At 36.0% G+C, this 115,343-nt stretch carries 110 protein-coding genes, 1 tRNA gene, 1 other RNA gene and 2 pseudogenes (2 of these 114 only partly in view); 20 read left to right on the top strand and 94 right to left on the bottom strand.

All coding sequences use genetic code 11. From position 1 onward, the window contains the following. The 4 genes in view from EHV10_RS00790 to nusB are tightly spaced (at most 18 nt apart) and all read right to left on the bottom strand, a layout consistent with a single transcriptional unit that may run on beyond the window. Window positions 1-879, bottom strand: the 5' portion of a protein-coding gene (locus EHV10_RS00790) for a polyprenyl synthetase family protein (protein WP_128672980.1). Its footprint begins 12 nt before the window's first position; 879 of the gene's 891 nt are visible here — the first part of the coding sequence; the start codon lies at window positions 877-879; the stop codon falls past the left edge of the window. Then, complete coding sequence (gene xseB / locus EHV10_RS00795; protein ID WP_128672981.1) at window positions 872-1,084, bottom strand: exodeoxyribonuclease VII small subunit; 213 nt, start codon at window positions 1,082-1,084, stop codon at window positions 872-874. The genes EHV10_RS00790 and xseB overlap by 8 nt, the downstream gene beginning before the upstream one ends. 13 nt (window positions 1,085-1,097) lie before the next feature. Then, the gene (gene xseA / locus EHV10_RS00800) at window positions 1,098-2,276 is read right to left on the bottom strand and encodes an exodeoxyribonuclease VII large subunit (RefSeq protein WP_128672982.1); all 1,179 of its coding nucleotides are present in this window, start codon (window positions 2,274-2,276) and stop codon (window positions 1,098-1,100) included. An 18-nt stretch (window positions 2,277-2,294) separates the two neighbouring features. Then, window positions 2,295-2,732: a transcription antitermination factor NusB gene (gene nusB / locus EHV10_RS00805; RefSeq protein WP_128672983.1), complete on the bottom strand. Its 438-nt coding sequence runs from the start codon at window positions 2,730-2,732 to the stop codon at window positions 2,295-2,297. Window positions 2,733-2,865: 133 nt separating this feature from the next. Here nusB and EHV10_RS00810 point away from each other — a divergent pair, with 133 nt between their 5' ends. From EHV10_RS00810 to EHV10_RS15590, 3 genes and pseudogenes are all read left to right on the top strand, one after another. After that, complete coding sequence (locus EHV10_RS00810; RefSeq protein WP_128672984.1) at window positions 2,866-3,540, top strand: MgtC/SapB family protein; 675 nt, start codon at window positions 2,866-2,868, stop codon at window positions 3,538-3,540. Between the two features lie 70 nt (window positions 3,541-3,610). Further along, entirely contained in the window at window positions 3,611-4,603 is a 993-nt protein-coding gene (locus EHV10_RS00815; RefSeq protein ID WP_128672985.1) for an N-acetylmuramoyl-L-alanine amidase family protein, read from the top strand. A 38-nt stretch (window positions 4,604-4,641) separates the two neighbouring features. Continuing rightward, window positions 4,642-4,956 (top strand): annotated as a pseudogene (locus EHV10_RS15590) (IS1634 family transposase); the annotation flags it as partial. Between the two features lie 318 nt (window positions 4,957-5,274). Here the strand turns inward: EHV10_RS15590 and EHV10_RS15290 are convergent. The 4 genes from EHV10_RS15290 to EHV10_RS00840 all read right to left on the bottom strand — a co-directional run bounded on the left by EHV10_RS15290 (window position 5,275) and on the right by EHV10_RS00840 (window position 9,757). Continuing rightward, window positions 5,275-5,559 (bottom strand): DUF4491 family protein, encoded by a 285-nt coding sequence (locus EHV10_RS15290; protein ID WP_128672986.1) that lies wholly within the window; start codon window positions 5,557-5,559, stop codon window positions 5,275-5,277. Next, the gene (locus tag EHV10_RS00830; RefSeq protein ID WP_128672987.1) at window positions 5,556-7,196 is read right to left on the bottom strand and encodes a DUF438 domain-containing protein; all 1,641 of its coding nucleotides are present in this window, start codon (window positions 7,194-7,196) and stop codon (window positions 5,556-5,558) included. Before EHV10_RS00830 ends, EHV10_RS15290 begins: the two co-directional genes overlap by 4 nt. A gap of 143 nt (window positions 7,197-7,339) precedes the next feature. Then, on the bottom strand, window positions 7,340-7,927 hold the full coding sequence (locus EHV10_RS00835) for a Maf family protein (protein ID WP_128672988.1): 588 nt from the start codon (window positions 7,925-7,927) through the stop codon (window positions 7,340-7,342). Window positions 7,928-8,464: 537 nt separating this feature from the next. Next, complete coding sequence (locus EHV10_RS00840) at window positions 8,465-9,757, bottom strand: IS110 family RNA-guided transposase (RefSeq protein ID WP_128672989.1); 1,293 nt, start codon at window positions 9,755-9,757, stop codon at window positions 8,465-8,467. Between the two features lie 333 nt (window positions 9,758-10,090). Between EHV10_RS00840 and EHV10_RS00845 the strand changes: the two genes are divergently transcribed. The 5 genes from EHV10_RS00845 to EHV10_RS00860 all read left to right on the top strand — a co-directional run bounded on the left by EHV10_RS00845 (window position 10,091) and on the right by EHV10_RS00860 (window position 12,461). Further along, window positions 10,091-10,735 carry a superoxide dismutase gene (locus EHV10_RS00845; RefSeq protein WP_128672990.1) on the top strand — a complete coding sequence of 215 codons (645 nt, stop codon included), beginning with the start codon at window positions 10,091-10,093 and terminating at the stop codon, window positions 10,733-10,735. Window positions 10,736-10,979: 244 nt separating this feature from the next. Then, a complete protein-coding gene (locus EHV10_RS00850; protein ID WP_128672991.1) occupies window positions 10,980-11,219 on the top strand; it encodes a GlsB/YeaQ/YmgE family stress response membrane protein in 240 nt (79 codons plus the stop codon). A 59-nt stretch (window positions 11,220-11,278) separates the two neighbouring features. Continuing rightward, window positions 11,279-11,443, top strand: a complete 165-nt coding sequence (locus tag EHV10_RS14600; RefSeq protein WP_167456715.1) for a hypothetical protein — start codon at window positions 11,279-11,281, stop codon at window positions 11,441-11,443. Window positions 11,444-11,515: 72 nt separating this feature from the next. After that, on the top strand, window positions 11,516-12,214 hold the full coding sequence (locus EHV10_RS14800; RefSeq protein WP_128672992.1) for a hypothetical protein: 699 nt from the start codon (window positions 11,516-11,518) through the stop codon (window positions 12,212-12,214). 43 nt (window positions 12,215-12,257) lie between these two features. Continuing rightward, complete coding sequence (locus EHV10_RS00860) at window positions 12,258-12,461, top strand: CsbD family protein (protein ID WP_009662325.1); 204 nt, start codon at window positions 12,258-12,260, stop codon at window positions 12,459-12,461. A gap of 102 nt (window positions 12,462-12,563) precedes the next feature. Here the strand turns inward: EHV10_RS00860 and addA are convergent, their stop codons facing one another. The 6 genes from addA to EHV10_RS00890 all read right to left on the bottom strand — a co-directional run bounded on the left by addA (window position 12,564) and on the right by EHV10_RS00890 (window position 22,692). After that, on the bottom strand, window positions 12,564-16,007 hold the full coding sequence (addA, locus tag EHV10_RS00865; RefSeq protein WP_128672993.1) for a helicase-exonuclease AddAB subunit AddA: 3,444 nt from the start codon (window positions 16,005-16,007) through the stop codon (window positions 12,564-12,566). After that, entirely contained in the window at window positions 15,997-19,362 is a 3,366-nt protein-coding gene (locus EHV10_RS00870) for a PD-(D/E)XK nuclease family protein (protein ID WP_128672994.1), read from the bottom strand. Before EHV10_RS00870 ends, addA begins: the two co-directional genes overlap by 11 nt. A gap of 80 nt (window positions 19,363-19,442) precedes the next feature. Further along, complete coding sequence (locus EHV10_RS00875; RefSeq protein ID WP_034212947.1) at window positions 19,443-20,642, bottom strand: NADP-dependent isocitrate dehydrogenase; 1,200 nt, start codon at window positions 20,640-20,642, stop codon at window positions 19,443-19,445. Between the two features lie 24 nt (window positions 20,643-20,666). After that, on the bottom strand, window positions 20,667-21,035 hold the full coding sequence (locus tag EHV10_RS00880) for a VOC family protein (protein WP_128672995.1): 369 nt from the start codon (window positions 21,033-21,035) through the stop codon (window positions 20,667-20,669). A 56-nt stretch (window positions 21,036-21,091) separates the two neighbouring features. Beyond that, window positions 21,092-22,375, bottom strand: a complete 1,284-nt coding sequence (gene serS / locus EHV10_RS00885) for a serine--tRNA ligase (protein WP_128672996.1) — start codon at window positions 22,373-22,375, stop codon at window positions 21,092-21,094. Window positions 22,376-22,476: 101 nt separating this feature from the next. Then, a complete protein-coding gene (locus EHV10_RS00890) occupies window positions 22,477-22,692 on the bottom strand; it encodes a hypothetical protein (RefSeq protein WP_243116029.1) in 216 nt (71 codons plus the stop codon). Window positions 22,693-22,842: 150 nt separating this feature from the next. Here EHV10_RS00890 and EHV10_RS00895 point away from each other — a divergent pair, with 150 nt between their 5' ends. Next, window positions 22,843-24,168, top strand: a complete 1,326-nt coding sequence (locus EHV10_RS00895) for an IS1380 family transposase (RefSeq protein ID WP_128672997.1) — start codon at window positions 22,843-22,845, stop codon at window positions 24,166-24,168. A gap of 116 nt (window positions 24,169-24,284) precedes the next feature. Here EHV10_RS00895 and EHV10_RS00900 read toward each other — a convergent pair whose 3' ends face one another. Beyond that, window positions 24,285-25,898, bottom strand: coding sequence for a zinc ribbon domain-containing protein (locus EHV10_RS00900; RefSeq protein ID WP_243116030.1), 1,614 nt, complete (start codon window positions 25,896-25,898; stop codon window positions 24,285-24,287). A gap of 197 nt (window positions 25,899-26,095) precedes the next feature. On the opposite strand from EHV10_RS00900, the gene EHV10_RS00905 reads away from it, so the two are divergent. Beyond that, window positions 26,096-26,185 (top strand) — tRNA-Ser (locus EHV10_RS00905). Between the two features lie 200 nt (window positions 26,186-26,385). Here EHV10_RS00905 and EHV10_RS00910 read toward each other — a convergent pair. The 4 genes from EHV10_RS00910 to EHV10_RS15295 all read right to left on the bottom strand — a co-directional run bounded on the left by EHV10_RS00910 (window position 26,386) and on the right by EHV10_RS15295 (window position 28,638). Beyond that, on the bottom strand, window positions 26,386-27,171 hold the full coding sequence (locus EHV10_RS00910; RefSeq protein ID WP_128672998.1) for a DUF6973 domain-containing protein: 786 nt from the start codon (window positions 27,169-27,171) through the stop codon (window positions 26,386-26,388). An 18-nt stretch (window positions 27,172-27,189) separates the two neighbouring features. After that, a complete protein-coding gene (locus EHV10_RS00915; protein ID WP_128672999.1) occupies window positions 27,190-27,642 on the bottom strand; it encodes a hypothetical protein in 453 nt (150 codons plus the stop codon). A 691-nt stretch (window positions 27,643-28,333) separates the two neighbouring features. Then, a complete protein-coding gene (locus tag EHV10_RS15480; protein WP_128673570.1) occupies window positions 28,334-28,501 on the bottom strand; it encodes an accessory gene regulator B family protein in 168 nt (55 codons plus the stop codon). After that, window positions 28,495-28,638 carry a cyclic lactone autoinducer peptide gene (locus tag EHV10_RS15295; protein WP_128673000.1) on the bottom strand — a complete coding sequence of 48 codons (144 nt, stop codon included), beginning with the start codon at window positions 28,636-28,638 and terminating at the stop codon, window positions 28,495-28,497. The genes EHV10_RS15480 and EHV10_RS15295 overlap by 7 nt, the downstream gene beginning before the upstream one ends. A gap of 434 nt (window positions 28,639-29,072) precedes the next feature. Here EHV10_RS15295 and EHV10_RS15595 point away from each other — a divergent pair. Continuing rightward, window positions 29,073-30,566 (top strand): annotated as a pseudogene (locus tag EHV10_RS15595) (transposase). A gap of 178 nt (window positions 30,567-30,744) precedes the next feature. Here EHV10_RS15595 and EHV10_RS00935 read toward each other — a convergent pair. The 11 genes from EHV10_RS00935 to EHV10_RS00985 form a co-directional block, all read right to left on the bottom strand. Continuing rightward, on the bottom strand, window positions 30,745-31,527 hold the full coding sequence (locus tag EHV10_RS00935; protein WP_128673001.1) for a hypothetical protein: 783 nt from the start codon (window positions 31,525-31,527) through the stop codon (window positions 30,745-30,747). After that, window positions 31,517-32,074: a hypothetical protein gene (locus EHV10_RS00940; RefSeq protein WP_128673002.1), complete on the bottom strand. Its 558-nt coding sequence runs from the start codon at window positions 32,072-32,074 to the stop codon at window positions 31,517-31,519. Before EHV10_RS00940 ends, EHV10_RS00935 begins: the two co-directional genes overlap by 11 nt. Window positions 32,075-32,225: 151 nt before the next feature. Then, a complete protein-coding gene (locus EHV10_RS00945) occupies window positions 32,226-32,939 on the bottom strand; it encodes a hypothetical protein (protein ID WP_128673003.1) in 714 nt (237 codons plus the stop codon). A 196-nt stretch (window positions 32,940-33,135) separates the two neighbouring features. Beyond that, window positions 33,136-33,702: an accessory gene regulator ArgB-like protein gene (locus EHV10_RS00950; RefSeq protein WP_128673004.1), complete on the bottom strand. Its 567-nt coding sequence runs from the start codon at window positions 33,700-33,702 to the stop codon at window positions 33,136-33,138. A 3-nt stretch (window positions 33,703-33,705) separates the two neighbouring features. Next, window positions 33,706-33,852 carry a cyclic lactone autoinducer peptide gene (locus EHV10_RS15305; protein ID WP_128673005.1) on the bottom strand — a complete coding sequence of 49 codons (147 nt, stop codon included), beginning with the start codon at window positions 33,850-33,852 and terminating at the stop codon, window positions 33,706-33,708. A 218-nt stretch (window positions 33,853-34,070) separates the two neighbouring features. After that, complete coding sequence (locus tag EHV10_RS00960) at window positions 34,071-35,018, bottom strand: sensor histidine kinase (RefSeq protein ID WP_243116032.1); 948 nt, start codon at window positions 35,016-35,018, stop codon at window positions 34,071-34,073. Window positions 35,019-35,347: 329 nt separating this feature from the next. After that, the gene (locus EHV10_RS00965) at window positions 35,348-36,070 is read right to left on the bottom strand and encodes a LytR/AlgR family response regulator transcription factor (protein WP_128673007.1); all 723 of its coding nucleotides are present in this window, start codon (window positions 36,068-36,070) and stop codon (window positions 35,348-35,350) included. 261 nt (window positions 36,071-36,331) lie between these two features. Beyond that, window positions 36,332-37,636, bottom strand: a complete 1,305-nt coding sequence (locus tag EHV10_RS00970) for a DUF6688 domain-containing protein (protein WP_128673008.1) — start codon at window positions 37,634-37,636, stop codon at window positions 36,332-36,334. A 46-nt stretch (window positions 37,637-37,682) separates the two neighbouring features. Next, window positions 37,683-38,774 (bottom strand): tRNA 2-thiouridine(34) synthase MnmA, encoded by a 1,092-nt coding sequence (mnmA, locus tag EHV10_RS00975; RefSeq protein WP_128673009.1) that lies wholly within the window; start codon window positions 38,772-38,774, stop codon window positions 37,683-37,685. 69 nt (window positions 38,775-38,843) lie between these two features. Next, a complete protein-coding gene (locus tag EHV10_RS00980) occupies window positions 38,844-39,326 on the bottom strand; it encodes a hypothetical protein (RefSeq protein ID WP_128673010.1) in 483 nt (160 codons plus the stop codon). Further along, window positions 39,302-40,342, bottom strand: a complete 1,041-nt coding sequence (locus EHV10_RS00985; RefSeq protein WP_128673011.1) for a hypothetical protein — start codon at window positions 40,340-40,342, stop codon at window positions 39,302-39,304. The genes EHV10_RS00980 and EHV10_RS00985 overlap by 25 nt, the downstream gene beginning before the upstream one ends. A gap of 184 nt (window positions 40,343-40,526) precedes the next feature. Between EHV10_RS00985 and EHV10_RS00990 the strand changes: the two genes are divergently transcribed. Continuing rightward, window positions 40,527-41,660 (top strand): cysteine desulfurase family protein, encoded by a 1,134-nt coding sequence (locus EHV10_RS00990; RefSeq protein WP_128673012.1) that lies wholly within the window; start codon window positions 40,527-40,529, stop codon window positions 41,658-41,660. 58 nt (window positions 41,661-41,718) lie between these two features. On the opposite strand, the gene EHV10_RS00995 is transcribed toward EHV10_RS00990, so the two are convergent. Genes EHV10_RS00995 through EHV10_RS01005 form a run of 3 tightly spaced genes read right to left on the bottom strand, consistent with a single transcriptional unit; the run spans window position 41,719 to window position 46,540 of the window. Further along, entirely contained in the window at window positions 41,719-43,491 is a 1,773-nt protein-coding gene (locus EHV10_RS00995) for a bifunctional homocysteine S-methyltransferase/methylenetetrahydrofolate reductase (protein ID WP_128673013.1), read from the bottom strand. Window positions 43,492-43,497: 6 nt separating this feature from the next. After that, window positions 43,498-45,864 carry a homocysteine S-methyltransferase family protein gene (locus EHV10_RS01000; RefSeq protein WP_128673014.1) on the bottom strand — a complete coding sequence of 789 codons (2,367 nt, stop codon included), beginning with the start codon at window positions 45,862-45,864 and terminating at the stop codon, window positions 43,498-43,500. Then, entirely contained in the window at window positions 45,857-46,540 is a 684-nt protein-coding gene (locus tag EHV10_RS01005) for a vitamin B12 dependent-methionine synthase activation domain-containing protein (RefSeq protein ID WP_128673015.1), read from the bottom strand. Before EHV10_RS01005 ends, EHV10_RS01000 begins: the two co-directional genes overlap by 8 nt. A 223-nt stretch (window positions 46,541-46,763) precedes the next feature. Between EHV10_RS01005 and ssrA the strand changes: the two genes are divergently transcribed. Together ssrA and lexA are read left to right on the top strand one after the other, a co-directional pair. After that, window positions 46,764-47,101, top strand: a transfer-messenger RNA (tmRNA) gene (ssrA, locus tag EHV10_RS01010). Between the two features lie 125 nt (window positions 47,102-47,226). Then, window positions 47,227-47,835 (top strand): transcriptional repressor LexA, encoded by a 609-nt coding sequence (lexA, locus tag EHV10_RS01015; protein ID WP_128673016.1) that lies wholly within the window; start codon window positions 47,227-47,229, stop codon window positions 47,833-47,835. Window positions 47,836-47,881: 46 nt separating this feature from the next. Here lexA and rplS read toward each other — a convergent pair whose 3' ends face one another. Next, window positions 47,882-48,232, bottom strand: a complete 351-nt coding sequence (gene rplS, locus EHV10_RS01020) for a 50S ribosomal protein L19 (protein ID WP_128673017.1) — start codon at window positions 48,230-48,232, stop codon at window positions 47,882-47,884. 310 nt (window positions 48,233-48,542) lie between these two features. On the opposite strand from rplS, the gene EHV10_RS01025 reads away from it, so the two are divergent. Continuing rightward, a complete protein-coding gene (locus EHV10_RS01025; RefSeq protein ID WP_128673018.1) occupies window positions 48,543-48,917 on the top strand; it encodes a DUF4234 domain-containing protein in 375 nt (124 codons plus the stop codon). A gap of 1 nt (window position 48,918) precedes the next feature. Beyond that, window positions 48,919-49,308, top strand: a complete 390-nt coding sequence (locus tag EHV10_RS15310; protein ID WP_128673019.1) for a DUF2752 domain-containing protein — start codon at window positions 48,919-48,921, stop codon at window positions 49,306-49,308. 24 nt (window positions 49,309-49,332) lie between these two features. On the opposite strand, the gene nudC is transcribed toward EHV10_RS15310, so the two are convergent. From nudC to EHV10_RS01115, 17 genes are all read right to left on the bottom strand, one after another. After that, window positions 49,333-50,187, bottom strand: a complete 855-nt coding sequence (gene nudC, locus EHV10_RS01035) for an NAD(+) diphosphatase (RefSeq protein WP_128673020.1) — start codon at window positions 50,185-50,187, stop codon at window positions 49,333-49,335. Between the two features lie 26 nt (window positions 50,188-50,213). After that, on the bottom strand, window positions 50,214-51,677 hold the full coding sequence (locus EHV10_RS01040) for a nicotinate phosphoribosyltransferase (protein ID WP_128673021.1): 1,464 nt from the start codon (window positions 51,675-51,677) through the stop codon (window positions 50,214-50,216). Between the two features lie 107 nt (window positions 51,678-51,784). Continuing rightward, on the bottom strand, window positions 51,785-52,390 hold the full coding sequence (locus EHV10_RS01045; protein ID WP_128673022.1) for a hypothetical protein: 606 nt from the start codon (window positions 52,388-52,390) through the stop codon (window positions 51,785-51,787). 61 nt (window positions 52,391-52,451) lie between these two features. Next, window positions 52,452-52,775, bottom strand: coding sequence for a DUF1292 domain-containing protein (locus tag EHV10_RS01050; RefSeq protein ID WP_128673023.1), 324 nt, complete (start codon window positions 52,773-52,775; stop codon window positions 52,452-52,454). Between the two features lie 9 nt (window positions 52,776-52,784). Continuing rightward, entirely contained in the window at window positions 52,785-53,735 is a 951-nt protein-coding gene (locus tag EHV10_RS01055) for a bifunctional riboflavin kinase/FAD synthetase (protein ID WP_128673024.1), read from the bottom strand. 12 nt (window positions 53,736-53,747) lie between these two features. Continuing rightward, window positions 53,748-54,632: a tRNA pseudouridine(55) synthase TruB gene (gene truB / locus EHV10_RS01060; protein WP_128673025.1), complete on the bottom strand. Its 885-nt coding sequence runs from the start codon at window positions 54,630-54,632 to the stop codon at window positions 53,748-53,750. Continuing rightward, a complete protein-coding gene (locus EHV10_RS01065) occupies window positions 54,625-55,572 on the bottom strand; it encodes a DHH family phosphoesterase (protein ID WP_128673026.1) in 948 nt (315 codons plus the stop codon). Before EHV10_RS01065 ends, truB begins: the two co-directional genes overlap by 8 nt. After that, on the bottom strand, window positions 55,565-55,936 hold the full coding sequence (gene rbfA / locus EHV10_RS01070; RefSeq protein ID WP_007593104.1) for a 30S ribosome-binding factor RbfA: 372 nt from the start codon (window positions 55,934-55,936) through the stop codon (window positions 55,565-55,567). Before rbfA ends, EHV10_RS01065 begins: the two co-directional genes overlap by 8 nt. A 15-nt stretch (window positions 55,937-55,951) precedes the next feature. Then, window positions 55,952-58,858 carry a translation initiation factor IF-2 gene (gene infB / locus EHV10_RS01075; RefSeq protein ID WP_128673027.1) on the bottom strand — a complete coding sequence of 969 codons (2,907 nt, stop codon included), beginning with the start codon at window positions 58,856-58,858 and terminating at the stop codon, window positions 55,952-55,954. Between the two features lie 3 nt (window positions 58,859-58,861). Then, window positions 58,862-59,167: a L7Ae/L30e/S12e/Gadd45 family ribosomal protein gene (locus EHV10_RS01080; protein WP_128673028.1), complete on the bottom strand. Its 306-nt coding sequence runs from the start codon at window positions 59,165-59,167 to the stop codon at window positions 58,862-58,864. Beyond that, window positions 59,154-59,438, bottom strand: coding sequence for an RNase P modulator RnpM (rnpM, locus tag EHV10_RS01085; RefSeq protein ID WP_128673029.1), 285 nt, complete (start codon window positions 59,436-59,438; stop codon window positions 59,154-59,156). Before rnpM ends, EHV10_RS01080 begins: the two co-directional genes overlap by 14 nt. Then, on the bottom strand, window positions 59,416-60,603 hold the full coding sequence (gene nusA, locus EHV10_RS01090; protein ID WP_128673030.1) for a transcription termination factor NusA: 1,188 nt from the start codon (window positions 60,601-60,603) through the stop codon (window positions 59,416-59,418). Before nusA ends, rnpM begins: the two co-directional genes overlap by 23 nt. A gap of 18 nt (window positions 60,604-60,621) precedes the next feature. Continuing rightward, complete coding sequence (locus EHV10_RS01095) at window positions 60,622-61,128, bottom strand: ribosome maturation factor RimP (protein WP_128673031.1); 507 nt, start codon at window positions 61,126-61,128, stop codon at window positions 60,622-60,624. A gap of 76 nt (window positions 61,129-61,204) precedes the next feature. Then, window positions 61,205-61,612: a type II toxin-antitoxin system tRNA(fMet)-specific endonuclease VapC gene (gene vapC, locus EHV10_RS01100; protein ID WP_128673032.1), complete on the bottom strand. Its 408-nt coding sequence runs from the start codon at window positions 61,610-61,612 to the stop codon at window positions 61,205-61,207. Next, window positions 61,609-61,836: a type II toxin-antitoxin system antitoxin VapB gene (gene vapB, locus EHV10_RS01105; protein ID WP_128673033.1), complete on the bottom strand. Its 228-nt coding sequence runs from the start codon at window positions 61,834-61,836 to the stop codon at window positions 61,609-61,611. The genes vapC and vapB overlap by 4 nt, the downstream gene beginning before the upstream one ends. Window positions 61,837-61,943: 107 nt before the next feature. Then, window positions 61,944-62,630: an SH3 domain-containing protein gene (locus tag EHV10_RS01110; protein WP_128673034.1), complete on the bottom strand. Its 687-nt coding sequence runs from the start codon at window positions 62,628-62,630 to the stop codon at window positions 61,944-61,946. A 10-nt stretch (window positions 62,631-62,640) separates the two neighbouring features. Then, the gene (locus tag EHV10_RS01115) at window positions 62,641-63,669 is read right to left on the bottom strand and encodes an N-acetylmuramoyl-L-alanine amidase family protein (RefSeq protein WP_128673035.1); all 1,029 of its coding nucleotides are present in this window, start codon (window positions 63,667-63,669) and stop codon (window positions 62,641-62,643) included. Window positions 63,670-63,934: 265 nt separating this feature from the next. Here EHV10_RS01115 and EHV10_RS01125 point away from each other — a divergent pair, with 265 nt between their 5' ends. Beyond that, window positions 63,935-65,779 carry a VWA domain-containing protein gene (locus EHV10_RS01125; protein WP_128673036.1) on the top strand — a complete coding sequence of 615 codons (1,845 nt, stop codon included), beginning with the start codon at window positions 63,935-63,937 and terminating at the stop codon, window positions 65,777-65,779. 73 nt (window positions 65,780-65,852) lie between these two features. Here the strand turns inward: EHV10_RS01125 and EHV10_RS01130 are convergent, their stop codons facing one another. The 7 genes from EHV10_RS01130 to coaBC all read right to left on the bottom strand — a co-directional run bounded on the left by EHV10_RS01130 (window position 65,853) and on the right by coaBC (window position 73,851). Further along, the gene (locus EHV10_RS01130) at window positions 65,853-66,983 is read right to left on the bottom strand and encodes an N-acetylmuramoyl-L-alanine amidase family protein (RefSeq protein WP_128673037.1); all 1,131 of its coding nucleotides are present in this window, start codon (window positions 66,981-66,983) and stop codon (window positions 65,853-65,855) included. Window positions 66,984-66,986: 3 nt separating this feature from the next. Further along, window positions 66,987-67,862 (bottom strand): MetQ/NlpA family ABC transporter substrate-binding protein, encoded by an 876-nt coding sequence (locus EHV10_RS01135; protein ID WP_128673038.1) that lies wholly within the window; start codon window positions 67,860-67,862, stop codon window positions 66,987-66,989. Window positions 67,863-67,968: 106 nt separating this feature from the next. Then, the gene (locus EHV10_RS01140; RefSeq protein ID WP_128673039.1) at window positions 67,969-68,616 is read right to left on the bottom strand and encodes a methionine ABC transporter permease; all 648 of its coding nucleotides are present in this window, start codon (window positions 68,614-68,616) and stop codon (window positions 67,969-67,971) included. Between the two features lies 1 nt (window position 68,617). Continuing rightward, on the bottom strand, window positions 68,618-69,640 hold the full coding sequence (locus EHV10_RS01145; protein WP_128673040.1) for a methionine ABC transporter ATP-binding protein: 1,023 nt from the start codon (window positions 69,638-69,640) through the stop codon (window positions 68,618-68,620). 8 nt (window positions 69,641-69,648) lie between these two features. After that, window positions 69,649-71,052, bottom strand: coding sequence for a dipeptidase PepV (pepV, locus tag EHV10_RS01150; RefSeq protein ID WP_128673041.1), 1,404 nt, complete (start codon window positions 71,050-71,052; stop codon window positions 69,649-69,651). A 12-nt stretch (window positions 71,053-71,064) separates the two neighbouring features. Further along, entirely contained in the window at window positions 71,065-72,651 is a 1,587-nt protein-coding gene (locus tag EHV10_RS01155; protein ID WP_128673042.1) for a peptide chain release factor 3, read from the bottom strand. Continuing rightward, a complete protein-coding gene (gene coaBC / locus EHV10_RS01160) occupies window positions 72,652-73,851 on the bottom strand; it encodes a bifunctional phosphopantothenoylcysteine decarboxylase/phosphopantothenate--cysteine ligase CoaBC (RefSeq protein ID WP_128673043.1) in 1,200 nt (399 codons plus the stop codon). A 197-nt stretch (window positions 73,852-74,048) separates the two neighbouring features. On the opposite strand from coaBC, the gene EHV10_RS01165 reads away from it, so the two are divergent. Continuing rightward, window positions 74,049-74,816, top strand: coding sequence for a type III pantothenate kinase (locus EHV10_RS01165; RefSeq protein WP_128673044.1), 768 nt, complete (start codon window positions 74,049-74,051; stop codon window positions 74,814-74,816). A gap of 45 nt (window positions 74,817-74,861) precedes the next feature. On the opposite strand, the gene ftsZ is transcribed toward EHV10_RS01165, so the two are convergent. The 8 genes from ftsZ to rsmH all read right to left on the bottom strand — a co-directional run bounded on the left by ftsZ (window position 74,862) and on the right by rsmH (window position 84,178). Next, window positions 74,862-76,223 carry a cell division protein FtsZ gene (gene ftsZ, locus EHV10_RS01170; RefSeq protein ID WP_128673045.1) on the bottom strand — a complete coding sequence of 454 codons (1,362 nt, stop codon included), beginning with the start codon at window positions 76,221-76,223 and terminating at the stop codon, window positions 74,862-74,864. A 123-nt stretch (window positions 76,224-76,346) separates the two neighbouring features. Then, a complete protein-coding gene (locus EHV10_RS01175; protein ID WP_128673046.1) occupies window positions 76,347-77,045 on the bottom strand; it encodes a cell division protein FtsQ/DivIB in 699 nt (232 codons plus the stop codon). A 1-nt stretch (window position 77,046) separates the two neighbouring features. Then, a complete protein-coding gene (locus EHV10_RS01180; protein ID WP_128673047.1) occupies window positions 77,047-78,393 on the bottom strand; it encodes an FtsW/RodA/SpoVE family cell cycle protein in 1,347 nt (448 codons plus the stop codon). Between the two features lies 1 nt (window position 78,394). Next, complete coding sequence (gene murD, locus EHV10_RS01185; RefSeq protein WP_128673048.1) at window positions 78,395-79,741, bottom strand: UDP-N-acetylmuramoyl-L-alanine--D-glutamate ligase; 1,347 nt, start codon at window positions 79,739-79,741, stop codon at window positions 78,395-78,397. An 8-nt stretch (window positions 79,742-79,749) separates the two neighbouring features. After that, window positions 79,750-80,718: a phospho-N-acetylmuramoyl-pentapeptide-transferase gene (gene mraY, locus EHV10_RS01190; protein WP_128673049.1), complete on the bottom strand. Its 969-nt coding sequence runs from the start codon at window positions 80,716-80,718 to the stop codon at window positions 79,750-79,752. Between the two features lie 15 nt (window positions 80,719-80,733). After that, window positions 80,734-82,767: a peptidoglycan D,D-transpeptidase FtsI family protein gene (locus EHV10_RS01195; protein WP_128673050.1), complete on the bottom strand. Its 2,034-nt coding sequence runs from the start codon at window positions 82,765-82,767 to the stop codon at window positions 80,734-80,736. Then, window positions 82,736-83,242, bottom strand: a complete 507-nt coding sequence (locus EHV10_RS01200) for an FtsB/FtsL family cell division protein (protein WP_128673051.1) — start codon at window positions 83,240-83,242, stop codon at window positions 82,736-82,738. The genes EHV10_RS01195 and EHV10_RS01200 overlap by 32 nt, the downstream gene beginning before the upstream one ends. Next, window positions 83,243-84,178, bottom strand: coding sequence for a 16S rRNA (cytosine(1402)-N(4))-methyltransferase RsmH (rsmH, locus tag EHV10_RS01205; RefSeq protein ID WP_128673052.1), 936 nt, complete (start codon window positions 84,176-84,178; stop codon window positions 83,243-83,245). Between the two features lie 533 nt (window positions 84,179-84,711). Between rsmH and EHV10_RS01215 the strand changes: the two genes are divergently transcribed. Next, entirely contained in the window at window positions 84,712-86,487 is a 1,776-nt protein-coding gene (locus tag EHV10_RS01215; protein ID WP_128673054.1) for an IS1634 family transposase, read from the top strand. 177 nt (window positions 86,488-86,664) lie between these two features. Here EHV10_RS01215 and EHV10_RS01220 read toward each other — a convergent pair whose 3' ends face one another. The 5 genes from EHV10_RS01220 to EHV10_RS01240 form a co-directional block, all read right to left on the bottom strand. Further along, on the bottom strand, window positions 86,665-86,952 hold the full coding sequence (locus tag EHV10_RS01220) for a hypothetical protein (protein WP_128673055.1): 288 nt from the start codon (window positions 86,950-86,952) through the stop codon (window positions 86,665-86,667). Next, window positions 86,942-87,889, bottom strand: a complete 948-nt coding sequence (gene argF / locus EHV10_RS01225) for an ornithine carbamoyltransferase (RefSeq protein WP_128673056.1) — start codon at window positions 87,887-87,889, stop codon at window positions 86,942-86,944. Before argF ends, EHV10_RS01220 begins: the two co-directional genes overlap by 11 nt. Before the next feature lie 70 nt (window positions 87,890-87,959). Further along, window positions 87,960-88,742, bottom strand: coding sequence for a TrmH family RNA methyltransferase (locus EHV10_RS01230; RefSeq protein ID WP_128673057.1), 783 nt, complete (start codon window positions 88,740-88,742; stop codon window positions 87,960-87,962). A 14-nt stretch (window positions 88,743-88,756) separates the two neighbouring features. Beyond that, window positions 88,757-90,694, bottom strand: coding sequence for an NAD(+) synthase (locus EHV10_RS01235; RefSeq protein WP_128673058.1), 1,938 nt, complete (start codon window positions 90,692-90,694; stop codon window positions 88,757-88,759). Further along, window positions 90,691-91,239 (bottom strand): HD domain-containing protein, encoded by a 549-nt coding sequence (locus tag EHV10_RS01240; protein WP_128673059.1) that lies wholly within the window; start codon window positions 91,237-91,239, stop codon window positions 90,691-90,693. The genes EHV10_RS01235 and EHV10_RS01240 overlap by 4 nt, the downstream gene beginning before the upstream one ends. Before the next feature lie 114 nt (window positions 91,240-91,353). Here EHV10_RS01240 and EHV10_RS01245 point away from each other — a divergent pair, with 114 nt between their 5' ends. Then, window positions 91,354-92,133, top strand: coding sequence for a hypothetical protein (locus EHV10_RS01245; RefSeq protein WP_128673060.1), 780 nt, complete (start codon window positions 91,354-91,356; stop codon window positions 92,131-92,133). A gap of 53 nt (window positions 92,134-92,186) precedes the next feature. Here the strand turns inward: EHV10_RS01245 and EHV10_RS01250 are convergent, their stop codons facing one another. The 23 genes from EHV10_RS01250 to dinB form a co-directional block, all read right to left on the bottom strand. Next, entirely contained in the window at window positions 92,187-92,684 is a 498-nt protein-coding gene (locus EHV10_RS01250) for a tRNA (cytidine(34)-2'-O)-methyltransferase (protein WP_128673061.1), read from the bottom strand. Then, window positions 92,681-93,841 carry an aminotransferase class I/II-fold pyridoxal phosphate-dependent enzyme gene (locus EHV10_RS01255; protein WP_128673062.1) on the bottom strand — a complete coding sequence of 387 codons (1,161 nt, stop codon included), beginning with the start codon at window positions 93,839-93,841 and terminating at the stop codon, window positions 92,681-92,683. The genes EHV10_RS01250 and EHV10_RS01255 overlap by 4 nt, the downstream gene beginning before the upstream one ends. Continuing rightward, entirely contained in the window at window positions 93,838-94,320 is a 483-nt protein-coding gene (locus tag EHV10_RS01260; RefSeq protein WP_128673063.1) for an Lrp/AsnC family transcriptional regulator, read from the bottom strand. The genes EHV10_RS01255 and EHV10_RS01260 overlap by 4 nt, the downstream gene beginning before the upstream one ends. Continuing rightward, window positions 94,292-94,894, bottom strand: a complete 603-nt coding sequence (locus tag EHV10_RS01265) for an AIR synthase-related protein (protein ID WP_128673064.1) — start codon at window positions 94,892-94,894, stop codon at window positions 94,292-94,294. Before EHV10_RS01265 ends, EHV10_RS01260 begins: the two co-directional genes overlap by 29 nt. Beyond that, the gene (locus EHV10_RS01270) at window positions 94,894-96,516 is read right to left on the bottom strand and encodes a VanW family protein (RefSeq protein WP_128673065.1); all 1,623 of its coding nucleotides are present in this window, start codon (window positions 96,514-96,516) and stop codon (window positions 94,894-94,896) included. Before EHV10_RS01270 ends, EHV10_RS01265 begins: the two co-directional genes overlap by 1 nt. A gap of 224 nt (window positions 96,517-96,740) precedes the next feature. Further along, window positions 96,741-97,481: a 3'-5' exonuclease gene (locus EHV10_RS01275; RefSeq protein ID WP_243116034.1), complete on the bottom strand. Its 741-nt coding sequence runs from the start codon at window positions 97,479-97,481 to the stop codon at window positions 96,741-96,743. After that, a complete protein-coding gene (nth, locus tag EHV10_RS01280; RefSeq protein ID WP_128673067.1) occupies window positions 97,442-98,071 on the bottom strand; it encodes an endonuclease III in 630 nt (209 codons plus the stop codon). The genes EHV10_RS01275 and nth overlap by 40 nt, the downstream gene beginning before the upstream one ends. Then, window positions 98,068-98,562 carry a deoxycytidylate deaminase gene (locus EHV10_RS01285; protein WP_007593190.1) on the bottom strand — a complete coding sequence of 165 codons (495 nt, stop codon included), beginning with the start codon at window positions 98,560-98,562 and terminating at the stop codon, window positions 98,068-98,070. Before EHV10_RS01285 ends, nth begins: the two co-directional genes overlap by 4 nt. A gap of 7 nt (window positions 98,563-98,569) precedes the next feature. Next, window positions 98,570-99,667 (bottom strand): L-threonylcarbamoyladenylate synthase, encoded by a 1,098-nt coding sequence (locus tag EHV10_RS01290; protein ID WP_128673068.1) that lies wholly within the window; start codon window positions 99,665-99,667, stop codon window positions 98,570-98,572. Continuing rightward, window positions 99,668-100,663, bottom strand: coding sequence for a 3'-5' exonuclease (locus EHV10_RS01295; RefSeq protein WP_243116035.1), 996 nt, complete (start codon window positions 100,661-100,663; stop codon window positions 99,668-99,670). It lies immediately after the preceding gene. A 53-nt stretch (window positions 100,664-100,716) separates the two neighbouring features. Beyond that, entirely contained in the window at window positions 100,717-101,025 is a 309-nt protein-coding gene (gene yajC, locus EHV10_RS01300) for a preprotein translocase subunit YajC (RefSeq protein ID WP_007593197.1), read from the bottom strand. A 7-nt stretch (window positions 101,026-101,032) separates the two neighbouring features. After that, a complete protein-coding gene (gene tgt, locus EHV10_RS01305) occupies window positions 101,033-102,169 on the bottom strand; it encodes a tRNA guanosine(34) transglycosylase Tgt (RefSeq protein WP_128673070.1) in 1,137 nt (378 codons plus the stop codon). Window positions 102,170-102,176: 7 nt separating this feature from the next. Beyond that, window positions 102,177-104,531 carry a protein translocase subunit SecD gene (secD, locus tag EHV10_RS01310; protein WP_128673071.1) on the bottom strand — a complete coding sequence of 785 codons (2,355 nt, stop codon included), beginning with the start codon at window positions 104,529-104,531 and terminating at the stop codon, window positions 102,177-102,179. A 14-nt stretch (window positions 104,532-104,545) separates the two neighbouring features. Then, a complete protein-coding gene (gene scfB / locus EHV10_RS01315; RefSeq protein WP_128673072.1) occupies window positions 104,546-105,937 on the bottom strand; it encodes a thioether cross-link-forming SCIFF peptide maturase in 1,392 nt (463 codons plus the stop codon). Between the two features lie 94 nt (window positions 105,938-106,031). Then, window positions 106,032-106,178 (bottom strand): six-cysteine ranthipeptide SCIFF, encoded by a 147-nt coding sequence (scfA, locus tag EHV10_RS01320; protein ID WP_007593215.1) that lies wholly within the window; start codon window positions 106,176-106,178, stop codon window positions 106,032-106,034. A 232-nt stretch (window positions 106,179-106,410) separates the two neighbouring features. Continuing rightward, window positions 106,411-106,881, bottom strand: coding sequence for a GNAT family N-acetyltransferase (locus EHV10_RS01325; RefSeq protein WP_207667109.1), 471 nt, complete (start codon window positions 106,879-106,881; stop codon window positions 106,411-106,413). 74 nt (window positions 106,882-106,955) lie between these two features. Beyond that, window positions 106,956-107,630 (bottom strand): hypothetical protein, encoded by a 675-nt coding sequence (locus EHV10_RS01330; RefSeq protein WP_207667110.1) that lies wholly within the window; start codon window positions 107,628-107,630, stop codon window positions 106,956-106,958. Window positions 107,631-107,696: 66 nt separating this feature from the next. Then, complete coding sequence (locus EHV10_RS01335) at window positions 107,697-108,875, bottom strand: VWA domain-containing protein (protein ID WP_128673074.1); 1,179 nt, start codon at window positions 108,873-108,875, stop codon at window positions 107,697-107,699. Between the two features lie 9 nt (window positions 108,876-108,884). Further along, window positions 108,885-111,113, bottom strand: a complete 2,229-nt coding sequence (locus tag EHV10_RS01340; RefSeq protein ID WP_128673075.1) for a DUF5682 family protein — start codon at window positions 111,111-111,113, stop codon at window positions 108,885-108,887. Window positions 111,114-111,122: 9 nt separating this feature from the next. Next, window positions 111,123-112,208, bottom strand: a complete 1,086-nt coding sequence (locus tag EHV10_RS01345; protein WP_128673076.1) for an ATP-binding protein — start codon at window positions 112,206-112,208, stop codon at window positions 111,123-111,125. Window positions 112,209-112,220: 12 nt separating this feature from the next. Continuing rightward, window positions 112,221-113,054, bottom strand: coding sequence for a HEAT repeat domain-containing protein (locus EHV10_RS01350; RefSeq protein ID WP_128673077.1), 834 nt, complete (start codon window positions 113,052-113,054; stop codon window positions 112,221-112,223). Between the two features lie 11 nt (window positions 113,055-113,065). Then, window positions 113,066-114,607 (bottom strand): SWIM zinc finger family protein, encoded by a 1,542-nt coding sequence (locus EHV10_RS01355; RefSeq protein WP_128673078.1) that lies wholly within the window; start codon window positions 114,605-114,607, stop codon window positions 113,066-113,068. 59 nt (window positions 114,608-114,666) lie between these two features. Beyond that, window positions 114,667-115,343, bottom strand: the 3' portion of a protein-coding gene (gene dinB / locus EHV10_RS01360) for a DNA polymerase IV (protein WP_128673079.1). 568 nt of this gene lie beyond the right edge of the window; the window shows 677 of its 1,245 coding nt (coding positions 569-1,245); its start codon lies off the right edge, out of view; it ends in the stop codon at window positions 114,667-114,669.

The raw sequence follows: 115,343 nt of genomic DNA on the forward strand, positions 1-115,343 counted from the left end.
ATTTACCATCATATCAATGATTTCAAAAATAGAGTTCATATTTCCCCTTACTTCTTTCAAGCATTTCTTAGCGTCAGCACTAAGTGATTCAACTCTTCTTAAGCTTTCATCAATACCTACAATATTTACATATGTTGTCTTCTCATTTTTTTCATCCGAATGTGTAGGTTTTCCAAGTTCCTTTTCATCCGCCACTATATCAAGATAATCATCTCTTATCTGAAACGCTTCTCCAATATAGCTTCCCGCTTTTTTAAGCATTTCGGTTTCTTCATCATTTGCACCTGCAAGTATACCTCCGATAACAAAGGATGCCTGTAATAACGCTCCTGTCTTTAATGCATATGTATATCTCATAACATCTTCACTCATTTGTTTACCGCAGTATTCCACGTCCACACATTGTCCGCCTATCATGCCGAAGCCTCCTGTGGCTCTTGCCAATGTGTATAATGCTTTTGACATTCTTTTTAAAATAACGACATCTTCAATATCCTGCATTTTTTCGGATATGATTTCAAACGCCTGTACAGAAAGCATATCTCCTGCAAGTATTGCCATATCCTCACCATGACTTACCCAAGTGGTAGGTTTACCTCTTCTTAGCCTGTCATTATCCATTGCAGGAAGGTCGTCATGAATCAATGAAAATGTATGAATCATCTCTATTGCCGCCAAGAAAGGTGCAATTATGCCCTCATTATATTCCGCCCCCGCAACAGCCTTATAAGTTTCAAACATTATAAGAGGTCTAAGTCTCTTACCGCCGTTTTTTATTGCTTCATTTGCGGCTGTAATAACCTTTTTATTTAAATCATCCTCACTGAAAAAGAAGGACTCTATTATCTCTTCTATTTTCTTTAAATTGTCCTTATTCATCTTTTGTATCTCCCGACAGTATCTCCATCTGTCTCTCTACATGAGCTATTCTCTCACTTGCCTGTTTTACCAACTTTATACCCTCTTCATAGAGTACAAATGCCTCTTCAAGTGTAGTCTGAGGCTCTTCAAGTTTTGCTATTACATTTTCTATATTTGCAAGACTTTCTTCTATTCCCGGTTTTTTCTCTGCTTTTTTCGGCATATTTCTCCCTCTATTATAAGACCTTTGCTCTTACCTTGCCATCGGAAAAATATATATTTAATTCATCCTCAGGTTTTAGACTTTCGGCACTTAAAACTTTATTATTTTTATTATCACTTATATATGCATAGCCGCCTGACAATCTTTTAATAGGTGATACGGTATCAAGCCTCTTACCTAAGTTTGCCAGTTCTATCTTTTTATTTTCCAAATTGCTCTTAAAACTATTTTCTAATATCTTTGCAAAGTTTTCCAGTTTCTGCTTTTGTTCTCTTATACGTATCTGCGGACTGAGAGTATTCAGCTTTATAAGAAGCATATCTAAATCTCTTTTTACATAATCTATCTTTCTTTCAACTTGCTCTGTAAGCTTTCTATTATAGACGTCCAATGTATACATATAGTCATTATAGATAAAGTTTGCAATCTCCGCCGCCGCACTTGGGGTAGGAGCTCTCAAATCCGCCACAAAGTCGGCTATTGTAAAATCGGTTTCATGTCCCACAGCACTTATTATAGGAGTTTTTGCATTAAAAATAGTTTTTGCAAGTTCTTCATCATTAAAACAATAAAGATCTTCTATGGAGCCTCCGCCTCTTCCCACTATCAAAACGTCCAGATTCATCTTATCCAGTTTTTTTATAGCGGAAATAATACTTTTCGCTGCGGCATCACCCTGTACAAGGCATGGAGCCAAAACAATTCTGACATAGGGATTTCTTCTGTAACTTACATTTTGTATATCATTTATTACGGCTCCGGTCTGAGCTGTTGCCACGCCTATACTCTGTACAAACTTTGGTATTTCTTTCTTATAGATTTGATCGAACATCCCCATATCTTCAAGCTTTTCTTTAAGTTCCAGATATTTTTCATATAAATCACCTTTTCCGGCTTCCTCTATCTTATTTGCATAAAGCTGATACCTGCCCTCTTTTTCATAGCAGGATATAGTTCCCGTAACGACTACCTTTTGCCCTCTTTTCATATCAAAAGAGAGACCTCCTCTCTGACCGGCAAACATAACCGCAGATAAGGTCCCTCCTTCATCCTTTATGGTAAAATATATATGATTAGAGTTTGCATATGTACAATTACTTACTTCTCCCTCTACCGATATCTTATTTAGTACAAAGTCCTGCATAAACATATTTTTTATATATGCATTAACTTTTGATACAGAATAAACCATATATCCTCCAGGCATTTATTACTCTACTTTAACCTTTGACAATATAGCATTTACAAATGAATAGGACTCATCTCTACCGAATGTCTTTGCAAGCTCTACCGCCTCATTTATCGCCACACTTACAGGTATATCGCTGTCGTATTTCATTTCAGCTATTGCAAGTCTCAGAATATTTCTTTCCACTCTTCCTATTCTCTCAAGCTTCCAGCCTTGTGACAAATCGCTTATTATTTTGTCAATCTCAGAACGTCTCTCAATCACAAGCATTGCCTTTGACTTTATATATTCTATATCCTCATCACTGTAATTTGCATCATGAATAAGTGTATCTTCTTCATCCTCTAAAGACGGTGATTCAAAATAATTATCTATTTGGATCTCCACCTCTTCTTCCGGATAAAAATCTAAAACAAATAATATTTTAAAACAATGTTCTCTTAGCAAATGCCTTGTCATATGATCCTCCATATTGTCTACATTAATCATATAATTATAGCTTATAGAAAGGTTAAAAGCAAATTAATTTATATATTTACCTTATACGATATTACATATATAATATGCACATTAAGTATTTTAAGGAGTGTGTATGCCAAGGGAATTAAATTTTTACTCGATGATACTTCGCATTATACTGTCCGTATTGATAGGCGGAGTATTGGGCTTTGATCGTGAAAGAAAAAACAGACCTGCAGGCTTTAGAACCTATATTTTGGTTTGTCTCGGTTCAACCCTCGTCATGATGACAAATCAATATGTATATCAGGTGTTTAAAAGCGGTGATCCTGTAAGACTGGGGGCTCAAGTTGTAAGTGGAGTAGGCTTTTTAGGTGCCGGAACAATAATACTTACCGGTCGTAATCAGGTAAAAGGTATTACCACCGCAGCAGGTATATGGGCTGCCGCCTGCTGCGGTCTGACTATCGGAATAGGGTTTTATGAAGGCGCTATAGCAGGCGGATTTGCTATTTTTATTGTAATGGCATTGCTTCAAAATTTGGACGGATTTTTAAGAAAAGACTCAAACTCCGTCGAATTATATATAGAATACGACAGAAAAATACCTCTAAGTATTTTCTTAAGCAATGTCAGGCAAAATGACTTGGATATAGTCGAACTTGAATTAACCAAAAATAATTTAATACCCGACACCTGTGGTGCAGCCACAATTACGATAAAGGGTAAACAAAAGAACAGCCACGACATTATATTGGATCTTGTAAAAAATACTCAGGGAATAATTTTTTTCATGGAATTATATTAAAATATATGTTGAAATGCTATTTTTAAATAGCTATAATACCCTAAGTAAATGTTTTAGAGTTTGGAGGAATATGAAGAGGATTATACCGTTCTTGTTACTATCATTAGGTATAGGTAGTAGTTTTTTAATAACAGGTTGCAAAAATAAGTCTTCAGTTGAAGAAGGAAGTCTTACAGCTGTAGACAATTCGGTTAAGACAGGTGTTGTAAGAGAATTAAACAGTTCTACAGATATAGGAGATGTTTATAACAGTATCGGAGTCGACTATGAAAATGAATATGATGTGGATTCCATTGAAAAGAAAATGACAGGCCTTGCAATGGCAAATGCCGGTACTGATTCTGCCGACGGATTGACTAAGCATCTTATTGTGGCTCCCACAGAGATGGATATGGAATTATTGTTTGATGTTGATACAAGTGCAATATTTTTAGAAGGCGGTATTTATACCAATGTAAGCCAATTTGCCGTATGGAGTTCGGAGAATCCCGATATTGCAGATGTTTATCAAGGTGAGGTACATGCTAAAAAGGTCGGTGAGACCAATATCAATGTTACATACAGAGATATCACAAAATCTATTCATGTAAATGTCGTTGAGAAAACAAATTGGGAAGAAAAAGACGGATATTGGTATTATTATGATGCCAACGGTAAAAAAACCACAGGTTGGAAGGTAATAGACGGCAATTGGTATTATTTAAGCAATAACGGTTCAATGCTTACCGGTTGGCAGAAGATAAAAGACGGTTACTACTATTTCCACTCAAACGGTACTATGGCACAAGGTGAGTGGGTTCAAAATCCTGACAACAGTCAGTGGTATTATTTCAATTACAATGGTAAGATGGCTATGCGTAAGTGGATAAAAGACGGCAATAATACTTACTATGTGCATTCAAACGGTACTATGGCTACCAATGAATGGGTACCTAAAGATGACGGCAGCTGGTACTATATGCTTCTTGACGGCAAGATGGCCAGAGACCGCTCCATTGATATAAAAGGTGTCAGCTATCAATTTGATAAAGAAGGCAAATGCTTAAATCCTGACGGAAACTAAAGTATACTTAATTTATTAAAGCTTTTCCTTCTCCTAAAAAGAGCGAATTTCAAGCCGGACCGGTATATCTCAGTAGAAAAAATCGAATCAAGGCACATTTCATTACCTGTTTCACCGCCCTGATTCTTTATAGTATTCTGGAAAAGAAGTTAGGTGAGAGTTATACCACTGAAAGCATTATAAGAACATTGAAAGAAATGAACATGCTGATAGCCCCCGGTGAAGGATATATCCCTGAGTACACACGAACCGACCTTACAGACAAACTCAACGACACATTTGGTTTTAGAACGTATTACGAGATTGTATCTCAAAGAGAAATAAAAAAGATTTTAAACGCAACGAGAAAGTAGAAATATTGCTAGAATTCAAAAAGAAAACAAGAGCCTATAAATGGCGTAATTACGCCGTTTACGGGCTCTTGACTCTTTCCCAACTGTCAAAGACGTGAGTATATATCGATTGAATATTGTATACAATAAGAATTATTATTGTTTTTAAATTAGTGCAGACTAACTTTTATACAAAAATATCACAGGCGTATAAAAAATATTAAATAATAAATAAAAGTAAAACAATATAAACAAAATATAAAAACAATACATGAGTTGTTGCCTAAAGAGAGCTTTCTATTTTTACAGCGTCTATAGCTTTATTTTCGTTGTATTGAGCTATTTTCTCTTTGGATTTTTCGGGAACCATCCTTTTTCCACTCTTTTTTCCTGCTCATATAATTCATGGATACTCCAAAAGCAGGAAATGCCAAAGATGGCCAAACTTCCGGAGAGGAAAAGAGAATGGAGAAAAATGCTGGCTACACAAGCGAATAGACCTATTATGAAAAAAAGCCAGGCTATTTTTTTACTAAAGTAATACTCCGCATAGACCACTATGGGGTGAAATATCCCTATGCAGAGAAAGCAAACCAAGCCTAATAGTAAACCTTGAAAGCTCATAGTTTAAAATACCCCCGAAGCTCTCGAAGCAGAGTGTTAAGATCCACCTCTGCCCGTTCACTCATCATCTTTACCGTGGCTTTCGGCATCATAATACGAGCAAGAGGAGTGTTTAAGGCCTTAAAGCGATCGCTTAATCGGAAAAGGAGAGTCTTTACATTGGGATCTGCTTCCAAAATATCTTTTAACAGAGTGTCTTCGGTGATTTCTGTCAGCTTGCCGGCTGTCAAAGACTCTGTACTTTCTCTATTTTCTTCGTCTCCCAAAGTCTCTGCGTTTTCTTTATTGCCTACATCTTCAGAAGTCTCTGAATCTTCTCTCTTGTCTTCGTCTTCAGCAGTCTCTTTGCCTTCTCCCTTTTCCTGCTGCTCCCAGGTCAGAAGAGTTTGAGAGCCCTGTAGGGAACGGATATGGGTGCAGTCCTGCATCATTTCCAGCACACCGCGGAACTTTCCCTTTTCATCTCGAACCGCATAGTAAACGATATAAATAAAGAGGTCCGGCTTGTTGATCCAAAACTCCGCCTTGTCCTGCTCTCCGGAACGAAACTTTTTGATGATTTCCTCAACGATATGTACAGAAGCCTTTGGATGACAGTTTTTCACATCTCTTCCGATGACATTTTTACTTCTGGGAAAAACTCTGTGCTTGGTGTCGGTGTAGAAGCACACCAGTTCATTTTCGTCCACATAGGAAAGATCCACCGGCATGTGCCGGTAAATCAGGTTAATCTGATCCAGGGTAAGCTGACCGGTAGTAACATTCAACTTTTCTTCTTTATTGTTAAAGCCGTATTTTCCTAGAAGACCGGCAAGCTCTTCCGCAAAACCGGGAGCGGAAGAAAGTCCGGATAGAGGATCACCTGATGTAGAAGCTGAGACAGAAGAGGAAGCCGAAGCTGAATTGTCGGACTTATCTGCTTGCACGCTAATATAGGCAAAACCGATTTCCCGGTCTCCCTCGGCCATATAACGGAACTCTTCTTCATTAATCATTTCCAAGGATGTGGGGTAGAGGATGTTTTCTTCCTTGTCCATCAAATCCCGAACATCAGCCACAAGTTCTGCCTGCTTTCCGATAAATTCCTCTTCCTTATCCTCTAAAAGAAGATTGTAGCACTCTGAAATCTCATCCCGGATAAAGTCATCCAAAGTCCACATGGTGGTGGTAGGGCGGGTAAACCCTTTCTTTTCCAAAACCGGGTATAATTGGTTTTGCTTTCTGGACAAATGAATCTTGAATTTCAACAAGTCTTCATAAAGCTCCAGCCATTGGTTTTTAATGAGAGGGTACTGCACCAAATCCTCAACGGAAAGCAGTAGTTCCTTCATTTTGGCATTTTCCCTACGGTAACAGGAGATGGGATGATTTTCCGGAAGCTCTTGATCCTTTGTGACTAAAACATCCTGGAAGACCTCCAGCATAGCTTGAATATCTTCCTTAATGCACTCATCTTCGGTTTCTTCCACCATTTCCTGCTCGATAATGGCGATTTCATAGGGGGCAAGGTGCTGTACTCTATCTTTAAGGGCTTTTCTTGCTTCTTCCAAAGAAATCTTTCCCTCATCATAGGCGGATTTTATTTTATGGACAATTTCTAACTTCTTGCCATCAATATTTTTAAAATTCTCTCTCATAGTTTTCTCCTTCAGGGGATATTCCTATCTGCTATCCAATTAGATTAGAAAGGAAAATATAGTATTGCATAGTTAGTTAGAACAAACTAACTTATAATATTATAGCAAAAAAGAAGAAAGAAAAACAGTGAAATTTCCATATCCTAAATGTAATCTCTTAAATATTCCCTATAAAGTCTTCCTATAGGTAGTCCCATTACATTGTAATAATCACCCTCTATTCCTACTATATACCTTGAAAAATATCCCTGTATGGCATAGGCACCGGCCTTATCATAGGGTTCTTTTTTATCCAAATAATCTTCTATTTCCTCATCTGAAAGCTTGGCTACTTCCACCAATGTATCATCTACAAAACTCTCATAGCTTTTCTTTATAGAATTATAAACACATACCGCCGTATATACTCTATGCTTTCTACCTGAAATGTCTTCAATCATCTGCTTTGCATCTTCTCTTGATTTCGGTTTCCCAAGTATTTTCCCTTCTAGTGCCACTATGGTGTCTGCGGCTATTACAATAAAATCATTATCCTTGTATTTTAATGCCGCCTGTTTTACAATATCCGCCGCCTTTTGGCAGGCCTGCTTTTCACAGGCCTCTCTCGGGTCTTTACTGTCTATCTCAGTTTCCTTATCCGAAACCATTATCTCAAAATCAAGTCCGATCTGACTTAATAATTCCTTTCTTCTGGGTGATGCCGAAGCAAGAATTATTTTTATATCTTTCATTCTGTTTTATCTCCTTAACAATTTGTTTTTAAAGGTATTATTGTTTTATATTTTTAATTATAAAAATTAAATAACTCTCCTCATATAATCAAGTATTTTTTGTTGAAAATTCAAGGTTTTTTGACCTTGTCTGTCTCAGTAAATAAGCCAGAGTTATGAACATTTCGGTGTATCTGGTACTGAAATAGCGGTAAAAGGGTACACGAAATAAAACGTCATTGTTTTTCGCTTTACTGGCCTTGTGTATACCCATCCCTCTATGGCAGCTAACCTCCTATATCCACCAGGATCATCTCTGTCTCCAGAGGTCCTAACTTCCTTCGTCCTGCCTGCCCATAACCAGGGTGTCAGCTATGCTCCTTTACGGGGTCATGCCCCATGGTTACAATTCCTGCCGACTACCGGCTCATTCTTTGTATTGTTGATTACTGACTCGCTTCCTGTACCAGCACTTTGATCAGTGGACGTTATCTGCTACATTCTGCTTTGTTTAGTGACCTCCCATAGGACGGCCGCTGTATTGATTACATTGTACGCTTATGCTACCTGCAGATATACTGCCGGTCTCTTTATATCACCAACCAGCTTTTTGGGATCATAGTCCACACCCTTGGTCAGCATTGCAAAGAAGACACGGAGCAGCTTTGCCGCCACAGCCATCAGCGACTGCATCTTCTTTAATGGATTCAGCTTTCTGGTTGTATAGTATGAGTGGAGTTCCCTGAATTCCGGATTCTTTGACACAAGAGACATTGCAACCTCGAAGAGCAGATATCTTAGTCTCTTTCGACCTCGTCTGCTTATTGTTGTCTCACCCTTATGTTTACCCGAACTATTCTCAACCAATGCTAAACCTGCAAGTTTCTGCAGTTCTTTGGGGTTATTGAAGCGGCTTATATCGCCCACTTCAGCCAGGAATCCCGACACCGTCTTGATTCCTACTCCCTTAATTTCCAACAGCTTTTCAGCCATTGGAATCTTTTTTACCAGCTCTTCAATCAGAGCTACTACTTCCTGAAGACGAGTATTTCCGGACTCATAATCCTCCAGCAGCATACGGATTTCCATCCTTGCAGATATTTCACCTTCTTTGCTTCCAACACTGTGCTCAGCAGCTTCTATCAGGGTCTTTGCCCTCGCTTTCCCAACTGCTCTCACCTTCGCATCTCGCCAGATTTGGTTCACACCATCGATACCCAACGTCAGGATATCTTCCGGAAGTGGCGCCACCTTGAGAATCAGCATTCCGCTTTTAGCATCCGGCTGCCCGTACACTGTTTTGTATTCAGGAAAATATATATTGAACCAACGACTGATCCTATTCTGAATTCTTGTAAGCTCCGCTTGTAGCTGAAATCTCATGTTAGATGCAGTTCTAAGATCTGCATAAACACCCTCAGGCAGGTATGGGATCATGTAACGTCCCCCTCTAACTAGTCCTGCTATGACTTTCGGATCTTTACGATCGTTCTTTGTCGGATTGTTATCGTCGAGTTCTTTTGATTTCTTTACATGATGAGGATTCACAAGAACCGGCTTCATCTCGTTGTCCTGAAGGAACTTACCAAGATTGAACCAGTAGTGGCCGGTAGGCTCCATTCCCGGAACCACCTTGTCCTTACCATGCTTTTCTTTGATGTCCAGAATCCATGCCTTAAACATCACGAATCCGGCCTCATCATTACTAAACTTAAACGGTTTCTTAGAATACTCGATTCCTCGGTAATCAAAAGCTCTTGCATAATGCGTTTCACTTCCGACATCGATTCCGAGCACCAAAGTAGTTTCTGTAATTGCTTCAATTTTTGTATTTTGTGTGTTAGACTTCATTGTAGATACCTCTCTGTTTGATAAGATTTACCAACCTGCCAGTCAGTAGTCTTATTTTACTCTGAGGTATTTTCAATTTTCAACGTCCACCATTTAAATTATACAGGAAGCTCCTTATAAAGCTATTATATAATAACATTGACTGAACAATACAGGTAATTTTTCACATGTGTTTTTGTATGTTGTTACGCATTGAAAAAGGTTATTTTTTATGATAATATAGAAGAAATTCAATATTATTTTATATAATATTGTTGTTTTGCTTAATATTTGCAAAATTTAATTTAAATAATATTGATATTTTAATATTTTATAAAGGAGGATTAGTTAATTATGTTCGAACAAATCAAATTATCTTATGCATTTGATGCATTAGAACCACATTTCGATACCCTTACTATGGAAACTCACTATTTAAAGCACCATGCTGCTTACACCAAAAACTTTAATACTTTGACTAAGGAAGCCGGTATTGATAATAAACCGGTGGAAGTTATTCTTGCTCACTGGAAGAATAAATCAGAAGGTAAGTCTGATGCACAAGGTATACGCAATAATGGTGGGGGCTATTTTAATCACAACTTATTTTTCGGACAATTTTCCGATACTCCGGCTCATGAACCGACAGGAGAATTTGCAAATAAAATTAATGCAGCTTTTGGCAGTTTAGACTCTCTTAAAGAGAGTTTAACTAAACTTGCAACAGGTCAGTTTGGTTCCGGCTGGGCATGGCTAAGTACTGATATATCCGGTAATTTAAGTATTTCTTCAAGTCCTAATCAAGACAATCCTCTTCTTGAAAGTGAAGGCAAGATTTACCCTATTCTTGCCATAGATGTATGGGAACATGCTTATTATTTAAAGTATAAAAATTTAAGGGCTGATTATATAAAGGCTTTCTTTGAAGTACTTGATTGGAACAAAGTTGCCGAAAATTATGATGTAGCTAAGGATACTCTGGCAAATTTACAAAAATAAAATTTAATTTTATATATTGTATCGGGTACTATAAATTGTAATAGTACCCTTTTATTATAATATGTTCTCTTAATTACCTTATATAATCTTGTTATCAATTTAATCATAAAAATATTATTAAATTATATATTTTTATATTTTTTGACAAAATTAGTTTTTTAGTTTATACTATTTTACAGATATATATTTTAGTTTTTTATTTTTTAAAATATATATTATATATTTTTAGAAAGGTGGTTAATTTATGATTTGGTCTATTATTGTGGGCGGATTTATAGGTTTCATTGCAGGTGCACTTACTAAAAAAGGTGGTGCAATGGGGATCATTGCTAATATAATTGCAGGTTTATTAGGATCATCTGTAGGTCAATCACTATTTGGTTACTGGGGACCTACTATGGCAGGAATGGCATTGATTCCATCCATACTTGGTGCCGTAATTGTTATTGCTGTGGTTTCACTTTTATTTGGTAAGAGGGAATAAAGTTTTTGCATTTAAGAGTACAATTTAATAAATATATTTTATTCTAAGGGGGTTAGATTATGACATTTAAAAAAACAATTGAACAAGCTAAAGATACTACAAAAGAGAGCTTAGATAAATTAAAAAACAATAAAAATATAACTGTAATATCATTAGTTTCCTCTATAATAGTTGCAATCGTTGTTATAGGTGTTTTTTCCTTTTTCTTTTTTGAGAATGAATAAACATATTTAGGATTGAATACACATTTTTAATAAACTATATAAAACATAATTTATACAGAAGGGGTTATTTCTATGGCAAAAGAAGAAAAAGTTGAAGAGAAAGTAAAAGATACTGCAAAAGAAGTTAAAGAGAAGGTTGAAGAGAAAGTTGACAAGGCAAAAGATGCCGCTAAAGATGTTAAAGAGAAAGCTGAAGATAAAGTTGACAAGGCAAAAGATGCTGTAAAAGATGTTAAAGAGAAAGCTGAAGATAAAGTTGACAAGGCAAAAGATGCTATAAAAGATGTTAAAGAGAAAGCTGAAGATAAAGTTGACAAGGCAAAAGATGCCGCTAAAGATGTTAAAGAGAAAGCTGAAGATAAAGTTGACAAGGCAAAAGATGCTATAAAAGATGTTAAAGAGAAAGCTGAAGATAAAGTTGACAAGGCAAAAGATGCCGTAAAAGATGTTAAGGAAGATATAGAAGATAAATTAGAGGAAGTGGCTGATGAGGCTGAAAAAGAAAAAGATGAAATTTCAGAAAAAGTAAAAGAAGTCGCTACAGATGTAAAAAATAAGGTGGAAGAAAAAGTTGAAGAAGCTAAAGAAGCCGTAAAACAAGGTGTGGATAAAATATCAACAGATAGAGATGTAGCTATAATAGCTTTAGTCTCTTCTGTAATATCTTCATTAGTTGTTGGAGTAGTACTATCATTTTTCTTTACCAGAAAAAATAAACAATCTTTTTTCAGCAAAAAATACGTTATGAAAATGATTGACAAAATGCTTTAATATTTAAGAACATCAAATAATATAATTATATGAGGAGGTTATTATGTCTTTAGAAGAAAAAATTGACCAGGCTAAAGGTGCGATAAAAGAGAGTGTAGGTAAGGTAACCGGCGATAAGAAAATAGAAAAAGAAGGTGCTGCGGAAAAGGCTGCTTCAAAAGTTAAAGAGGTTGCTGAGGATGTTAAAGACGCCATAGAAGGAACTGTTGAAGGTGTAAAAAATATCGTTAATAAAGATAAGAAATAATTTTTATATTATTTAAAAGAGTATGGCGCGTAGATTTTAAAATTTACGCGCCATTTTTATAATATTTTAATTATTATTAGTAAATTGTTTTTTGCAGCTCATTTATATTTTTATCTCCTTACCAAGTGCAAATGAATATATGAAAATATCACTTACCGTTTTACCTGTACTCATTTCAAGTGATTTTTTATAAAGCATGAGCTGGGTTTTATATCTCTTTATAAGTGTTTCTGCATCTCTTACATTATCAGTCTTATAATCCACCAAAATTATATTATCATCTTTTTCAATATATGCGTCTATAATACCCTGTATAAGTATAGTCTCATCGCTTTCTCCCATACCTGCTTCCTTAGCTGAGATTCCCATAATAAATTGATTTTCTCTTTTTAAGCACTCATTATACTTTATAAAATCAGCTCCAAGTTTACTGTCTAAAAACTTTACTATATCAAGGGGAACTATAAGTTCTCTGTATACAGGATTATTTAAAAGCGAAATTTCTTCTTTTACAAATTCCTCTCTGCTGCCGAATTTATCAATATTTTCATAGTGAATCTTTTGCATCAACTTATGGTATGCATTTCCTCTCTCACTTGCATTTCCGGCATTTATACTCGGCTTTTTATTTTCTTTCACCTCAAACTCTTCACTCTGTGACATTCTCTTTATCTCGGATACAGAGAACTTCGTCTTTAAATCAATGTTTTCAGCATATGGATAGGTGTATTCGAGCCTTTTTTTTAAATCATCATACTCATTTGTACGTGGCTCTTCAAACACCTTATGAAGATCTCTTACCTCTTTTTGAGTTGTGACCTCTTCTTTTAAGAGCATGTTATAATCATATGTTTTAATATCAAAATGTACATTGTCACGTCCTAAAAGTATCATATCCAGGTATGAATTACAGGATCTTATATCAAGAAAACTTGGGGATTCTTTCATTTTATCAAGTTCCTTTTTGGCATCACCACAACTACCTGAAATGATCATCTTTTCCATAGCTCTGGTAAGCGCCACGTACAATACTCTCAGCTCCTCGCCCATAAGATCCACATTAAGCTTATGTTTTATTACATTCTGCTTTATAGAACTGTCTTTTATATTGTTTTCACTGTCAACATATTGCACCCCCAGTCCAAAATCGGTGTCTATTACCATACCCTGCCTTAAGTCTGTTTTATTGAATTTTTTATGCGCACATGCAAGGAAACATACCGGAAATTCCAGTCCTTTTGACTTATGTATGGTCATGATTCTTACTATATCATCATTTTCAGAAAGAATACTTGCCTCACCGAAGTCATTGTCAAAGTCCTTTAACTTGGCAATATATCTGATAAAATTGTAAAGTCCGCTATATCCCGAGTTACTGAATGTCTTTGCCTTATTTATAAGCAACATCAGATTTGCTCTTCTGACCTGTCCTCCGGGCATTGCCGCTATCAGATTTAAAAAGTCTGTCTCATTATAAATATCCTGTAAGAGTGCCGCAATATTCATATATGCTGACTTTTTCCTGTATTTATTTAAAAAATCCAGCGCAGTCTTTATTTTTTCTCTTGTTTCAAGCTCAATATTGCTTTCGCTTCCCTCATACAAAATGGCATCCATCATTCTTATCTTTGCCGACTTTTCAATATTCTTTGATTTTCTGTAAGCTGAAACAATATTTGCAAGCTCCAAATCTGTTATTCCAACCAAATTTGAGTTGAGAAATGCTGTAAGGTCCACATCTGAATAAGGATTGTCAATTGCCGCAAGTATAGCAAGTATCTTTCTTACCTCAAAGGTCTTAAAATAACCCTTATTATTTTCAGCATATGCAGGAATATTTTCATCATTTAACACCTTTGCAATGCTCTCACCAATATTGTTGCGAACAAGGATCACAATATCGCTGTACTTTAAATCTCTGCCGTCACCCACTTTAAGTTCCGTCTTAAGCTCCTTAATTCGCTTTGCAATAGCCCTTGCCTCAAGTTCTATAGCATTGGTATCATCCTCAATATCGGAGGTCTGTGTCAGCATTATCTCACTGATATATTCTTTTCCCTCTTTAAAATCCGCACCGAGATAGAGTGCCGCATCATTATCGTACTCAATTCCGCCTGTATTTTCTTTCATAATTTTTTTGAAAATAACATTTGCGGAACTAAGCACATTACTGCGGCTTCTGAAATTTTTACTTAAAATTACCTTCTTTTGTATTTCATCATCAAAATCAGACTTCTCAAAATGTAAAAACCTCTTATACTTGTCCATAAAAAGCCCGGGTGAAGCCTGACGAAAACCGTATATAGACTGCTTTACATCACCTACCATAAATACATTGTTCTTTTCGATAGCCTCCACAATGGCTTCCTGCAAGTAGTTTGAATCCTGATACTCGTCAATATATATTTCACTGAATTCTTTTCTATAACGAAGTGCAATCTCTGTAGGATTTTTATTTTCATCCAAGAGTATTCCAAGTGCCATATGCTCTATATCCGAAAAGTCTACAATATTTTTATCCCTCTTCTTTTCATTGAAAAGTGCAATATATTTCTTTGTTAAATCTACAATTGCTCTGATTTTTGCTTTTTCTTTTTCTTCCTCTTCTAAAAGCCTTTTTTTATCAAAACAATATTCCTCTGAAAGTTTTGAAATAGCTTTTTTATATGCATCTCTAAGTCCCTTTGCTCTTTCTTTTAGCTCCTCATTTCCGCCCTTTACAGACTTCAATCTTCCAAAACTTACATTATTCAGCCTTTCAGACAGCTCAAATATATCTTTAGCATTTTTTATATTGCTGATACTTGTTTGTTCTTCCAAAATATTTTCAAGGTACTTCTCAGGGCCTTCATCTTCATTGCAGATAGAAATTATTTCTTTTATATCATCCAAAATAGAGTCTATACTTCTTCCTATCTCATCAAAAATATATTCCTGCCACTCATCTCCCTTTTCGTTCAATGAATCCAGCCATTCAATGGGCCATGGCTTGCTGATTGCAAAGCGATACAGCTTTTCTATAAACTCAGATATGCTTTTATCTCCTTTAGTATTTGCAAAGGCATCCGAAAGTTCCATAAAGTCTTCACTTCCTAATTCATACTCACTTTCCAAAAGCTCTTCCAGCGTGTCGGCTCTTAAAAGTGATATTTCGCTCTCATCCGCCACACTGAATGCCGGATCTATATCTAATTTATCTATATTTTCCTTTAATATTGAAAGACAAAAGCTGTCAGTGGTCATTATCTTCGCTGATGAAAGAAGTATTGACTGCTCCTTAAGTCTTTTAAATTCTTTGGAAATATTGTCATGCTTTTCCATTTCCTTTAAAAGAGCATTATAGATTTTCTCCTTCATGGAAGTGGCTGCGGCTCTGGTAAATGTCATAACCAAAAGAGAGTCCACATCTATAGGATTTTTACTGTCTGTAATCTTTTTTATTATTCTCTCGACCAGTACTGCGGTCTTTCCGCTTCCGGCCGCTGCAGATACCAATATACTGCCCTTTTTTATATCTATTGCCGCCTGTTGTGCCTCAGTCCACATTTTTTTCACTCTCCATCTTTTCCCAAATTTCATCATCTTTTATCGGTGTCAAGCTATTGTATGAAAATCCTTCTATTCCCTCATCAAAACCGCATATGGCAGTATATGGGCAGTAATCACATTTTGCCGAGCCTTTTCTTAATGAAGGTTTTATACTTATCTCACCGCTTAAAATATTCTCAGCCGTATCCTTTGCCTTTTGTCTTACATACTCCCTAAGAAAATTTATTCTTTTTGTACTTGCTACACTTGCAGATTTTGCAAAACTTCCGTCTTTTTTAGTTGAAACAGGTATTACATCACTCTCTGTTTCAAAACTTCTGTCCAAATTTTTTATTATATCAAGATCCGTATTTACTATACCGCTCGGTTTAAGCTTATTTAAAACGGCATTTTCATTTTTTGCTTCATCTCTGGTAAGGAAAGGTGTATCTATATGATAATAGAAAAATGCCGCAGGTAATATCTCTTTACCGGACTTTGAGAGCTGCTCCATTACAGCATCAAGGTATATCACCAGCTGCAGTGCTCTTCCATAGTATGGCATATCTGTTTCCCATTTTGTATTTCCGGTCTTGTAATCTATTATTTTTACAAGGGTTTTTCTGTCCGTATCACAGGTATCCACTCTGTCAATCTTTCCTCTGAGATACATTTTAGCACCATTTTTCAGATTAATATTTAAGGCTTCAAGATTGTCCTTTTCTCCAAAGATTCTTTCAAAATCAAAAGGTTTAAAGTTTCCGGCAGCAAGTTGCTTTGCAAGTACCATCATTGTAAGCTTTGTCATTCTTACTATCTTTTCAAGCTGAAACTTCGACTTTTTACTCTCTTCAAAGATAGTACTTTTCTCCGATGCCATGCTTTCTTTTACAGCTTCATCCACAAGAGAATAAAGTTCTGTCTCATCCATATTTGCAACAGTTTTCTTTCTTGCCTTGGCATATCTGAAGCATCTTTCAAGCATCTCATGTACCAGAGTACCTATATCGGAAGCCTTAAATGAATGTACCTGCCTTTCTTCAACTCCCAAACCGTAGCTGATAAAATGCTCAAAAGGACATCCGTTATAGTTTTCAAGTCTTGTTACACTTACACGAAGCTCCTCACCGAACAATTCCCTTGCGGCACTTTCTCCGATACCGGAGTCACGGTATATGTACATGGCACAAGATGTAAGCTTTCTGATAAATTCCTTATCAAAAAATGTAGCTACATACCTTAAAAAATCTTCATCAACATTCTCTTTCGCTCTTAGTTTTCTAAGATTGTCGGTCAAATATTCCTCGGCTTCAAATCTTGAGTATATTTCAGTTTCTTTTTGATTTTTTATTTCAATATTCGGGAAAATATTCTTAATCATATTTATAAGTATTGACGGTCTGCATGTATTACCTTCAAAATCCGTGCCTGTCAGACTTACAAAGAGCTTGTTTGAAGGCTTTGTAAGCACTTGGTATAAATAAAATCTTCCTGTATATAAATCTTCTCTGACAGTATCTGAAAGATTAAATCCGATAGACTTAAGTTCTCTTTTTTCCCTGTCATTTATAAGTCCTCCCGCATCCTTTACTGTTGGCAAGGAGCCGTCATTTGCTCCACATACAAATAATGCCTTTATGCTGCTAAGTCTGGTTCTTTTTAAATCACCTATAACCACCCTGTCAACCCTGTCAGGTATCATACCGAGCTTTATCTCCTCAAAGCCTGTATGCAAAAGATCTGAGAGCTCCTTTTTGCTTATATTTTCTCCTTCAAGTATAAGCTCAAGTCTTTCAAAAAGACTCAGCACCTCATCAAGTACACCTTCATACTCTCTGGCTCTTTTTATATCATTACTAAGTTCAAGCTCTTTTTTTACATTCTCAAGCTTTTCCTCTATCCCAAGCTCATCAAATATTTTCCTGAAGGCATCACATACATCATTTATATTTATTTTGCTCTTACTCATCGCCTTATAAAGCGGAGATATCTGTTTAAGTGCAGTATTTTTAAACTCGTTTATCTCTTCAAGTTCAGTCTCTGAAAAACTCTTCGGCAGATAAGTAAAATCCGTATGCAGCCTTTTATATCCTCTTATTCCGGTTTCCAACAGATAATTATCAAGTAATGATACCATCCTGTAGTCAAAATTTAAAAGTCCAAGCCTTAAAAACCTGTTGACCGCATCATATGAAAAGTTCTCAGTTATTAAAGCAATAAAAGCATTTATAAGCTCAACCAGTTCATTATTGTTTATATCCATCTTTTCATCAAGATAGTACGGGATTTCAAGCTGATGAAATCTATTTGCAAGTGAGCCTGATACGCCTTCCAAATCTCCGTATATTATCGCAATATCTCTGTATCTGTAGCCATCATCCTTTACAAGCTTTAATATCTTATTTGCCACAAAATCTATCTCGTCAAGCGGGTTCAGCAGATGATTTATCTCAATATCTGAAACTTCTTTTGCTCTCTTACCGTCATATCTTAAAAAATGCTCTTCAAAAAATGCCAAATCCTTTGAATGTTTAAACCTGTGTACTTCACCTGTATTCAAATTTATATCAGGCAGCCTTTTGATATCATATCTTTTTGCCATATCATTGATTTGAGAAATCATCTTCGTACTTATAAAGAACAAATCACTTTCAGATGACTTTAAATCAGGATTTATGTTCTTTCCTAAAGTTATTGAAAATCTTACTTCTTTTGCCACCTTCATAAGATTTTCAATTATACGGTTTTGAACCGGAGTAAATCCGGTATAACCGTCAAATAATATGACAGATTCCTTTAGCAATTCACTGTTTTCAATATTTTGATTTAATATATCAAGTACCTGTTCATTGGTAAAATACTTTCCGGCTATATATTCTCCAAATCCCTTTTTCAACTTATAAATATCTTCAAGTTTTATTTTTAATAAGGAGTTTACTTCATTATTTTCCTGTTGCTCTTTTATAAATTCATCACTGATATCATATTGCATAAACTCCGATATAAGAGATTTTATATTATCTATAAAACCTGCTTTTTGAAATTGCTTCTTCCATGCCTTTAACTCTACCTGATTTGCTATCTTTCTCAGTATAAGTGCCTTATCAAGCTCGTCAAGAAGCTTGGGATTTTCTATATCCAGCTCTTCAAAAATTCTATATGCAAGTCTGTTAAAGCTTAGTACATCTATATTATTGCTTGCATGATTCGGATGCATCTGCACTATATCTTTTTGAGTCTGCATTGTGAACTGCTCAGGTACAATAATAAAATATCTTTTTTCCCTGTTCTTTATAGACTCATTTATAATATCGCTAAAAGCTCTATAGGTTTTTCCGGCACCCGATGCTCCAAAATAAAATCTGTATCCCATATTTCTCCTAAAAATGGCAGCTTCCATAGGAAACTGCCATCCATTGTTATGTATGAGGTAAACCCTCAGTCAATACCACATTATTGCAACTTCTTTGCAATCTCATGTATAAATTCTTCACTGTTTAAAACTTGTATATTCTCTAAGCTTGAAATCGCACCGAGATCACCTGTCATCTTACCTGACTCTATGGTGTCAAGAGTTGCCTTTTCAAGTCTGTTTGCAAAATCCACCAAATCAGGAAGATTATCAAGCTCTCCCCTCTTTCTTAGCGCACCGCTCCAAGCAAAGATAGTAGCCACCGAATTTGATGATGTACTCTCACCCTTCAAATATTTATAATAATGTCTTTGAACCGTACCATGTGCCGCCTCATACTCATAACATCCGTCAGGTGAAACAAGTACAGAGGTCATCATTGCAAGAGATCCGAATGCGGATGATAGCATATCGCTCATTACATCTCCGTCGTAGTTTTTACATGCCCAGATAAATCCGCCCTCGGATTTCATAACTCTGGCAACCGCATCATCTATAAGTGTGTAGAAGTATGTGATATTCGCCTCTTCAAACTTCTGCTTATATTCCTTTTCATATATCTCCTCAAAGATATCCTTAAAGGTATGATCATACTGCTTTGATATGGTATCCTTTGTAGCAAACCAAAGATCCTCTTTTTGACTCAAAGCATATTCAAAACAGGCTCTTGCAAAGCTTTCAATAGATGCATCCAGATTGTGAACTCCCTGTGCAATACCTGCTGCTTTAAATTCATGTACAAGGCTTCTCTTTTCATTTCCCTTGCTGTCTGTATATACCAGCTCCACCTTGCCCGGTCCGTCTATAATCATCTCCGTATTTTTATATACATCACCATAGGCATGACGTGCAATGGTAATTGGCTTTTTCCATGTTCTGACATTAGGCTCAATACCCTTTACCAATATAGGCTTTCTAAACACTGTTCCATCTAAAATAGCTCTGATAGTACCGTTTGGAGATTTCCACATCTCCTTTAAGTCATATTCCTTAACTCTGGCGGCATTCGGAGTGATGGTGGCACATTTTACAGCCACTCCAAGTCTTTTTGTAGCATTGGCCGACTCCACAGTTACTTTGTCATCCGTTTCATCTCTGTGCTTTAATCCCAAATCATAATATTCACTCTTCAAATCTACAAATGGAAGAATAAGCTCGTCCTTAATCATCTTCCACAGGATCCTTGTCATCTCGTCTCCATCCATCTCAACAAGTGGAGTAATCATCTGTATCTTTGCCATATTTACCTCTAAATCTGTAAAGTTTTATTTTTTAGGTACTATCTCTATCCAATATCCGTCCGGATCGCTTATAAAATATATTCCCATGCCCGGATTCTCATAGCATATTACGCCAAGCTTTTCATGTAATGCATGAGCCGATTCCATATCATCTGTTTCAAGTGCAAGATGATACTCAAGCTCTCCCAAATTATATGGCTCTTTTCTGTCTCTTAAATAAGTAAGCTCAAGCTGAAATCCTGTTTCCTTATCTCCAAGATAAACCAAGGTAAATGACCCGTCAGCTGCTTCCTTTGTTCTCACAGGCTCAAGACCAAGTGCCTCCTTATAAAACTTTAAACTTCTCTCTAAATCAAGTACATTAAAATTAAAATGTGCAAATGAAAAATTCATCTTTTATCCCTTTCATTACAATATACACCCTGTATATTCTACAGGGTGTAATATTTTTAACCTTTTATAACTTCTTTTCCACCCATATAAGGTCTGAGTGCCACCGGTATTCTTATGCTTCCGTCTTCATTGAGATTGTTCTCAAGGAATGCGATAAGCATACGAGGTGGTGCAACAACTGTATTATTGAGTGTATGTGCAAAATATTTATTTCCGTTTTCGTCTTTTACTCTGATTCTAAGCCTTCTACTCTGTGCATCTCCAAGATTTGAGCAGCTTCCTACCTCAAAGTACTTCTTCTGTCTTGGTGACCATGCCTCTACGTCACATGATTTCACCTTAAGATCCGCAAGATCTCCTGAACAACACTCAAGTGTTCTTACAGGAACATCAAGAGATCTGAAAAGATCTACAGTATTCTGCCATAATTTATCATACCACATCTTTGACTCTTCAGGCTTGCAGACAACTATCATTTCCTGTTTCTCAAACTGGTGTATACGATAAACACCTCTCTCCTCAATACCATGTGCTCCCTTTTCTTTTCTGAAGCATGGTGAATAAGATGTAAGTGTATATGGCAACTTAGCCTCATCATTTAATGTATCAATAAACTTTCCGATCATAGAGTGCTCACTTGTACCGATAAGATAAAGGTCTTCTCCCTCAATCTTGTACATCATTGCATCCATCTCGGCAAAGCTCATTACACCTGTAACCACTTCCGATCTGATCATGAAAGGAGGTACACAGTATGTAAATCCTCTCTCAATCATAAAATCTCTTGCATAAGATATTACAGCTGAATGAAGTCTGGCAATATCTCCCATAAGATAGTAGAATCCGTTTCCCGCAACCTTTCTTGCGCTGTCAAGATCTATACCGTTAAGTTTTTCCATGATATCTGTATGATAAGGTATTTCAAACTCAGGTACAAAAGGCTCACCGAATTTCTCAATTTCCACGTTCTCACTGTCATCCTTACCTATAGGTACACTCGGATCAATGATATTTGGAATGGTCATCATGATCTTCTTTACTTTTTCTTCAAGTTCAGCCTCAAGCGGCTCCAAACCTGCCAATGTCTCACCGATACTTGCTACAGATGCCTTTACCTGTTCTGCTTCTTCCTTTTTGCCCTGTGCCATCAAAGCACCGATCTCTTTTGAAATCTTGTTTCTCTTTGATCTGAGCTCATCAGCCTCGGCCTTTGTCTTTCTAAGCTTCTCGTCAAGTTCTATAACTTCATCAACCATTGGAAGTTTAAAATCCTGAAATTTGTTTTTTATATTCTGTCTTACAATATCCGGATTTTCTCTTAAAAATTTAATATCAATCATGGCTTCCCCTTTTTCTCTATATCTAAATATTTAGACGATATCTTTTGATATCTTACATAGAGAAAAGTATACATCAAATGAGCTTTTATGTCTATTCCAACTTACTCTCCAAACTGTTTTAAACTGTCGCTGACTTGGTACTCGTATAACTTTGTACGGTTGCTTATTATTTTATTGTACATCTCATTGCCGTCTATAAAACCTCTTGTAGTATCGTAGGTATTTGGAAGAGTTGTGTAGTTAAGGAAAACACCTGTATTATTGGCTGCGGTAAAATCATTATCACTTAATTTCATTATATAGCCTAGATTATTCATTGTTAACTCCATGAAAGTGGCTGAAAGCCACATAATTACTATATTTTAACAAAATATTGCTTTCACTTATTAAGTGAAGAAAAAAAGAGCGTCCATTTGTGGTAAAATTAAGGTGCTTAAACTCAAAAAAAATACACAAAGGAGCCCTTTATGAGTATTGTAAACACCTTATCACTTGAAAGCAATAGAAAAATTAAAATTAATTTCGATGGAGGAGATTTATCCTCTGATGCAGGCTTACTTCTTATAAAAGAATTCGTAAGTAAACTTGGCATTGATAAACTTTTCAGTCAATCATTTAAGACCAATGATTCTGCATTATTCCGTTATCACACTGATAAAGAAAATCTTCTTCAGATGATATATATGATCATTGCAGGTTATTTTGAAGATGACGCTTCAGATGAACTTACAAATGATCCTGTGTTTAAAGCAGTGCTAAATAAAGACACTTTAGCATCACAACCAACCATTTCAAGATTTCATAATCGAATGGATGAGGATTCGCTGAATCAGTTCCTTTCAATAAATCAAATTCTTCGAAAGAAAGTTTATAGCATTCAGATGCCGGAAGCTATCATTTTAGATTTGGACTCAACACTCCTTAATGCCTATGGCAAACAGGAAGGTAGAGCATTTAACTTCCACTATCAAAGTAACGGTTACCATCCACTTGTTTGCTATGATGGAATCACAGGAGATTTGATTAAAATTCAGCTTCGCGATGGGACTAAGTATTCAAGCACAGGAGTTGTGGAATTTCTTCAGCCTATACTTGATGAATATCTTGAAGATTTTCCGGAAATTAAACTTCTCCTTCGTGGAGATAGTGGCTTTGCAACACCCGGTTTATATAAACAGTGTGAAGAAAACGGCACCGGCTATGTAATTCGTTTGAAAGAGAATGCTATACTTCGTGATAAAGCATCATATCTTGTAGATGAACTTGATGAAATCACAAAAAACAACAAAGTAGATTATGCTGTAGTTTATGGTGAATTCATGTATCAGGCAGGTCCTTGGCCTTATGAAAGACGTGTTGTCTGTAAAGTTGAAAAACCTGAAAACCAAATTACTTACATGTATACATTCATTGTTACAAACATGGAATCATCCCCTGAATATCTTATCAAGTTCTATTGCAAAAGAGGCTTGATGGAAAACTTCATAAAGGAAAGTAAAACAGGTTTTGACTTTGCTTCTGTCAGCAGTCATACAAGAATTGTAAATGCCAACAGGCTTCAAATACATGCACTTGCTTATAACATATTTAATTGGTTTAGACGATTGGCGTTATCTGCAAATATGAGAAAACAACGCATTGATACTGTCCGTCTAAAACTGCTAAAGATTGCTGCAAAAGTAATTCGTTCAGCAAGGTATATAACATTCAAGCTGTGTAGCAGTTGCCCATATAAGGATGAGTTCTATGATACTCTATCAAATATCAGCAAGCTATGTATACAGCTTGAATAACAACTAATAATGAACCTTGACAGCTTGATAACTACTTGTAAACTCTACCTAGGGGAAGTCTGCCCATTTTTAGGTGTATCAAGTCAGTTATAGCGTCATGGATTAGGTTTAAAGATTTATAGCACGGTAATTAACTTAAATATCGTACCGTGAATAATGCAGGTATAGGTATATTCTACCGGATAATAAATTGTGGTAGTAGGAAATTTACCGCTTGCGTCCGACAAATTAGCCTTAAACACTACAAAGTATATATTTGTACCGTTAAACTGACGCTTGTCATCTGAGGTATACTGTAAATACTCTCCGGCAAATTCAATATCGCTTACCTGCATGTTCGGCTTATAATCTTTTGCAATATAGGCGTCCAAAGTTACTCTTGCCTCATCCTGCAATGCTTTTCTGTATTCGTCAGTCATATCTTCAAGTTTGTGTACATACGACTGCTCCTTGAACTTTTCAAAACCGTCTCCGGCCTCTATGACTGTATTCTTATAGTTGTTGTTATAAAGCTCACTTGGGAACTTAAATCCCTTTGTATCGCTGTTATCTCCGACTCCATAGGATTTGCCGACCAACTCCGGACCTGTCTTATAGCTTATTTTATCACTAAGCATTAAGGTCCTAAATGCCACAGGATAGTACATCTTAGTAGTCACATATTTATGTTCCACACTTGTAAGTACTCTGCTGTAAATAATGTATAACACATTGTATCCGTCCACATTTGTTTTGAAAAGATAGCCTTCATACTTTAAATCTGAAAGTGTAGTACCCTCACCGTATGCACTGTCTGTGTATTCTTTTATAACCTCTGTTGCTTTACCATTTGCTTCTTTTATGAAATCTTCCGGAAACTCACTGTATTTTGTTACATAAGTTTCAAGTCCCGATACTGTGTAACTTTCGCTCATTTTCTCAGGTACTCTTCCATATCTTGTTGCCAAGAAGCTGATTTCATCTTCATTAAGATCAAGACTTATTGTCACAACATCATCGTTTTTTAGGTTATCATGTTTATCAATTTTAAACTTGCCTTTATGTATTATATCGTCACCGCTATAGGTAAACTTAGCTTCTCCCTCCGGTGCAATCCCTGAAAACTCCACCTTTATATCTTTAAAAGGATCAAACTTACCAAGTTCATATAAGTTTGAGATTGAATATTCTCCATTCTTATACTTTAACTTATAATTTATACCCTTGGCTTTTTCATCATCCACTATCCAGGTATACTTAACCTTTTCTCCATTGCTTAACTTTTCAGTCTTTTCAAGTTCTACTCCCGATACGGCATCATGAAGTACATACACCGGTTCAAAAGCATAGGTCAAAACACCATACTCTTTTTTACCCTTACTGCTGTACTTTATCTTTTTAGCATAGTCCTTTTCAAGCTTTTCCCAATCAATATTTATACTTGCTTGGCCATAGCCGTCATATCCACTAGACTCAAAAGTGATATATTTGTTTAAATCAATAACTTTACTTGAATTCATAGCCAAAACAGCTATCAGAATAATAAGAAATGCAGCCATAGCACCTGCTATACCGAAGATAAGATTTTTCGGTAACTTTTTTTGACTGCCGGGGGTACTACCGGTATTAGATGTCTTTGTTCCGGTATCATTTTGATTCTGCTTCATGTTCACGTCTTCCATGGTAACTCCACAACTCTCACAAACCTTTGCTCCGTCGATGTTCATAGAACCACATTTTTTACACTGCATGCCTAACCCTCCCGAAATATTTTATTGTTGCCAATACCTTAACATAAATTGTATTGTTTTTCAATCTATTTTATTGTTATATGACAATAAAATATTTATTTAAATGTGAGTTTCTTCTATATTAAATGTAATTATTGTGTTTTTCTTAATCATTATTAAGGTTGATTTAATTCGTATTTTTTTGTATACTAAAGCATGGAGGTGTATCGAAGTGGTCATAACGAGCCTGACTCGAAATCAGGTTGTCACTTTTTTGTGGCACGAGAGTTCGAATCTCTTCGCCTCCGTGAAATGAACTGTAGTAGTATCAGTTTTAATAAAGGAGATGTGAAAAAACTCAATCGAGTTTTTTCACATCTCCTAAAAATTAGGTTGTAATGTTACAAAAACACTTGACCACAACAAAGTATATAGCACTGTTTTATATACAAGACCTTAATGAACACTTAAAACAATTTTAGTATTATAAAATATGATTATAATAAATCTAATGTAACCAATAAAGACCGGTAGAAGCATTATTTGTCATAATCCCCTGTACCCTTTGTGCAAAAACCTCATCTTTAGTAAATAAATCATTCCATTTAACTAAATTTCTACCTTTTTTATTGTTATGTAAATCCATTTTCTTATGTGCAACTTTACTATACCCATCTGACTCATTTCCAGAAGTATTCCTGTCTTCATGTGCAGTTGCATATGCCGCAGCCCAGCCTTTATTTATTCGTGCAGTCATTAAAGCATTCCAGTATGCATGTCTAAAAGCGTCTGTTTTATCCCCTAAACCATTATATCCATATAACTCTGCCGTTTTTGCAGATGCATTGTCTGCCAATTCTTTAGTTTTTGCAGCACTTACAGGGTCAGTTGCTATTAATATTTTTTCAGATAAGGTAAGTTCAGTCCATGACTCATACCACCCTGCTGGTTGTGCTGCATTACAATACATATCATCATATTCTTTTAAGATTTGCTCCGGCGATAAATCAGGATTGCTATCTTTTATTTCCTTTATTTTATCAACAAAGTCATCATAATCTGCTGGAAAGCCAAGTGCATCAATATCTTCAATAACTGAATATGAATCGACAACTTGTGATGATTGGTACTCTGTACTTGTGTTTTCTTCATAAGCATAAATATTATTAGTTATTGGGATTGCAATCATAAAACAACTTAAAGCCGTTACCATAATTTTGCTGATATTTTTCATATAATCATTATTCCTTTCAATATTAATTTTAAAATTATTATCTAACAAAATATTTATCATAGATAAAATTTGCTTTGTCTATAATCTACTTTCTCCATGATATACTTCTTCTGCATTATCACTATCGACATCAACTATTACTTTATCAACATTCTCCTTAAAATTAGGGATATTAACAAATATTTCTGAAGATACTTCATCATCGCTGTAAACTGGAATAGCCTTTAAATTAATTTTTAATATACTGTTCTCATATGTTATCACATTTACTTTGAGCTTTGAATAAAAGATAATATCTCCATAAGTTCGATAATAAAAATTGTAATTATCACTATTATTTATAATATAATACCTATTATCAATAAGTTGCTTAATATCTACTTCAAATTCATTTTGTTCATAATACAAAATAGAACCATTATTTTGTGTTTTTTCACAACCTGATAAATATAAAGCACTTAACAACAAAATTAAAAATAAACTATTCTTATAGAATATCATAATTATACCCACTAATCCTAAATTATTCATAGCATAGCTATGTCTGCGGCTGAAAGCCACATAATTACTGCATTTACAAAACTTTCTTAATTTCACCTAAAAAATGAATAGAAAAATGACCTCTTTACTACTCCATAAAACTATTTTATGTTATTAAAACAAATCCATCTCTCTTTAAATTGCAGCTAAATGCTCAGATTTAAACACAACTTAAATATATCTCCATTTTTATACCTCATAGGATTCATACTTTTCATACAAAACCTATTTACAAATAAATTTTGAGTCATATTTTACTTTCTTATTCTCATTGTAAGAATGATTCAATCTGTATTTGACAACTACAAACATTAGCATACTGAATATACATACATCCCTTTCTGCACTAAACCAATATAGCTTCCGGAATACTATAAAAATAGATTCTATAAATGCACTGATTAATAATATTAATAACAGTCTTCTTTTATATGTACTAATTTCTACTTTATCCAGTGCCTTGTTTACATGTCCTATTAGTGCATACTTAATAAAAACCACAAATTAAACAAACAATAATATAGTCATTAACTTTATACTATATGTCTGCGCAATTACTAGATATAATGCAACAATAGTACTAACTAATGAAATCAGATAGTAGAATACAGGACTATCCTAATGATATCTACCAGATTTTTTTCTTACTAAAATAGTAAAATCTACAAAAACTGTACTTTCATTACTTTACCAAACAAAAGCCAATAAAAATTATTGTAATTATATTTAATAAAGCTCTTATCATTTGTGTTAATCCAAATACATAAATTTCCTTATCATCTTCCAGAAAAATATTATTTTCGATCACATATTGTATGATTTTTTTGATAGCCTTTCCATAACTTAAAATTTACGCAACTTTTTCACTTTGTCAGGTAACTCAGTCTGATGATAAATAAAAGCACACGCTGAATTTGCATTAAAAAGTGCAAATACAAATGAGCATAGAGCAATGCCTTTACTTATTAGCAATAAATACTTTTTCATAGTTAAATCCTCCTCCTTTCAATATTCTTTTAATAAGTTACGCTTTGGATTATACTAAATAATGATGTACTGTGCGAAAAATGTAATGGACTGTATGGTTATTTGTAATGAAATGTATTTTTTATAAAAATAATAATCCCCATACTATAAATATTTTTATTTACACAAAAAGCATTAATATACCGCAAATATCTCCATCCAAATAATGCATCAATGTGAATAAAATGTCTTTCTATGAAATAGTTGGGCTGTATGTTGATATAAATATTGAAGGGAAGTAAATTCATAAAAATTCAAAGTTTAAAAAGTTACTATGTACCATGATATTCATATATTTATTAATAGGAAAAAGGGGCTGTGAAATAAGTCCCTAAAAGAAATAGGACCATTCGTTCATGCGAAAGGTCCTATTTTTGTGGTAAAATTAACTTACGATGAAAACTTTACACAATAATTATTGTAATTCAAAACAAGGATATTTACCACTGTTTCTTTCAGATTGTTTGAATTTGCTGGATCCTGTTTTAATATTTGACAGATTTATGGGAGGAATAGATTTAAACAAGTATCTGACGGATATTCCGGAGTACACAACCGGACGACTCAGATATAATCCTGTCAACATGCTAAAAACAGTACTTTTCGGATTTATGACTAGCGGTTACTGCTCTCTGAGATAACTGGAAGACAACTGCAAAGTTAATATCAGGTTCATGTATCTCATGGATCACCGGACTCCATCATACAGAACCTTTGGATATTTCATCAATGAAATACTTCAAGATAAGATCGAAAACATTTTTAACAACATCAATCATGCTATCTTTAACGAGGAGCATGTGGATCTGCAACATCTCTACATCGACGGCTCCAAGTTTGAAGCAAATGCAAACAAGTATACCTGGGTATGGAAGAAGGCTACCGAAAAGTTCCGTTACAAGCTTTACGAAAAAATCACTACGGAGATTGAAGAAATTAATGCAGAAATCGCATGGAGTGGGGTGCAGATTACAACAAACACAGAGTATGTACCGGATTATCTGAATGAAATCGTTGAGCAGCTGGTACTTTTATGGGATCTGGATACAAGTACATTTGTTTACGGAAGCGGGAAGCGTAAATCCAAAGAACAGCGTCATTATGAACACTTGACTACTTTCTGTCAGAAACTTCAAGAATACATACAAAAAATTGAAATCTGTGGTCCTAACCGAAACAGTTATTCTAAAACAGATAACTCAGCTACCTTTATGCGTATCAAAACGGATTACATGGGCAATGATCAGCTTCTGCCGGCATATAATGTACAGATTGGTGTAGCAGATGAATATATTGCAGTTGTTGACGTGAACCAGTATCGTTCGGATATGGATTGTTTCGTTCCTTTGATGGAGCACTTCAAACAAACTTATGGATTCTACCCCAAATATCCTGTGGCAGATGCCGGATATGGCTCATACAACAATTATATTTTCTGTGAACAGAACAGAATTGAAAAGTATATGAAATTTCCAATGTTTAAAAAAGAAACTAAGGATAAGAAATATCATGAAGATCCATTTCGTGCAGTTAACTTCAAAATTGATGAGCAAGGATTCATGAGATGTCCTAACGATAAAGCATTCCATTTTTTATGCAAAAAAATGTAAGAAGACAGATAAGAATCGAACCGTTAGGATCAATCAGGAACTAACTTCTATGCATCAGGAAGTAATCGAAAATCTAGAAAGTATCCATGGTGCGTTATTACGAATGAACCGTTCGATACAAGCAGAAGGCACTTTCGGAATTATGAAAAATGACCGTTGGTACAAGAGAATTGTCCGAAGAGGTATTCATTCAGTCAAACTGGAAGTTTTACTCGTGGCGATAGGCCATAATTTATATAAATATCAGAAAAAAAGATGAGAAACAGAACTGCCGCATAGATTCAAAAAGAATTTCTATGGGGTAGGGGAACTGCGCTTTTTTTGCGTATGATTTCAGTCATTTATACACATTAAATATAAAAAGGGAGATGCGAAAAAACTCAATCGAGTTTTTTCACATCCCCTTTATTTTGCTAATTAAACATTTTATACTCATACCTATATCTTAGCCTTGTGATTATTTAAGTAAAATATTCTGAAAAGTATAATTATCCTTACCTCCAATTTTAACAGTTATAATATCCTTTTTCCCAAAATCTTTCCCGGGGAAAATAAGTGTCATACCTTCATCCGTAAACATTGTATTGGCAACCGTTTCTTTTCCTGTATCATCATCTACCAGAATAAAAGCTTCGTGAAAAGCATTCTTATCATTGGGGTTTGATAGATATAAAACTATAGAATTTGGGTAAATCTCACTTTTATCAATTTTTGCAGTATAAATATCATAGCTGATATCATAATTTAAAGTAATTGTTTTTGGAGAAACCTTGGTTGGTGAGTATAAATATTCATATCCGTCAAAAATTATGCTAATCGGAAAATTTTCCTCCAATGTATTCAATTCCATCACAAGATTTCCATCTTCAAAATTATATGCAACCAAATTTTGTACTGAAATATCCAGCTGATGATCTTCTCCTTCAATTTTAATTATCTTCCCATTAGTAGTGTCCTTTTTTCTAAATGTAAGATAATGCATCGGTGTCATGTCTATGTCTGAAATAAGTTCAAGACAAACTCCATCCTTTATTATTCCTTGAGATAAATTATTATCCACGCTGACAGGAACATTATCGATATTAGCCTCTCCGGTACTTTCATTTTCTTTTTCAACTATAGACATCTCTACAGAACTCATACTGCTTGAATCCTGTTTAACATTTACACCGCAACCGACAAGTACAGCTGTTATTACAACTAAGCTTACTATATACTTTTTTATAATTTTAATACGCATCTACATAACCATTTGCCGCAAAGTTGGCTTTACGTCCTCCACTTATTTTAAAATAGAATTGATCATTTTCAGATATTTTTCTTTCTGAATGAAATTCTAAATCCTTATTTGTAGGTACATTGTAAGACTGTACATATGTTGAAGTGGAACTTGTTCCCTTTCTTTTATAAATAGTTATTGAATAGCTACTTACATTTGAGTAACTTGGTTTATATGCATATAAGCAAAATCTTCCATTATGGCCGGTAAAATAATAACTTGAGTACAGTGTATTACCATTTATTGCAGCAGACCAGGTGTATTGATTATCATACAAATACCATTCTTTAGTAGGTCTGTTGGATCCATATGGAACAATTTCGATATCTGATATATATCCCTCATCGACAAGATAAGGATTATTTTTGTCATCTATATTTATTTTTATAACATTTTCTTCATCGCTTATACTAACTTTCTCATCTATGTTTTTAGCTGCATATGATGTCATTATTCCTACACATGCTAATGCTATTGTCAAAAATATACCAACTATTCTCTTTTTCATAAATAACTCCTTTCTTATAACCGAAATTTGTGGTTTTATGTGCACAAGCTCTATATACTACTATGAATAAGTTTTAATCGTATAATTTTATACTTCTTTTAATCTGTCATTTTTATATTTAAGATAATTGTTAAAAAAAGTATATTTTATTCTATGGAGATACAGATCCCCTTAGTACCACTCTAGATTTTATACGAATATCTTTACCCATTTTAGGTACTATTCTATATAAGTCACCTGTTCCTACTGCTTTAGCTCTTTTTTGGTTATCGCTAATTGAACAACTTAGTTTAGTTGCAGACCATTCATAATTATCCGGTATATTTTCTTCTTCCAAATCTGCCGAGGCAGACGAAATATATCGTCTTTTATTTTCTATTTCCACATCATAATTGATAATTAGATTGATTTTACCATTTCCTACATTCCTTCTTGCTACAATTTTACTTTTTGAAGAAGTAACCCCTAAATTAAACATATTTTTTTCGAGAATTGGGTAATCATCGTCTTCTTCGTTTAATGATCTATAAAATTCTTCTTCTGAAACTTCTGTAAACCCCAATACATATATTTCATCAGGTTCTTCTACTAAAGCACTTATATAATTATAAAACTCTTCTGGGTTCATATTGGCACAAGCTTCATCTTCTGGTATAAATTTATCACGTTTCATGGAATCAGTTACCTCAACTCCCAAAGCTTCAATCTTTTCCCAGTATTCATCCTCTGTTAGAACCTCTCCATTAACTATAAAATCATTATTATTTGTATTAGTTATCGAAGCTTGTGTAGAACTCATGCAAAATAACAATGACAGTGAAATTACACTACATATAGCAACACCCTTTAATATATTATTAAACATACATTTCTCCTTATACATTTTTTATTAAATATATACATCAAACACAGCATATCTAAATTTCTTGACATAGGACCATGCATTGCATTAAGTACAACTAATCTTATAACTATAATATATCTCCATTTTTGTATCTCATTGGATTTAATTTTTTCATGTTCATACATATCCTCCTTTACTTACATTTTAATAACTGCCACTAATCAAATAATTTTATCTGTACTAATATAATCATAAATGCACTCATTCCAAATGCAAAGCTACCTGCATACAAAAGATATATTAAATTTGATATAGTAAATATAGACATCAAACACAATAATCCAAAAACAATTTTTAATAGTCTCCTTCTATATATCTTACTCTCAATATCTTCCAATATTTTATTTTTATGTCCCACCGGTGCATAAATTAAAAATATAACCGTTGACAAAATAACAAGAATCCCACTGACATATACATTCCATATCTGAAGCTTTATACTTATCAAAAGTAATATTATGGTTGAAGTAGAAATCAGATAACATATAACCGGGTTATCCGAATGAAAACCGCCTGAGTAACTCCTTATGAACAAAGAAAAACACACAAATATAACACTAACTGCCAACATATTAAACCAAAGTCCTATAAGAATTAGTGTAACAGTATTTAATAAAACTCTTAACATTAACACAAGTCCAAATAAATATATCTCTTTATCATCCTCTGATATAACTTTATTCCTGAGCATATAACCTACTAATTTTTCAGATATGTTTTCCATACGCTAGAACTTACGCAATTTTTTTACTTTGTCTGGCAGCTCTGGTTGATGATATATAAAGACACATGAAGAATTTGCATTAAATGTAGCAAATAAAAAGGCCCCTATAGCTACTACTTTACTTAACATAAATAAATATTTTTTTAACATTCTTTATTCCTCCATTAAAAAATATAACTAAGTCTTATTTCTATAAATATTATATACAATAATTTCTTTATGTGCGAAAAATGTAATAAGTTGTATGGTTAATTGTAATAAAATGTCATAAAAAAAGTGTGACAAGTAGATCACATCACGTATAATCTACCCAACACACTTTTTTTAATCTAATTCCCAAATCTACAAAATCAAAACCTATTTTTATTCTATCGGCAATATAAAACAGCTTCCACTATAAATACCCCTTTATCACAGGTGATTTGCAGAACTCCGTCATACTTGCTTAATACCTCTTTTACACTTTCCAGCCCTAAACCATGCCCTTTCTTATCTTTTTTTGTTGTTAAGAAATTTCCTCGAACTAAATTTACATTAAGATATGAATTTTCTATTCGCAATATAAGCCTACCTTTTGTATAATTTAGATTTAAATGCAACTTCGATTCTTCACCACGTTCATTAACTTTCTTTATAGCTCTTAAAGCATTGTCCAAAAGATTTCCAAGTATTACAGTAATATCCATATCTGATATATCAAGTTTCTCCGGAATACATACGTCCACACTGATATCGGTATTTGCTACTCCCTTCAATTTGTAATTAATCATACTGTCAACGATTATATTACCCGAATTACATAGCTTTTCCTCAATGTCTATATTTGACAATATACAGTTAAAATAGTCCTTAAATGAATCAATATCGCCTTTTTCATACAATGACTTGAGTGCAAACAAATGGTTTTTTATATCATGTCTGATTAAGGACATCTTTGCATTATCAGCTTGTATAATTCTTAATTGTTGCAGATATGATGAGTTCTGTTTTTGTAAAATAATTTTTTTGTTTTTTTCCTGTAACATTGTTAATGTATAATTATATAGTTGAAAACTTACCAAATTAATTATAATAAGCGCCGATACAACAAATAATATTTGTTTATGTTCTGTAACATTGGCAATATTTAAAAACATAATAATGACAAACAGACTTGCAATAGGTATACTGATAATTCCGGTCCAATATCCTATTGAAATATTTTTATATTTTATCAGATTATTTTTCTTACCGGATAATATCAGTGATACAATATATACTACAGCTCTAACACATATAATAAGATATATCGAATGTAATTCCTGTGCTTTAAACACAAATATCTTTCTATGATCGAACAGAGACATAAATATAATTTCAACAGCAAAAATAATCAAATACACATATATTGTTGCCGTTATTCTGCTCTTAATTGTCCCATCATAATTAAATGTCAGTGCAAAAATGCTTATTATATGGAAAAACAGCATTAACAAAGGTATTGGTAGAAAAATAAAAACCAAAGAGCTTAACACAAAATATAAACTGTAAGATATGAACTCTATTTTTTTATTTATATCTTGTCTTTCAAAAAAAATACTTATAAGTTTAAATATTGAAATAACTCCCAGTGTGTTTGTAATCACAAATACACTATGCACCAATCTCATTTCAACTGTCCTTTCCTTTCAAATACCAGCTGTAGCTCTCTTATCTCTTTTCTCTTATTTCTGCTTATTGGGATTATACTTCCATCCGTCATTATCAATTCCTCGAATTTAAAACAAGTAATAAACTCATAATTTACAAAATAACTCCTATTTGGATGAATGAAAAACTTTGGTAAAACTTCTTCCAAACTTTTAATATTGCCGTAAAAATTATAGTTATTCTTTGTACCGAACAAAAAAATCTCTCTTCCTTTACTTTCAAAATATAAAATGTCCTTATATGGGACTTTTACAGTTTTTCTGAAACTTTTAAATTCAAAATTCTTATTTTCCTTTTCAGATATTTTCATAGCTAATTGAATATCAGCAAAAACCTTTTTACTGTCTATAGGCTTTTTTAAAAAGTGAAGCGGTTGCACATCAAATAACTGTCTATCATATATATCCTTCGATGATATATATATAATTTTTGTTATATAATCTTCCATTTGTTCACGAATAATATGTCCTACCTCTACCCCGTTTATCTCCCCAAGTTCAATATCTAAAAAGATCAAATCATATGGGCTCTCTTCTATATTTTCTAATAATGCTTCTCCGCTATAAAATGTATCTATGATTATATCTCCACATATTAAACTATCCTTCATGTCTATAATCATTGTCTTTAGCTCTCTACACACGTCCTCTACATCATCACAAATGGCAATTTTAAACATAGTATATTCCTCGCATATTAGTTAACATTATATAAACATATCGTTGAACAAATATATTATATCAAATATTTATAAGCATAGGCAATATACCCATATTTTTTTGTCGTAATATTATCTAAATTATATAAGTAATTGCATATTTAGTTGTATTTTTATTTTTCTACAAAAATCATCATGTTAGTAAATAAAAAATATCCTGTAAAAGTTACTTAGTTAAAAAACTTGTACTTTACAGGATACTTTTATTTTGTACTGAAGAAATTACAATAATTTTCCACTTACAGTACATTTAATATTAATCGTTTTCCCCATATACTGGGTCGCTATTCTATTCTCCGGATGTACATCGCTCATATATATTACCGCTAAGAATATCCATTCCAAAGGCTTCATCAAAATATATATAATATCTGCAATCCATTTGCTCTTTATAAGTCTTGCGATAGGGAAGCCGTAGCGATCATATATTCCTCTGACAAGTTTGTGGAAGCGTGGAGTTTTTTCCTCTAGGATCTGTTCAAAGGCATTTGCTATACAGAGCTGTCTGTTTACTATAACCTCGTGACCGTGACGGATTCCTTTTCTTACAGGCTTTACAACTTTTCTGTGTCCGCCTGCCGCTACGGTGCAAAGGTAATGCTCATCATATTCTATATTTTGAGGTGCTTCCTTTAGTGACAATGTCCAATCTGCAGTTTCGGTCCATGCCTTTATAACAGAATCCGGTGCCTGACCGAAAAGCAGTAATATTCCTATTATTATTCCAAGTAAAGGGAACATAAAGACGATTGCATATATAGGCCAAAGTTTTGAGTTTGACAGTATTTTATCTGCAAAATTTAAAAACTGATTTCTTTGTATTTTTGCTCTTTCCATTTCATATTCCTGCCATTCATGAACCTTTGAAATTACAGTTCTTGCAACAATGCAGATAATACAAATAGGGTAAACAAGCAGATACAAATCAAGCAAATTGTCACCCGATAAATCACCTTTAAAAACCTGTACTGTAAAAACAATAACTTCAATTACCCAAAGATACATTGCAGACATTGAAATAATCGCCATCAAAGGCGGTATTTTCTTTAATGGCCTGACTCTCAGATAAAAGTACCCTGCAATACCGATTGTAAAAATAAAAATAATTGTGGGTGCCGCTTCGGAAAAAATCGGTGTGTGCATTTCCAGATTTTTTAGCTGTACGCTCCAGTCGGAACCTGTAACATATTTTCCTTCTGTAAGGTACAAAAATTCCAATATCAATCCATACCATATAGCTACCTGATCAAATTTTATAAAAGGTTTTAAAAGCTTCTTATTTGCCTCCAGATACAAAAGTAAAATATGATACCCCGTCAGTACTATCGGATACACAAATATTAAAGATACAAATAAACTCCAAATAATTGATTCCTGTGAAAATTCGGGTAAACTAAGCCTACCCAAACCGTAACCATATGGTCTTAAAGACTCAGCCAACTGATACATTACAAAAATTATCAGTGCTATTATGTAGCTTATACCCATGCTTGATATTAACGAAATTCTAAAAAGATATTTTTTCATATATCTATAACCTTTCTGTTATTACAGCCTATATAGTACCTTGCAATTAATCGCATCTTCCTATAATTGTTCCGCCTCCAAGTACGAGTCCGCTCTCATCATAAAGTACAACAGCCTGTCCCGGTGTGATTGCTCTTACCTTTTCATCAAAGTCGATCCTTATCCTGTCTTCTCCGAGTACCTTAATTGTGCAGTGTTCACCCTTATGTGAATATCTTATCTTTCCTATAGCTCTCATGCCGTCATAAAACTTCTCAACCGCCATGGCATTGAGATTGTCGGCTTCCAGACTGTATCCGAAAACATCATCATTTTCGCCTATTACAACTTCATTTGTCTCAGGTCTTATCTCGGTAACAAAGATAGGATGTCCAAGCGCTATACCAAGTCCTTTTCTCTGTCCGATTGTATAGTGAAGTATTCCCTTATGCTTTCCAAGAATCTCTCCGTCAGCTGTCACAAAGTTTCCCTCAGGCATCTTTTTTCCTATTTCACTTTCTACAAATGAGGCATAGTCATTGTCTGAAACAAAGCAAATCTCCTGACTGTCGGGCTTATTTGCCACTCTGAGATTGAACTTTTTTGCAATCTCTCTTATCTCATCCTTTTCATAATCTCCCACCGGCATCAATGTTCTTGAAAGCTGCTCCTGTGTTAGATTATAAAGTGCATAGGTCTGATCCTTGGCACTTGTTTTTGATGTTCTTAGTGCATATCTTCCGTTTTCAAGCTTTTCTATTCTTGCATAATGCCCTGTAGCAATATAATCCGCCCCAAGCATCATACTTCTCTCTAAAAGAGATTCCCATTTTACATATCTGTTGCAGGCTATACATGGATTAGGTGTCCTTGCCTGCACATATTCATTTACAAAATAATCTATTACCTTATCTTTAAATTCGTCTCTGAAATTCATTACATAATAAGGTATGCCGATATCTCTTGCCACCCTTCTGGCATCATCCACCGCTGAAAGTCCGCAACAACCTCCGCTGCCTGACATATCCTCTTCATCTTCACTTTGCCATATCTGCATAGTCACACCTGTGACATCATATCCGGCTTCTTTTAAAAGATAGGCTGCCACTGAAGAGTCCACTCCACCCGACATACCTACCACTACTTTTTTCTTTTCCATATATTCTCCATTTTTTAGAATTCCATGACAGACAGTATATCATATACTTAATTGATTTGTATTAATATACTATAAAGTTTTCGGATCAAGACAATGCCAAATCTCTGACCATATTTCTTTTTCATATATCCTGTCAATATCTTCTTTTGTATATAAGTGATCTGCTGCGCCGGCGAAAATATCATCCGGAAACAGTTTAAAATACTCATGTAAAAAATTCAAATACATAAAAGCTCTGTCTCCGTACCCTTCAATATATATATATCTATAGTAGTCTGTCTTTTGTCCGGAAGAATCTTCTACCGTACAGTAATACGAATACTTCCTTTTTATTATATCAATATACATAACTGCCCATGAAGAAGCGTCATCCAAATACCATCTTCCATCATCATCGTAACCGGGTTTATTTATGGAAAACGTATAATAATCACCATAATCACTCAAAAATTCATTGGTAAATCCTCGCGACATCAGTATGTTTACAATATCTTTTATATCTCTACAGCAATTATCACCTTTTCTTCTTAAAATTTGTACATCTCCTGCCATTCTACCGACTTAAAATTGCTCCTCTCTCTTTCTTTAAATATCCATTTTTCATTTTTATCCTTATTATTAAATATTTCATCAATCTGTGCTTTTGTAAAGAAACAACCGTTATCAATATAGAAAATATCTTCCGGAAACTTATTTAAATAGTTATGTACTATTTCAAGCACCTGCATCTCTTTTCCGATAAGATCTGTAATCCTAAAATACGTTTCAAAGCTCATCTGCATTATTTCATCTGTAGGGATATCTATCATCTGAGTGTTACAGTATATTTCAATCACCTTGTCATCGTCATAATAAAAATAATCGTCTCTATTAAATTTTGTATATAATATATTATAACTGTCTCTTTTAACGATAACTGTATTCCTTCTCATTGTTCCCAATATTTGTGCCATTCTGTAAGGAATACCCTGCTTTGATTGAAGTCTTTTTCCGATTATTCTTCCCTCATATCTAAGCTCGACACCTTCTGTAATATTTTTAGAGTACAATGTCTTTAGCATACCTTTAGTAAAAGCCCCGATTGTCGTAAGACATATATTTATATAATAATCCATACTTCCTATACTGTATGGTGATTTATAAATCCAATTCTTATCAGGCTTTCCGTTATAAATACTGTCTATCATCGCTTTATTATAGTATCTTCCATTGTCCACATAAAATATATCATTTGGATTCTCCTCTAAATATCTGTGCAACAATTCAAGAATAATCAGTTCTTTCCCATATATATTTGAAAAACGATAATATGTCTCAAGCCCCAGTTCCTTTGCTCTTTCGGTCGGTATTTCAAGATTCCTTTCATAGCTGTACACCTCTATCATATGCTCCGCATCATTAAAGAACAAAATATCATTCTCCTCTTTCATATATGATATACTGTACACATATTTATCAAAGGAAAATTTCATACTGTAGCCCATATCTATAAGAATAATATATACCGTATATGCTGTCTGTATCTTATTAACACCGACTTTCCCCAGTATTCTACCTTCAAATCTCATAATCACCTCTATATCATTGCTCTAGAATCGGTATATCACCTCTTCTTAAATTATAGGATTTTTATACAATACTCATATTATACTTGTCAATTCAAATTCAATCATTTACTATTTTATTGTTAATATTATTTATACTGTATGGCAGAAACACTCTGCCATACCTTTAATAAAGAACAGGAGTACTATGATATATATGGACAACGCCTCTACCACTGTGGTAGATAAGGAGGCTTTTGATATAGCAAAAAAATATTTGTTTGAAAACTATGCAAATCCTTCATCAAGCTATTCTATGGCAAATGATGTAAAGGCCGATATGGAAGATGCCAGAGAGATGATAGCAGATATCCTCGGTGCAAGATATAATGAGATTTATTTCACCTCAGGCGGCAGTGAATCAAATAACTGGGCAATTCTAAAGTCCTGTGAACTTACGGAAAATAAGGGAAAGCATATCATCAGTTCAAAGATTGAGCATCACTCTGTACTGCATACGCTCTCTTACCTTGAAAAAAAAGGATATGAAGTCACTTATCTAAGTACTGATGAAAAAGGGCTTATTGATATAAATGAGCTTAGGTCAGCTATAAGAGAAGATACAGTCCTTATAAGCATAATGTTTGCAAACAATGAAATAGGCACTATAGAGCCTATTAAAGAAATCGGAAAGCTTGCCCATGAGCACAATATCTTATTCCACACCGATGCTGTACAGGCTGTAGGACACCTTCCTATTGATGTAAATGAGCTGAATATTGATTTACTCAGTGCAAGCGGACATAAATTCCACTCACCGAAGGGTGTCGGATTCTTATATATACGAAGCGGTATTAAGCTTACATCTTTAATACATGGCGGCAGTCAGGAAAGAAATCGCAGAGCGGGTACACAAAACACCTTCGGTATAATCGCAATGGCAAATGCTTTGAAAAATTCCTATGAAACTTTGGATAAAGACAGTTTATATGTAAAATCTCTAAGAGATAAGTTATTTTCTTTGATACTTGAAAATATAGAAGGCTCTCATATAAATGGGGATATAAATAACAGACTTTTTAACAATATAAATATCTACTTTGAAAATATAAGCGGTGAACTGCTCCTGATTTTATTAAATCAAAACGGTGTATGTGCATCTCTTGGCTCAGCATGTACCACCGGCAGTATAGACCCTTCTCATGTAATTATGGCAATTTCAAATGATAAAAAAAGAGCCTCATCCTCCTTGCGACTTACATTAAGCAAGTACAATACGGAAGATGAGGTCAATAAAGCCTTTGAAATATTAAAAAAATGTATAGAAAAGCTTAGGATCTAGATTTTAAATGTATAATCCTGTGATTTGAACTCAACTCACAGGATTATATTATAAAATATTATTTGTTTTCACAAACCTCTTTCACTGTCTTTATAAGTCTTTCCATCAAGTTTACTCTGTTTAAAACAGTAATAAGATAGTATCCGTCCACCAGATCATAGATTTCATTTGCTATCTCTTTTGACATTGAAAGTGCGATTTCTTCCGCTTCTTCTCTTTCCTTGCCGATATACTTTTCCACTATATCATCGGTAATATATATGCCGTTTACTTCACTTTGCATATATCTCGCATTTCTCTCACTTACTATAGGAATAATTCCGCCCATTATCTTAACATCCAGATTTTCTCTGGCCTCTTTTAGATTATCAATGGCTCTCTGTGTCAAAACCGGCTGAGTAAAGAGTACCTTTACACCGTTTTCCTGTTTTCTTTTAGCTTTTCTAAGTTCCGCACTGAAGTTCTTGGCATTTACATTTAATGCACCGCAGATATTCATAGGACTTTCAAAAACTTCATCATTCAAAGATTTGATAAAGTTTGCAAACTTCACTGAATTAAACTCAAATACCGATCTTATCTCATCTCTTTGGGCGTTCGGTATCGGATCTCCTGTGATTACAAGTACATTGTCAACTCCCATTGCACTTGCACCAAGCAATAGGCCCTTAGCAGCATTTACATTTCTGTCTCTGCAAGTCATATGCGGAAGCACATCAAAGTCAAGTTCATTTCTTACTTTGCAAGCAAGCAAACAACTGTCCATTCTAGCTCTTGCTATAGGATTATCCGCTATAGTTACTATATCCGCACCTGCCGACTTTAATTTTGCTGCATTGTCCATAAACTTGGCAATATTGGTATCTATCGGTGAGTCAAGTTCTACGGCTATAGGCTTTTGTCCGGATATAAGCTTTTGCTCAAATCTGTTTAACCTTATTTTCTGTGAGATATTCTTTTCTTTCTTTACGGATTTTCTCGGCTTTATAAGCATTCCGCTCATACTCTTTTTTAGAAGCTCTATATGTTTCGGAGTTGTTCCGCAACATCCTCCAACCACATTTACACCCATATCAAGGATATCTTCTATCTGAGCCGCAAAATAATTTGCCAATGATCCGTAGTATATTTTATTGTCTCTTACTATAGGATATCCGGCATTCGGCATAGCTGCAAGGTATAATCCTTCGGTATCCACATCCTTTAAAAGCTTTGCCATATGATTTGCGCCTGAAACACAGTTAAGTCCCACTCCGTCAAAGAAACCGGACTCACAGATTTCTTTAAACATTGTTTTATAATAATATCCTTCACTTGAATAACCGTCAGGCATTACTGCAAATGATGCTGTTATAAAAGCTTCCGGTGATTTTTCCTTAATATACTCACCTATAGCTTTCAAACCGATGGTACTGTTTCTTGTCTCGAAGTAAAAGTTATTTATCCCTTTTTCAAGGAAAATATCCGCAATGATCTTGTATTCCTCAAATGCCGCACTGTTACTGTCGGCATTTATTGACGCCATATCCGCAAATACATATGCTCTGGATTTTGCAACCTCAAGCGCTATGTCTATACCTGCAACTATTACCTTTTTTTGCAGCTCTCTGTCACCTGAGAATGCATCTATACCTGTGGAAAAGGTATTTGTGAGTATCGCCTTTGCTCCCGCTTCGATATATTCATTATGAATACCCTTTATAAGCTCAGGATTTTTTATATTTGCAAGTTCGCATCCTATACCGTCATCTGTAAGTTCATCATAGTATGTTCCCATTGCTCCGTCAAAGAGCAATACATTGTTCTTTAAATAATCTCTAATATTTTCCATAATTTATCATCCTAAAACTGTCTTTGCAATGTCAACCGAACTTCTGGCATCAGGTGCATAGAAATCCGCCCCCATCTCGTCGGCATACTCCTTTGTAAGTACGGCACCGCCTACCCATACTTTACAATCATTTGATACTTTTCTAATCTCTTCAATAGTCTTTTTCATTGCAGGTAATGTGGTGGTCATAAGTGCCGAAAGTCCTACAAGCTTTACATCCTCTCTTATAACCGTATCCACAACCCTTTGAATATCCACATCTCTTCCAAGGTCTATCATTCTATAACCGTAGTTTTCAAGTATTACCTTGACTATATTTTTCCCGATATCATGTATATCGCCCTTTACGGTACATACAACTATCTTACCCTTGCTGACATTGTGCTCACCCTTGTTTGCTATCCTTTCTTTGATAAGCTCAAAGGCGGAGCTTGCGGCATTGGCGGCATTTATAAGCTGTGGAAGGAATATTACCTGCTTTTCATATAAATCTCCCACCGTATCAAGTGCCGGTATAAGGTATTCATTTATTATTTCAAGCTCTCCTTTTGTCTCCAAAAGCTTCTTTGCATTATTGTAGGTCTCTTCCTTAAGTCCTTTTAATATTGCATCCTGCACAACTTCTTTTGTAACTTCTCCATTGTCCGATACCGTTACCACCTTGGTTTCAGCCTTTACAGTCGCAAATCTCTCAATATATTTTACGGAGTCCTTGTCCTCGCCTGAAAGCACCTTGAATGAATATATTGCATTCATAATGCCTTCAATATTCGGATTTACTATGGGCAAATCAAGACCTGCATACATTGCCTGTATAAGGAAGTTCTCCGTAATATGGCTTCTTGCAGGAAGTCCGAAAGAAATATTGCTGACACCGAGGGTTGTGTGAAGTCCAAGCTCCTTTGTTACCCTTCTTACAGCCTCAAGAGTTTCTTTTGCCTGATCCTGCTGTGCGGAAACAGTTAGTGTAAGACAGTCAATTATAACATCTTCTTTCTTTAAGCCGTACTCAAGTGCCTTATCCAGTATATGTTTTGCATTGTCAAATCTTTCCTGTGCTGTTGTAGGTATACCGTTCTCATTTAGAGCCAGTCCTATAACTGCCGCACCGTATTTTTTAACAATAGGAAGTATAAGATCAAGTCTTTCATCCTCGGCATTTACGGAGTTTACTATCGCTCTACCGTTGTATACACGAAGTCCGGCTTCTATTGCCTCAGGGTTTGATGAATCTATCTGTAACGGAATATTAACTACCGACTGTACCGCCTTTACTGCCTCTATCATAAGTGCAACTTCATCACCGCCCGGAACACCTACATTTATATCAAGTATATCCGCACCTGATTCCTCTTCCTCTATTGCAACCTTACATATATACTCCATCTCATGGTTTAAGAGTGCTTCCTGGAACCTTTTCTTTCCGGTAGGATTTAATCTCTCACCTACAACTCTTACGCCGTTTAGCTCCACCATCTCATTTCCGGAGCATATACCTGTCTTTGCCTTTGCGGACTTTATCTCGGAAAACTCTCTTTTTTCAAACTCCGCTTTTAACTCACTGATGAATTCCGGTGATGTACCGCAGCATCCTCCTGCGTACTCTATTCCTATTTCTCCAAATTCCGCCATCAGCTTTGCAAAATCTGTTGCAAGCAGATCGTATTCACCTGTTGAAGGATTTGGAAGCCCTGCATTAGGCTTTATTATAATAGGCAGATTAGTCCATTCTTTAAGTTTTTTTGCAAGCGGCAGTATTTCTTTCGGTCCAAGTGAACAGTTAAAACCTATCGCATCCACTCCAAGTCCCTCAAGTGTTACCGCCATAGATTCTATCTTTGTTCCGGTAAAGGTTCTTCCTGTGGTCTCATATGTCATTGTTACCCATACAGGTAGCTTTGTATTTTCTTTTGCCGCAAGTACACCCGCTCTTACATCATAAAGATCTGTAAATGTCTCAAATATGATAGCATCGGCCCCATATTTTTCACCTGCAACTACCATTTCTTTATAAATTTCGTAGGCGTCCTCAAATCTCAGTACGCCAAGCGGCTCCAAAAGCTCTCCTATAGGTCCGATATCAAGAGCTATCTTTACATCTTTTTTACTCTCCGCTATTGCTTCCTTTGCGGACTGAATTGCAGTCTTTACGGCCGTATCCACATCTATCTTGCAACCTTCAAGCTTATGCGCATTTGCCCCGAATGTATTTGTATATATTACATTACTTCCTGATTCTATATATTTTAAATGTATATTTTTAACTATATCAGGATTGTCAAATCCGAAAACCTCAGGATGTTCTCCGGCCTTCATACCGGCAGCCTGAAGCATTGTTCCCATTGCACCGTCAAGTATCAATAATTTATGCATAACATCTGACTCCTATCTTTCTATATCTGCAGGATTTTAAAAGATTACATCCTGCGCAGGTCTTTTTTAGTGTCTCCAATTTTTGATCGCTGACTCCTATTATGGCGGTTACCGACTTTCTCGGTAACATTATTCCGCTGTCACTGACATTTACTCCTATTCTTCTTGTCGCATTGACCAAATTTACAAACTGTCTCTGTATGGTTATAGGCAGATCACCGTAACCCGGTGAAAATCTGAATGTCAGATAATTGTTTTCCTTTAAATACTGCTCTCTAAAGCCTGCTTCTATGCTGTCACAAACAGCTTCTATAAGTGTCGAACCGCATGAGTCCATAATAAGTGCATTTGCTACATTCTTAAGTTCTTCTTTTCTTATAGCATTGTCAACTCCGACTCCTATTGTTGCCGCCATTAAAATAAGCTTATGGCAATCTTTTATATGCTTTTTTATACTGTTTCCCACAAAAAAGTCAAGCTCTGCCGGAAATTCTCCCTTGTTTTCAAGATCCCACTCTCTGAAAACAAAGTTCGGCTTTGCAACGGCATTTATTTTATCCATGCATTCAAGCACCTGTGCATGCAGGTTTTCATCTATTTCTTTACCATTGTGTTGAAGATACCTAAGTACCTCCGACTCATCTTCCGGTGTAAGTTTTACATCTATATTAAACATTTCTCTTCTTCCTAACATATATATTAAAAGTCTGTCGACTTGTTTCGTTTTACTATAGTAAGATAATTTATAAAAAAAGTAAAGTTTTACATTATACATATAGCTTATAACTGGTTATGCCTGATACATGTTATATACTCTCTTATGTAAGAAAATTTTAAGTGGCATTTTTATTTATATATGTTAGAATATCATATGTAAATTCTGTATTTACTTATGATTTGGGGATGTACCGGTTTCGACAGGGAACATGCAGCTGGTGAAGCTATTCGTATGCAATGCGTTAAATGGCAAAATTAAATATAAACGCTGAAGAAAATTTAGCATACGCTGCCTAAGGCAGTTGCAGACCTATAAGCACTCACACTTATAGAATCTGTATCGACTTATGTGAGAAACCTTATATACAAAGCTTTGAGTATATAGATGTATCATGAAGCTACTCTCTACTATAGTTTGTTGTTTGACTATCTTAGAGGGGAATTTTGACAAGCAACTATAATAGTAGAAGAACAGGGAATTGTTTTTTGGACACGGGTTCAACTCCCGTCATCTCCATCTTAAAAGTCTTGATTTTCAAGGCTTTTTTTATTTCACTATATTTGTAATCGAACTTTTGTTTGCATTTTAATCGAACATATGTTAGGATAGTAGTAGAATTATATCTAAAATACAAAGGAGATTCGATGGATACATTAACACAAAAACAGGAAGAAATATATAATGTTATCAAGGATTCTATCTTAAGTAAGGGATATCCGCCATCTGTTCGTGAAATCGGAGAGCTTGTGGGACTGAAGTCTACATCTTCGGTGCATGCCCATTTAAATACTCTTGAGAAGAAGGGCTTTATAAGAAAGGACCCTACTAAGCCGAGAACCATAGAAATTACAGATGATACTTTCAATCTGACACGTAGAGAAGTGGTCAATGTACCTATGGTAGGCACTGTTGCCGCAGGTATGCCTATACTGGCGACAGAAAATATTACGGACTATTTCCCGATTCCAAGCGAATTTCTGCCAAATACGGATATATTTATGCTAAGAGTCAAGGGGGAATCGATGATTAATGTCGGTATACATGATGGCGATCAGATTATTGTGTCCAAGCAAAATATGGCAAAAAATGGCGATATTATTGTAGCATTGGTCGAAGATTCAGCTACAGTAAAGACATTCTATAAAGAGAAAAATTTCTATCGTCTCCAGCCTGAGAACGATTCCATGGAGCCCATTTTGGTAAAAGAGGTCACCATTCTCGGAAAGGTTATCGGATTGTTTAGATTTATGTAAAAAAGGGTTGCTACATTGTAGCAACCCTAAAAATATTAAGTTCAGATTATCTTGCGCCTGCTTCTTTAACCTTAGCAGCCTTACCGACTCTGTCACGAAGATAATATAATTTAGCTCTTCTAACTTTACCTTTTCTTACAACTTCTACTCTGTCAACAGATGGAGAGTGTAATGGCCATGTCTTCTCAACACCGATACCGTTTGAGTTCTTTCTAACTGTGAAAGTCTCTCTTGCACCACCGTTTTGTCTCTTGAGAACTGTACCCTCAAAAATCTGGATTCTCTCTCTGTTACCCTCACGGATCTTGTTGTGTACTCTTACTGTATCACCTACAGCAAAATCATCAACACTTGCCTTAAGCTGCTCTGCCTCAATACTTCTTATTAAATCGTTCATGTGAAACCTCCTATTATTTTGATGTTCTTAAAATTTCTTCCAGAGGACCATCGCCTTATTCACAACTACAGTATTGTATCATATGTTCTCTTGCAAAGCAATAGGTATTCTCTCTCAAATGTTTTTAAATAATCATCGGTTTCCGTTATTACATTATTCTTTATAAAACTTTACAATTATATTTATAGTATTTACTATATCATAATTTTTTGTTAGAATCTTCTCGAATTTAACAAAATGGTACATGTATGTTTGATTTCTCTAACAAACTTACATGTAAAAATACCATTATCTTGAAAGGAGTATTTTTATGAGTAGTTTACAAAGTAAAAATATTGTCACATGTATAATTTTATCTATAGTAACATGTGGTTTCTACAGTCTTTATTGGCTTTATTGTATCGTAACAGATATCAATACTATTTCAGAAGATCCTAATGCAATGTCACCTGTACTTGTTATTATTCTTAGTATTGTTACTTGCGGACTCTACTTCTTATACTGGGTGTATAAGTCAGGTAGCCTTTTGGATCAGAAGATGGTAGAGACAGGAAGAACAGCGGAAAGTCGTCCTATTCTTTATGTTGTACTTGCATTCTTCGGTCTTTCAATTGTAACATATGCTTTAATGCAGGATACTATCAATAAGCTTGCAGAAAATGATATGAACAAACCTTCATTCTAATATGCAAGACAGAATTAAAAGAGTAATAAAAAATACCATTGCAATTTCTTGCCTTGGTATTTTTTTATATATACTGTATTTTATTCATATTCGTATCCCATGCGCATTTAAGGCTATAACTCATTTGGATTGTCCAAGCTGTGGGGTCAGCAGAATGTGTGTATCACTTTCTCATGGTGATATAAGATCTGCTTTTTACTATAATCAGATACTTGTATTTCTTTTTCCTTTAATCGTAATCTACTATATTTTTTATCAGTTACGATATATAAAAACCGGTCAAAGAAAAATAAGTAAATTAGAAAACAATATCATGATTGTAATAATTGTTATATTATTAATATATGGAGTAATAAGGAATTTGCCTTTTTATCCGTACAGGCTACCATAAAAAGTCGGGAAAACCCCGACTTTTTTATATTTCACCATCTCTGAATTTATGAATCATCTCATGTCCCACGCTTATATGGAAAGACAGCACAGGTACATCTTCTCTTTCAAACCACCTTGCTTCAGATAATTCTTCTTCCTGCAATGTGATAGTGTCATCCCCGTCCAAATCCGCAATAAATGCAAGCATAATGGTATCTGAAAATGACCATGGTTGTGATTTATAAGGTCTGATATTTTTTACATTAAGTCCGACCTCTTCTTTTACCTCTCTGGCAACGGCTTCTTCAAGCGTCTCTCCGACTTCTACAAATCCTGCTACCAGCGCATAATATTTATAAGTGCCTTTAGCATTCTTTGTTAGAAGCAGTTTATTTCCGTTTCTGACAGCCACTATAACTGCAGGAGATATCTTAGGGTATTCTATATTTTTACACTTCGGGCAAATCAATGCTCTTTCAGTGGTGGATTTTTCAGTCTTTGTACCGCAGTATCCGCAATATTTTCTGCTCTGCATCCATCTATAGACCTGTGATGCACTTACACTTGCAAATGCCTGATAACCGGGCTCAAACTCACGTAAAGCCTGTATTCCCTCCATATAGAATCCGCCAAACTCCGGAATACTTATATCATCTACCAGATAAAATTCCTCATCATCTACTGCATTCACATAATAGGATTTTTCATATATATTTTCATCCTCTTCTTCCAAATCTTCAAATCTCGGAATACTCAATGCTCCTGTCAGTGCATCCTTTATAAGCATTATCTTATTGTACTCAAAATGCAAAACAAATGATTTTTTATTGTTTTCCTTTGTTGCTTTCTTTCTCCTATATTCAGGATAAAATACTTTCGGATATATTTCCTGTATCATACTACTCTTTCTTTTACTGTTTAAATCTATAACTCCTGATAATTATACTTTTGTAACAGCTCGTATCTCATATCCCATAGCTTCTGTGAAAGATCCACATATGTTTCATGAGGATATGCAAGTCTCTTTGACTCATCCCAAAGGGTATCAAGCTCTTTTTTACAAAATTCTCTTATTTCCATTACTGAAGGAGATTTGTATACACATTCTCCATTTTTAAATATCGGTACCAAAAGTTCCTTAGTCTCAAATGAGCCTGCATTAAGCTTTGTTCTCTTCCATGTCTCAACCGGATCAAAGAGCATAAGTGACTCGTCTGTAGACAGATTCTCCTCTTCCAAACATATATAGTCTGCTATTATCTTGCCGGTCTTTTTATTGTAAATTCTATATATTTTTTTATTTCCCGGATTTGTTATCTTCTCTGCATTCTCGGACAGTTTTATCTTAGGTATAAACTCTCCTGTTTCCTCATTCATAACAGCCGCAAGTTTATATACTCCTCCAAATGCCGGACAATCTTTTGATGTAATAAGGTTTGTACCTACTCCCCATCTGTTGATTGTGGCGCCCTGTAATTTCAATGATGATATAATATTCTCATCCAAATCGTTTGAAGCCGATATGATTGCATCCTCAAAACCTGCTTCATCAAGCATCTCCTTGGCCCTCTTTGAAAGATATGCAAGGTCACCGCTGTCAAGTCTGATACCGTAGTTCTTTAAAGGTATACCGGCAGCTCTCATCTCCTTAAATACAGTGATAGCATTCGGCACACCTGATTTTAGGGTGTCATATGTATCTACCAAAAGTGTACAGGCTGTCGGGAATGTCTTTGCATAGGTTCTGAATGCCGACAGTTCATCAGGGAAACTCATTATCCAGCTGTGAGCATGTGTTCCAAGTATAGGTACGTCAAACATTCTTCCGCAGAGTACATTACTTGTTCCTACACAACCTCCTATCACAGCCGCTCTTGCTCCGTAGATACCTGCATCAGGTCCCTGTGCCCTTCTAAGTCCGAACTCCATCACTCCGTCACCATCTGCGGCCAACACCACTCTTGCAGCCTTTGTCGCTATAAGTGACTGATGGTTTATAATATTTAAAAGTGCAGTCTCAATAAGCTGTGCCTGCATTATCGGCGCAATTACTTTTACAAGCGGTTCTCTTGGGAATATAACGCTTCCCTCAGGTATAGCATATATATCTCCTGTAAATTTAAAATCTCTAAGATACTCCAAGAAATCATCTCTAAAAAGCTTAGTCTTTCTTAGATATTCAATATCATCATTGTCAAAATGTAAATTTTTAATATAATCTATTACCTGATCAAGTCCTGCACAGATGGCATATCCGTTTTTATTCGGATTTGATCTGTAAAACATATCAAAAATAACAGTTTCGTTTACACTATTTTCCAAATGGTATCCCTGCATCATTGTAAGTTCATACAAGTCAGTCAATAATGTCAAATTTCTTTTATCCATTCTCTTATTCCATCCTTTTTCCGGCAACTACTACACAAGCCATTTCTATATCAATCTATGCTTTATTCAATATATTGTCAAGCTAATTAATTTTAATCTAAGACAAATCAATTATTTTCGTTAAATAATATAAGTCCGCCCTTACGTTTATACCCTGTATTCCACAACTCTTTAAAGTCAAACCATCTGTAACTTCCATAGCTTACAACTTTAACCATAAATTTTTCGCCGTCTTCCTCATAGCCTGTAAGTAAGAACCAATGCCACACAAAACTTTTAAATTTGGGGTTTTTATGCATAAGTACAAGCATCGGTATCGGCATTTTCTTATCTATTTGGTCTTTTACAACTTTTATGGCATCCTCTATAGAATTGTCACCTAAAAATTCTGATAAACTTATACTCTGTTCATCAATATCTTCCAAGAAGTCACTTATTCCGTCAACATAGATTTCAAGTCTGTCTATGCCTGTCCACCTCGGCCTTAGATATGGCTTTACATCATTTGAAAAATCCACATAATCAAGTGAGTTCACATTCTCTACATCATATGGGTAAAGCTTATCTTTTCCAAGATATTTTCTCATGTAAACAAAACTGTCACAGGCTGTTACGCAGGCACATCCGCCTTTATTCATCCACAAATTTTTGAAATCTTCCTGATTCCATCCGTATTTTCCGTCAATGTAAAAATAATCCAATTCTTTTTTCATATTCTCTCTAAAATTTTAGAGCAATATAATACAACAGTACTACATTGCTCCAACTAAAAATTTATAAATCTTCTTCACCAAGCAGGTCTTCAAACTCTTCCTCATCAAGAAGCTCGTCAAAAGCATCTGCAACTATCTCATATTCTTCATCCGTCTCTATATTGGTAAGCTCTGGCTGTCCGTCTTCGGTCTCGGAGTATCTGTAAAGATATACAACTCCCTCATCATTGTCGTCCTCAGGCATTACTGCAATATACTCTCTGTCTCCGGCACTGAAAATATTGAGTACAACACATTCAAGTACAGTATCGTCCTCAAGTGTTATATAAACTGATACATTACCTTCTTCCACTATACCGTTTTCAAATAAATTCTTATCGTCCATAGTTCTCCTTTATCTTACTTGACTGTTAAGGAAGTTTAAAACTTCCTGTTTATCATTTCTTAATTGATTTTTTAATTCCTCAAGACTACCGAATTTCATCTCAGGTCTTATATATTTATAAAGATATACCTCTATTTCTCTGCCGTAAAGATTTGCTTCAAAGTTATACAGGTATGTCTCGACTCTTGAAATATGATTTTTTTTATCATTTTCAATACTTGGATTTGACCCGACATTTGTAAGTCCGAGATAAAGAGTATCATCGTCACCGATTCTTACTCTGGATGCATAAACTCCGTATTTTGGCAGATGCTTCTCATTTGAAGGAAATAAATTTAAAGTAGGGAAACCTATAGTAGCTCCTATCTTATTCCCTTCCTCGACAACACCGCTTATAGAGTATATACCTCCAAGAAGCTTATTGGCTTCTTCCATATCCCCTTCATCAAGTTTTGTCCTGATAAGTGTTGAACTGATATCATTATGAAAATCATCCTTTTCCTTTTCAATTATCTTTACATCAAAGCCCAAAGTCTTTGACAATCTGTTTAGCAGTTCAATATTCCCGCTCTTTTTATAACCGAATGCCGCATCGTCTCCTGCAACGATTTCAGCCATGCCAAGTTTCTTAATAAGAATATCTGTCAAAAACTCCTCTCCTGTAAGCTTTGCAATATCCATATCGAAAGGGTATTCTATATAATAATCAATTCCCAGTTCTTCCAACTTTTTTCGTCTTTCCACATTTGTAAATATCTGTGTGGTATGCTTATTTCTTACTATATTTGACGGAAGAGTTCTAAAAGAAAATACAACAGTCTTTAAGCCCTTTTTATTCGCTTCTTCTTTCAAAGTTCTGAATAACTTTCTGTGTCCCCTATGCTCACCGTCAAACTTTCCTATAACAACAGCGGTTTTATCTGTTATCTTTATGTCTGTAGTATTTATAAATGTAATCACATTATCACCTATCTATAAAAACATCTTGAATGGCTTTAATTCATCCGATTCTTTTTTATATATTGCAATAAATATGTCATTAGAATCATAGACTCTATATAAGTCACTGTCTTCAAAATCTTTTTCAAATTTTAATTTATTTCCGTTATGCAGATATTTATCAAAGTCAGGGGAGGTATTTATTTTGGGCAGGAAGGAAAAATATTCTTCCACGCTCATTATCCTTTTATCTATACTATCTCTCTCTGATTCCAGTTGTTTCAGGGTAACAGCCCCCTCTATATCAAATCTGTCAACTCTCGTTCTGACAAGAGACTCCATACAACCGCCTACCGAAAGTTTTTCTCCTATATCATGGCATAATGTTCTGATATAAGTTCCCTTAGATACTTTGGCCCTAAACTTTACTCTCGGCAAATCAATATCGATTATATCGATATTGAAAATTTCAACTTTTCTCGGTTCTCTCTTTACTTCCTTGCCCTCTCTTGCCAAATCCACAAGCTTTTTTCCGCCTACTTTTAATGCCGAATACATAGGTGGAAGCTGCATATACTCTCCAAGAAATGAATTTATTACTTCTTTAACTTCATCCTCGGTCAAATGTGAAGTGTCTTTTTTTTCGGAAATTTCTCCTGAAGTATCCTGTGTATCTGTTGACACTCCTAAAAGCAGTACCGCCTCGTATTCTTTTGACTTATCGGTCAACATATCCGACAATACAGTAGCATTACCTAACAATACCGGAAGCGCACCGACAGCATCCGGGTCCAATGTTCCCGAATGCCCGATTTTCTTTTGCTTAAGAATTCCTCTCATTTTTGCTACAACATCATGAGATGTAAATCCTTTTTCTTTGAATATATTTATTATTCCGTTATAAGCATTCTTAGCCATTCAATTCTTTCTCAATCATAGGCAATAGTGTGTTTTTTAAAATTTCGTCAGCCTTGCCGTGCACTGTAGCGCCTGCGGCTCTGATATGACCACCGCCGCCAAGTGTGGCCGCAATGCTGCTGACATTTTTATTTATAGAACGCAAACTTACTTTGTATTCATCTTTAGCGGTCTCATACATAAATAATGCGATTTCCACACCGTCTATATTTCTCAGATTGTCTATGATTCCATCCATTTTCTTTTTATCTGAAATATACTTACTCCAGGTATCATAATCCAGAACCCCATAGCAACACTTGCCGTCAAATTCCAATTTTGCATTTGTAAGTACCAGTCCCAAAAGCTTGCTTGCATTAAAATCTTTTTTGAAATACGTATCATCTATGATTTTTGTGAAATCAAAACCTTTTGAAATCAGTTCTCCGGCTATATCCATGGTTTCCTTTGTGGTGGATTGGTATTTAAATACTCCGGAATCATGGACTATGCCTGTATATAAGCATTTTGCAGTCTCTACACTTACTTTATCACTATCCAGCAAAGTGTACAAGAGTTCACAGGTAGAACTTCTGAAATCTTCCACTATATTAAATTTTGCAAACTTTGTATTGGTGATATGATGGTCTATGCATATACTTTGTGCGGCACTCTCAAGCATTACACCTCTACTTCCAAGTCTTTCTCTGTCTGACGCATCTAAAGAAACAAGTAAGTCGGCCTCCATAAACGGGTCCTCACTTATCAGCTCAAACCCGTTCATAAATGAAAACTTCATTGAAGGCTTTTCAAGACATACCTTTACCTGCTTACCTTCAAAATTTTCTGTTATATAGTTATACAATCCCAAGGTGGAGCCTGTACAGTCTCCGTCAGGGCTTACATGACCTGTTATAGCTATACTTTTTGCATTTTCAATAAGCTCTATTAGTTTATTCATTGCCCTTCTCATCTTTTTTTATTACTTCGTCTATCAGCTTATCCATTTTCATACCGTAAGCCAATGACTCATCCAAAACAAATTTTAATTCAGGAGTATTTCTTAAGTTTAATCTTCTTGCAAGTTCTTTTCTTATAAATCCTGAAGAAGATTTAAGACCTTGTAATGTCTTCTTTGACTGCTCGTCATCACCCAATACACTGACATATATTGTTGCGTATTTCAGGTCTGTCGTAACTTCCGCATCTGTTACACTGGTCATGGGTGCGACTCTTGGGTCCTTTACATCACCTCTTATGATTTCAGATACGGTTTTCATTACCTCCGAGTTGATCATAGTAGACTTTAAACTGTTCTTTCTCATACATTCCTTTCTTTATTATGATCTCGGAACCTCTACCATAGCATATGCTTCTACCTGGTCAAATTCCTTAATATCATTGAACTTTTCAAATACAAGACCGCATTCATATCCTGTAGCAACTTCCTTAACATCATCTTTGAATCTCTTAAGTGATGCAAGATTTCCGTCAAAGATCTGCTCTCCGTCTCTTGTAATTCTTACTTTACAACCTCTTACAAACTTACCGTCAAGTACATAGCTTCCTGCAATATTTCCGACACCTGAAGCCTTAAAGATCTGTCTGATTTCAGCATGTCCGATAACCTTCTCCTCATAGATAGGCTCAAGCATACCCTTCATAGCGCTCTCGATATCTTCAATTGCCTGATAGATTACTCTGTAAAGTCTAAGGTCTACATTCTCTCTTTCAGCTGTAGCCTTTGCCATCTGATCCGGCTTCACATTAAATCCTATAATAATTGCATTACTTGCCGCCGCAAGTACAACATCACTCTCATTGATAGCACCTACACCGCCATGAATTACCTTTACGGCAACTTCTTCATTTGAAAGTTTTGTCAGTGACTGCTTTACAGCCTCTACCGAGCCTTGAACGTCAGCCTTTACAACTATAGGAAGTTCCTTGACATTTCCCGCCTTAATCTGACTGAACAGATCGTCCAGTGAAAGTTTAGCTTTTGTATCTTCGATAAGCTTATTCTTGCTCTCTGAGATAAATGTAGCCGCAAATGCCTTTGCTTCCTTATCGTTTTCTGTAGCTACAAATACTTCACCTGCATTCGGTACGCTGTCAAGTCCCAAAATCTCAACAGGTGTTGAAGGTCCTGCGGACTTTACCTTTACTCCCTTATCATTCATCATGGCACGAACCTTACCTGAACATGATCCTGCCGCTATGAAATCTCCTACATGAAGTGTACCCTTTTGAACAAGTATTCTCGCTACAGGTCCCTTACCCTTGTCAAGCTCAGCCTCTATTACAAGACCTCTTGCCTTTCTGTTAGGATTTGCCTTAAGCTCCTTTACTTCGGCTGTAAGTATTATCATCTCAAGAAGGTTTGAGATACCCTCTCCCGTCTTTGCAGATACAGGTACGAAAATTGTGGAACCGCCCCAATCTTCAGGTATAAGCTCATACTCTGAAAGTTCCTGCTTTACCTTGTCAATATTTGCGGCCGGTCTGTCTATCTTATTGATAGCAACTATTATTTCAACTCCTGCCGCCTTTGCATGGTTTATAGCCTCTACAGTCTGCGGCATTACACCGTCATCTGCAGCTACTACAAGTATTGCTATATCTGTAGCCTGTGCACCACGCATACGCATTGCTGTAAACGCCTCATGTCCCGGTGTATCAAGGAAAGTTATAGGCTCTCCGTTTATTTTTACCATATAGGCACCGATATGCTGTGTAATACCTCCGGCCTCTCTGCTTGTAACATTTGTTTTTCTTATAGCATCCAGAAGTGATGTTTTACCGTGATCAACATGGCCCATTACAACCACTACAGGCGGTCTTGGTACCAATGTCTCTTCCGGATCCTCAGCCTCCGCCAAAAGTTCGCCGATAACATCTACCTTCTCCTCCATAGTACAGATTACATCATACTCAAGAGCAATCTCTTCAGCCTGCTCGAAAGTAAGCTCAGTATTAAGTGTAACTATCTGACCTTTTAAGAAAAGCTTCTTTACAATTGTTGACGGCTGAAGCTTAAGCTTTGAAGCAAACTCCTTGATTGTAATTGTCTCAGGAATGATGATTTCTTTGATATCATCCTGTACCTCTTCAACCTTTTGCTTTACAGGCATTATGAACGGATGCTTGCTCACCTTGCCCTTTGCAGGACCGTCCTCGGTTCTGTGCTTCTTATCGTTCTTATTATTATTTTTGTAATTATTCTTATTAACTCTGTTGGAAGTTTTCTTGCCTAAACCGTCAAGTACAGGAACTCCTGCTGCGGAATCATTTTTCTTGAATCCCTGCTGCTTGTTGTTTCCGAAACTTCTGCCGGTATTCTCATCCTTGGAGAAATCTTTATTTCTGTCATTTCTGTTGTTTCTGTCATTTGCGCCTTGGAAGTTTTTATTGTCTTTTCCGGCAAAGTTTCTGTTTCTGTCGTTATTTCCGGCACCGTCTCTGCCCTTTGAGTTTCTGTCGTTCTTAAAGTTTCCCTTTTGATCCTTATCTTTGTTAAAAGGCTTTTTATCTCTGTTTTGAGGACGAGAATCCTTACCTCTTGCCTTATCTCTTTCTTCTCTTTCTTTGAAGATATTTCTTATAGGCTGAGCACTTTCCTTAGCCTTTTTAGCGGCTTCCATCTCCGCATAGACATTTCTCGGTTTAGCAGGCTCTACACTCTCCTGAACCTGTGCCATCTTCTCCTCTGTAACAACAGGTGTTTTACTCTCCACCTGTGCTACAGGCTCTTTTGCTGTAACAACTTCCTCTGTCTTTACAGTTTCAACCGACTTTTCTTCTTTCTTTATTTCTTTTGAAATGTCAGATTTTGAAACCTCGGTTTTCTTCTCTTCCGTAGCCTTCTTTTGAGGCTGCTTTATTGCTTCCACATCCTTTTTTGTATTCTTCTTAGGAGCTGCAGCTGATTTTGAACCCGACTTTTTTGCAGGCATCTGCTGTGCATTCTGCGGTCTGAATACTACAACCTTTTTCTTAGGTGCCTCCTCCTTCTTTGCTTCCAATACTTCCTGTGTGGTCTCTACCGTTCTGTTGTCTTTAATATTTTCTTTATTATTATTCACTACTTTATTTCCATCTATTTTATTGAATTTTTCTCTAAGCATTTTTTCTTCATCAGCTGATATATTTGACATGGCCACCTTTGATATACCCTTCTCCTTCAAATATGCTATCAACTCATTATTATTTTTGCCTATTTCTTTTGCCAGATCGTTTACTCTCAATTATCATTCCTCCGTGATTTTTAATATTGCATTTTTAAATCCGTCCTCAGTTAATGTTATTGATGATCTAAGCCCTTTGCCCAAAATCATTCCCAAATCTTCCTTTGTGGAATATATTAATATCGGAACATGATAAAATTTACATTTATCTTCAAATTTCTTCTTCGTGTTTTCAGATGCGTCCGTTGCTATTATTACCAGCCTCGCTTTACCGGATTTTATGCATTTTTCAACCGAAAACTCTCCCGACACCACTTTACCTGCTTTCATAGCAAGTCCGATTAAATTTAATATCCTATCTCTTGCCAAGTTCCGCCATCTCCTCACTAAGCTTTAATAAAACATCAGTATCAACATTCATCTTAAAGGCTCTGTTAAGTCCATTGGTCTTTATTGCTTTTTGCAGACAATCTATATTATTGCATATATAAGCACCTCTTCCGTTTGCTCTGCCGGTACTGTCTAAAAGCATTTCTCCTTCAGGTGTCCTTACTATTCTTATCAATTCTTTTTTAGGCTTTGACTCATTACATCCGATGCATTTTCTTTGAGGTGTTTTATTCTTCAATGTCGTTGTCATCTTTTGTTTCTGCCTCAGCATCAAGTTCTTCAGTATCCGGTGTATATCTCTCGTCAGCAGGCATATCATCAGACATATCGTCACTGCCGTCCAAAGAATCAAATACTCCCATTTCTCTTGCCTGACTCTCACTCTTTATATCTATCTTATATCCTGTAAGTCTGGCTGCAAGTCTTGCATTCTGTCCTTCCTTACCAATGGCAAGTGAAAGTTGATAGTCCGGAACTATTACATCAGCTTCTTTTGTTTCTTCATCCGCCACAACAGCAATTACCTTTGCAGGTGAAAGTGCATTCTCTATCAAGTATCCCGGATTTTCATCCCAGTTTACTATATCGACTTTCTCTCCTCTAAGTTCTTCCACTACAGCATTTACTCTGACACCGTCAACACCTACACAGGCACCTACAGGATCAATATCGGCTTCATGGCTGCATACGGCAATCTTTGTTCTTGATCCGGCCTCTCTTGAGATTGACTTTATCTCTACCACGCCGTCTCTAATTTCAGGTACTTCAGATTCGAAGAGTCTCTTGACAAATTCGGGATGTGTTCTTGATACCGATATTCTCGGTCCCTTAGGATTGTCCTTTACCTCCAACACAAATACCTTCAATCTGTCTCCGAGTTTTAATTCTTCTCCTTTTACCTGCTCACTCTCTGCAAGCACGGCATCTATTCTGCCAAGATTGATTGCAATATTCTTACCCATAAATCTTGTAACAACACCGCTTACTATATCTCTTTCCTTCATATAGTAGTCGTTGAATATCACTTTTCTCTCTTCTTCTCTTATCTTTTGTAAGATAACATTTTTGGCAACACCGGCAGCGATTCTTCCGAATTCCTTTGAAATAACCGGTACAAGTACTGTATCACCAATGCTTAAATTAGGATTTTGCATTCTGGCATCTGCAAGCGATATCTTTGTTGCCTTGTCTTCTATAGTAGGCTTGCTGCCCAAAGTATCTACAACTTCCTTTGCCTGTATTATGGAATAATCACATGTATTCGGATTTACACTTACCTTTACATTATCTGCCGTTCCGAAATTGTTTTTACATGCGGAGATTAAAGAGTTCTCAATTGCTTCCAAAATTGCCGCCTTACTTATATTTTTTTCTTTTTCCAGGAGATCAAGTGCCTCCAGTAATTCCTTATTCATCCTTTGTATTATCCTCCGTTAAAAATCTATCTTTAATCTGATATTTGCAATTTCTTTTTTTGTAAAGACTTCGTCCCCATCTTCTGTTTCTACGGTAATATTTTCACCGTCAAATGCCTTTAATATTCCTTCAAAATCTTTAACACCTTCTCTTGCCTTATAGAGCTTGAGTTCCACTTCCTTTCCAAGTTCTCTTATGAAATCCTTGTCCTTTTTTAGTGCTCTTCCAAGTCCCGGAGATGAAACCTCCAGAATATATCCCTCTTCAATAAAGTCCTTTTCATCCAGCCAGTCGCTAAGATGCCTTGAAATTTCGACACAGTCATCTATTCCTATGCCGCCTTCTTTGTCCATATCACAGTATGCTCTTAAGTAGTACTCGCCCGCCTCTTTTACAAACTCGACATCCACCACTTCAAATTGGAGCGCACTGCTAAGTTTTTCCAAGAACTCTTCCGTTCTTTTTACATAAGTTTCACTTTTGCTCATTTCTATCCTTTCATATGCATAAAAAAGTGGACCCATCGGCCCACTTTCCTGTCAAACATATTTTAATTACTATAGCACATTCCTTACATAAATGCAAGGGGGAAATCGGATTTCATGCTTGCTTGACCCAATTACATACTTCTAAATTTGGTACTCTCATAAACTCTTTAATGTTGTTGGTTACTATAGAATAACCTAGCGACTGCGCATGAGCAGCTATCATCATATCAAGAGGACCTATCGGTGTTCTTTGTTTTTCCAAATATGTCCTTATCTTTCCATAATTATTTGCTGCGTTAATATCAAAATCCAACACCTCTATATTCGACAGCAGTAATGTCAGCGCAAGTCTGTTTTTATCAACTGCCATACTTTTCTCGACATCGTGTATAAGCTCCGCATATGTTATAGCGGAAATACATATTTCCGTAGGATCATGTCTTTTCAGTTCTTTTACTACACTCTCCGGTTTGTTCTTTATTATATATATGCATATATTTGTATCCAACATATATCTCATAGTTCTTCTCTCTTTTGAACCTGGATTTCTCCTCTGTCAACCATAAAATCATCTGAAAACATATCTATGGCTGTAATAAATGAATCCCACTTACTGTTTTTCGGCAATAAAATTAATACATCGCCAATTTTATTTACCATAACTTCATCACAGCAAAATCTATACTCCTTAGGCAATCTTACCGCCTGACTTCTACCATTTTCAAAAATTTTTGCTGACAACATAAAATCACCGTCCTTTCACAAATAGTATATATCAAGATATATATTCGGTCAATATTTATTATAATTATCTTTATGGCAAGTAATGCAGCTGTCTGAACAATAAAATATCAATATGCATCAATATATACTGCCAATGCATATCCTTCCATTCCATCATAATTGATATAATAAAATCCGTTTTCTGCCCCGCTATAAACTGTAACTATAGATCCAAGCGGGATCTTTGTAATCTCCTCTCCCTTTGTGCTTGGGATCCTACGAAGTGTTATATATTCATTACATCTTACCACTTTTCCTGCCCATACCGTGCTTGATGTTGTAGAGGCAACATAATGATCATACGGGTCGACACTTAAATATGATGCCAGCGCATAACCTGTACTGCCGTTGTAGCTTACTTTATAAAAACCGTTTGCCGCATTCTCCATAAAACTTACCGCTGCACCTAAAGGTATCTGCCTTATCTCCTTCGCATTTGTAGAATCTGATACACGAAGCGTAATGCTTTCATTGCAATTCACTACATAAAGAGTTGTTAGAACCTGAGCCTGAGTAACAGCTGCAGTTTGAGGCTGTGTCTCCTGCAAAGGTGCTGACTGTGTAACCTCTGCTACTGTTTCCTGAACAGCAGACATCTCAGCTATGTTGCTTTCCTCTTCTGTTTCGGACTCATCCTTACTTTCTACTACAGTTTCAGTATCACCTCCAAATTTTATGGTAATACTTTTCGAACCGCAACCTGACAAAATACATATACTCGTTAATACACAAATTAAATATATTATTTTTCTCATAAAACCTCCACTACTTGTTAAAGTACTGATCTATAGCATTTGCCATTGAACTTGCAATTTCATCTTTTTTCGTTGAGAGTATCTTGGCATCGGTAGTGTTGTCGGCAAATCCGACTTCTACCAAGCAAGTGGGAATAGTTGAATATGAAAATATTCTAAGAACTGCCGTATGTGTTCCCTTATTTTTCAATCCGGTAGCCTGGGTAATATTGCTTTCCATATTTTCAGCTAGTTTCTTTGACAATTCTATATTTGTTTTTGTAATTCCCATTATACTTGTATATCCCGGATAAGTACTACCTGATATATAGTCACTATCTCCCGGATAGAAGCTTAGAGTTCCCGAATTCTTACCTGTATTTGAATGAATTGATACCATTATATCCGAAGTCTCCCCGGCTAAAGCACTTCTGGCACCGTTTGAAATATTTTGATTAAAATCCGTTCTGCTCATAACTACACGATACCCCTTATTAATAAGCAACTGCTTAAGTTTCAGCGCTACCTTAAGGCTAAATTCCGGCTCCGTCTCTGTTTTATCATAGATATTCTTACTGTCTCTTGCTTCAACACCTACTCCATAGCCCTTTTCACCTACCATAGAAGTCTTCATAGGCTTTAATAGTACATCCTCGACAGGATAATATTTTTCCCTTTTTTGATTGGCTTCAGGTGCATTATTGTCACCATGTCCGGGATCTACAAATACGGTATGTCCATTGAATACTTCAGGTTCAAATACATATGCCTTATAATCCGGCGTGCTTCCGTCAGCATTTTTCCACAAGTACTGTCTGTACTTGGAATTTTCACTTAGATAATAAACACCTTTATCCGTAATTATGTTACTCTTTCCCTCTGAATTCTTATCCTCCTGCTGATTAGCTGCCTGGGTGGCGGCTGTAGTCTCTGCAGTACCATATCTTATAACAGGTGTTACTTTCCTTTTTGCCATACCGGCACTTACACTTATACTTGCTACTGCCGAAATAGCCAATACACATGCACATAACAAATTATACTTTTTAATTCTTCTCATATTCACTCCTTACTTTGTATATCCCATCTCCTTTTCAAAGGCTATTATCAAATTTCTGTTTTGTATCTCAATATCGCTCAGCATATTGTCGTTAAATTGTTTTGCAGGTATGGTCCCGTACATGCTCATTCTCCCTTATCTTCTTTATATAATAATTTTACCATAAATTTTTCATGAATACTATATAATCGACCTCTGTTCCTGATTTACACTTAATATTTTAAGATGTATAATATTAATAATAAAGTAAGGAGTTTTATTGGATATGAAAAAAGTCTTAATTGCTGTTACTTTCTTGACTCTGTCGATTTCTATGACTGCATGCGGCTTTGTTGACAAGGGCAGTCTGAAAAAAATAACTGAAGGTCAGGAGTTCAACGCATGGGAAATGGACCTGGTGGAAAAACTTGAATCTTACGGTCTGGAGGACAATGAAAAAGAGAGACTTCAAAAGATTGATACCGAATGTGATGATATCGGAGACAATGATTACAAGAATCAGCTTTTGATTGCAAAAAAGCTTGTCAAACTAACTTCACAAATAGAATCAAGAATTGAAACTTCAGCTAAAGAACTTGTAGAAAAATTAGATAATGCAGATGTACCCTATGCTTCAGAAGATGAAAAGAAAAAGCTTACAGAATACAGTGAAAACATTTCCGAGATGATAAAAAACCATAATTTTATCAATTACAAGGAGGTTTCGGAAAACTGGAGTAAGCTTGTGGAATACTCAAGTACGAAGCTTACCGGTTTAGATGTAAATATAGTCCAATTTGACTACACCAATTATCCTACAGTCAGAATGTATGTGGATGTAAAGGACTCTTCGGGTGATGTTGTCACAAATCTCTCACCAAATATGTTCTATGTATCTGAAAAAAGTGTTGCAAACGGTGACTTTCAGTCTGTAACAATTAAAAATATTTCAATGCTTGACCAAAAGGATGCGTTAAATATTGATATGGTTGCAGATACAAGTGCAAGTATGGAAGGCGAAAGACTTGGCAGTGCAAAAACTGTAATGTCCACTTTCCTTAATACCGTTCAATTTAATGTGGGCGATAAAGTAAAGCTTACAGAGTTCAACTCATATATTGATAAAAGCGGTGTATTCACATCCGATGTAAACGCGTTAAACCAAAAGATTTTTTCATATATCGCATCAGGACAAACTAAGCTGTATGATACACTTATCTATGCCGTTCAGGATGTATCCGGAATACCCGGGGCAAAATGTGTCCTTGCTTTTACAGACGGCGAAGATGTCGGAAGCTACAACAGTGCAAATGATGTTATCAATGTGGTGTCGGCATATAAGATTCCTGTTTACATAGTCAGAATAGGTGATAATTACAGTGCAAATGACAGCGATCTTATTCAGATTACTTCCGCCTCAGGTGGTGAATTTAAATACTTCAACTCTTTCGGTATGGATATGGGCAATTTCTACAGCAGCATCTACAAGGGTATGAAACAGTACTATGAAATAGAATATGAAATACCTGATCCAACTAATTATACAGATAAGAGAGATATCAGTGTATATGTGAAGGGAGACGGAGTCGGAGGAAGTGCGGATATGGAAACAAACTCAGGAAATGACTTCTTCAACACTCTTCTCGGTAATTTCCTAAGAAGCTATATTGAAGATATGAATGCACACAGCTATAATCAGATGGCTTCAAAAATTGACGATACCGTAAGTCCTACAGATGAAACCGGACTTAAATATCAGATGACTAAACAGGTTACAGGTGGTTTTGCCAATGTAGTAAGTGAAAGTCTTATGTCCTACAATGTAAGTTCTATAACTGTGGTGGATGAAAACACCATAAAACTTGCTACCAACGAAGACTATGATGTTATACTTGACAGAAAATATTCTTCGTTTACAGGAGACAAGCTGACTCAAGTCAATACCACTCTATATAAAAACTCATGGAGTGCAAATGCCGACAGTCAGATACGTATATGGGAAAGAGTAAACCAAAAGCCTGAATATATTCTAAAGAAAGGCAGTGACGGTATATGGAGATTCTCACAATACTCTGTAGACCCCGGATCCAATGCAACCATTGCAATATATGATGCCATGGTTATTTACTAAAATAGCAAAACTCCTCAGTCGGTTATATCTGCTGAGGAGTTTTATTTGTAATAATTTTTATTTGTATTAATTTTTAAAATCCGAAACCTGCAGCTATTGACTTGGCATCCGCATCAACCCATTTATTTATTAAATCGGATTGCATAGCCTTTTTTCTGACTTCAGGCACCGAGTGAAAACCATGTTCCACTATCATTCCGGGTACTCCGGCTACATTTGCACCTCTAAGTACACCGTAATAGTCTCCGTTTTCTCCCATTCTATAGTATACACTGCCGTTTATTGTAATACTGTCATTTTTAGCAACAGTCCACTCACTTAAGGAACCTTTTTTAACGGAATCAAAGTCCTTACTCTTTGCAAGTCCCTCATTAAAGTTTACAATTGATAAATTCTCACCTATATTATTGGCAATATTTATACATATATCATTCTCTTTTGCAAGTGAATTTAATATTATAAGCGGCTTATTAATTGTAACAGGCTGTGAATTTGTAGGATACCCGTTTGCATGTGAATTATTTGAATTCGTATGCAATGATATAAACAAATCCGCACCGCTTCTTCCCGCCATATCTCCTCTAAGTGAAATATGACCGCCATCCAGATTTTTATCTGTAAATCCGTCAATTGTAATACTTTCCGTTGTTCTTGTAAGAACACAAGATATACCGTAGTTTTTCTTTAAACTGTCTCTTAAGGCCAATCCCAGCTTTAATACCGCCATAGATTCAGAGTAACCGTAACCGTCCTCTCCTTCTATCGCATTCTTTGTCTGAAAATGTCCCGGATCAATACATATAAGGATATTACTTGCAAATATTGATTTACCCTTTACCTGCTTCCCGTTTTTTAAATATGCGTCCACTCTGTACTCATATTTTACATATCCGTTTGTACTTATTTTATCGGTATAAGAAATATTTCCTGTTTTATTTACATCCTTGGATGAAATTCTCTTTATCTCTTTGAAGTCCTTTGCAGATGCATCCTTTCTAAGGATTACATATCTGTCGACTTCATTTATACTGTTGCCTGAAAAAAACAGATTAATCTCATTTTTTGACTTTCTTTCAAAATCAATACTGTCAAGAGTCGTCTTTACACTTGCCTCTGAAGCAAATGTAATCTTTCCGACAGAAACAAAAGCAAATACACAGGCAATCAGAGTAAATATAATCTTTATCCCTGTAAATCTACTCATAGATTAGAACATCGGTACAACAGCACCATTGTACTTACTTTCTATAAATTTCTTTACAGTATCGCTTTCAAGAGCCTTTATAAGTGCAAGAGTTGCATCAGATTTCTCATCACCCTCTCTTACAGCTATAATATTTGCATATGTTGTAGCCGCAAGTGACTTGGAATCCTCTATAGCGAGTGCATCGCTTACCTTTAATCCAGCCTCGATTGCATAGTTTCCGTTTACAACGGCAACGTCAACATCTTTAAGTGTTCTTGCAACCTGTGCAGCCTCAATTTCCTGAATATCAAGATTCTTAGGATTTTCTAAGATATCCTGCTTTGTAGCATTGATTCCTACGCCCTCTTTTAACTTTATAAGTCCGTTTGCCTCAAGTAAGAGCAATGCTCTTGCCTCATTTGTGGCATCATTCGGCACTGAAATCTTTGCACCGTCTGCAAGTGCATCAAGTGATGCAGTCTTTCCCGCATAGATACCGAAAGGCTCATAATGGATTGCACCGGCTGAAACAAGAGTTGTATTGTGCTCTTTATTAAAGTTCTCAAGGTATGGATAATGCTGGAAGTAGTTCGCATCCAATTCCTTTGTATCAAGAGCCACATTCGGCTGGATATAATCATTATACTCAACTATCTTTAAATCATAGCCTTCTTTGTTCAACTCTTTTCTTGCAGCCTCTAAAATTTCCGCATGTGGTGCAGGAGTTGCTCCTACAGTGATTGTCTTTAAATCTTTTGAAACTGCACTTGTTTCTGCCGACTCACTGACAGACTCACTTGCGCTTTCACTTGTTTTTGTATCTGCAGCCTTCTTTCCACATCCTGCAAGTGCAAGAAGTGATACCAAACCTAATGCTAATAATATTCTTTTTTTCATTTATTATTCCTCCTTAAATTTCATATACAATTTATAGACCATACAATGTATTATGTCAATGATTTAGCCTACATATGTTTATAGTCTTTTTTTATAACCTGTTATATTACCTGATTCTCTTATCGGAGCTCTTTGAACTTCTCATAAAAATTTCCTGTATTATTTGAACCAAAATTACAAGGATTGCTACGGTAATAAACATTATATCTGTCTGATATCTGTAATATCCGTAGTTTATGGCAATTGTTCCAAGACCGCCGCCACCTGTAAATCCCGCCATTGCAGAATATCCGAGTATTGTTGTAACGGATATTGCAGCACCTACAAGAAGAGAAGGCTTTGACTCCGGTAAAAGCACTTTAAAAATTATCTGAGCATTACTTGCACCCATTGACTTTGCAGCCTCTATTACGCCCGCATCCACTTCTTTGAGTGAAGACTCAACCATTCTGGCGATATAAGGTGCCGCCGCTATAACAAGAGGCGGTATAACCGCAACAGGTCCTATTGATGTTCCAACTATAATTCTTGTAAGAGGTATTACCATAATAAGTAAGATCATAAACGGAACCGAACGTATAAGATTTATAATCATACCCAATATACCGTTTAACTTAGGCATAGGCTTTATACCTGTATTATCTGTAACAACCAAAACAACCCCAAGCGGAATACCTATAAGGTATGAAAAGAATGATGAAGCAACAGTCATTAATAAAGTCTCAAACAGACCTTTTAAAATCATTGATGTCATATTAATCTATCAGCTCCTTTCCTTCGGTCAATTCCACCTCATGGTATACCACGCCTATACTGTCAAGATATCTTTTCGCCTTTACCGCTTCTTCTTCACCGGATATCTGAACAATCATATGACCTACTGCAGAACCTCCGATATCTTTAGTCTGTGCATAAAGAATATTAACAGGAATTCCGCAGGATAAAATCATATTTGAGAGTACAGGCTCAAAAGAGCTTCTGCCGTCAAATTCTATTCGAAGTTTAACTCCTGATACAATTTCTTTATTCGGCAATACATCGCCGAGTATAAGCTTTTTACCTATTTCAGACTGCGGATTTGCAAAGATGTCCTCGACTCTGCCCATCTCTGCAATACGGCTGTTTTCAATAATTGCAACTCTGTCGCAGATACTCTCAATAACTTTCATCTCATGAGTTATTACTATCACCGTAATTCCCATATTTTTATTTATATCTTTTATAAGATCAAGTATCTGCTTTGTAGTCTTAGGATCCAGTGCTGATGTAGCCTCATCACATAATAAGAGCTTCGGATTTGTAGCAATAGCTCTTGCAATAGCCACTCTTTGCTTTTGTCCTCCTGAAAGCTGTGCCGGATATGCCTTTTCTCTATCCGAGAGTCCCACCAGCTTCAGTAACTCTTTTGCCCTTTTTACAGCCGCAGCTCTTGGAACACCGCTTATTTCTAAAGGAAAGCACACATTATTCAGTATATTTCTTTGTGAAAGCAAGTTGAACTGCTGAAATATCATTCCCATATTCCTTCTTACACTTCTTATACCGTACTCCCCCATATTCTTTAGAGGTTTACCTTCAAAGTAAACGTCTCCTTCTGTCGGCACCTCAAGATAGTTGATACATCTGACCAAAGTAGACTTGCCTGCTCCTGATAAACCTATTATTCCGAATATTTCCCCTCTGTTTATATCCAGATTTATATCATCCAGGGCCTTTACATCTCCGTTCTTTGTATGAAAGACTTTGCCCATGGACTTTAAGCTTACAATAGAATCCATACTCCCCCTTAATTACACAACTCCACTATGGACTGTGCAAATATTTTTGCTGAAGCAATAAGCTCATCTATTACAACAAACTCGTCAGCTCCATGCATTTTTGTATCCGTACCCGGGAAAACCGCACCGAATGCTACACCGTTTTCAATATTGTGCACATAAGTACCGCCTCCCATGGCAATACATTCTCCCTTAAGACCTGTGTAGTCCTCATATATTGAGAGCAATGTCTTTACAAAAGTTGAATTTTCGTCTACCTCATGTGGTGCCAAAACCGAATCATTTAAAAATTCCACATCTATGTCTGCAAATTTTTCCCTGACGGTTTTTAGTATCTTATCTCCGTCACCGCTTACAGGGATTCTGCTGTCAAAGAATCCGTGCATTATATTATTCTTTAAAGTAAGCATTGAAAAAGCAAGTGTAAGTGCACCGCTTTTTTCATCCTCTACGGCAATGCCCATCGCCTCACCCTTTGTATCTCCATGCGGCATAAGAGAGTATAATTTCTTTATTGTCTCTATCTTCTTTGAAGGTGAAAAATCAAGTCTGCAAAGCAGTTCCAAAAGTCCTGTTATAGCGTTATTACCGTTCTCAGGAGTTGATGCATGTGCATTTGCACCAAGTGCCGTAATCTCAAAAACTGGCACAAGATCGTACTTAAACTGTATACCTGTTTCCTTGGTTACTTCCTTGGCTTTTGCCTCAACTTCTTCTATACCAAATCCCTCTATAACCGCTTTTGCCTTTGGTGGAACCACATTTACCTTTGTACCTGCTTCAATACTTACAAGTCTTTTTTCCCCGGCATCTTCAAGAGCGGCTGAAAACTCACCCTGTAACTGTCCTTTTTCAATATTCACTACCGGAAATTCTCCGTCAGGTGAGAATGTCATAGGTGCTTCCTTTTCTTTTGTGTAATAATGCTTTATGCAGCTGCTGCCACACTCCTCATCCGTACCCAAAACAAGTCTTGTATTCTTTTTTACAGGTATGTTCAAATCCTTAACCGCACGAAGAGCAAAAAGTGCCGCAACTGCAGGCCCCTTATCATCTGAAGTTCCTCTTCCGTAGATTTTTCCGTCTATTTCCTTAGGCTCAAAAGGTGCTGTAACGCTCCATCCTTCTCCCTCAGGTACTACATCCAAATGAGCAAGTATATCAAGTCCCTTTTCTTTATTATTGAGATCTATTGCACCTACATAATTATCATAGTTTGTTATGTCAAAACCGTACTTTTGTGCAATACTGAGTGCCATAGTAAGTGCTCTTTTTGGACCTTCTCCAAATGGTGCACCCTCCACATACTCGCCTCTTGTACTGTTTATAGAGCAGAGCTTAATGATATCGGCTACCATCTCATCTCTGTGCTCATCTATATATTTTTCTATTTCCTGTCTGTATTTTCTCATAATGTTCCTTTCTTAGTTCTTTCCGAACTCACTTAAAACCAGTCCTTCATTTCTTTCCTCAACCATTCTCACACTCCAAGGATGTGTAAAAATAAGAAGCGGACGATCTTTAAGATCTTTGATCTTTTTCATATCACTTGTTCCCTGTATCTTATCTATATCTACAGTAGATGTTTCATCTATCCATCTTATATGCTCGTAAGGCAGCTTATCAAGTTTTACATCTACATTATATTCATTTTTCAGTCTGTAAAGCAGTACTTCAAACTGGAGCACACCTACAACTCCCACTATTATCTCTTCCATTCCGGTATTATATTCCTGGAAAATCTGGATTGCACCCTCTTGTGCTATCTGATACACACCCTTTAGGAATTGCTTTCTCTTCATGGTGTCCACCTGACGTACTCTGGCAAAATGCTCAGGTGCAAATGTCGGTATACCTTCAAACTCGATATTATTTACAGTGGCAAGTGTATCACCTATACCGAATATACCCGGATCAAATACTCCTATAATATCTCCGGCATATGCCTTTTCAACTATCTTTCTCTCATCCGCCATCATTTGCGTTGACTGATTGAGCTTTATCTTTCTGTTTCCCTGTACATGGAAAACATCCATACCTGCATCATACTCGCCTGAACATATTCTCATAAATGCGATTCTGTCTCTATGAGCTTTATTCATATTTGCCTGAATCTTGAATACAAAGGCTGAGAAGAACTCATCCTTCATAGGATCTACCACTCCGTCATGAGTTTTTCTCTTAAGAGGTGATGTAGTCATTTTTAGGAAATGCTCAAGGAAGGTCTGCACTCCGAAGTTTGTAAGAGCCGAGCCGAAAAATACAGGGCTCAGTTCACCTGCGGACACTCTCTCCATATCAAGATCATCACTTGCACCGTCCAAAAGCTCTATATCTCCTCTTAATATATCAGCATAGTCAAATCCGATATAATCATCCAGCTTACTGTCCTCAAGTTCAATAACTTGAGTATCAACTTCCTTCATTCCGGCATGATTTGCAGTAAACTTATTTATAAACTTTGTCTGTCTGTCATATACACCTTTAAAATTCTTTCCCGATCCGATAGGCCAGTTCACAGGACATGTTCTGATGCCAAGCACATTCTCTATCTCATCCAAGAGTTCAAAAGGATCTCTCGCCTCTCTGTCAAGCTTGTTTATAAATGTAAATATAGGTATCTTTCTCATTACACAGACCTTAAAAAGTTTTATAGTCTGTGCCTCAACACCCTTACTTGCATCTATCACCATGACTGCAGAATCTGCCGCCATAAGTGTTCTGTAGGTATCCTCGGAGAAGTCCTGATGTCCAGGTGTATCCAAAATATTGATACAAAATCCCTCATAGTTAAACTGCATAACAGATGAAGTTACAGATATACCTCTCTCCTTTTCTATCTCCATCCAGTCGCTTACCGCATATTTGGCAGTCTTTTTTCCCTTTACACTTCCTGCTAAGTTAATAGCACCGCCATAGAGCAAAAACTTCTCTGTCAATGTCGTTTTTCCGGCATCCGGGTGTGATATTATGGCAAATGTTCTTCTCTTACTTATCTCTCCAAAGTTCACTTAAAAATTCCTCACTATCTCATCAAATATCTTTTCTGCCACTTCTGTTTTTGACAGCTTGTCAAGTCTTATCTCACTATTCTTTGTAAATATGGCAACCACATTCGTATCGGTCCCGAATCCTGCTCCCTCAACCTTTACATTATTTGCAACTATCATATCCGCATTTTTCTTTGCCAGTTTATTCTTTGAGTTCTCTTCCATATTTTCAGTTTCCATGGAAAATCCACAAATAAACTGTTTTTTAGGATTATTTTCTTTTCTCTCACCAAGTTCCTTTAATATATCTTTGGTTCTTGAAAGTTCAATAGAAAGATCTCCATCTTTTTTCTTTATCTTTTCATCACTGTAGTTTGCAGGTGTATAATCCGCAACGGCCGCAGCCTTTATAATAATATCCTGTGAATCTGAAATCTTCATTATCTCTTCATACATATCCTCTGCCGATTTTATATCTATTCTGTTTATAAAATCAGGTACAAAGACATTTGACGGTCCCATTACCAGACTTACCTTTGCGCCTCGATAAGCCGCCATCTTTGCAATCTCCACTCCCATCTTCCCGGTGGAATTATTTGATATATATCTTACAGGATCTATTGCCTCTCTTGTAGGTCCCGCACTTACGCATACTTTCTTACCGACAAGATCCTTTTTCTGATATGCAGCTCTTTTTATATATTCAAGGAGCATCTCAGGTTCAGGCATTTTCCCGGCCCCTGTATCTCCACATGCCAGATGACCGCTTGCAGGCAGGATGATATCCATACCATAGGTTCTAAGTTTCATAATATTGTGCTTAACCACCTTGTTTTCAAACATGGCTGTATTCATGGCAGGTGAAACCACTATAGGACATCTCATTGCTAAAGCTGTAGTAGTCAGCATATCATCCGCAATACCGTTTGCCAGCTTTCCGATAGCATTTGCTGTAGCAGGTGCTATAAGGAATACATCAGCCCACTTTCCAAGCTCTATATGATCCACTTTAAACTCAAAATTTCTGTCAAATGTATCTGTATATACTTTTTGTGCTGTCAAGGTTTCAAATGTCATAGGTGTGATGAACTGACAGGCATTCTCAGTCATTATTACTTTTACATTTGCACTCTGTTTTTTTAACATACTTGCAAGATTTGCAATTTTATATGCCGCAATACCTCCGGTTACACCAAGTAATATATTTTTATCTTTCAGCATAAAGCCTCCATAAATCTTAATTTTTATTTAGATGTAATGCTTACACGATTATACGCTATTTTATTATTGCAAGCAAGAACAGAGATTAGTATACTTTATATAAAATAAAGCTTTTATTTGAAATATCGTTCTCAAGTGCTTATACGGTATATATCCTTTAAAAGCCTTAAATCTACTTACATAAGAAGGATAATTTTATGATTTTAGCAATCGATATGGGTAACACAAATATTGTCATCGGCGGTATCGACAATGAAAAAACATATTTTCTTGAAAGAGTCACAACCTATACTACAAGAACCGATCTTGAGTACTCTATGTATATAAAAGGCATCCTCGATATACATGGAATAAAACCTTCGGATATAGAAGGTGCAATTCTTTCAAGTGTAGTTCCTCCTCTAAATGAAACCATCAGAAATGCAATCAAAAAAATACTCAGTATTGAATGTATGCTTGTAGAATCAGGTATGAAAACAGGATTGAATATACTTATGGACAATCCGAAAACTGTCGGCTCCGATATGATAGTTGACGCCGTTGCCGCAATGGATGAATATCCTCTCCCTTTGGCAATCATAGATATGGGAACTGCTACCACCATATCTGTAGTAGATAAAAGCGGAAATTATATAGGCGGTATAATACATCCCGGACTTAGAATCTCTCTTGATACTCTAAGTTCAAAAACCGCTCAACTTCCACAGGTAAATCTTGATATGCCAAAAAAAGTTATAGCAAAGAATACAATAGACAGTATGAGAAGCGGTATCCTATTCGGACATGCCGGTATGATGGACGGCATTATATCACGTATGGAAGAAGAGCTTGGTGAAAAACTTAATGTAATCGCAACAGGCGGTCTCGCACCTTTTGTAGCCCCTCTTTGTACACATGATATTATCGTAGATGACAATCTATTACTTAAGGGATTGCTCAAGCTATATATCAAAAATCATATATAAACACAAATAAGCCTTGGAAATTTCTTCCAAGGCTTATTAATTGCATTATTTCTTTCTCTTTAAGAAATCAGGTACATTTATCTTTGCATCACCTGTTCTTATAATAGTCGGGCGCTGTCCTGATATGTAATTTCCGTTGTAATTTTGATTGTTCATATTCGGATTATTCAAGCCCTGATTGTTTTGAGTGTTCAAATTCTGATTGTTAAAATCACTCTGATACTGCCCGAAGTTTCCTGTATATCCACCGGTATAACCGCCTTCCTGATAGCTCTCTCCGGCATGGTTTGCTGTAGGATTTATATAATTATTCTGCTCCGGCTGAGTCTGTACAGGTCTTTCCATACCCGCCGTATTCATTCCCTGCAAATATGCATCATTTCTTTTCGGCATATTATCATTTTGATGCTTAGTATTTATATCTCTGATTAATTCTCCTACAGGAGTATCATTTATTGCATTGGTTACACCTGTAGCAATAACTGTAATCTTCACACTGTCCGGCTCAGCATCATTATATGATACACCGAAAATAATATTTGCCTCTTCACTTACAAGCTCACGTACATAGCCGGTTGCCTCATCTGCCTCAACAAGTCCGACATCACCTGCTATTGAAATAAGCACATGAGTGGCATTGTCAATACTTGTCTCAAGAAGCGGTGATGAAACAGCCGCCTTAACAGCATCAAGCGCCTTGTTGTCACCTGTTCCGTAGCCGATACCGATATGTGCAAGTCCCTTGCCTGTCATTACAGTCTGAACATCTGCAAAGTCAAGGTTGATAATAGCGGTCTCACTTATAAGATCTGTAATGCCCTGAACACTCTGCTGCAATACTTCGTCAGCTTTTTTCAATGCATCAGGCATAGTAGTCTTTCTGTCCACTATCTGAAGTAATTTCTCATTCGGTATCACAATCAAAGTATCCACATATTGCTTCAAATTCTCTATACCTGCAAGTGCATTTTTCATTCTCTGTCTGCCTTCAAAAGGGAAAGGCTTTGTTACTACACCTACTGTAAGTATGCCGAGATCTTTTGACGCTCTGGCAATAACCGGTGATGCACCTGTTCCTGTACCACCACCCATTCCACATGTAACAAATACCATATCTGCATTCTTCAGCTTATTTGTGATATCTTCAATATTCTCTTCTGCCGCTTTTTCTCCCACTTCAGGTTTTGCTCCGGCACCAAGTCCTTTTGTAAGCTTCTCTCCTATCTGTATAATAGTCCCAGCTTTACAATTAACCAAGGCCTGTTTATCGGTATTAACTCCAATAAATTCCACGCCTTCTACATTTTCATCAATCATTCTATTTACGGCATTGTTTCCGGCACCTCCGACACCAACCACGATGATCTTCGCTGTATTCTCATTTACCGGCTTATTTATTTCTAACACAGATATATTCCTCCTGTACCCCTACACTTAAGCAAACTCTCATCTTATAATAAAGGTTTTTCATATAAATATCAACTTATTTTTCTTTAAAGACTTCTGTAATAGCTTAAGTATATCATATAGTTATCTCTTCTTAAAAGTATATGTTGTATTTTCTTTTATAGGATTATAATTATCCAGATAGAGTATTCCGGACAAATCCTTTATTTTCTCCCATATATCTCTCAATTCGCCTATTTTCCCGTTTAATTCACTCGAATCCCCCAGATAGACCTCTATTTTCCCTATATATAATGTTATATTATTATCTGAAGAAATTGTAATCTTATCTACCGTTATTCCGTATCCTACCAGAACCTGCGTAATATTGAGCATTTCTTCAAAAACTTTTTCATTTGAGATCGGAAGTTTCTCATATAATACCACTCTTCCGAAATCCAAACCGTCTATTATCGGAATTCCGTCAAGAAGATTATTTGAACTCTCCACCACAATTCCGTCCTTATCAAAATACATATAGGAACTCATATATTTTACACAGCCTACAACACTTTTTTCATATACTATAATATCGGCACTGTTCATTCCGGTTACATATATATCAACCCCTTGAATGAAAGGTATATTGTAATCTTTTTTTAATTTACTCCGTATAAAATTATAAAGTGTTATTTTCGATAATTCATTCGGAAAAAGCATTTCCTTCATTTCTTCATCAGTATATCTTGTATTTCCTCCAAAATTGAAATCGGTTATTTTGACCGAGAAAATTCCGACAAGTATAAAGGCAATGCAAAATAAAACAATGTAAAACTTCTTCATATCAGTAGTCCAGCTTTATTGATCTTGCGACACTCAAAACAATTCCCATCTCTCCAAGCAGTACCAAAATAGATGTACCTCCGTAACTTATAAATGGAAGTGAAACTCCGGTATTCGGCAATACTCCCGTTACAACCGCAATATTAAGTATAACCTGCAAAGACAAATGTATAAAAATTCCCACCACAAGATACACACCTTCAGGGTCCTTTACAGAAAATGATATCTTTATCATTCTGTATATTAAAAATACAAATGCACCCATTATAAGTCCTGCGCCGAAAAGTCCGAGTTCTTCCACTATTATAGCAAAAATCATATCATTTTGTGACTCCGGAAGGAAAAACTTTTGCATTCCCTGTCCAAGCCCCTTTCCGAATAAACTTCCTGAGCCTATAGCATAAAGTCCCTGTATTACCTGATATCCTCCGTCTCTGCTGAACTTCTCAGGCTCCGCCCAAACAAGCAATCTTGTCAAATGATAGTCTCTTGCTCCTCTTTCATATATAAATTTTACAAAAGGTTTTGAGAAAAACAAAATTACACCCATTGCGATTGCACCTACTGTGTGAAGCCTCTTATTTGATGTGCCTAAAAAGCTCATACAAAACGCAATTAAAAATATAATTATGGATGTGCTCAAATTTTCAACCATAACCAATAATGTCGGAACAAATACCGCTCCGAATAGAATCCAAAGCTTCTTTTCAGCTACCTTTCTGTCTGTCGAATGTAAATCATTTTTATATTTTACCAAATAGTAAGACGAAAAAATAATAATTGCCACCTTTACAAACTCTGAGGGCTGGAATTTTATACCGAACAGATTAATCCATCTTCTCGCTCCGTTTGCATCCCTACCGATAACTAAAACAGCTCCTACAAGCCCGGTCGCAACCAAATAAATAGGCTTCGACAATTTTATCCAAAATTGGTAAGGTATTATTGATACAATTATCATCAGAATGAGACCCAAGCCAACAAAGATAAGCTGTTTATTTACAAAATAAGCGGAGTTTTTAAACTTCAAATCTGCAGTATATGAACTTGCCGAATAAATCATTATCAAGCCCAACATCAACAAAAACAAAATAATAAATATAGGACTGTAATCATAAAACCTTCTTTTTTTAATTTGATTTTTTTTAGTTTCATTTTTTTTACTGTCATTAACAACCGGTTTCTTAACTCCGACTTTTCTTATTTTATTTTCTTTAGCAGTATCAACTTTTATTTTTTTCTGTCCGCCTTTTTCCACCTTTATTTTTCTTTTCACGGCTTGGTTTTGCAATTCTTTTTTTGCTACATTTTTAATTTTGGCTTTATTCTTCTTTATATCATCAGCCATATTATCCTAATTCCCTAACACAGTCCTTAAATATTCTTCCACGCTCCTCATAGTTTTTGAACATTCCCCAACTTGCACAGGCAGGTGAAAGAAGTACATATTCTCCAGTTTTTGCTTCATTTGCACATATTTCTACAGCCTCCTGCATGCTGTCGACCGTAACTATATCATTAAAGCCGTGTTTTTTTGCACACTCTTCTATCTTCCCTGCTGTAGCTCCCATAAGTACAAGCTTTTTAACCTTTGTACCGAAGCTCTCTATCCATTCATCATACTCAGAGCCCTTATCATATCCGCCGGCAATAATATATGTTGCCGCAGGCATCGCAAGTACGGCTTGAATCGCCGCATCCGGATTTGTACCCTTGGAGTCGTTATAATATCTGACTCCGTTAACCTCTTTTACAAATTCTATTCTGTGCTCAACAGCATGAAATGCGTAACATGAATTTACGATACTGTCTATAGGTACACCGTATGAAGATGATATCGCTATTGCGGCCATAACATTCTCATAATTATGTCTGCCAAGTATATTTAACTTCTTTGTATCCAAAATTTCTTTTGCAACACCGTCCTTACTCTGCATAATAATATCTTTGTCCAGATAAAATCCGTTTTCAAGCTTTCTCTTGCTTGAAAAGAATACGACTTTAGCTTTTACCCTGTTTGCAAATTCTCTCAAAGCCTCATCTTCATAGTTTAAAATACAAAAATCATCTTCAGTTTGATTTTTACTTATATCTTCTTTTACTTTGATATAGTTCTCCATAGTATGATGTCTGTTTAAATGATCCGGAGTTATATTCAAAATAGCCGATATATTCGGTCTGAAGTCAATAATCGTTTCCAATTGGAATGACGATGTCTCAAGTACCGTAACTGAATCTTCATCCGTTTTATCTGCAATATCGGTATAAGGTATTCCTATATTTCCAACCGTGAAGCTGCTTTTTGCAAAATTTGACATTATCTCGCCGACAAGTGATGTTGTGGTTGTCTTACCGTTTGTACCTGTTATAGCTATCAATCCGCCTTTATCGTATTTAAACCCAAGCTCAATTTCACTCCATATCGGAATGTTATTCGCTTTAAGTACCTGTACAAAATCAGTCTCCAAATCTATTCCCGGACTTATAACAAGATATGACATATCCTCTAAATCTGACTTTTTTAATTCCCCGAGAATAATATTTATATTTTTGTGATATGCCTTATCAAACTTTGCAAGTATTTCTTCTTTATTAAGTTCTTTATTACTGTCAAAGAGTATTACCGCCTCATTATTTTTTAAAAGTAATGTGGCGGCTGATATACCGCTCTTTCCTAAGCCCGCAACTCCAATCATATTGCCTCCTACATAAACAGATAAACTAAAATACCAAGTATTATGGTAACTATACCAAATACTGTCACAGTCCTTGTCTCAGACCAGCCACAGAGTTCAAAATGGTGATGTATAGGTGCCATCTTGAAAAATCTTTTTCCTTTTGTGGCTTTAAAATATCCCACCTGAATGATTACCGATATTACCTCTATCATATATATAAATCCGACAACTGCAATAAATGCAGGTATCCTGCACATAAGTGCATATGATGAGACAAAACCTCCAAGTGCCAAAGAACCCGTGTCTCCCATAAACACCTTGGCAGGGTAAGCGTTAAATATCAAAAATCCCATAAGACTGCCTATAACCGCACCGGTAACAGGTGTAACCGAAAAACTGCCTTTTAATCCTATAAGCATAAAGAATAATGCTACTATAACTGTAACGGTTGAGCATAATCCGTCAAGTCCGTCGGTAAAATTCACACCGTTATCCGTTCCCAGTATTACAAACAGAGCAAATGGTATCCATATAACACCAAGCTTTAATATTATACCTTTATCAAATGAGCCTGTGAAAGGTATAAGAACACCGTAGTCAAGTCCGTATATTTTATACAGATACATTATAAAAATCACACTGACTACAAGCTGAAGTATAAATTTTTGTGATGACTTCAGTCCTTCAGACTGTTTTTTCTTTATTTTCAGTATATCATCCAAAAGACCTATTATACCATAGGATATAGTAAATAAGAATACTACAGCCACTTCTTTATACTTAGGTATCAAAAACAGGCTTGCAACCAATATACCGGCCAGAAATGAAATTCCGCCCATCGTTGGAGTACCTGTCTTCTTCAAATGTTCCTTAGGCCCGTCATCTCTTACCATCTGTCCGAATTTAAACCTGTGTAAAACGGGAATAAACAAAGGACATGCAATTGCGGTAACAACAAAACCTATCAATAATGCAATCAATGTATCTCTTAACATAATATCTCCAAAATTTTATTCTTCTCCCTCTCCGGCAGGTGCTCCCGGAAGTCCGTTTCCACCGTCGTTAGGTATTACTTCTTCTGTAGAATAGTTCTTTGACTCCTCTTGCTTTTGAGTATTACTGTCTGTAATACCCTCTGCAGCCGGGAATTTACTTACATCTATACTTTCGTCTACATTTGAATATATATTCATATATGGCAATACTTCAGTCATAATTTTTGAGAACAAGGAGCTTGCATATGCAGATCTTGCCTGATCCGCCACATGAGGAGTATCCACAAGAACATAGCATACAACTTCCGGCGCTTGTGCAGGTACGCTTCCTATAAATGAAACCAGATAATTTCCGTTTCCTCTGGGATACTTCTCTGCAGTACCGGTTTTTCCACCGACATCATAACCCGCAACCGCCGCTGCACTACCTGTTCCTTCCGCTACAGTTCTCCTAAGCGCTTCATTTATAAACGCAGTGGTATGTGCGGAAACCGTCTCTCTTACAAGCTCCGGCTCAATATTTTCTATTATTGCACCTTTTGAATTCAAAATCTGCTTTACAACATGAGGTTGATAATATGAACCGCCGTTTACAACAGATGAATACGCAGCCGCAAGTTGAATCATAGTTGTATTATAATTCTGTCCGAAAGAGTTTGTTGCAAGATCCGTTGCGCTTGCATTATCCGCCGTATGTATAAGTCCGCTTGTATCCGCTTCTCCCGGCAAATCTATTGCTGTCTTTGAACCGAATCCGAATACCTTTTGATATTCATAAAATTTCTGACTTCCTTCAGCTCTTGAAATATCCATCATAGCCACATTGCATGACTCCATAAGGGCCTCGGTAACATTCAATACACCGTGACCGTTTCTGTTGGCACATCTTATCTTCCAGCCGCCGACTTCTTCAAATCCCTTACAGTCATAGCTTTCATTACCTGTTATAACGCCCTCTTCCATGGCGGAAGCTACCGTAAACACCTTTGAAGGTGAGCCAGGCTCATATGTATCGCTGACAGCGTAGTTTCTCCATATATTACTTAGCGCATCCACCTTTGCCTTGTCATCCATCTCTGCCTGCTGTTCAGGTGAGTAATAATTATTCAAATCTCTGGGATTATTCAAATCAAATGTTCTGCTGGTAGCCAAAGCAAGAATTTCACCGTTATTAGGATTCATCACTATTGCCGCAGTCATATTTGAACCTGTAGAACTTTGCCATTCGGCAATATGTTTTTCTACAATCTTTTGGATATTCAAATCTATGGTCGAAACCACCTTATTTCCGTCTGTAGGATTTTTAATCACTCTTTCAAGAGACGATTCATCATTTAAATATCCGTATTCCCTGCCCGATACTCCGATTAATTGATCATTGTAATACTGCTCTATTCCGGAATTACCACTCAAATCTTCATTATTTGCAAACCCTATAACATTACATGCACTTGAGCCGTAAGGATATCTTCTTACATAACTTTCTTCAAACCAGATACCGTATACTCTTTCAGAGCTTTTACTCTCTTTGTAAGACTTATTGTACTCTTCTTTTTTTTCTTCAAAAGCTATTTTTTGATCATAGCTTATATCTTTAGCATATTTTACATATGAGCTGTCCGACTTTTGGGCAATAGTACTTTTCAACTCATCGATGCTGTATCCGAAAACTTCACTCAATACAGATACTGTAGCATTTAGGTAATCTTCCTGATCGCTGTTTATTTGTTTCGGATCAATTATCAAATTGTAAACCTTTTCACTTGTGGCAATATATGTTCCGTTTCTATCGAGTATATCACCCCTTTTATAAGGTATATCTCGTGAATCATATTTTTGCTGTGACAGAATCTTCTGATTGTATTCCTTAGACTTACTTCTTTGTAACATAAAAATCTTAAAAAACAATGCAGCGAAAGCAATTATAATCATAAACAGGATGATTACAAGCCTTCCCTGCAAATTATCTAAAGGATTGGAAGTACTTCCATCCTTACCTTTTTTATTATTTCCCTTTTTATCTCGGGATATCTTCAAATTGTCTGACATATTCACTTTCCGTTTTTTCGTATGTTATAACTTGATTCTTCTTAGCATAAATCATACCCAACTTATTTGTAGCTACATCATATATATGATCCAAATCAACGTAAGTCGCAATCATATTCTCTAAAGAATCATTTTCATTTTTCAACTTTTCAAGATTTGACTCATTTTTTTGTGTCTGCTTTATAGTGGAAGTCAGTTTTGACTGCATTGCAATGTAGTTTGCACACAAAAACAACATGGCTATCATAGCTGCTGAAAACACAACAAGATAAGGGAAGTCCATGGATAATGCTCTTTCCCTATTTTTCCTTATCATTCTGTTAGTTTTTGCCGCTTCACCTTCAGAAGACTTAGGTTCTTTTTTCGGAACGGCTGTTTCCACTTTTCTTACAACATTACCGTCTACATAATATTCTGTCTCTGTACCGTGCTTTTTCTTCGTTCCTTGCCTTTTTCTCTTAACAGTTTCTTTCATTTAGACTCCCTTTTCAAATACTCTAAGTTTTGCACTTTTGGATCTGGAATTTTCCTCCAGTTCCTCCTCACTTGGCAGTATCGCCTTTCTCGTAATAACTCTTCCCTTTGATTTATTCCCGCAAACACAGACAGGAAACTTTTTCGGACAAACACATGGTGACTCGGCTTTTTTAAATGCCTGCTTTACTATTCTGTCCTCCAAAGAATGAAATGTGATAACAGACAACCTTCCGCCCGGTTTCAATAAATCAATCATTACATCTAATGAATCGGTTAAAACCTCAAGCTCTTTGTTTAATTCAATCCTTATGGCCTGAAATGTTCTCTTTGCAGGATGCCCTCCTGTTACCTGTATTTTCATAGGAATAGAAGCTTTTATAATATCTACCAGTTCAAATGTGGTTTCTATTCTCTTCTTATTCCTATATTCAACAATATGTTTTGCAATATTCTTTGCAAATCTGTCTTCACCATAGTCTCTGATGATATGAAAGAGTTCCGACTCCGAATAATCGTTTACAATATCGGACGCCTTTAACTCGTTTCTGTCATCCATTCTCATATCAAGCGGAGCATCATATCTATAGGTAAATCCTCTTTCGGCGGTATCAAGCTGATATGAAGACACGCCAAGGTCAATATATATTCCGTCAACCTTGTCTATGTTTTCTTTTTTTAATATATTTTCTATATTAACATAGTTGTCTCTTATAATAATAACATTATTACTGTAATCATTCAATCTTTGAGTAGCAGCCTTAATAGCATCCGAGTCTCGGTCAATTCCTATAAGTTTACCGCTTCCCAGTCGTTTAACCACTTCTAAGGCATGTCCTCCACCACCTAAAGTGCCGTCAACATAGCAGCCGTCGGCTTTTATATTCAAAGATTCTATCACTTCATTCAAAAGCACCGATTTGTGATTGAAAGTCATAATAAATCCCATCCCTATAATATCTGCGGAGGATATACCTAAGCACAACTCCACCACTATAAGAATATTAGACTACTCCGGTAAAAAAATCAAGTTTTTATATTCTTAAAATTAATATGCACCCGAAAATAAACTTTATTTCCCGGTGCATATCATTTAAATATTTAAAAATCCTATAGTTGACATTAAAAGCATAAACAAAAATAAAATAAACATTATTGTTGCTTTTATAAAACTGTACTTTAAATGTTCCTCATTCTTGAAATATTTTATTGCATCCAACAGACAACTTACTGAAAACAATAAAAATATCAAAGGGAAAAATATTGCATACTTATTTGGTGATAAAAACGCGAATACCACCATCACTATGATAACAATCGCGGGAGTTTGACAGCTAACTACTCCCTTTATAAACCTCAACCCCTTATAAAGACTGGATTTCAGTCTTATTTTTTTGTCAATTCTTATGTTATTTTTTGTAGCTATTTATAGTTAGATATGGTATAATATGAGCATGGAGGTGGAATGCTATGAAGCTTACTGTAAGTAAATCAAAAAACTCTGCTACATTTTATGTTCAGAAATCTATACGCAAATCCAATGGTTCTGTCACTACAGTTACTATTGAAAAACTTGGAAATCTTGATATGGTTAGGACTAGAGCTAATGGAAAAGACCCTTACGTTTGGGCTAAGGAATATGTTGATGAACTTAATCGTAAGGAATATGAGGAACAAAAAGAGATATTGATAAAATGTTCTCCTTCAAAACTCCTGAAGCCTGATGAAAAACATTTGTTTAACTGTGGATATCTATTTCTTCAGAGTATTTACTATTCGCTTAAGCTGGATAAAATCTGTTCTAAAATTTCAAAGAAGTATAGCTTTGAATATGATTTGAACGATATTTTATCTCGACTAATTTTTACTCGTATCCTTTATCCATCTTCTAAGTTGGCATCAAATCGTTCTTCCAAAATGTTTATTGAACAGCCAACCTTTAATTTACATGATATATATCGTTCACTTTCTGTTTTATCTAAAGAAAGTGACTTTATTCAATCTGAACTTTATAAAAATAGCCAAAGGATACTTCCTCGCAGGAATGACATTCTTTACTATGATTGCACAAACTATTACTTTGAAATCGAGCAGGAAGACGAACTTAGGAAATATGGAAAATCAAAACAACATCAACCACTACCTATTGTCGGAATGGGAATGTTTATGGATCATGACGGTATTCCTCTTGTTTTTGATATTTTCCCCGGAAATAAGAATGAGCAGCCAACACTAAAGCCTCTTGAACAAAAGGTAATCGATGATTATGGTGTTGATAGTATTATTATCTGTACAGACGCAGGTCTTTCTTCAAATGCCAATAGAAAGTTTAACGACAAAACTTTATTTGGTGAAAGAATGAGAAGTTTTATAACAACACAATCTATAAAACAACTTCCAAAATATTTAAAGGAGTTTGCCCTAGACCCTGAAGGCTGGTCAGTACAAGGTGAAACAGGATTATTTAATCTGAATAACCTAGATGAACAAACAGACTATAATAAAGTCTTTTATAAGGAAAGATGGATTAAAGAAGATTTATCCAATAAAAAGGTCAAAGAAGGTGATAAAGCGTTAGAGCAACATCTTATTGTATCATTCTCCTTAAAGTACAAAAAATATCACCAAAAAATCAGGCAAAACCGGATTGACCGTGCTAATAAGCTTATTGAAAAAGGGGAATATAAAAGAAATCAAAAAAACCAAAATGATCCACGCCGTTTTATTGCTACTGAAGCAATGACATCTTCAGGAGAAGTCTGTGACAGAGAAATCCCTTATATAGATTCGAACCTCATAGCTGAAGAAGAAAAATATGACGGCTTCTACGCCGTTTGTACTAATCTGGAGACAACCGGAACCGAAGAAATCGTTCGTATAAACAAGAAGAGATGGGAAATTGAAGAATGTTTCAGAATCATGAAAACCGAGTTCAGTGCACGCCCTATTTATCTTCAAAGAGAAGATCGCATAAAGGCACATTTCATAACTTGTTTTGCTTCATTGGTAGTCTTTAGGATACTTGAGAAAAAACTTGGCGAACAATATACATGCGATGAGATTATTAACGTATTACGCTCTATGATGATGTATCGTCCGGGAGAAAAGTTAGGATATCTACCCACTTACACAAGAACAGCTATAACAGATGCACTTCATGAAGCATTTGGATTTCATACCGATTATGAAATCTTAACCGATTTGAGTATGAAGAAAGTCTTTCGAGACAGCAAAAAAAGTAGGTAGTCCTAGCTACACTTTTGTGAATTAAAAAAGGTCTGAAACCCTTGATATATACGGGGTTCAGACCTTTTAGCTGTCAAAGACAGGAATATTAGACTACTCCGGTAAAAAAATCAAGTTTTTATATTCTTAAAATTAATATGCACCCGAAAATAAACTTTATTTCCCGGTGCATATCATTTAAATATTTAAAAATCCTATAGTTGACATTAAAAGCATAAACAAAAATAAAATAAACATTATTGTTGCTTTTATAAAACTGTACTTTAAATGTTCCTCATTCTTGAAATATTTTATTGCATCCAACAGACAACTTACTGAAAACAATAAAAATATCAAAGGGAAAAATATTGCATACTTATTTGGTGATAAAAACGCGAATACCACCATCACTATGATAACAATCGCAAGTATCACATGCATTACATCCCTGAACAAAATAAAACCCTGCTTTCTTCTACCTGTCATCTCCTTTACCCAATGTAGCTACCATCACCGCCTTAATAGTGTGCATACGATTTTCCGCTTCATCAAATACCACCGATTTTGCGCTTTCAAACACATCCTCAGTTACCTCGTATCCCTTTACTGCAGGCAGACAGTGCATAAATATTGTACTTTCCTTTCCTGTTTTTTTCATCAGTTCCTTATTTACCTGATAAGGTCTTAAAAGTTCGATTCTTTCCTTCGCTTTATCCTCTTCACCCATTGAAGCCCAGACATCTGTATATATTACATCGGCATCCTTAACAGCATCTATATTTTCACTTATGGTAAGTTTTGCTCCTGAACTGTTCGCATATCCTTCACATAATTCAACCAGATCCTTACTCGGATGTAGTGATTTCGGAGCCAGAACCGTCATATTTACTCCAAGTTTTGTCATTCCGATCATAAGAGAGTTTGCCATATTGTTTCTGCCGTCACCGACATAAACAAAATTTAATCCTTCAATATTTCCGAAATGTTCCTTCATAGTAAGCAGATCTGCCAGAATCTGTGTCGGATGATACTCATCCGTAAGGCCGTTCCATACCGGTACACCTGCATACTTTGCAAGTTCTTCCACTGTGGAATGTTTAAAACCTCTAAACTCTATTCCGTCAAACATTCTTCCGAGAACTCTTGCCGTATCGGCAACACTTTCTTTATGTCCAAGCTGTATATCATCCTTACCAAGATATTCAGGAAATGCTCCTTCATCTCTTGCACCTACAACAAACGCACATCTTGTCCTTGTTGAAGGTTTTTCAAACAGCAGTGCTATATTCTTGCCTTTCAATCTGTCTCCGGTAATACCTTTTTTCTTCTCCTCCTTAAGCTTAGCAGCCAAGTCCAGCAAATATTCTATCTCTTCTCTTGAAAAATCCTTCAGTGTAAGAAAATGTCTTCCAAATAAATTCATAAATATACTCCTTTCTCAATATTTTAACAGTATATCATATAAATATAAATTTGTCTGCATAAAAATTCATTCATTTTCTTCTTTGTCTTGCAGCCTCATACATCAGTATACTTCCGGCAACTGCGGCATTCAAAGACTCCACCTCACCAAGCATAGGTATTTTAACCTTATCTTCCACTATATCTAAAACTTCCTTTGAGATCCCTGCGGCCTCATTACCTATTATAAATGCAATATCCTTTTTATAATCCGGAGCATCGTATTCAATTGCTCCTTCAAGGCTACTTGCATAAATATTAACATTTTTTGAATAAAGCTTTTCTATCACTTCTTTAAGATCCTTTACATAAATAAAAGGAACTCTGAAAATCGATCCCATTGTAGAGCGTATAACCTTTGGATTATAGATATCAACAGTGGTTTCATTCATTATAATACCTGTAATACCCGCTCCTTCTCCGGCCCTAATCAAGGTACCGAGATTTCCCGGATCCTGAAGGCTGTCAAGAATAAGCAAACTGTGAGGAGTATCTCTTTTTTCCAATATTTTTTCAAGCGTATATTCTTTTCTTTTTACAACGGCCATTACACCCTGCGGGGTTTTTGTATCGGATACGGACTCAAATATTCTGTCACTTACAGTCTCATACTCCGGATAGATTTCAGACAATATTTTTCTATTTTCAGCCTCAAAGCTTTCACTTGCAAATACGTCCAATATCTCATCCTTTTTAAGTTCTTTAAACATTCTGATGCCCTCAATAATATAGGCATTATGTTTTTTTCTGGCATTGCTCTTTTTTATAAGTGCCGCCAGATCTTTTATCTTCTTATTTCCTGATGAAGTAATCATTAGCTTCTCCCATATCACCGATCAGTTTTTATATTTTCCAGGTCTTTTATCCACAAAGCCTTACTTGCATCACTTGGCATTCTAAGATCACCTCTTGGAGATATTGCAATACTTCCGACCTTAGGACCGTCAGGCAGTGCAGATCTTTTAAACTGCTGTGAGAAAAATCTTGAGTAGAAAACTTTCAGCCATTTTAAGATTATCTCCGCATCGTAGAGATCCTTAAATGCTTTCTTTGCCATTCTGTATATCTTTGAAGGCATAAACCCGAAACGAAGTGCATTGTATAAAAAGAAATCATGTAATTCATATGGTCCCACAAGATCTTCAGTCTTTTGTGCTATCTTTCCGTTTTCTGGCGGCAAAAGCTCAGGGGATACAGGTGTATCAAGAATATCGTATAATATATTTGCTATTTTCTTATCCTCGGTGGTATCTGCATAGTAATTTACCAAATGTCTTACCAGAGTCTTTGGAATTGAAGCATTCACACCGTACATTGACATATGATCACCGTTATATGTTGCCCATCCAAGCACAAGCTCCGACAAATCACCCGTACCTACAACAATACCGTTGTCTCTGTTTGCTATATCCATAAGGATCTGTGTTCTTTCTCTGGCCTGTGCATTCTCATAAGTAATATCCTTTACATTTATATCATGTCCGATATCAAGAAAATGCCTCTTTATGGATTCAACTATTGAGATCTCTTCCAAAGTTGCACCGAAGCTTTTTGTAAGCTCACAGGCGTTATTGTAGGTTCTGTCTGTAGTTCCGAATCCCGGCATTGTAACAGCCTTTATGCCGCTTTTATCAAGTCCCAGCATATCATATGTCTTTGCACATACAAGAAGTGCCAGAGTGGAATCAAGACCTCCCGAAATACCAAGAATAACATTTTTTGCACCGATATGCATGAGTCTTTTCTTAAGTCCGAGTGCCTGTATTGTGAGTATCTCCTCACATCTTTCATTTCTCTTTGACATATCATCAGGTACAAAAGGCTTCGGATCGAAGTTTCTCTCAAGTTCAAGCTCTTCATCCTCAAGCTCAAACTCCATAACCATGTAATCTTTACGATCACTTTCTTTGCCTTCTCTTATTTTAAATGTAGTCTGCTTTCTTCTTTCCAAATTAAGCCTGTTTACATCTATCTCTATTCTTACTGCTTCATTTTTAAACCTTGTACTTTCGGCCAGAATTTTGCCGTTTTCCGCTATTATTCCCTGTCCTCCAAATACAAGATCTTGAGTAGATTCTCCCTCTCCTGCATTTGCATAGATATAGCTACATATGAGTTTCTTTGAATGATTGCTTATCAAGCTGTCACGGTATGCTTTTTTACCTACTATATCATTTGATGCCGAAGCATTGATAATAACATTTGCACCTGCAAGTGCATGTCCTATACTTGGCGGATCGGCAACCCAAAGATCCTCACATATCTCACCTGCCAAAACAAGTCCGGGCATATTTGTACATTCAAACAATATCTTTGAACCCATAGGGATTACATCATCAAAAAGGTCTACCCATACACTATTTTCAAATCCCTTATTAAAATATCTCTCCTCATAAAACTCACCGTAATTTGGAAGATTTATTTTATTTATAAGCCCCAACATCAATCCATTTGATATAACCGCTACAACATTATAAAGTTTTCCCTTATAATCCCAAGGCAGCCCCAGAAAAATAACAGATTTATGTCCCTTTGTAAAATCAACTATTTCTTTCAGTGCCTTCTTGGCTTCACTGATAAGTGAATCTTGAAAAAAAAGATCATTACATGTATATGCTGTCAGACAAAGCTCCGGAAATACTATAATACTGCTTTTATTTTCCCATTCTTTTCCTATGGCCTTTTTTATGCTTTCCTTGTTATAGTCCACATCACATACTCTGATATCAGGTGATACGCTTGCAACTCTTATAAAACCGTCTCTCATATTTTCTCTTTCACATCTCCAAAAACAAAATCACAAAGTTTCTCATATTCCTTATAAAACTCATTATCTTCCAGGTCTTTCAATGCCTCAAGTATACCATAATAGTACATTGCCTGCTTTACCTTATCTTTCTCATTAAACCTAAGTAAAAAATCATTTCCAAGAATGAGATAATCTCTTGCCGAATTTCTGATATTTGACAGTTTGTCTCCAAGAGCTATTATCTTTACTTCTATTGATTCATCTTTCAAAGTTTTTAATGTATGCATCTTTCTTTCAATCCATGTCTTTGACTTATCCTCAGATTCACTTCCTACAAGAGCCGCTACTTTTTTTCCGAAATTTTTTTCTATCTCGGTTATGGTAACGGAAGTATCTTCAACCGTATCATGTAGTAATGATGCTACTCTTACATCTTCATTGTCTGTAATCAGGGATACAATGGTACATACTTCCAAAGGGTGAGTAATATACGGTATTGTACTCCCCTTTCTGAACTGACCCTCATGTGCCTTAATCGCAAATTCCACCGCTTTTTCTATCATAACAACTCCTTTAATTATTATATTTTTCTTAAATCAATTTTTAACTTGAAGTTTTTTTTTAAGTCTGTTATTCTAATCAAAGATTGCTTGTACAATTGAAAGTGAGGAAAATCCATGGCAGATAAAAATAATGTAAATGAAAAACCCAAAAAAAGGAAGTTTTCAAAACTCAAGTATATAATAGCATTTATATTCTTAAATGTAATCATATTTTTTGCTGTAACCTCACAGCCTCATTTCGAAATTTCCACGGTGGCGGATTCCGATTCCAAATCTGTAGAAATAAGAGTGACTCAAAAGAGCTTTTTCCCATTGCAAAGTTTTACAATGACTCTTGACGACTCTCCGCTCTCATATACCAAGAACGGTAATACATATGTGGCTACAGCGACAAAAAACGGTACTTTGGAAGTAGTTGCTACAAATCTGAACACAATGTCTCAGACTATATATGAAAGAATAGACAATATCGACTCCACCTCACCGACTATATTTGCACAGTTGGTAAAGAAAGGTGTTCTTAATATAACATTTGAGGATGGACATTCAGATATAGACTATGAAAGCATCTATGCAATAGACAGTAATGATAAGAAACTAAAGCCCACAAAAATAGATAAAGAAGAGGGCAGAGCTACATTTGAATTTGATACCTACTCTATAAAGGCCTATGTTTCCGATACGGCGGGGAATGAGGGAGAAGTTGAATTTAACAACGGTGAAGTCAATCAAACAAAACTTGTTTCCTCTGAAGGTACTGAAGTAAATGATATTCCTGTTGAGGAATCCGGAAATAATGAAAATGATATCTCCAATGAGACTACTTTCGATGTCGGAAATTTAAATGAAAAACCGCCTAAGAAAAATGATGACTATTTATACGAAAAACATTAATGAAAAATCTTAACATAAAAAAACTCCATTCCAATCGGTCCGGAGTTTTTTTATTATTTATATGTCAGTTTATGTAATTCTCCTGTAAGCTGCATTTTTTCAAATCCGTTTTGTGACAATGCTTCGTACAAGATAATTGCCACTGAATTTGACAGATTCAGACTTCTGATATCTCCCCACATAGGAATTCTTATACAGGTATCTTCATTTTCTGAAAGTATCTCTTCAGGTATTCCTGCACTTTCTTTACCGAACATTATATAATCATCCGGCTTATACTCTACATCCTTATAAGTATGATGCGCCTTTGTGGTTGCAAAATACATATGCTCTCTTGCCGCAGGATTCTTTTCATAAAAATCATTTATATCGGAATATATTGTAACATCAAGATTCTTCCAATAGTCCATACCTGCGCGCCTTATCTCTTTTTCATTGATTCTGAAGCCCAAAGGCTCTATCAGATGAAGCCTTGTACCCGTTGCTACACAGCTTCTTCCTATATTTCCTGTATTTGCAGGTATTTCAGGTTCAAGTAACACTATATTCATGAAAGACTCCTTACAAACTTCTCAATTCTTGAGATTGCTTCCTTAAGCCTTTCCATAGAATATGCATATGATACTCTGACATAGCCCTCTCCGCTTGCACCGAATGCCGTGCCGGGAACTATAGCGGTCTTTTGCTCCTCCAACAATCTTGTTGCAAATTCTTCCGATGTCATATTAAATCTTTTTATACTTGGAAATACATAAAATGCTCCCTGAGGTTCAAAGCAGGTCATTCCAAGTTCATCAAACTTATGTAACAGAAATCTTCTTCTTTGATTGTATGACTCTCTCATTTTTGCCACATCGTCATCTCCATTCGCCAGAGCCTCAACAGCGGCATACTGACTTGTAGTAGGTGCACACATAATGGCATATTGATGAATCTTGGTCATCTGGGCAATAATTTCCTTAGGACCTGTAGCATATCCGAGTCTCCATCCTGTCATGGCATAGGATTTCGAAAATCCGTTTATAAGAATGGTTCTTTCTTTCATTCCTTCTACCTGAACTATTGAAGCATGTTCTCCTTCATATGTAAGTTCACAGTATATTTCATCGGATATTACATACAAATCTTTTTCTATACAAACTTTTGCTATCTCTTTTAACTCATTTATATTGAGAATCGATCCTGTAGGATTATTTGGAAAGGGTAAAACAAGTATCTTTGTCTTGTCTGTTATTTTTTCCAAAATTTGACTTGCTTTTAACTTAAAACCGTTTTCAGCTTTGAGTTCAATTATTACAGGTTTTCCTCCTGCCAAAATTGTGCAAGGCTCATAGGAAACATATGAAGGCTGAGGTATCAAAACTTCATCACCTGCGTCAAGCATTGCTCTGAGCGCAATATCAATACCTTCACTGCCTCCCACAGTAATTATAATCTCATCTTTCGGATTATATTCCACATTAAGTTTTCTTATAAGATACTTTCTTATTTCTTCTCTAAGCTCCGGCAATCCTGAGTTTGATGTATAAAAAGTTCTTCCCTTTTCAAGAGAATATATACCTGCATCTCTTATAAAATAAGGTGTATCAAAGTCAGGCTCACCAACTCCCAAAGATATTGCATCTTCCATAGTATTGACTATATCAAAAAACTTTCTGATACCTGAAGGTTTTATTGATGTTATTGTTTTTGATAATGGATTTCTCATGGTGTTATCAGCTGCCTCTCATCTTTTTTCTTTGCAGATAATATTGTTCCATGGTCTTTATATTTTTTCAGTACAAAATGTGTTGCGGTTGAAAGCACTGAATCCATAGGCGCCAATTTATCAGAGACAAATTGTGCCACTTCTCTCATTGTTCTTCCTTCAATAAAAACAGTAAAGTCAAATGCTCCACTCATCAAATATATTGCATTTACTTCAGAGAATTGGTAAATTCTTTCAGCAATATTATCAAAGCCCATACCCTTTTGAGGTGTAACTCTTACTTCAATAAGTGCATTCACCTTTTCATTGGCTGTTTTTTCCCAATTGATCAATGTATGATAACCGCATATCACACCTTCTTTTTCCATATCGGAAATCTCATTTGCAACGGCCGCCTCATCTTCACCAAGTAAAATAGCCAACTCCGCAATATCAATTCTGGAATTTTTTTCAATTACCGATAATATCTTCTCTCTCATCTTTTATCACCTTAAAAATTTCATCCTGCAAAGGCCTGTTCACATATTCTACAGTTTCCTTATCTGTTATCACTTTATCAAGGCTGTCTGTAAGACAACCTATTACCTGTGCAGTAATCCCTCTTTCCTCCAAGTATTTACAGGCAGATATAGCGTCCTCACTCAGAACTATCTTGCCTTCGCTTAAAAGTCTATATATATTTATTCCGAAATATTCACAAATCTCAATACAAATCTGTATTGTACTTATTTTTTTTATTTCTATCTCAAATCCGCAGCCACGAGACTTTGCCAAATTATATAATACCTTTAGGATTCCACCTTCTGAAACATCCAACGTTTCCCCATTGACCTCTGAAAATATACTGTTTATATCTACAGGGGCACATTCAGGTCTATCATTATTTATGGGAGATAAATATCTCCCATAATAACTGTTTTCTTTAACATGCTTTTCTATGCTCTCTATATATACTTTATTAAAATACCTGTCTAAATCTTCACGGTATTTTTTTGCCAATATTAAAGAGCCCTTAAGTCCGGCATATCCGCAAAAAATTATATATTTTTTCATTACTGTCCTGCATTGATGTTCGGATCAAAACCCGGACCCTGACTAACATCAACAGAATTATCTGCAGGTCCGTTATCTGCAGGAGCATCATTTGCAGTCTCTCCACCACCTTCAGTATTTTCTACAGGTGCAGCTGTAGGAGCGGGAGCATCCACTCTGGTACCTCTGATATAAATATCATCAGCCATTCTGTAAGTATCACTTGATACCAATTCTCTGCTTACCTCAACTCCGTTTTCCTTTACAACTTTCCAAAGTTTTGAAGTTCTTCCCTTATGTCCATCAGATTCCTTTCTGACATATCCTACAGGCTTTGAAGGATCATCTTTATAAGTCTTTCCCTTAGGTGTTTCATTGATTACTTCAGAAACAAATTCAATAGTTCTATTTGCGGATCTGTCTTCCTTACCCCAAATAGTGAATGTAACATTTCTTCCGGATGTCACAGCTTCTACATATATAGGAGTACTTCTGTTGTTTGTAACCTTTATATCCTTATAATCTCCGGCAATTGCAGCATCACCGCTTGGCTGTACATAACCTACTATCATTGAGTGATTTTTTCTCTCTGTTATTTTCACTTCAGCTCTCAGCGCAGCCTGATATAATGTTGTTGCAATCTGACAAGCGCCTCCGCCTACACTGTCTACAACCAATCCGTTTTGATAAGCCTTTGCCATCTTATATCCGTTTTTGATTGTGAAAGGTTGCATTCTTTCATAACCCGATATTGTTTCACCCGGCATCAAAAGCACACCGTCCATCTTCTGGGTTCCGACAGCAATATTTGTGGCCCTCTCAGATGTGGAAGATGAATAGTTTGTTGTAAATGTACCAAGCACATCCTTTATATCTTTCAAATCCTCGGCCTTAACTGTTGCTTCCTGCTTAGTAACCTGTGCTTCTATTGTCTCTTCTCCGGTTTTAAGTATTGCTTCCTTAAGCTTGTCTACAGTAGATTCCTTATCTATTGCATATCCGTCATGTTCAGGTGTTATCTCAAATGCACCGTTGACTCTTTTTATAGTTGCATTAACAGGTGCATTCGGATTCTTACTGTTGGCTCTATTAAAAAATGAATTTAAAGCTTCTTCATTAAATTCTATATCCGGAGTAATGCTTTCAGGATTTTCTATAAGACCTGCACTTTTTGCAAATCGTTCAATCATATTTCCTGATGTATACTTACCGGCTTCAGACAGTATATACTCTTTATTTTCTATGCTTGCACCAAGATCTGAAAAGCTGCTCTCTATCTGCTCTCCGTTTACAGATAATATAAACTTCTTCTCATCAAGCTTATTCTGAAGTTTTTCCAAAGCTTCATTAAGTGCAGTCATTGTCTTAACACTGTCATCCAATCCGCTTACACTGAATCCTTCAGGCAGTCTTCTCTCGGCTTTTGTTCCTTCCTCTTCAGTTACAGCCTCCTGTGTGCTCTCCTGTTCTTTGGTTGTCTCCTCTTCTTTAGCATCACTGTCTGTAGATTTTTTATCGTCAGCTTTTGCCTCCTGCTTTTCCGCCCTGACTTCAAAACTTCCCGCTCTACTACCCATTCCAAATCCTGCAACAGCCATAAACACAGCCATTGCTGCAGTTATATTTCCTATATTCTTCTTCAACTTTCCCTTGTCCTCTCTAGACCGGCATACCTATATTGACAATGCTGACACTACTACAGGTACCACCATAGCCAGAACTAAAATTGTAACTATTACTATTGATATAATCTGTCTTTTCTTATTCTTCATATAAACCTCTTTTCTTTATGGGATAAACTATACTTGTATGATTTTAGTGAAATGTTTTCAGTCTACAGAATGCAGACTTTAATATTTGCGCTTTATCAGGTAAAATACATGCTTCCTGATTTTATTTTATCCATCATCCTTTTAGCTTCGGATTCTGAAAGCAAGTCAATATTTACCTTGCATCCAATTCTATGACAGTTTAGTAATTTCTGCAAGTCCTCTTTTGTTCTTTTTCTGATCGGAACGAATTTTTTTATCTTAACTTTCATAGATTCTGAGCTTATTTCAAGAGTTTTAAAATTTTTTATAATCTCCTGAAATAAAACATGAGTATAGAATGCATCACTGAATGCTCTGTGAGAGTTTTTTCTTTCAATACCGAAATAACTGCATGCATCAGTAAGATTTTTTCTCACATTCTCAGGAAGTACCTTCTTACATAATTTATATGTATCAATACCTCTTTTCTCAAATTCCAAGCCTACTCTGTTTGCTTCTTTCTTTACAAAGCTGTAATCAAAAATTGTGTTATGTCCAAGTAGAACATAGTCTTCACAAAAGTCCACTATATGATTTATAACCTCATATATTCTTTTTGCATTTCTAAGCTCGTTTTCACTTATTTTTGTCAATTCAAGTATTTTGTCATCCACCTGCATATCCGGGTTTATAACACAGGAGAAAGTATCAATTATATGTGAATCTTTCACTTTTAAAAGTCCCACTTCAATTATCTTATCTTTTGACAACCTTATTCCGGTAGTTTCAAGGTCAATAGCTATATAATCGGAAATCATCATACTTTGGCACTCGGACAGTCGTCTCTTAAAAAACAAATATCACATTTTTCTCTTCTTGCAATACATATGGTCCTGCCGAGAGTTATCAAGTCCGTATTCCAGACTATCCAATGATCTTTTGGAAGTATCTCCATAAGTTCAAACTCTATTTTTACCGGATCGTCACTTTCGGTAAACCCTAGTTTTTTTGTAATCCTTTTTACATGTGTATCTACCACTATACTTGGCAGATCAAATATATTTCCTCTGATTACATTTGCAGTCTTTCTGCCCACTCCCGGAAGAGTTAAAAGGTCATCAAGATTGCTTGGCACCTCTCCCCCAAAGTCAGTCAAAAGCTTTCTTGCACAGGCAATCAAATTTTTAGCTTTATTATGATAAAAACCTATGGAATGTATATCTTTCTCCATTTCAGACAAATCTGCATTGGCAAACTTCTCCAGACTGTCATATTTTTTGTACAAATCTCTTGTCACCATATTTACTCTGGCATCGGTACATTGAGCACTGAGTATGGTGGCAAACAGAAGTTGCCACGGAGTATTATACTCCAAATAAATTATTTTTTCCGTACCATATGTTTCATCTAATTTTTTTAAGATTCTTTCAAGTCTTTTATCAATCATACCGTTATCTCTATTTTTCTTCCGCTTGGCTGATATTCATAATATCTTACGCCTGCCGCATTCAACATTCTTTTACTGGCTCTTACAGAAGGACTTGAGGCATATTTATCCTCCTCATATATTATAGTCTTTATACCCGCCTGAATTATTGCCTTTGCACATTCATTACATGGGAATAGAGTCACATATATTTTACTCCCCTCTAAAGAACCTCCTCTGTAGTTTAATATTGCATTCAATTCACTATGTGTGGAATACAGATACTTTGCATTATAAGGATCTGTAAGCTCAAATTCCTTTCCCCATGGAAAATCTTCATCAGAACAGCCTCTCGGAAACCCGTTGTATCCCATAGACAGTATCTTATTATCCTCACTTACTATACAGGCACCTACCTGAGTGTTCGGATCCTTTGACCTTCTTGCACTGAGCTTTGCAACACCTATAAAATACTCATCCCAATTTATATAATCTTCTCTCTTTTCGCTCATAATCCACCTATAAATCTATTATATTAAATCCCGCGGCTTTTTTTAGTCTGTTCATTACCGCTCTTCCGATACCGCTCTCATCAAATGACTCGGATATTATATTCTTTACTCCAAGTTCATCACATTTTCTCAGCACGTCAAAGAGATTATGGGCAATACTGCTCATATCTTTTGAACTTCCAAGGCTTAAAAGCTTCACATTATCTTTTTTATTTTCTTTAATAAATGATAAAAAATCACTTTTATGTTCATCCACAGTAAGTATCGCCATATCAAGTTCCGATTCTATTATCTGTGATTTCAGATAATTTGATACTTCCCGTTCTTTGCCTCTTATTATCTTCATATCAGCCATCGGAGCATAATGCTTATATTTCATTCCCGGCGCCTTAGGAGCCGCTCCTGTTGATAAAAGATGCTCAATTGCGGGGTCTATATTTACATTGCCGCATACTTCCCTAAGCATTTCAAGAGTAATTGCACCGGGCCTTAATAATGTCGGAGTCTGCTCAGTCAAATCCACTATTGTGGACTCCACACCTATTCCGACTTCACCACCATCTATTATCATCTCTATCTTTGAATTCATATCTTCAAATACATGAGAAGCTTTTGTCGGAGAAGGTCTGCCTGAAGTATTTGCACTTGGTGCGGCTATCGGCACTCCCGAAACTTCTATCAATGCCCTTGCAATATCACTCTCAGGAAGCCTTATCGCAACCGTATCAAGACCTCCGCTTGTAGCATCCGGTATAATGCTCTTCTTTTTTAATACCACAGTCATAGGTCCGGGCCAAAACTTATTTGCCAGAGTATAAAATAACTCCGGTATATCATTTGCAATATCTTTTACATCTTCCGTTTTTGAAATATGCACTATCAACGGATTATCGCTCGGTCTGCCCTTTGCCGCATAGATCTTTTTTGCAGCCTCAGGCATCAGAGCATTTGCGCCCAGTCCGTACACCGTTTCTGTCGGAAACGCCACCAGACCTCCGTTTTTTATTATAATTGCGGCCTCTTTAATATCTCCGTCTCTATATAATTCATTAATATCTTTTTTATCTATCTTTTTTACAATAGTTTCTTTTATTTCCTGCTCCAATTATACCTCTTCCGAATCTTTTAAAAACCTTCTTTTGCTCTTAATCAATTTCTTTTGCTTACTCTCTTCGTACTTTTCTCTGATTTCTTCAAAGGTTGCCGTATCTACAACCTTTGTAGTCTTTATTACATAGTATCCGTCATCATTTTTTCTTACTCTTATTTTCCCCTTAACAATACCATGTTCAGGGCAGATTCCTATACAGTAGTAATTTCTCTGATTTGTTGAAAACCATTTTATTTTTTTCTTTAGCATTCTGTTGCATCTGTCACAAATAAGATCTGAATTATGCTTATCCGCTATCGCCTCTTCTTTTGTAGGAAAAAAAGTGGATACAAACTTTGAATATCCCGAAAAATGCAAATATATTTCCTCTTCACTGCTTCTCGGTACACGATAATAGTCGAGTGAATAATATTCACTTACAGGTCCGAAATCCATATTTTGCATTACTTTGGCTGTATATAAGGCATCATCTAAAGCATGATGAAAAGGTCTGTTATTCTCAATATTAAGCATATTTACAGCTCTTTCAAGAGGTATCCTATCCTGTTCTCCGTTAGGATATCTTATATTAAAAAGCTTTTGAATATCATAGTAAAACAAAGGATACTCAAATTTATTTTCCACATTGTAAAATTTCATGTTTCTTTGAAGTTCCACCAAATCGAGATTTCCCCATGTACAAAGTATGGTCTTTTTTCTCTTATTGTCAAGCTCACAAAATTCAAAGAAATCCTTTATAGCTTCTGTAAAAGGAACTCCTTTTTTTTTCAACTCTCCGATACCTATCTGTACCACCTCATGCACTTTAAAATGCATCTTTTTATAAACTGTAGGCTTTATTACTCTATGAAATTCATCGACTTTTTTGAGTTTTGAATCAAGCTTTATGGCTCCTATTTCTATTATTTCAAAGGGAAGATCTTTATTGCTGTATTCTCTGCCGTTAGGACTTTGGTTCCATTCCAAATCCAGCACTATATAACTATCCATATCCACCTTTCCAAAAAAGCACATCCGAAGATGTGCTTTAATTTTGTCTTATTTTATAATGTCATCTTTTCGTTCTTTACAATGGCATCTTTTCTCATCGGAATACGGCAATTTTTATTGTTTCCAAACTCCACTATTACAGTATCATCTGTAATATCAATCAACACACCATAAAATCCTGATGCAGTCTCTACCGTATCGCCAACTTCCAAACTTGCAAAAAGCTCAGCCTGCTTAGCTTTTTCTTTTTTATTAGGTCTATAGGCCATAAAATAAAATATAGCTCCTATAAACACTACATACATTGCAATCGCACCTACTCCAAAACCACCACCTGCATTCGCAGTTGCCAAAATATTCATAGTCCTCCTATTTAGAACCTTCAAGCATAGTTCTTATTTTGTTATTTTTATATTCTGTATATCTATTTTCGCGTATAGCTGTGCGAATCTCACTCATCATTGTATTATAGAAATATAAATTGTGCAATACACAAAGACGCATACCAAGCATTTCATTTGCTTTAAGCAAATGTCTGATATAGCCCCTTGAATATGATCTACAGGCCGGACAGTTACATCCCTCTTCTATAGGTCTTTTATCAAGCTCATATTTCTTGTTGAAAAGGTTCAGCTTTCCACAGTTTGTGTATACATGTCCATGTCTGCCGTTTCTGCTCGGATATACACAGTCAAAGAAATCCACTCCCCTGTCTACCGCTTCAAGAATATTTATAGGGGTACCTACACCCATAAGATATGTAGGCTTATCCTTTGGCAGATGTTCAACCGTTACATCAAGTATATGGTACATCTCCTCATGGCTCTCACCGACAGCCAGACCTCCTATTGCATATCCGTCAAGATTCATCTCGCTTATTGCTTTTGCATGTGAGATTCTGATATCATCAATAATTCCGCCTTGGTTTATACCAAAGAGCAACTGCTCTTTATTTATGGTATCCTCCAATGAATTGAGCCTGTCCATCTCCACCTTACATCTTTGCAGCCATCTGGTAGTACGTGCAACAGATTCCTCTATGTATTTTCTCTCTGCAAGTGCCGGGGGGCATTCATCAAATGCCATTGCTATTGTAGAGCCTAAATTTGATTGTATTTGCATACTCTCTTCAGGTCCCATGAATATCTTTCTTCCGTCAATATGTGAATTGAAAGCTACGCCCTCTTCCTTGATTTTTCTGAGTTTTGCCAGTGAAAACACCTGAAAACCGCCCGAATCTGTCAGTATCGGTCTGTCCCAGTGCATAAACTCATGTAAGCCTCCAAACTCTTTTATAAGCTTGTCACCTGTTCTTACATGCAGATGATAGGTATTTGAGAGTTCAACCTGACAACCTATTTCCTTAAGGTCATCCGTTGAGACAGCACCTTTTATAGCGGCTACAGTGCCGACATTCATAAAAAGCGGTGTCTCTACGGTACCATGCACTGTTTCCATAGTAGCGCTTTTTGCTCTATTGTCCACAGCCTTTATTTCATATTTCATAAAATACCTAAACTACAGCACCATTGCTGTCTTTATTTATTTCAACCTTTTTATCTTTTTTCTTCTTATTCTTAGCTTTTTGTGCCTTCTCATCTTCCTTCTTCTGCTCGAGTTTCTTATCAAATCTGTTGCTGAAGATATACCAGAAGATACTTGATAAGAATACGGAAGAATATGTACCTGCCACGATACCTACCATGATCGGTAATGCGAATTCTCTGATAGAAGAAACTCCCATAATATACAATACAAAGATCATGATAAATGTAGTAAGTGATGAATAAATACTTCTTGTAAGTGTTTCTGTAACACTTGTATTTATAATCTCTTCCTTAGTAGCTCTAGGTAATATTGCCTTATTCTCTCTTATTCTGTCAAATATTACGATAGTAGCATTGATAGAATAACCGACTATTGTAAGGATACATGCAATAAATGTCGATCCTACACTCCAACGAAGCAGTGCATAGAATGTAATAACAATCAATACGTCATGTACAAGTGCAAGCACTGAACTTGTTGCAAATCTGAAGTCTTTAAATCTGAACCAAATATAAAGAAGCATAAGTATTGTAGCAATAACTGTGGCTACAACAGCATCTTTCTTCATCTCGGAACTTACAGCACCTGATATTGACTCTGCTGTAATCTTCTCCGCATCAACACCGAACTTTTGGGCAAGAGCGCTGTTAAGTTTCTCTCTCTCATCCACTGAAAGTGTACGTGTCTTTATGATAACCTCATTTGAACCTTCCACCTTTTGTGTCTGTGTTCCGGCTTCACCTGTTACAGATTCCACTACAGGAACAACCTCTTTTGAAATTCTATCAAGTGAATAGTCCTCATTAAATGTAACATTTGTTGATGTACCGCCCTTGAAGTCTATACCGTAGTTAAATAAATTACCGATTTTTACCTTATTGTAACCTGCGCCTACAACGCCTGCCAATATAATAATCACCGATATGGCAATTGTTATATTCTTCATTCCGACAAAATTGATAGGCTTTCTTGCAAGCTTTTTACCATATAATTTAGGATTATCAAGCCCTATATTATAGAAAGCCTTCATAATAAATCTTGTAACGAATAATGCTGTAAACATTGACAGTATAATACCGAGTGCCAACGTCTGTGCAAATCCCTTTACAGTACCTGAACCTCTAAGATAGAGTACAGCTGCTGCTATAAGTGTAGTAACATTTCCGTCAACAATAGCTGACAAAGCTTTCTTAAATCCTGTATTAATAGATTCATTTACACTCTTACCAAGTCCGATTTCTTCCTTGATTCTGGTAAAGATAATAACATTTGCATCCACCGCCATACCGATTGAAAGTATGATACCTGCAATACCCGGCAAAGTCAGTGTAATTTCAAATGCTGACAAGAGTAAAATCTCAAGTATAATATATAATGAAAGTGCAAGTACCGATGCAAATCCCGGAAGTAAGAAAACCGCTATCATAAATACCGCAAGGATAACAAATCCTACCGCAGCAGCCTTCATACTTGTAGATATAGCTTCCTGTCCAAGCTTTGCTCCTACCACATTACTTCTAAGCTCTTCAAGTTCAAGTGAAAGTGAACCTATACGTATAGTAGAAGCAAGATTCTTTGCTTCATCGTATGAAGTCATACCTGTAATCTGTGCTGTTCCGCCTGTTATAGCAGTCTGAACTGTAGGATTTGAATAAATTACATTGTCATATATAATAGCAATTCTCTGTCCGATAAGTCTTGCAGTAGCCTCTGCAAAAGCCTTTGAACCCTCATCTGTAAATGTAAGTGATACAACGTACTCACTGTTACCGTTATTGTCAATAATTCCGGCTTTAGCTGTTGCCACCTGATCACCTGTAAGTACTGTATTACCCTGTGGATCTACAAAGATCAAAGAACCCGGCTTTCCAAGTTCGTTAAGTATTGCATTTGCATCAGATACACCCGGGATATCAATATTAATTCTATTGTCACCCTCTCTGTAAACTTCCGCCTCTGTTGAGTAATTCTGTACTCTCTGCTGCAACTTATAGATAGTGTCCGCCATATCCTCATCTGACGGGTTCGGCTCAACTGTTTGGTAAGTAATACTTACACCACCTGCCAAATCAAGTCCAAGTTTTATTTTACCTGTACTGAACTTGGAAGTTTTACCTTTTTCATCAGCCACATCACTGTCTGTTGCCACATCTTCAGTCGCTTCACCGCTCTCATTTGATATAGTAGTCTCACTTGTTGCTACAGCAGCGGTATTACCCTTACCTGCCGATAAAACATTGTAAGCAAGAAAACCGAAAAATACCAAAACCACAACTGTGATAAACAGAGAGGCTAAGCCCTTTTGCTTATTGTCCTTCATTATCTTCTCCTATTTTACCCAGCTAACGCTGCTTTTATCATTATTGCACACTCAATTCTCTTTTTTTGAAGTTCGCAACCGATATCATAAGTATCTGTAATAGAGCCGTGGAAGCTATAAGAATTAGCCGCACATCCTCCACTACAATAAAATCTTGCATAGCAATCCTTACACTTTGGCTTAGCATAAACATTGCACAGCTTAAACTCATTACTGATGTCTTTTCTCTTTAACCCGTCAAATACATTTCCAAGCAAGAACTCATCTTTTCCGACAAATTGATGGCATGGATAGAGATCACCCCAAGGTGTAACCGCCAAGTATTCCGTTCCCGAACCACATCCTGAAAGTCTCTTTGCAACACATGGTCCCTGAGTTAAATCTATATTGAAGTGGAAGAAATTAAATCCTCTTCCTTCCTTCTTCCTCTTGATATACTCTACCGCCAGCTTATCATATTCTTCCATGATCTTTGGAATATCTTCTTTTTTTATAGCATAAGCCTCACCGTCTTCACCTACTACCGGCTCCATACTTGTCTGCTTAAATCCGAGGTCTGCAAAATGCAGTACATCCTTTGAAAATTCCAGATTATTTCTTGTAAAAGTACCTCTGATATAGTAATCCTTTGTGCCTCTTGATTCAGCAAATTTCACAAACTTAGGAACTATAACATCATAACTGCCTTTGCCTCCTCTTGTAGGACGCATAGCATCATTAACTTCTTTTCTACCGTCAAGACTTAGTACCACATTTGACATCTCCTGATTGCAAAATTCCATAATTTCGTCATTCAAAAGCATTCCGTTTGTAGTAATTGTAAATCTGAATTTCTTATTATTGGCTTCTTCCAGGCTTCTACCATATTTTACAAGGTCTTTTACCACCTGCCAGTTCATAAGCGGCTCTCCGCCAAAGAAGTCAACTTCCAAATTTCTTCTGTTGCCGGAATTGGCCACAAGGAAATCAAGTGCTCTCTTTCCGACATCATAGCTCATAAGAGCTCTTCTGCCGTGGTACTCTCCCTCTTCGGCAAAGCAGTACTTACATGCAAGATTACAATCGTGAGCAATATGAAGACAGAGCGCCTTTACAACCGTTTCTCTCTCTTTAAAATCATTGATGTAGAGCTCATAGGTATCCTTTGTATAAAGCTCCTCTGCATTAATAAGCTCCTGTATATCGGAAATTGCCTCATCTATTTCCTCATCACTGTACTTATTCTTCAGACCTGATTTAATATCAGTTTTTATCTCTTCACTTAATGTTATCGGAGCATCAATCTCTCCTATCAGCTTTTCACCAAGTTCCATTGCATCATACATAAGCTCATCAACTACATGAACAGAACCTGAATTGACATCTAAAACTATATTGTATCCGTTATTCTTATATTGGTGTAACAAATTATTCCTCTTTCTATCATGAAGCAAATTTTACAACATGAAAAGCCCCCTTAACAGTCTATGACCGCGAAGGGGGGTTTTTGATACAAGCGTCTTATCTGTTAGGATTCTCACAACCCTGGTTTCCAACTGTGCAAGATGTCTTGCAAGCTGACTGACAAGAAGTTTGGCACTCGCCACAACCACCACGCTTTAAGCTCTCTTTAAGAGTTTTCTCATTTAAAGTAACAACATGCTTCATATACATTCTCCTTCTATGTCGTACTACGACAACAAGCTTTATGCTAACTCATTTTAGCATAAGTAAATATCTTTTTCAATAAATATATTTTTTGAACACCTCAACTTAAATATATTTTTGAACACCTCAACTAAAATCTTATTAAATATACGGAACTAAAATATATAAAAACAGACCGCTGCACTAATTGTACCGGTCTGTTTAGCTTAACACACTATATCAATTATATCTTTTACAATTCCGCCATTCTCTTTAATGTATCCCCTGTAATCCTATATGTCGTCCAGTCTGACATGGGTTCGGCACCCAGAGACAGATAAAAATCAATACTTGGCTTGTTCCAGTCAAGGCACCACCACTCAAGTCTGCCACAGCCTCTCTCCACTGCAATAGCTGCAAGTCTCTTTAGTAATGCCTTTCCATAACCTCTTTTTCTATACTCAGGCAGTACAAAAAGATCCTCCAGATATATTCCTGCCCTTCCAAGAAAGGTTGAAAAGTTATGAAAGAAAAGAGCAAATCCCACTTCTTTCTCATTTTCCATTACAAAAATAACCTCCGCCTTTTGCTTATCAAAAATCCATTCTTCCAATATCTTCTCATCAGCTACCACTTCATCAAGCATTTTCTCATAAAGAGCAAGTTCCTTTATAAAATAAAGTATTAAAGCAGTATCTTCTCTTTTTGCAAATCTAAAATCCATATTTCCCCTTATAAAATATTTATTTAAAAAGTTCCTACAACAGACTCAGCTGTCCCATAAATAATACTCAATTATTAATTTCTTTCATTCTCCAAAGACATATCAATATCATATATATCATCAATCATAGCCCCGCTGTCTGTTTTTGTAATATATACCATTGAAAGACTTGTTAAAGGCTCTACTGAGGTAATTGTTATCTTTGTGAGTACAGCATATGAATTATCCTTATAACCGATATATGCAATAGGCTTATATTCCGCACCGGTCAAACCGTCAAGTGCTTTATCAAATGCAGCCTTAACATCAGAATTTTCGTTCATAAAAGGATTTATATCATTGTACTCCCAGCCTTCCTTGCCTTCTAAAAGGCTAAGACTTCCTGTAATCTCGGCATTTCCGTCTAAATCTTCGTATACATTTACAATCACATACTCAGGTTTGGCATCAGGTACTACCATTTCCGCTCTGCAAAGATAGGAATAATTTGTTCCTGCTACAATCTGTGATCCAAGTACTGCCATCACAGTATATGTATAGCCTACCAAGCCTTCCGTTGCTTTATCAAAAGCTGCCATAGCATTTATATTTTCACCCGGTTCTGTTTTTGAATTTATTGCCCAGGCTCCTACCACAGGTGCAGACTCTTTTGTTTCTTCAGCTTCTTTAGTCTCAGCAGACTCCTGTGACTCTATAATTGTCTGTGTTTCTGTCGCATCTGTGTAATTTTTTCTTCCTCTGCATCCCATAGTGTAACAGTAAATAATTTTCTCATTTTTTCTCCTAAAATAAAACTTTTCTTTGATTATCGCTCTTTATTTCCCGGCTCCCATATTACTGTTTGCAAACTCACTAAGGTCCTCATTTTTCATTGCTTTTTCAAGTAGTCTTGGTAACATCTGAGGTGCTGCCGCAAAACAAGGAATTCCCTGAGCGGCAATTTTCCCTGCCATGTTCGCATCATAAAAAGGCTTTCCGTCATCTGATATTGCAAGCAAACAGATCACAATTACACCGTCTTCCTTCATCTGAGTCAGTCTTCTAAGAAGTCCTGCACGATTTCCACCCTCTTCAAGATCTGAAATCAAAAAGAAAATAGTCTTTTTAGGATTCTCTATATATTTACTGCAGTATTTTATGGATTTTTCAATATCTGTTCCTCCACCCAGAGTAAATCCAAAAAGCAAATCAATAGGGTCCTCACATTTCTCACTCAGATCCACTATATTGGTATCAAAAGCCACTACCCTTGTCTTTATAGCACTCATACTTGCCAGTATACAGCTCATTATAGATGAATATATTACCGACTCTCCCATAGAACCGCTCTGGTCAATATCTAAAATTACAGTATATTTATTGGCGGCAGTTGTAGCACTTCTTTCAAAGAAATAATACTTTTGTGGAATAATCTTCTTCAGCTTTACATTATAATCTTTGATACCCTTCCTTATTGTAGTTTGAAAGTCAAGTGCAGATGCTGACGGTATAGGTGAATGCAGCTTCCTGTTAATACTTGCAGTAACCGCTCTTTTTAAATCCGTTTCAAGCAAAGCATTTATCTGTTCCACTATTTTTCTGATAAATTCTCTTGCACTTTCCTTACTCTGTTTCGGTATCTGATCTTTTAGAGTAAGTATCATACTTGCCATTTGCATATCAGGTTCTATATTGTTTAAAAGCTCAGGCTCAAATATAAGCTGTTTTAATCCACATCTTTCCATAGCATCAGCCTGAATGATCTTTACAAGGTCCTTATCAAAAAGTGTTCTCACATCTCCAAGCCATCTGCTTATCTGTGGACTTGAAGCACCTTTTCCGGCTCCTCCTCCGAAGCTGAATTTCATATCCCTATTATAGATAGCATCCAGAGCCATATCCATCATAAGATCTTCCTGACTGAGGGCATTGCCGCCATCCATACCTTCAATTCTTTTTTCAGCCTCAGACCCAAGTATCAGCCTCCAACGCCTCAGTCTGTCCTTTGTATCCATTTATATCTCCTAAAAGTCTCCAAAATCAAAGTCTTCAAGTATCTCGGTATCCACTTCCTTTATCTCAGAGTTGACTATTTCGCTTACCGCCTGTGCATTGAGTCCCCATATTTCACCGAGATTCTCCGCAATCATATCCTTTTCCTTTGCACTGTATTCTACAAAGGCTCTTCTTAAAAATACCGCTGAACGTCTAAATTCCTCTTCATCCAGAGTATCCAAATATTCACTAAGACTCTCCCAGAGTGTAAGCCTTCCTATAAGAGCATAATGATTTCTCATAGACAATCCTGCAAACCAATTTGCACCAAGCTCTGCCGGCATGCCCATAGAAAGTCTTCTTGAAACCTCCATTCTAAGAGTAGGTTCATCTATCTTACCTGCATCCAGAAGTATTGCTGTGGCAAGTCCTGATATTTTTGTATTCAAATCATCTCTGTTTGAAAGTTCTATAAGCTTATCAAGCCAAAAACTCTCATCCAAAAATTCCTGCATCATAAAAACACTATGTATTTTTTGAATATCCTCTGCTAATGTGGCTGCAGCTATATCATCACATGCCGATTCTCCAACTAACATAAGTGAAGCTCTGATACAAAGTCTTTTTACAATAGGCTCTAAAGGTTTTCTATCCAGTTTTCTGATATCTCCAAATGAGATCATATTTGAAAGTTTACTTACGGTATCTGCTATATCATTCATTGATATAGCACCATTTGCCATTTCATCAAGACTTCTTCCTGCACCCTCTACTATTTTTGGCAATCCACAGTTAAATGCTGCTTCTATAACTTTTGCTATTTCTGATATCTTTGTAGCCTCAGAAAGCTTCTCACCCAAAACAAATGCTACAGCATCTAAGATAGTATCTCCCTTTAATACACTTTCCACTATCTGTATTTCAGCTTCGGGTGTCCATTGCAGTATCCAGTTCTCTGCCCATGTTGCATTATCCTGATTGCTTTTTTTGATCTTAGCAAAATCAATTCCAAGTACAACAAGTCTATAGAGGAAAAAAGATCTGTTCAAATCAAGAAAAGCACTTTCTTCTGACTTTACCCTTAAGTTTTCTCTTAAATCAAGCTGCAATGGGGTTGCTACAAGTTCTTTATACTTTTCAAGTTTTAACTGTTTAAGTTTATTAGTGAAATCACTCTGTATAGACGTCTGCATAGCATCCTGAGGAACACTGCCTATTTTTTTGCCTATATCGGTTTCAGCAAATCCCATTGCCAGCTCTCCGAAGCTTCCACTACCCATACAGGTAATGCTCGCATCCTTCAAATCCTCAAGTGTAGGAATGGAGCCACCACGTATAATGGCAAGTTCTCTTGCCAGCCTTGTTGCCTCTATTACCTGTGCTGATGAAACTATACCGCCATGTTCTCTCATATACTTTGCCAAGCTACTCAGATACTGTCTTTCATGTAAAGTAATATCATTAATTACAAATCCCTGCCAAAGCAGTTCATAGTAGGCCGGTGCAGCATTTCCGGCACCATAACCTGTTCTTTTACTGAGTCTGTAGTATGAATATGGCATCAAGGTGATATTGGATTCTCTCCTTTCTAATCCCTTATATTCCTTATCAGTCATTGCTCCGTCAAGTTTTTCAATAGCTGATGTATGAAAAGCACCTGTTATGGCCACTATCTTTTCCGTATCAAAACCCTTTGCTATATATTCCTTTATCTTCCTTTTCATAAAGCTTTCACGAATTATATCTCTTGCAAAAGATTTGTCATCCGGTTTTGTATCTTTTCTAAGGCTTTCACCAAACAAAGCACTTCCGGCTCTGTAGGCATCCATATTCTCACTCTGCTCTAAGTTTCTCTCCCAAAAGCCTTCCATATCCACATCAGATTTATTTTTTTCAGGTTCTTTAGAAATCCTCTCTTCATCTTTGGTATCATCATCTGTTCTTTCAAATCCAAGCATTATATCAGATTCCAAATCAAAAAATCGGCATTCCTTATTATTTTCTCTTGCCCAAAGAATGGCCTGATACTCAGGTGAATATTCTGCAAAAGGATAGAGTATTGTATCAATAGGCGCTTCCTTTGTATATGCCATAATCGCAAATGGTGGAACAAGTTTTTTTGAGACAATATCATCTATCAAAAAATCAAAATCTGCCGGTCCCTCTATAAGAACCAAATCAGGCTTTATTTCATTTAAGAATTCTCTTATAAAATAAGCTCCTGCAGGTGAAAAATGTCTAATTCCAAAAGTTTTCATGGCTGCCTCCTAGCCATTGAGCATCCTACACTCATTGTAGAGTCCGATCCACTCTTTTCCACGCTTTTTCATTATATTTTCAAGGTACTCTTCCCAAACTTTTGAGTCCTTAGAATCCTCTTTTACTATTGCACCCTGAAGTCCTGCTGCCAGATCGGCATCACTTATCTCTCCGTTTCCAAAGCTTCCTGCCAAAGACATACTGTTTGTAAGTAAAGATATAGCCTCTGCTGTAGAAAGTACATTTGCTGTAGATTTTATCTTTTGCTTTCCGTCTAAGGTCTCACCATGTCTAAGCTCTCTAAATATTGTACAAACCTTCTTTATTACCTCAGCCTCAGGCACCTTTGAAAGCAATGCCATACCCTCTGAAAGCTTCTCGATTCTGGTCTTTACTATATCCATCTCCTCTTCAAGAGTATTAGGACTTGGAAGCACCACTATATTAAATCTTCTCTTTAGAGCCGCACTCATATCATTTACACCACGGTCTCTGGTATTGGCTGTGGCTATTATAGAAAATCCCTTTTTAGCCGCACTCTCTTTAGAAAGTTCCGGAATGGAAATTCTTTTTTCTGAAAGAATAGAAATCAAAGCATCCTGCACTTCTGAAGCACAACGTGAAATCTCCTCAAATCTTGCTATCTTGCCCTCTTCCATAGCCTCAAAAATAGGACTTTTTATTATAGCCTTATCACTTGGACCTTCTGCAATAAGCATTGCATAATTCCATGAGTATCTTATCTGCTCCTCTGTAGTTCCGGCAGTTCCCTGTATAACACAGGTAGAGTTACCGTTTATAGCCGCACAAAGATGTTCTGAAAGCCACGACTTTGCAGTACCGGGCTCACCTATCAAAAGAAGTGCTCTGTCTGTTACCAAAGTAGCTATGGCAATCTCAACTATTCTTTTATTTCCTATATACTTAGGCATTATCTCCACACCATTGCACTCACCACCCATAATATAAGTAAGTACAGACTTTGGTGACATCTTCCATCCCGTAGGAATAGGATTCTTTTCAGCTGCAATAAGTGCATCTATTTCTTTTTGGAACATGACCTCCGCAGGGAGTCTTTGTAATTCTTCGCTCATATCTATCACCTTTTATTTTTTCTTCACTTCTACAGTTTTCAGAAATTCAACTGCCTTCGGATTCTTAAATGTCTTTAGAGTTTCTATCGCATCATTCTTGCTTGCCTTATCAGCTGTTGTTGCAAGTTCTATCAAAAAGTCTATATTATCTTCACTATACTTCAAAGAACGTATAGCCCTTTTTCTTATATCCTTCCTTGTCTCAGTATTTATAAGAGATAAGTACAAATCATTCTCTTTTTCTTTCGCAAGGTCTGAGATAATATCAAGTCTTAGATACATTTCACTCTTTCCCATAGGGTCAAAGCCCTTTTTTAAAGGCTCTATCATCATCTTGCCATATTCCATAATCCATCTTCCGATCATAAATGAGATCTCGCTGTATCCGTCACCCAATCCGTCAATAAACTTTGGCAATATTCTGTAGTCTAAGAAGATATCAGGGTTTTCTTTTCTGGCTTCCACCAATACATCCCATCTGCCGCTTCCCGTTGTAGTAAGTGCAGTTATAATAGGCTCAAGCATCTTATAAGAATAATTGCCATTTACCCTTCCGCAGCTTTTTTCAATATCAGAAAGCTCTACATTTTCGTATATACCTGCCTGAGTTTCAAGTACCGCATCCACCAGTGCAAGAAGATCAAGTGTCTTCTCACCCGGATCATCACATACAAACAGCTCCTCTGCCTGCTTTTTTATCTGAGCAAATACCGGTGCAAGCTTTGATAAAGATTCCATATCATCTACGCACTTTTTTAGTCTGAAGTCTTCTTTTATAAGAGAGCTACCTGTTATTATGCTGTTTCTTAATTGTGCCTGTAATTTATATAAAATATCCAAATTCATAATAACCTCCCTTAATATGCCAATCTTAGTATTTTATCATCTGTGATAATACTTCTTGGTTCTATACATATCTGCTTCAATCTTGAGTCATAATGCGCCAATCCGAACAGTACCTGGTTTTTAAGATAGTCTACATTTGGAAGTCCAAACATTGAACTCATAGCTGTTTTGTCCTTTGCCATAGCCCTTAGTAAGATCTGCTTTCCTTCTTTATCCTCTACCACAACATCACTACCGTTTGTACCTATCTTTGCAAACTCAAAAAGCACTCCGTAGGCATTATCTGATAAAGTAGCTTTCAATACATTTTTAGCCGGCTTTAAAAACTCCGATATATTCTTTTTTGCAAAACTTCTTATCTTTTTGATATCAGATATATCTAAATCCTCATCTCTGCTGCTTTCATAGCGAATTCTTCTGTTTTCTCCTTCATTAGCAGGATAGAAATAAAGCTTTTCAACAAACTTTTTACCAAAAAAGCTGTCATCTCTTTGAATATACTTTTTAGCCTTTAGAGGACAGTAATTGGCTGTATAATTTATCTCTCCGTTATCAAGATCTATCCAATATCCCTTATCCGTATATTCCGCTTTTACATCATCAAACTCTGATATAAAGCTTAACTCAACCAGTGATACATTATCCTTTTTAAGACCTATTTCTCCAAGTTCCTCAAGCTTCCAGATACCTCCAAGTGCCTCATAAAGTACATTATCATCAGCATCCGTAGTATCACTTTCAAGTTTTTTATTAAGATAATCTCTTGCTCTCTTCTCGATATACCTAAGCTTTGTCAGCTCCTTGACTGTCAAAGATAATAAATACTCTTCAGCATAGTCATTTTGATAATCATTTTTTAACTCATCTATATAACTCTTAGGATAATTATTTATTATTTCTTCTATAAACTCTTCATTCTTTATAGTTCTTAAAGATTTCAAAAACCTCTTAAATATTATCTGTACTCCCGGCAAATAGTAATCTCCAAGCTGTTTTGCCAGTTCATCATACTTTTTATCAAACGCCTTATCTGCACAAGCTGCTACACCTGAACTTGTTATTTGATCCATAACATCTTTTAACATATCCAAGCCCTCAATCTGCTTCTTTATCTTCTTTGTTTTAGCCGCCTTTGAAGCTGCACTTGTCTTCTTTGGCTTGTCAGGATTTTGTTCCTTTTCAATTTCCTTCTCAGCCTTTTTCTTTTCTCTTGCCTCTATCTTTTCTCTCTTATCCAAGATATCCTGAGGAATCTCAGCCGTTTCAAAGCTCTTGCCCTCTTTCATATCAAACATCAAGCCTATAGCATGTTTACATGGAAACTGTCTGCTTGGGCAGGAGCATCTGAACACCGGTTCACCCTCTTTTTCAAAGTCTATGGAAACATTATAATTACTCTTTCCACTACCTTTACACTCACCAAAATAGAGGCTGTCATCAGCCGACTTCATTCTTTTTACAAAACTGTTTCCGGATGACAGCTTTCTGCCGTTTGAAACCGCATTCGCATTAGGTGCTATAGAAACTATAGCCTGTTCGTCAAAAGTTCTCATATTTGATCCTTTCAGATATTATTAGGGTAATATTATATCACAAAATATTACTCGCAATTTTAACTGTTATATTTTTGCATAGAGACCATTACTTCCCTCATTTGCTCTATATAATCATACACCTTTATACTATTTTGCATGTCCTTTATTTCATCAAAATCTATTTTATAATACATGCTCATCTTCTGCCACTTGCTTTGAATCTTCTCTTTTATCATATCCTTTTGTGTAGAAAAAATATCGGCAAAACTAAGCTGTCTTCCATCTTCCTCCCTCAAGTGGTAAAGTCCGGTCCCAACCAGTCTTACTTCACCCTTTGATACATTCTTTAGAAGCTTGCTCGCATTTTCATATATGGTATAGGCATCATTTGTGCTTTCACTTATAATCATGGATCTTGTAATACTCTTCATATTGGAATAGGTGATTTTAAGAGAAACACCTTCTCCATAAAGCCCAAGTCTCTTTGCTCTTCCCGCTACACGAAAAGACAAAATAAAAAGTACATCATCTAAGAGTTTAAAGCTTGATACATCCTTTTGAAATGTAAACTCCTTACTTATAGACTTGGTATCCTCCTCTCTATATGGCGTCACCTTCCTGTCATCAAATCCAAAAGCCAGGTCAACCAGATATTCCCCCTGTTTTCCCATAAATATTTTCACTTCATTGCTTTTGTTTTGCAGATCCCTTACTGTATCAATACCATATAAATGAAGCTTTTTGGCAGTCTTTT

Origin of the sequence: Lachnoanaerobaculum gingivalis, from assembly GCF_003862475.1 — a bacterium.
GTDB classification, from domain to species: Bacteria; Bacillota; Clostridia; order Lachnospirales; family Lachnospiraceae; genus Lachnoanaerobaculum; species Lachnoanaerobaculum gingivalis.

What these genes read in the sequence shown, in the direction of transcription:
- xseB (WP_128672981.1), bottom strand. Translation starts at nt 1,084, where the DNA reads ATGCCGAAAAAAGCAGAGAAAAAACCGGGAATAGAAGAAAGTCTTGCA.
- xseA (WP_128672982.1), bottom strand. Translation starts at nt 2,276, where the DNA reads ATGGTTTATTCTGTATCAAAAGTTAATGCATATATAAAAAATATGTTT.
- nusB (WP_128672983.1), bottom strand. Translation starts at nt 2,732, where the DNA reads ATGACAAGGCATTTGCTAAGAGAACATTGTTTTAAAATATTATTTGTT.
- EHV10_RS00810 (WP_128672984.1), top strand. Translation starts at nt 2,866, where the DNA reads ATGCCAAGGGAATTAAATTTTTACTCGATGATACTTCGCATTATACTG.
- EHV10_RS00815 (WP_128672985.1), top strand. Translation starts at nt 3,611, where the DNA reads ATGAAGAGGATTATACCGTTCTTGTTACTATCATTAGGTATAGGTAGT.
- EHV10_RS15290 (WP_128672986.1), bottom strand. Translation starts at nt 5,559, where the DNA reads ATGAGCTTTCAAGGTTTACTATTAGGCTTGGTTTGCTTTCTCTGCATA.
- EHV10_RS00830 (WP_128672987.1), bottom strand. Translation starts at nt 7,196, where the DNA reads ATGAGAGAGAATTTTAAAAATATTGATGGCAAGAAGTTAGAAATTGTC.
- EHV10_RS00835 (WP_128672988.1), bottom strand. Translation starts at nt 7,927, where the DNA reads ATGAAAGATATAAAAATAATTCTTGCTTCGGCATCACCCAGAAGAAAG.
- EHV10_RS00840 (WP_128672989.1), bottom strand. Translation starts at nt 9,757, where the DNA reads ATGAAGTCTAACACACAAAATACAAAAATTGAAGCAATTACAGAAACT.
- EHV10_RS00845 (WP_128672990.1), top strand. Translation starts at nt 10,091, where the DNA reads ATGTTCGAACAAATCAAATTATCTTATGCATTTGATGCATTAGAACCA.
- EHV10_RS00850 (WP_128672991.1), top strand. Translation starts at nt 10,980, where the DNA reads ATGATTTGGTCTATTATTGTGGGCGGATTTATAGGTTTCATTGCAGGT.
- EHV10_RS14600 (WP_167456715.1), top strand. Translation starts at nt 11,279, where the DNA reads ATGACATTTAAAAAAACAATTGAACAAGCTAAAGATACTACAAAAGAG.
- EHV10_RS14800 (WP_128672992.1), top strand. Translation starts at nt 11,516, where the DNA reads ATGGCAAAAGAAGAAAAAGTTGAAGAGAAAGTAAAAGATACTGCAAAA.
- EHV10_RS00860 (WP_009662325.1), top strand. Translation starts at nt 12,258, where the DNA reads ATGTCTTTAGAAGAAAAAATTGACCAGGCTAAAGGTGCGATAAAAGAG.
- addA (WP_128672993.1), bottom strand. Translation starts at nt 16,007, where the DNA reads ATGTGGACTGAGGCACAACAGGCGGCAATAGATATAAAAAAGGGCAGT.
- EHV10_RS00870 (WP_128672994.1), bottom strand. Translation starts at nt 19,362, where the DNA reads ATGGGATACAGATTTTATTTTGGAGCATCGGGTGCCGGAAAAACCTAT.
- EHV10_RS00875 (WP_034212947.1), bottom strand. Translation starts at nt 20,642, where the DNA reads ATGGCAAAGATACAGATGATTACTCCACTTGTTGAGATGGATGGAGAC.
- EHV10_RS00880 (WP_128672995.1), bottom strand. Translation starts at nt 21,035, where the DNA reads ATGAATTTTTCATTTGCACATTTTAATTTTAATGTACTTGATTTAGAG.
- serS (WP_128672996.1), bottom strand. Translation starts at nt 22,375, where the DNA reads ATGATTGATATTAAATTTTTAAGAGAAAATCCGGATATTGTAAGACAG.
- EHV10_RS00890 (WP_243116029.1), bottom strand. Translation starts at nt 22,692, where the DNA reads ATGAATAATCTAGGCTATATAATGAAATTAAGTGATAATGATTTTACC.
- EHV10_RS00895 (WP_128672997.1), top strand. Translation starts at nt 22,843, where the DNA reads ATGAGTATTGTAAACACCTTATCACTTGAAAGCAATAGAAAAATTAAA.
- EHV10_RS00900 (WP_243116030.1), bottom strand. Translation starts at nt 25,898, where the DNA reads ATGCAGTGTAAAAAATGTGGTTCTATGAACATCGACGGAGCAAAGGTT.
- EHV10_RS00910 (WP_128672998.1), bottom strand. Translation starts at nt 27,171, where the DNA reads ATGATAAATATTTTGTTAGATAATAATTTTAAAATTAATATTGAAAGG.
- EHV10_RS00915 (WP_128672999.1), bottom strand. Translation starts at nt 27,642, where the DNA reads ATGAATAATTTAGGATTAGTGGGTATAATTATGATATTCTATAAGAAT.
- EHV10_RS15295 (WP_128673000.1), bottom strand. Translation starts at nt 28,638, where the DNA reads ATGAAAAAGTATTTATTGCTAATAAGTAAAGGCATTGCTCTATGCTCA.
- EHV10_RS00935 (WP_128673001.1), bottom strand. Translation starts at nt 31,527, where the DNA reads ATGCGTATTAAAATTATAAAAAAGTATATAGTAAGCTTAGTTGTAATA.
- EHV10_RS00940 (WP_128673002.1), bottom strand. Translation starts at nt 32,074, where the DNA reads ATGAAAAAGAGAATAGTTGGTATATTTTTGACAATAGCATTAGCATGT.
- EHV10_RS00945 (WP_128673003.1), bottom strand. Translation starts at nt 32,939, where the DNA reads ATGTTTAATAATATATTAAAGGGTGTTGCTATATGTAGTGTAATTTCA.
- EHV10_RS00950 (WP_128673004.1), bottom strand. Translation starts at nt 33,702, where the DNA reads ATGGAAAACATATCTGAAAAATTAGTAGGTTATATGCTCAGGAATAAA.
- EHV10_RS15305 (WP_128673005.1), bottom strand. Translation starts at nt 33,852, where the DNA reads ATGTTAAAAAAATATTTATTTATGTTAAGTAAAGTAGTAGCTATAGGG.
- EHV10_RS00965 (WP_128673007.1), bottom strand. Translation starts at nt 36,070, where the DNA reads ATGTTTAAAATTGCCATTTGTGATGATGTAGAGGACGTGTGTAGAGAG.
- EHV10_RS00970 (WP_128673008.1), bottom strand. Translation starts at nt 37,636, where the DNA reads ATGAAAAAATATCTTTTTAGAATTTCGTTAATATCAAGCATGGGTATA.
- mnmA (WP_128673009.1), bottom strand. Translation starts at nt 38,774, where the DNA reads ATGGAAAAGAAAAAAGTAGTGGTAGGTATGTCGGGTGGAGTGGACTCT.
- EHV10_RS00980 (WP_128673010.1), bottom strand. Translation starts at nt 39,326, where the DNA reads ATGGCAGGAGATGTACAAATTTTAAGAAGAAAAGGTGATAATTGCTGT.
- EHV10_RS00985 (WP_128673011.1), bottom strand. Translation starts at nt 40,342, where the DNA reads ATGAGATTTGAAGGTAGAATACTGGGGAAAGTCGGTGTTAATAAGATA.
- EHV10_RS00990 (WP_128673012.1), top strand. Translation starts at nt 40,527, where the DNA reads ATGATATATATGGACAACGCCTCTACCACTGTGGTAGATAAGGAGGCT.
- EHV10_RS00995 (WP_128673013.1), bottom strand. Translation starts at nt 43,491, where the DNA reads ATGGAAAATATTAGAGATTATTTAAAGAACAATGTATTGCTCTTTGAC.
- EHV10_RS01000 (WP_128673014.1), bottom strand. Translation starts at nt 45,864, where the DNA reads ATGCATAAATTATTGATACTTGACGGTGCAATGGGAACAATGCTTCAG.
- EHV10_RS01005 (WP_128673015.1), bottom strand. Translation starts at nt 46,540, where the DNA reads ATGTTTAATATAGATGTAAAACTTACACCGGAAGATGAGTCGGAGGTA.
- lexA (WP_128673016.1), top strand. Translation starts at nt 47,227, where the DNA reads ATGGATACATTAACACAAAAACAGGAAGAAATATATAATGTTATCAAG.
- rplS (WP_128673017.1), bottom strand. Translation starts at nt 48,232, where the DNA reads ATGAACGATTTAATAAGAAGTATTGAGGCAGAGCAGCTTAAGGCAAGT.
- EHV10_RS01025 (WP_128673018.1), top strand. Translation starts at nt 48,543, where the DNA reads ATGAGTAGTTTACAAAGTAAAAATATTGTCACATGTATAATTTTATCT.
- EHV10_RS15310 (WP_128673019.1), top strand. Translation starts at nt 48,919, where the DNA reads ATGCAAGACAGAATTAAAAGAGTAATAAAAAATACCATTGCAATTTCT.
- nudC (WP_128673020.1), bottom strand. Translation starts at nt 50,187, where the DNA reads ATGATACAGGAAATATATCCGAAAGTATTTTATCCTGAATATAGGAGA.
- EHV10_RS01040 (WP_128673021.1), bottom strand. Translation starts at nt 51,677, where the DNA reads ATGGATAAAAGAAATTTGACATTATTGACTGACTTGTATGAACTTACA.
- EHV10_RS01045 (WP_128673022.1), bottom strand. Translation starts at nt 52,390, where the DNA reads ATGAAAAAAGAATTGGATTATTTTTACATTGACGGAAAATACGGATGG.
- EHV10_RS01050 (WP_128673023.1), bottom strand. Translation starts at nt 52,775, where the DNA reads ATGGACGATAAGAATTTATTTGAAAACGGTATAGTGGAAGAAGGTAAT.
- truB (WP_128673025.1), bottom strand. Translation starts at nt 54,632, where the DNA reads ATGGCTAAGAATGCTTATAACGGAATAATAAATATATTCAAAGAAAAA.
- EHV10_RS01065 (WP_128673026.1), bottom strand. Translation starts at nt 55,572, where the DNA reads ATGAATAAACTAATAGAGCTTATTGAAAATGCAAAAAGTATAGCTATA.
- rbfA (WP_007593104.1), bottom strand. Translation starts at nt 55,936, where the DNA reads ATGAGAAAGAACAGTTTAAAGTCTACTATGATCAACTCGGAGGTAATG.
- rnpM (WP_128673029.1), bottom strand. Translation starts at nt 59,438, where the DNA reads ATGACAACGACATTGAAGAATAAAACACCTCAAAGAAAATGCATCGGA.
- nusA (WP_128673030.1), bottom strand. Translation starts at nt 60,603, where the DNA reads ATGAATAAGGAATTACTGGAGGCACTTGATCTCCTGGAAAAAGAAAAA.
- EHV10_RS01095 (WP_128673031.1), bottom strand. Translation starts at nt 61,128, where the DNA reads ATGGGTCCACTTTTTTATGCATATGAAAGGATAGAAATGAGCAAAAGT.
- vapC (WP_128673032.1), bottom strand. Translation starts at nt 61,612, where the DNA reads ATGAGATATATGTTGGATACAAATATATGCATATATATAATAAAGAAC.
- vapB (WP_128673033.1), bottom strand. Translation starts at nt 61,836, where the DNA reads ATGTTGTCAGCAAAAATTTTTGAAAATGGTAGAAGTCAGGCGGTAAGA.
- EHV10_RS01110 (WP_128673034.1), bottom strand. Translation starts at nt 62,630, where the DNA reads ATGAGAAAAATAATATATTTAATTTGTGTATTAACGAGTATATGTATT.
- EHV10_RS01115 (WP_128673035.1), bottom strand. Translation starts at nt 63,669, where the DNA reads ATGAGAAGAATTAAAAAGTATAATTTGTTATGTGCATGTGTATTGGCT.
- EHV10_RS01125 (WP_128673036.1), top strand. Translation starts at nt 63,935, where the DNA reads ATGAAAAAAGTCTTAATTGCTGTTACTTTCTTGACTCTGTCGATTTCT.
- EHV10_RS01130 (WP_128673037.1), bottom strand. Translation starts at nt 66,983, where the DNA reads ATGAGTAGATTTACAGGGATAAAGATTATATTTACTCTGATTGCCTGT.
- EHV10_RS01135 (WP_128673038.1), bottom strand. Translation starts at nt 67,862, where the DNA reads ATGAAAAAAAGAATATTATTAGCATTAGGTTTGGTATCACTTCTTGCA.
- EHV10_RS01140 (WP_128673039.1), bottom strand. Translation starts at nt 68,616, where the DNA reads ATGACATCAATGATTTTAAAAGGTCTGTTTGAGACTTTATTAATGACT.
- EHV10_RS01145 (WP_128673040.1), bottom strand. Translation starts at nt 69,640, where the DNA reads ATGGATTCTATTGTAAGCTTAAAGTCCATGGGCAAAGTCTTTCATACA.
- pepV (WP_128673041.1), bottom strand. Translation starts at nt 71,052, where the DNA reads ATGAGAAAATACAGACAGGAAATAGAAAAATATATAGATGAGCACAGA.
- coaBC (WP_128673043.1), bottom strand. Translation starts at nt 73,851, where the DNA reads ATGCTGAAAGATAAAAATATATTACTTGGTGTAACCGGAGGTATTGCG.
- EHV10_RS01165 (WP_128673044.1), top strand. Translation starts at nt 74,049, where the DNA reads ATGATTTTAGCAATCGATATGGGTAACACAAATATTGTCATCGGCGGT.
- EHV10_RS01175 (WP_128673046.1), bottom strand. Translation starts at nt 77,045, where the DNA reads ATGAAGAAGTTTTACATTGTTTTATTTTGCATTGCCTTTATACTTGTC.
- EHV10_RS01180 (WP_128673047.1), bottom strand. Translation starts at nt 78,393, where the DNA reads ATGGCTGATGATATAAAGAAGAATAAAGCCAAAATTAAAAATGTAGCA.
- murD (WP_128673048.1), bottom strand. Translation starts at nt 79,741, where the DNA reads ATGATTGGAGTTGCGGGCTTAGGAAAGAGCGGTATATCAGCCGCCACA.
- mraY (WP_128673049.1), bottom strand. Translation starts at nt 80,718, where the DNA reads ATGTTAAGAGATACATTGATTGCATTATTGATAGGTTTTGTTGTTACC.
- EHV10_RS01195 (WP_128673050.1), bottom strand. Translation starts at nt 82,767, where the DNA reads ATGTCAGACAATTTGAAGATATCCCGAGATAAAAAGGGAAATAATAAA.
- EHV10_RS01200 (WP_128673051.1), bottom strand. Translation starts at nt 83,242, where the DNA reads ATGAAAGAAACTGTTAAGAGAAAAAGGCAAGGAACGAAGAAAAAGCAC.
- rsmH (WP_128673052.1), bottom strand. Translation starts at nt 84,178, where the DNA reads ATGACTTTCAATCACAAATCGGTGCTTTTGAATGAAGTGATAGAATCT.
- EHV10_RS01215 (WP_128673054.1), top strand. Translation starts at nt 84,712, where the DNA reads ATGAAGCTTACTGTAAGTAAATCAAAAAACTCTGCTACATTTTATGTT.
- EHV10_RS01220 (WP_128673055.1), bottom strand. Translation starts at nt 86,952, where the DNA reads ATGACAGGTAGAAGAAAGCAGGGTTTTATTTTGTTCAGGGATGTAATG.
- argF (WP_128673056.1), bottom strand. Translation starts at nt 87,889, where the DNA reads ATGAATTTATTTGGAAGACATTTTCTTACACTGAAGGATTTTTCAAGA.
- EHV10_RS01230 (WP_128673057.1), bottom strand. Translation starts at nt 88,742, where the DNA reads ATGATTACTTCATCAGGAAATAAGAAGATAAAAGATCTGGCGGCACTT.
- EHV10_RS01235 (WP_128673058.1), bottom strand. Translation starts at nt 90,694, where the DNA reads ATGAGAGACGGTTTTATAAGAGTTGCAAGCGTATCACCTGATATCAGA.
- EHV10_RS01240 (WP_128673059.1), bottom strand. Translation starts at nt 91,239, where the DNA reads ATGATAGAAAAAGCGGTGGAATTTGCGATTAAGGCACATGAGGGTCAG.
- EHV10_RS01245 (WP_128673060.1), top strand. Translation starts at nt 91,354, where the DNA reads ATGGCAGATAAAAATAATGTAAATGAAAAACCCAAAAAAAGGAAGTTT.
- EHV10_RS01250 (WP_128673061.1), bottom strand. Translation starts at nt 92,684, where the DNA reads ATGAATATAGTGTTACTTGAACCTGAAATACCTGCAAATACAGGAAAT.
- EHV10_RS01255 (WP_128673062.1), bottom strand. Translation starts at nt 93,841, where the DNA reads ATGAGAAATCCATTATCAAAAACAATAACATCAATAAAACCTTCAGGT.
- EHV10_RS01260 (WP_128673063.1), bottom strand. Translation starts at nt 94,320, where the DNA reads ATGAGAGAGAAGATATTATCGGTAATTGAAAAAAATTCCAGAATTGAT.
- EHV10_RS01265 (WP_128673064.1), bottom strand. Translation starts at nt 94,894, where the DNA reads ATGAAAAAATATATAATTTTTTGCGGATATGCCGGACTTAAGGGCTCT.
- nth (WP_128673067.1), bottom strand. Translation starts at nt 98,071, where the DNA reads ATGATTGATAAAAGACTTGAAAGAATCTTAAAAAAATTAGATGAAACA.
- EHV10_RS01285 (WP_007593190.1), bottom strand. Translation starts at nt 98,562, where the DNA reads ATGAGCGAAAAGAGAGAAGATTATATAAATTGGGATGAGTATTTTATA.
- EHV10_RS01295 (WP_243116035.1), bottom strand. Translation starts at nt 100,663, where the DNA reads ATGGATAGTTATATAGTGCTGGATTTGGAATGGAACCAAAGTCCTAAC.
- yajC (WP_007593197.1), bottom strand. Translation starts at nt 101,025, where the DNA reads ATGAATATTTTGGCAACTGCGAATGCAGGTGGTGGTTTTGGAGTAGGT.
- tgt (WP_128673070.1), bottom strand. Translation starts at nt 102,169, where the DNA reads ATGAAATATGAAATAAAGGCTGTGGACAATAGAGCAAAAAGCGCTACT.
- secD (WP_128673071.1), bottom strand. Translation starts at nt 104,531, where the DNA reads ATGAAGGACAATAAGCAAAAGGGCTTAGCCTCTCTGTTTATCACAGTT.
- scfA (WP_007593215.1), bottom strand. Translation starts at nt 106,178, where the DNA reads ATGAAGCATGTTGTTACTTTAAATGAGAAAACTCTTAAAGAGAGCTTA.
- EHV10_RS01325 (WP_207667109.1), bottom strand. Translation starts at nt 106,881, where the DNA reads ATGGATTTTAGATTTGCAAAAAGAGAAGATACTGCTTTAATACTTTAT.
- EHV10_RS01330 (WP_207667110.1), bottom strand. Translation starts at nt 107,630, where the DNA reads ATGGGATGCAGAGGAAGAAAAAATTACACAGATGCGACAGAAACACAG.
- EHV10_RS01335 (WP_128673074.1), bottom strand. Translation starts at nt 108,875, where the DNA reads ATGGATACAAAGGACAGACTGAGGCGTTGGAGGCTGATACTTGGGTCT.
- EHV10_RS01340 (WP_128673075.1), bottom strand. Translation starts at nt 111,113, where the DNA reads ATGAAAACTTTTGGAATTAGACATTTTTCACCTGCAGGAGCTTATTTT.
- EHV10_RS01345 (WP_128673076.1), bottom strand. Translation starts at nt 112,208, where the DNA reads ATGAGCGAAGAATTACAAAGACTCCCTGCGGAGGTCATGTTCCAAAAA.
- EHV10_RS01350 (WP_128673077.1), bottom strand. Translation starts at nt 113,054, where the DNA reads ATGAATTTGGATATTTTATATAAATTACAGGCACAATTAAGAAACAGC.
- EHV10_RS01355 (WP_128673078.1), bottom strand. Translation starts at nt 114,607, where the DNA reads ATGAGAACTTTTGACGAACAGGCTATAGTTTCTATAGCACCTAATGCG.